Genomic DNA, 115,343 nt, shown 5'->3' with positions numbered 1-115,343 from the left:
ATACTTCTGACAGTTTTCATTAAACTGCGGCAGCCATGTCATAAGATGTGTTTCAATAAAATCTTTCTGTTCCAATAGTGCTTGTTCAAGCGCTTCTTCATTGAGAATTTCGTTTGATTGAACAATCAAGTTGCCCAGAAAATCCAATTGTATGGCAAGGTGATCGGCAGGTTCTTTGAAGCCTTCCATCATGGCGATGTTTTTTTCAAGCAATAGCGCTTCCATCCGTCTGGTTGGTTCGCCATTTAACAGACCTGAGTGGTAAATGGACGCGTAGGGCAGTGCCGCGTGCTTATCGGTGGTCAGGAACAACCCACAAAAATCAGCCGCAAGCTCCAGCCTTGCATCTTCGCGGTCTTGCAGTTTATTCAACGCTTCGATCAAGCGTGTAGCTGCTGAGTTGAGCGTACTGTTTTCTGCCAAGCCACCAATAAAACCCCGAATTTCAGCAGTTTGATATTTCGCAAGCTCTTCATCGTTCATCTCACGAGCAAATAAACTCGATAGCCACCAATATATTTCCGCTCGCTTCTCATTGAATAATTTGGTTTCTTGCATGGCGTTAACACTCCGGACGAAATAGATGACGCAATTTTAACGGATAAAAATGAACAGAACTATTCCAAAGAATGGTGAAAAATGAAAGGAAATAGAGGATTGTTAACAGGAACGGATAGGTTGTTTTGAATCAATAAAAGTTAGGAAATTAACTCGATTTTAGTGAATTCGCTAGAAATGTAACGATTTGTGAATAGAATATAAAGAGTCGCAAATAAACTGTGGCGAGTTTGTCTTTTTTTCAATTATAACGACGAACAAATTAAACCTTATAAATACAAAAGAAAGTGGTGTAAATGAGCTATCACGTATTAGTCGTAGAAGACGATGTGGTTACCCGAAGTAAATTGGTGGGATATTTCCAGAATGAAGGCTATCAGGTGAGTGAAGCTGAAAGTGGAGAACAAATGCGTTCTGCACTGACAGAAAACTCGGTTGATTTGGTCATGCTGGACATCAACCTACCAGGTGAAGACGGGCTGATGCTAACTCGTGAACTACGTAGCCAATCTGATATAGGGATCATTCTCGTCACAGGACGCACGGATAGCATTGATAAAATCGTTGGGCTCGAAATGGGTGCTGATGATTATGTGACAAAACCTTTTGAATTACGCGAGCTGTTGGTTCGAGTGAAGAACCTATTGTGGAGAATTTCTGCAGCGCGACATGTACCAGCACGAGCCGATCAGAAAGAAGAATCTGGTCAGCTCATTCGATTTGGTGAATGGACATTCGACATTCAACGTCGAGCGTTGAGCAAAAATGGTGAGCCTGTAAAACTCACTAAAGCAGAGTATGAATTGCTGGTTGCTTTGTCTTCTCATCCTAACAAGGTGTTAAGTCGTGAACGTATTTTGAATATGATCAGTCATCGGGTTGATGCACCAAATGATCGTACGATAGATGTTCTGATCAGAAGAATGAGAGCCAAAATGGAATTCGACCCGAAGAACCCACAAATCTTTGTGACGGTTCACGGAGAAGGTTACATGTTTGCTGGGGACTAAGTTCGAACGTTCAATATGATAAACAAAAAAACCGAGGTTAAAGCCTCGGTTTTTTAATTTCATAATTTCAAAGCACTTAGGATGCTTCGTTTAACTGAGCATTTGAGTTGGTTGCAAAATCACGAAGGGTTTGCCACCAAAGCCCTAAACGCTCATGCCAATAGGTTTCGGTCCATTCTAGGTACTTAGCTTGTGGTCGGTATTTGTTCCAAGGCAACATCGCACCGTTAGAAGCCAGGAAATTGGTTGGGGCAGGGGTGGGATCCATACCTGCATCATGAAATTCACGCAATGCTCGCGTCATATGGCTGGCAGATGTCACCAGAACGAGCTTCTTATTATTAACGAATACCGAGGCTTGTCTGGCTTCTTCCCATGTGTCTTTTGCTGTTTCCAGTAAGATAATATCGGGCTTGGCAACGCCAAGAGCGAGTGCGACCTTAGCCATCATACGTGCATTGCTGATTTTAGACCCACCAGCATAGCCAGATAAAATGAGCTTCGCTCCGGGGTACATGCGTAAAATACGAATACCCTCTGAAAGCCTCATTAATGCCGTACGGCTCAATTCTGAAGTTGGAGGAATATCATCATCAACAACATGTCCGCTTCCCAATACCATGACATAATCAATGGTTCCTTCAACGGGTAAAAATCCTTTGTGTTGGCGCTCCATGGGCATCAGTAAACTGCTGGCAACAGGTTGGAAAGAGGAGAGAAAAATACCAGCAAAAGATAAGAAAATAAGAAAACAGCCTGTACCGCGTTTCAACGTGAACATGACCAACAATAACCCTACCACCCCAATTATCAAAAAGCCTGGGAGCGGCATCAGCAGCGCAGAAAACACTTTTTTCAGCTCAAACATACTTAAATAGCCCGAAAAATCATCACTTGATTATGAAAAAGGCGATGAAGCCTTTATTACTTCTTATCCTGTGACAGAATAAGCGGCACGAATAGCCATAATAACCTAAGCCACAGTGACAGAAGATCGTAATTTCGACGATATTGCCCACAAATTCGCAAAAAATATCTACGGATCTGAGAAAGGTGATATACGTCAAACCATTGTTTGGGAAGATTTAATTGTAGCATTAAGTGAGCTCAATGATGAAAGCCGCCGATTAAAAATCCTTGATGCAGGCGGTGGTCTTGGGCAAATGTCGCAAAAAATTGCCCAACGCGGACACGATGTCACACTCTGTGATCTATCTTCTGAAATGCTAAAACTGGCTAGGGAAGACATTGAAAAACACGGTTTGCTTTCCCAATATCAGCTAGTTCACTCTCCAGTTCAAGAAATTGAACAGCACCTCACAGAGAAAGTTGATATGGTGCTTTTCCATGCGGTCATGGAGTGGTTAGGAGACCCCAAAACAGCGCTTGAAAAAGTGCTTGAACAAATCAAACCGGGTGGAATTGGCTCTATCATGTTCTACAACCACCATGGTTTGGTGTTAAAAAACGTGATTTGCGGCAATATTCCTCACATTTTAGAGGGAATGCCGCACAGAAAACGCTTTAAACTTCAGCCTCAAAAAGGTTTGAAGCCGGAAGAGGTCTATCAGTGGATAGAAGACGCCGGATTTGAAATATGTGGTAAATCGGGTATTCGCTCCTTCCACGACTACATAGGCAATATGGAGTACATGGGCGATTATCAATTTGAAGATGTACTGGCACTTGAAAGACAACTGTGTCGTCAGGAGCCTTACCTTTCTTTAGGACGCTACATCCACGTATGGGCGAAAAGAAAGGCACAATAACAGGATGAACAATGAGTAATGTAACTCTAGATGTTGTAGAGCAACCAATCGATGAATTGGTTGGCTGGGTAAAACAACACGATTTCTCATTGAACTTGTCTACTGAACGTCTGGCTTTTCTAATTGCGTTGGCCGTTTTAAGTAACGAGAGATTTGATGAAGAGCTGGGTGAAGGAGAATTGCACGACGCATTCTCGATTGTCACCCGCTTATTTGAAGACACGGGGGAAGCCTCAGCATTTCGTGCAAACAACGCCATTAATGAGATGGTAAAACAAAAGTTGTTAAGCCGTTTTACAAGCGAAATGACTGAGGGGGCGAGCATTTATCGCTTGTCACCTTTAGCGGTGGGGATTACGGACTACTACGTACGCCATCGTGAATTTTCTAAACTTCGGTTGTCCATTCAGCTATCCATGGTGGCAGATGAAATGGAAAAAGCCATTGCCGCTGCCCAAGAAGGCGGAACGCCAGGTCACTGGAAGAAAAACGTATACGGAGTGCTTAAGTACTCGGTAGGGGAAATCTTTGACCAAATTGACCTGAACCAGCGCGTAATGGACGAACAACAGCAATCGGTGAAAGACCAGATTGCTGAACTGCTAAACCAAGACTGGCGCGATGCCATCAACAGTTGTGAAGCCTTGCTGAGTGAAACGTCCGACACCCTGAAAGAGCTGCAAGACACCCTGCAAGCGGCAGGTGACGAGATGCAGACTCAGCTTCTTGATATTCAGGAATTGGTGTACGGGCAAGACGAACTGGAGTTCGTCGAGGAAGCGCTTTTCGGTCTTCAGATGAAATTAGACCGCATTATCAGCTGGGGTCAGCAAGCCATCGACCTGTGGATTGGTTACGACCGCCACGTTCACAAATTCATCCGTACTGCCATTGATATGGATAAAAATCGCGCCTTTAGCCAAAGGCTGCGTCAGTCCGTTAATGAATACTTTGATGCACCATGGATGCTGACTTACGCCGATGCCGAAAGGCTTCGAGACATGCGTGATGAAGCGCTTGTACTGCGTGACGATGAAGTCATGGGGCAAGTGCCATTAGACGTGGAATACGAAGAATTTGAACAAGTGAACGATGAGTTATCGGAGCGCATCAGTGACATGCTTCGAATTCACAAAGAGCAGGGGGCACCGATTGATCTCGGTATCGTACTGAAAGACTACCTGTCTACTCACCCGCAGACTCATCACTTTGATTTAGCCAGAATCGTTGTCGACCAAGCCGTGCGCTTAGGTTATTCCGAATCCGATTATCAAGCGATTCAGCCAGACTGGCAGGCAATTAACGATTTTGGTGCGAAGGTACAAGCAAATGTCATCGATAAATACTGAAGAATACATGCCAGAGAAACTGGCAAAAGCGATTTCTAACCCGCTATTTCCTGCATTAGACAGCGCACTGCGTGCTGGGCGTCATATCTCCTCCGAAGACCTGGATAACCACGCATTACTAAGCGATTTTGAAACTGAGTTGGCGTTGTTTTACCAACGTTACAACACCGAACTGGTGAAAGCGCCAGAAGGCTTTTTCTACCTTCGCCCACGTTCCACATCGTTGATCGGTCGAAGCGTTTTGTCTGAACTCGACATGCTGGTGGGGAAAGTGTTGTGCTTCCTTTACCTTAGCCCAGAACGCTTGGCACACGAAGGCATCTTCACCAACCAAGAGCTTTATGATGAGCTGATTTCCCTCGCTGATGAGAAAAAGCTGATGAAGCTGGTTACAAATCGTGCGACGGGTTCGGACCTGGACAAAGAAAAACTGTTTGAAAAAGTTCGTACATCACTGCGTCGGTTGCGCCGCCTCGGGATGATTATCCCAATTGGAGAAAACGGTAAATTCCGAATCAGTGAAGCCGTATTCCGCTTCGGCGCGGATGTGCGAGTTGGCGACGACATTCGCGAAGCGCAACTGCGTTTGATCCGTGATGGTGAAGCCGTAGTGCACCAACAAGAGCCTAGCCAGGTCAGCTTGCTAGAAGAACCTGAAGAAGAACAACAAGAGTTAGAAGGTGAAGCATGATTGAAAGAGGTAAATATCAATCACTGAGCATGATCAACTGGAACGGTTTCTTTGCCCGTACCTTTGATATTGATGAGCTTGTTACAACCTTATCTGGGGGTAATGGTGCCGGTAAGTCGACCACCATGGCGGCATTCATCACCGCGCTTATTCCAGACCAAAGCTTGCTTCACTTCCGAAATACAACCGAAGCCGGCAGTTCGCAAGCCTCTCGTGACAAAGGGTTATACGGTAAGCTTCAGCCAGGTGCCTGTTACTCCGTGCTTGACGTGGTGAACTCACGTAATCAACGTTTGTTGTTCGCCGTTAAGCTACAGCAAGTAGCGGGTCGCGATAAAAAAGTCGACATCAAGCCATTCGTGATTCAAGGCTTACCAAGTCATGTCAAACCTACCGACATTCTCATTGAGTCGGTTTCCGACAAGCACGCTCGCGTTCGCCAAATTAATGAAGTGAAAGAAACGGCTCTGGAACACGAAGGTGTGCAGTTCAAAGCGTTTTCTTCTGTGGTTGAATACCACTCGCAAATGTTTGAATTCGGCGTGTTGCCGAAGAAACTGCGTAACAGTGGCGACCGTTCTAAATTCTACCGTTTGATCGAAGCATCGCTATATGGCGGTATATCTAGTGCTATTACTCGCTCATTGCGTGACTACCTATTGCCGCAAAATGGTGGGGTGAAAAAAGCCTTCCAGGACATGGAGTCGGCACTTCGCGAAAACCGCATGACGCTAGAAGCGATCAAAACAACTCAAGCCGATCGTGACTTGTTCAAGCACTTGATCACCGAATCGACTAACTACGTTGCCGCAGACTACATGCGTCACGCTAACGACCGTCGCAATAAGCTTGAGTCCACCATGTCATTTCGTGCGGAGTTGTTTGGCTCTCGCGAGAAGCTGATTGAACACAATAATCTTCTTAACCGCGTGCAAGAAGAGCTGGAAATGCTCGTCGAGCAAGAAAGCGGTCTGGAACAAGATCACCAAGCGGCGTCTGACCATCTTCAACTCGTGCAGAATGCACTGCGCCAGCAAGAAAAGATTGAACGCTACCAAGAAGACTTGGAGGAGCTCAGCGAGCGCCTTGAAGAGCAAATCATGGTCGTGGAAGAAGCGCAGGAGCGTTTGAACGAAGCGGAAGAGCAGGCACACATTTCTGAAGAAGAAGTGGATAGCTTGAAAACGCAGTTAGCGGATTACCAACAAGCGCTGGACGTTCAACAAACCCGCGCTCTGCAATACCAGCAGGCGGTAAAAGCGTTAGACAAAGCGCGTGAGCTCGCAAGCTTTGAAGGGTTAACTGCTGACAACGCGGCAACACTGTTGAGCGAGTTGAAGCAGTCTGAACAAGACAAAACCACAGCACTTCTTTCTGTTAAGCACAAATTGGATATGTCATCTGCGGCGGCAGAACAGTTTGATTTGGCATACAAATTGGTGAAAAGCATTGCGGGTGATGTTGAACGTACGCAAGCCGCAGACGTGGCAAAAGCGAGTTTGCAAAAAGCGCGCGACAATCAGCAACTGCTTCAAAACGAAGCGCAATGGCAAGCACAGTATCGCGATTTAGAACGCAGCCTTAACCAGCAGCGTGCAGCAAAACTGAGTGTTGACGAATATCACAAGCAGCACAATGTTACCTTGGATGACGAAGTCACTCTGGAACAAGAGCGTGAACGTCATAGCGCAACGGTAGAATCGGTTGAACACGACCAAGAAGTGCTTCGCGAGCAACGCAGTGAATTACGCCGTAAAGAGCAAGACGCTGATGCGGAAATCAAGAAGTACGAAGCCATTGCACCTACATGGATTGCTGCAAATGACGCGCTTGAGAAACTGAAAGAGCAATCAGAAGCTGATTTATACGACAGCCAGGCGGTTATGTCGGAAATGCAGCAAGTCCTTGAGCGTGAAAAAGCGCAGTCAATGGCAAAAGACAAGCTGAATGAGCGCCGTACCAAATTGGATCAAGAGATTGAACGCTTGGCATCACCGGGTGGTTCCAACGACCCTCGTCTCAAAGGTCTGGCGGACACCTTAGGTGGTGTACTGCTTTCTGAGATTTATGACGACATTACCATTGATGATGCGCCTTATTTCAGTGCGATGTACGGTCCTGCTCGTCACGCAATTGTCGTGTCTGACTTGTCGGGCATTAAAGAAAAACTGGTGGAATTGGATGATTGCCCTGAAGATCTTTACATCATAGAAGGTGATGTGGATGCGTTTGATGACAGCTCCATCAATGCCGATGAACTTGAAGGTGCGGTATGCGTGCAACTGAATGATCGTCAGTTGCGTTATTCCCGATTCCCAGAGATCCCTTTGTTTGGTCGTGCTGCGCGCGAACAACGTCTGTCGTTGCTCCGTGAAGAGCGCGATGAAGTGGTAGAGAATCACGCCAAAGCTGCGTTCGATTCGCAAAAGCTTCAGCGCCTATACCAAGGTTTCAACGAGTTCGTCGCGAAGCACATCTCTGTCGCGTTTGAATCCGACCCAGAACAAGCACTGCAAGTGGCTCGAGACCAGCGCAATCAGATTGCGCGTCAGTTGTCTGATCTAGAAAGCCGTGAACAGCAGCAACGCAGTCAATTGAGTGCTTCCAAGCAGGCGTTGTCGTTACTGGATAAACTCGCGCCAATGATGGGCATTGTTGAAGACGAAACACTGGCGGATCGCCATCAGGAACTGGAAGAAAAGCTGTCACACTTAAGTGAAGCGAAACACTTCCAAAGCATGCATGGCAAAGCAGCCGAGCAGCTTGAAAAAGTAGCGAACGCGCTGGAGGCAGATCCAGAGCAGTTTGATGCTCTGAAAGCCGAATACGATGCGGCAGATGCAGAGCTACAAGCGTTGAAAACCACGGTCTTCGCACTGGCTGATCTGGTCGAACGCCGTCATCACTTCGGCTACTCCGATTCAGTTGAATTGCTGAACAAGAGCAGTGAACTGAGTGAACAGTTGAAATCTAAGTTGGTGGAAGCTGAACGCGCGCGTACTCGTCATCGTGAGTCGTCTAAGCAAGCTCAGCAGCAACTTAGCCAATACAACCAGGTGCTGGCGTCACTCAAGAGCTCGCATCAGGCGAAAACAGAAACCATGCAAGAATTCCGCGCTGAACTTCAAGAGTTTGGTGTGAATGCCGATGCGGGTGCCGAAGAGCGTGCTCGCAACCGCCGCGATGAATTGCAAGAGCGCTTGCATGCTTCTCGAAACCGTAAGAGCGAATTTGAGCGTACTATCACCTCCACTGAGCTGGAAATGAAAGCTCTGGCGAAACGACTGAAGAAGGTTCAAAAGGAATATATTGAACTTCGTACCTTTGTGGTGGCTGCGAAAGCTGGCTGGTGTTCAGTACTTCGTCTGGCGCGTGAAAATGACGTTGAGCGTCGCTTACACCGTCGCGAATTGGCTTACATGACGGCTGATGAGCTACGATCCATGTCGGATAAGTCATTGGGTGCGCTGCGTTTAGCAGTAGCAGACAACGAAGATCTGCGTGATGCACTTCGGGCGTCGGAAGACAATGCTCGTCCAGAGAAGAAGGTTCTCTTCTACATCGCGGTGTATCAGCATCTGCGTGAGCGTATTCGTCAGGACATCATTCGAACTGATGATCCGGTTGAAGCAATCGAAGAGATGGAAGTGGAACTGGCTCGCTTAACGGAAGAGCTCACTCAACGTGAAAACCGTCTGGCAATCAGTTCTGAGTCAGTTGCGGCAATCATCAAGAAGACCATTCAGCGAGAGCAAAACCGCATTCGAATGTTGAACCAAGGCTTGTCCAATATCTCGTTTGGTCAGGTGAAAGGGGTTCGCTTGAATGTCAACGTGCGCGAGAGCCATGAGGTACTTCTAAACGGATTGGCTACTCAGCAAGAACAGCACAAAGATCTGTTTGAGAGCAACCGCTTTACCTTCTCCGAAGCGATGGCGAAATTGTTCCAACGCGTGAACCCACATATCGACATGGGTCAGCGTTCTCCTCAAGTGCTCGGTGAAGAGTTACTCGATTACCGTAACTACTTAGAGCTGAGTGTGGAAGTCAACCGAGGCTCAGACGGTTGGTTGCAGGCAGAGTCCGGTGCGTTGTCTACTGGTGAGGCGATTGGTACGGGTCAGTCTATTCTTCTTATGGTGGTTCAAAGCTGGGAAGAAGAGTCCCGCCGCTTGCGCAGCAAAGACATCGTTCCTTGTCGTTTGTTGTTCTTGGATGAAGCAGCACGACTGGATGCCAAGTCTATTTCAACGCTCTTTGAACTGTGTGACCGATTAGACATGCAATTGCTGATTGCGGCGCCTGAGAACATCAGCCCTGAAAAAGGCACAACCTATAAACTGGTGCGTAAGGTGTTCAAAGATCATGAGCATGTGCATGTGGTTGGTTTACGTGGCTTTGGCAATACGCCAAAAACCAGTGATGCGGCACAGGAAGCGCTTGAAGAAGCAGATTTAGTCGACTAGCTTCCAAGCTGTCGCAACCAAGGTTAATTCCGCTTAATAACGCCTCCTTTCTGGGGGCGTTTTTTTACCTGTTTTTTTGCTCTGTACTCAAACAAAGTCAGGATGTAGGATTCAAAACTCTACCTTCAGGTTACTTGGGCATAGTTATAAGCGCATCTCAATATCGGACAGTTTTATGAAAAGGAAATCGCTAACGGGTCAACTCAGTGATATCGATCTACGCCTACTGCGTATTTTTCGTTGTGTCGTGGAATCAGGCGGGTTTTCGGCAGCAGAAGTTGCGTTAAACATTAGCCGCGCTGCGATCAGTGCAGCAATGGCAGATCTAGAGATTCGATTAGGCTTTAAGCTTTGCCACCGTGGGAGATCGGGTTTTTCGATGACAGATGAAGGGCAGCAGGTTTACCAGTACACCCTTCAATTATTGGCATCGTTGGAGGAGTTCAAAACCCAGATTAATACGTTGCATTCCAGTCTCGTTGGTGAATTAAACATTGGTATCACGGATAACATGGTATCGATGACGGAAATGCGCATAACTAACGCTCTTGCGGAGTTAAAAAAAGCTGGACCAGACGTCACCATTAACATTCGAATGATCCCACCGAATGATGTCGAAAAAGGGGTTCTGGATGGCACTTTACACGTTGGAATGATCCCACATATCCGCACGTTATCCGGGCTTCAATATGAGCCTTTGTATAACGAGACGTCACTGCTTTATTGCGGTTCAGGACACCCGTTATTTTCCGAGACTGTTCAATCGGTTGATCTCACTGAATGGGACGCGATAGTCCCAGCTTATGCGCAAACGCCAAAAATTCAGTCGTTGTACAACACAATGAAAAGTGCAGCCACGGCGACAGACAGGGAAGGAATCGCGTTTCTTTTACTTACTGGGCAGTACTTGGGCTATCTGCCTGATCACTTTGCTCAAAGGTGGGTCGATGATGGCGTGATGAAAGCCATCTTACCTAAGCAATATGGTTACTCTCAGCCTTTCGCCTCCATTACACGTAAAGAGCGTCGAGCAAACTTAGTGTTGGAAACGTTTTTGTCTGCCCTTAACCAGGTCAACAGACCCTAGCGTATTTTCCGAAGTGGCTTATTTGGTTAACGCTTTCCATTTATATGATGGTTTGCTTGTGTTAGAAATAAAGGCTGTTTGAGCAATAGTTGAATTTCATGGTTTCAGGTACGATTTCGAGAATTTTTTCCGATCAGGTTTTGGCTTATCTTCGCACCCTAGATGAAGAGGTTTCTGATGACCTATTACCAGAACCAGGAGAAGCTGTTCAATACTTAGAAGACGGTAGCTATCTTTATCTGAGTGACTTCTATCAGTTTCTGAATCGGGTGGAAACTTTGACGGGAAATCCAGATTTTGGCTGGGATATCTATAAAGATTTCGATTTTCGTAACATGGGCATTATGGGGTATGCGATTGTCAATTCGACTCGTCTCAAAGACGCCATATCAGTCACTTGTGACTACGTACAATTGGTGCAAAGCCACACAGAGGTTTTTCTAAGGCCTAGCCTCCATCACCCTGACTGCATGGATTTGTGTTACCGCGTGAATTCTGAAGGCTTAGCGTCGACGCATGATACCCATATGTCTTTAGGCTTTTTTATCCGCCTCATACAATACTTATGTAATCCAGATTGGAGCCCAGTACTCATCGGCTTAACACACAGTGAGCGAAAACAAGACATCAGCGAGAAGATTCAGTCTTTGCTTCTGGCAGAACAGCCATTCAACTTTGTCACCATAGAAAATCACATTCTGAAAGCACAGATTGCCGCATCGGATCAGCGCTTGTATGACATTATGTGTAGCAATTTGAATGAAAAAATCGACCAGCAGTCTGAAACGCTGTCTTTTTTCCAGGAACTGGAAGATGTCATCTTTCAACTGCTATCCGATGAAGAGTGCGGAATTGATAAAGCCGCTGAGCACATGTGCATGAGCCGTCGTACACTTCAGCGCAGGTTAGCGGATCACGATGTGAGCTTTTCCTATTTAGTAGACAATGTGCGTCGCCATTTTGCGTGTCAGTTGTTACATGAAGCCAGCATTTCAATGATCGATATCGCCTTAACTTTAGGGTATTCGGAGCTTGCTGCGTTCAACAGAGCGTTTAAACGCTGGCATGGAATTACCCCTACGCAATATCGCGAGTTATTTTTTCCGAAGTAGCGGCTTTCCTTAAGTTGCTCTTCTCTCTTTTTGCCTAATACGCAGAACGTTTACTCTTGAATCGCCGTAAATTGCTCACGTGCCACTAAGTTGTCACTTTAAGTCAATACAGCGGCTTCTTACCCTTTTATCTTAATTTAAGTTGTTAACAAGTTGTGAATTGCACAATTGTTCTTGGATATTCAAATTAAGAGAAGGTTTCATGGCAGTAACTCGTTCCAATTCCAAAATATCCCATCACTCTTCAGCTCCTCGTGCTCGAGACTTGGGTATTCCATTCGAAGGCGAAACCGCCACCTTTAATGCCATTACCGATGTAAAAGGGGTGGAAGTGGGGTACACCACCTTGATCGACCCGTTGAAAAAAATGTGTACGGGTGTGACTGCCATTCTTCCTAGAGGGAAAAGTAAATCCCCAAGCCCTGTCTGGGCTGGTCAGTACGACCTGAATGGGAACGGAGAAATAACAGGCACCCACTGGATCAACGAAGCTGGTTATTTCCTCGGTCCTGTCTGTATTACGAATACACACTCTGTCGGTATGGTGCACCATGGCGCGACCCGATGGATGATGGACACGTACGATACGCACTTCAAAGATGGTCACGCCTGGGCAATGCCCGTTGTGGCGGAGACTTACGATGGCTTTATGAATGATATTACGGCTCAGTTTGTCACTGAATCGGATGTGCTTGAAGCAATCAACCGAGCCCAGTCTGGTTCAATAGAAGAAGGCAATGTGGGCGGTGGAACGGGTATGCAAACTTACGAATTTAAAGGCGGTTCGGGAACGTCATCTCGCTTGGTTCGTATACCCGGGCATGAATTTGTCGTGGGTGTTTTCGTTCAATCTAACTTTGGTTTAAGGCACGAGTTTAACGTAGCTGGTGTACCCGTAGGGCAATATCTAAATGAAAATTGTCCGATTCTTCAAGCGATGGACAGCGATGCAAGAGACACAGGCTCCATCGTTGTAACCATAGCAACGGACGCCCCGTTACTGCCTTTGCAACTCCAAAGCCTGGCCAAGCGGGCAGCGATAGGGTTAGGCAGAACGGGTACATCTGGTGGTCACTACTCTGGCGATATCTTTCTTGCATTTTCTACAGCAAACGACAATGGCATGTCGTTCAGCTGCGGCACGGTTTCTAATGCAGTTCTGCCCTTAGAGCATGTGAATGAACATTATTTAGATGAATTCTACATGGCGACGGTTCAAGCCGTGGAAGAAGCGATTTTGAATGCCATGGTGGCAGCAAAAACGACATTAAGCGTGAAACCCAAAGGATTGGTGTTTGGTGAAATTGACCATCAAAAATTGCGTTCGCTTCTCAAGAAGCATAACCGTTTAGTTGACAGCTAATAGGGTCAACAGAACCTAAAACCAATACACATTTATCTGTCAAAGGACTGAAGAGAGAAGTGCAATGAATAATTCGATACAACACCCCAATTTACTGTCCATCATGATGCTTGCTTGTGCGGGAGTATTACCTGCTTTTGTGTTTCTCGTCGCCCCTGTCTTCGTCGGTGGGTTGGTTGAAACGGGTATGGCGGTTGAACAAGCGGGTTTTTTACTGTCAGCAGAGCTAGGAGGCTTTGCCGTAGGTGGGCTAATAGCGACGCTGTGTTTGAAAAATATCCAGTGGACAAGAATCGTATTTGTTGCGTTATGGATAATGATTTCCGGGAATCTTGCCAGTGCGTATTTGTCCGACAGTCATGAAAGCAGCTATGAGGTGCTGATGTGGGTGCGAGTGATGTGTGGATTAGGAAGCGGAAGTTTGGCTGCCATTATTAACATTGCGTTGAGCAAGGCACAGAATAGCGATCGAGCGTTTGCGTATTTGTTGTTTGCTCAACTCTCTTTTAGTGCGCTAGGCATATACTTTTTCCCTAATGTCATTGCCTCTATTGGCAGCGTCAATGTCATATTTTATGTGCTCGCGGGATTATGTGTGTTGGTGCTTGCTGCGTCACCTATATGGACTCGGAAGCTGTCTATTTCAATCTCGCCCGTTACGTCATCTTCTGATACGTCGTCGACGCGTAATATCGTGATTCTGTTCTCTGTTTGCACCATGTTCTTCTTCTACGCTGGCGAAAATGCGGTGTGGGCGTTTTTAGAGATCATTGCCGAAGAAGGCGGCATTGCAAACAGTGAAATTGGAGCATTGCTTGGGACGATAGGCTTAGCTGGTCTTGCAGGTGCTGCTTGCGCCGTGGTTCAAGCAGAAAAATTAGGTCGACTGTTTCCCATTGTGCTGACCATCGGCATTCAAGTTGTTGTTGTTTTACTTTTACAAGGCAGCCTAGAGACCATGCCCTTCTTGTACCTCGCTTCAATATTTAACTTTCTTTGGAATTATTGTGCGCCGTATTTGTTTGCTGTTGTGGCGGATTCAGACTCATCAGGTCGAGCGGTTGCACTTAGCATCCCCGCATTAGGTGCAGGGTTAACAGCCGGTCCTTTAGTTGTGGGGGTACTGCTACCAAGCTTCGGCTTATCTATCGTCAATACTGTAGCAATTGTCGCTCTTGTATTGAGCGCGATTGCTGTACTGCCATTGATTCGTAATTCAGAGGCTTTTAAAGCAGAAACGGTGAGCTAAGCGCTCCAAACATCAGAGAGATAACCAACGCTTCAACTCAGATATTAATAAATCTGAAGTAATGAAAAATCTAGTCACCCTAATGTCCTATTCAAAAGACGTTAGGGTGTTTTTTTATGGGAATAAGGAAAATCAATTGCGTAATTAAAAGGTTAACTTAGCGTAACTAACTCTGTATTTAAGTTGCCTAATTTGAACATTACATTGGAGGAAATGTGTAACCAATAAGGCGATCAGAATATGGAAGTTCAGTCTTCTCACAGCAATTCCTTGACCTCTCATTCCAGCAGGTTAACCAAGGCACAGTTGGATGCGCACTGGATGGCGTTCACAGGGAACCGAGAGTTCAAAAGTGCGCCCAGAATCATCCAGTCTGCAAACGGTCGATATTATACCGATGATAAAGGACGCAAGATCTTTGATGGTCTATCGGGTTTGTGGACCTGCGGATTGGGGCATTGTCACCCACGCATTGCAGAAGCGATATCAAAGCAGGCAGCTACGCTCGATTATTCTCCGGCCTTTCAATTTGGTCATCCAAAAGCCTTTGAGCTCGCAGAACGTATCGCCTTGCTGATGCCACAAGATTTAAACCGAGTTTTCTTTACAGGATCTGGGTCAGAATCGGTAGATACTGCGCTGAAGATAGCGCGAGCGTTTTGGAAGAAACGCGGTAAAGCCAGTAAGACAAAGTTGATTGGACGTGCCAAGGGTTACCACGGCGTGAATTATGGTGGAATCAGTGTTGGTGGTATTGGCGCCAACCGAAGCCTCTATGGTGAAGGGCTGGCGAGTGATCACCTTTCTCATACCTTTTTGGAAGAGAACCGCTTTTCCAAAGGGCTTCCGGAAACTGGGGCTTCATTGGCGAATGAACTTGAAGAAAAAGTACTGTTGCATGGCGCAGACAACATTGCTGCTGTGATAGTAGAGCCCATTGCTGGGAGTGCTGGTGTGCTACCGCCCCCAAAAGGGTATTTGTCCCGCTTAAGAGACTTATGCACCAAGCACGACATCTTACTGATTTTTGATGAAGTAATTACCGGTTTTGGGCGAATGGGAGCAAACAGCGCCGCGGAGCTCTTTGGAGTCAAACCCGATTTAATGACGATCGCCAAGCAGCTCACTAATGGTGCTATTCCAATGGGAGCTGTGGTGGCATCTCAGCCTATTTACGACACATTTATGGAAACGGGTGGGTCGGAGTATTTACTGGAATTACCCCATGGCTACACCTATTCAGCGCACCCAATTGCGTGTGCTGCCGCATTGGCGACATTAGACCTGATTGAGCAAGAGGGTGTGATATCTCAAGTGCGTGATCTATCCCCACTCTTCGAGCAGAAAGTCCACAGCCTTCACTCTCATGACTCCGTACTCGATATTCGAAATTTTGGTCTGGCAGCCGGTCTCACGTTCTTAGCCAAAGAAGGACAACCACTGCTACGACCATACCAGATAGCCATGTCCTGTTGGCAAAAGGGTTTTTACATACGTTATGGCGGCGACACAGTTCAGCTTGGTGTGCCATTTCAAACAACTGAAAAAGAACTCGACGCATTAATTAATGCGTTGGGGGAAGCGATAGAAGAAACAAAGGATTAAAACATGGAAACGATAGGGCATTGGATAAATGGAAGATATGTACAATCACAGGGGCGAGAGCAGGGGGTATATAACCCCGCACACGGAGAAATACGAAGAAATGTGCAGTTGGCCGAACGAGGCACGGTCGAAGATGCGATTCTCGCGGCACAAGCGGCGTTCCAAAGCTGGCGAGACACCCCAGCAACCAAAAGAGCAAGAGTCATGTTCCGCTTTAAGCAGCTGGTGGAAGAAAATTTAGAGCGATTGACTCATCTGATAGGAGAAGAGCACGGGAAAACAGCCAGTGACGCTATGGGGGAACTTCAGCGTGGTCTGGAAAACATTGAATTTGCATGCGGCATTGCAGATGCCTTGAAAGGCGAACACAGTAAAAACGTAGGAACAGGCATCGATTCCTGGAGTGAATTTCAACCGCTAGGCGTGGTTGCCGGAATCACACCGTTCAATTTCCCTGTTATGGTGCCGATGTGGATGTTCCCTCTGGCGATTGCATGTGGCAATACCTTTGTTTTGAAACCATCTGAACGTGTGCCGAGCTCCACTTTATTGTTAGGGGAATTACTGTCACAAGCAGGGTTGCCAAATGGTGTGTTCAATATCGTCAATGGTGACAAAGAAGCCGTGGATGTACTGCTTTCAGATGAACGAATCAAAGCTGTCAGTTTTGTCGGTTCAACAGCCATCGCGGAGACGATTTATAAGAAAGCGTCGGAAAATGGTAAGCGTTGCCAAGCATTAGGTGGAGCGAAAAATCACGCCATTGTGATGCCTGATGCGGATATTGAAAGTACGGTCAATCAGTTACTCGGCGCAGCATTTGGATCGTCCGGAGAACGATGCATGGCGTTATCTGTTGTTGTCGCAGTCGGTGATGAGATTGCAGAACAACTGGTTGAAAAGCTTCAGCAAGAAATGAGTAAGCTGCAAGTGGGAAGCTGCGAGCAAAGCGAAAGTGATTTTGGTCCGTTAATCACGTATCAGCATCAACAAAAAGTGTCTGGCTATATTGATAGCGCACAAGAGCATGGCGCAGATATAGTGGTAGATGGTCGAAACATCAAAGTGGCTGGGTATGAGTCTGGGTACTTTATTGGCGGGACACTCATCGATAATGTCACAGCGGAAATGACCAGTTACCAAGAGGAAATTTTTGGACCAGTCCTTCAGGTGATGCGTGTGGAGTCGATGGAAGACGCGATGTCACTCATCAATGACCATGAGTATGGGAATGGCACCTGTATTTTCACTCGCGATGGCGAAGCCGCTCGGTATTTTTCCGATCGAATTGAAGTTGGAATGGTGGGAATCAATGTTCCTTTGCCAGTTCCTGTTTCCTACCACAGCTTTGGAGGATGGAAACGCTCACTATTCGGTGACCTATCGGCGTATGGTCCTGATGGTATTCGTTTTTACACCAAGAGAAAAACCATCACTCAAAGATGGCTTTCAGCGGAGCTGCGTGAAAAGGCTCAGTTTGCTTTTCCGAGTTAAAAGCCAATTCCATCATTTTATTAAAAAGCCCTTATTTGGGCTTTTTGTAATTTATGTGGTTCATATCATTAAATCGATGTGCATTTAATTGTCTTGCTTGTGTAAAATCGTTGAATTATGTGGAAAACCTGACGTTAGGTTAGAGATATAAGTGCCAGTCACAGACTGAAAATAGCACTTGTCACTGTATGGCTAAGGATACAAAAATGAACTGCACAAGTTGTAATACAGGCGTTTTAGAACCTCAATTTATCGATGGTATGTTTCCAGCTCACATCTGCAATGGATGTGAGGGAAATTGGATACTGGTTGAAGACTACGTAGCTTGGAAAGAGAAAAACCCTGCTTACCCAATTTCAGAAGATGCGACCTGCGAAATTACCGATACAGAAAAAGCGCTGCTTTGTCCCCAAACAGGCACCATTATGCGCAAACTCAGAATTTCCAGCAGTATTTCTCATCGCCTGGATTACAGCGTGGCGGTGGGTGGAATCTGGCTAGACAAAGGTGAGTGGGATTTAATCAAAAATGGAGGGTTAGCTAACTCTCTGAATGCGGTCGTTACCTCTCAATGGCAAAAGAATATCCGCACCAATAACTCAACGGAAAACTTTGTCGCACTGTATAGCGAAAAATTTGGTGACGAGACTTACAGCAAATTGAAAGAGATCCGTAACTGGCTGGCGGAGCAACCAAACAAGCATGAACTACAGGCTTATCTGTCGGCGGAAGATCCGTACTCCGCAGAGCGTTAAGCTTCCATTCATTTCTACTTCGTTACATTCTTAAAAGATGGAATAAACGGGATTGCATTCTGTTTATTCCATCTTTTGTGATATTCTCATTCCACTTCTTTATCTGTAACTCGGTATAGCGATGTTTGACGCCATTAAAGACTTTATCAATCCGGGGAAAAATCCCGACCTCTCATCAGCGCATGACTATCAAAATTCACACCTTCCTACTTTGTGGTTGTTAGGAAAAACAGGTGCTGGAAAATCCTCATTCATTCAAGCGTTAACCGGGTTGTCTGAGGTTGAAGTGGGTAATGGTTTTGCACCTTGCACTATGACGTCATCGGCTTATGACTTTCCCCAAGACACACCAGTTCTTCGTTTTCTCGATACGCGTGGGCTTGGAGAAGCGAATTATGATCCCTCTGAGGACATTAGAATATGTGCAGACCAAGGGCATGCTCTTATCATCGTCGCGAAGGTTGATGAACCCGAACAAAGCTCCGTTATCAACGCCTTAAAACAAATCCGAAAGCAGTCGGAAATCAAACATTTGTTGGTAGTACATACCGCGATCAATTCAGTCAGTGAAGCCGATAGAAAACGGATGGTGGAGCATAATCAGCAACAGTTTGAAAGTGCGTGGGGCAAGCCTGTTAAGTCAGTGGATGTTGATTTCGACTGTGAATCAGAAGACTTCTACCACCGTGAAGAATTGATCGAGATGCTCTCAGAAATGCTTCCAATTGTTGGCTTGATGGTGGAAGAAAAAGAATACGCCAATCTGGAAGAACAGAATTTCGATAAGCTGGAAAATGAAGTGCTTTGGTACTCTGGCAGCGCGAGTGCTTCTGACTTAGTTCCAGCGGTCGGATTGGTCTCAGTACCTGCTATTCAGGCTAAGATGCTCCATAGTCTTGCCAATCAATATGGTGTGGAGTGGAGCAAACGGACGTTCAGTGAATTCATCGGGACCTTGGGTACGAGCTTTGGTATTCAATATGGCGTCAAGCTGGGGGCAAGGCAGTTAGTCAAACTGATTCCTGGCTATGGTCAGACTGTGGGAGCTGTCGCCGCTGCTGCGGTGAGTTTTGGAACCACTTACGGGTTGGGGCGTGCTGCATGCTACTACTTCTACCACAAAAGCAAAGGTGAAAGCGTAAGCAGTGAAGCGATGCAGCAGTTGTACAAAGATGCATTTAAGAAAGGCAAAAAGGTAGCAGGCGATGACGAGAGTTAAACAGGGTTTGAAAAGCTTAAACCACTACGCTGGTGGGCTGATGCTGGTGTCTTTCATTGGGGTTATCTTGCCTCTTCTGGTACTGAGTGGCTTTGGTTTATACGCCATTGTTCAGCATGGCTATGTCATTCATTTTGCAATAGCTCTGCTGATTTCAGTGTTAATGGTGTTTGTTCCCCGTTGGGTATGGAGCAAGCGTTCATCTGCCGAGCCGGTAATTGAAGAAGGTTCTGAAATCTTTGTTTCGGCATCAACCGACTGGTCAGATAGAGAGCTTTCAATTTGGGAAGAAGTAAATCAATCGATCGAAACAAAGTTGAGTCGTGCCAGTGACTGGGGTGTGCTCAAAGCGCACGGTTTTGAGATCGCAACGGAAGTCGCTCAAGCATTTGGAAAGAAAGACCTTGATTTCACCGTGCCTGAAGGGCTGCAACTTTTAGAAGAAATAAGCCGACGTTATCGACAGGTGTTAAACGAGCATGTTCCCGCTGTCGACATGATCAAAGTGTCGCAGATTAAGTGGGCTTATGATGTCAATGACAAATATGGTGAGCAGGCTGTCAAAGTAGGAAAACGCGGCTTACTGGCTTGGAGAATCTTTCGTGCTGCTAACCCCGTTGCTGCCGTTGCGAATGAAATTCGGGGAAAGGTGTTGGGTACCCTGACTGAAAAGGCAGCTGAAAACCTTCAGCAAAATGCCAAGCGTGCTCTGCTTCAGGAGGTAGCTAAAGTATGTATCGACTTGTACAGCGGTCGATACACAATCGAAGATCAAGCCGTTCAAGTAAGTCGTATCAGTGAAGATGATGAGACCCGAAAAACTAAGCCTCTCGAGGCTGTCCGGGTCACAATTATTGGTCAGCTTAGTTCGGGTAAATCTTCACTGGTCAATGCCCTGACAAAAGAGATCAATGCAGAGGTCGATGCTTTACCTGCAACCGATGATATTCGTGTTTATCGCTGTAGCATTGATGACGAAGAGCAACTGAATCTTATTGATATGCCAGGATTAGATGGCAATAAGAAAGTGACCAATAACGTGCTTGAACAAGTCACCCAATCTGATTTAGTACTGTGGGTGCTTAAAGCAAACCAGTCTTCTCGTCAGCTTGATGTGGATTTGCAAACCCAGATAGAGCAGTTTTATTCTCGTAAGGAAAATATTTCTCTTAAGAAGCCTAAAATTGTGGGCGTGCTTAATCAGGTAGATAAGCTCAAACCAGCAAGTGACTGGACTCCCCCTTATTCTCTTGATGATGAAACCAATCCAAAAGTACAAACCATAAAAGCTGCGATGGAGTTTAACCTTTCTCAGTTATCGATGGATGCCATTTACCCGTTGGGAATGCCAGAAGAACGACCAATGTTTGGAATCGAACAGTTGGAAACTGAGATACAAAACCAGTGTGATCATGCTAAAAATGTTCAGCTTAATCGCCAAAGAAATGAGGCGAAAGGCGCAGCTGGTCTTATGGGGCAAAGCAAACGCTTGTTTAAAGTCGGTGGGAAGATCGTTAAAAACATGATTTAGAACAGTGTGATGAATGAATTAATTCGTCACATTTGCATCATTGATATTTATTGGCTCTTCATTAATATCATATGCAGTCAAATTCATTTTGAGGTTAAAAATGATCATAAATCATGTGTCGGTTGGAACAAATAATATTGAGCGCTCCACTCAGTTTTATGACGCAGTCCTTGGTAAGTTAGGAGTCGAACGTTCTCATACCATTGATGGTGTTGCTGTCAGTTATGGGAAAAGCTTCGAGTTTTGGGTAGGCAGTGCTTGTTGTGGTCATTCCAGTTCTGGAATAGGTTCTCATATCGCCTTTAACGCGCCAGACATAGAAGCGGTCAATGCATTTCACCAGACCGCCCTAAAGTTTGGCGGTCTTTGTGCGGGAGAACCTGGATATCGGCCAGAGTATGGGGAAGGGTATTATGCCGCGTATGTGCATGACCCAGATGGTAACAAAATCGAGGCGGTACTCTTTAATCCTGTCTGACCGCATTTCTAATAGGTAACTTTACTGCGCAGCTTTTTGGTCTGCCCTCGCTGAGATTTCTTGTCCATTCTCTTCATTTTTGATGAAAAGGTCGGTTTAGTTTCACGCCTTTTCTTCTGGACAACCGCAACGGAACGAACAATTTCAGCTAACCGATTCAACGCATCTTCTTTGTTTTGTTCTTGTGTTCTGAACTGCTGAGCTTTAATAATGATCACGCCATCTTTGGTAATACGGCTGTCTTTGAGGTTTAACAAACGTTGTTTGTAAAAATCTGGTAGGGCAGAGCGCTGAATATCGAACCTCAAATGAATGGCGCTGGATACTTTGTTTACATTTTGCCCACCAGCACCTTGAGCACGGATTGCGTCAATCTGAACTTCCCACGGTGAAATCACCACCGAATTTGAAATTGTAATCACGCCGTTTTTCTCCACCAGTTCATAAGCCGCTTAAGGCTATCATATCTCAACCGGTTTTGTTGGTATCAGGGGCTCTGGTTATTTAGGTAGGGTTTGTTCTATTGGGTGTTCGGCGACGTATTCTTCCAGAAGACGCGATGTCTGGTCTGCGTTGACTTTCAAAAGATTGACGAGTTCCTGAAGTCTTGAAAGTTCAGGCATGTTTCCTTTAGAAGCGATCTGAAAGACTTGCTCCGACTTTGCCAGCATTTTGTTGGCGTTCAGGCTGCTGGCGATGCCTTTCATCGTATGTGTATGAAGTGTCACGGATTCAATATCGTCGGACTCAGTTGCAACCATAAGCGCATCAATACTTTCCAGCATTGATTCTTTGAGAGTCGAGATGATTTCCACTAATTGCTCAGTATCGCCTGCGCAAACTTCATCAATGTAAAAACTGAGGTCTATCTCAGATTCTGATGTGGAAATCGATTCGTTTGAACTGGTGAAGTGCTCCATTTCAACCACCTTACTGCTGTGGGACCGATGTTTTTCAATCAGTGATTTATGCTCGACTAAAGCATCATTAAAACTGTTCTTTTGCAACGGCTTGGTGAGGACGTAATTTGCTCCGGCATTGATGAAACGGTCATGTGCTTCCTGAAAAACATCAGCCGTACAACCGAAGATGACAGTATTGAGTTTTAGTTCATTGCGAATGTGTTTTGTCGTTTCAATTCCATCAAGCCTTGGCATGTGGTTGTCCATGATGATGACATCAAATGTCTGGTCTTGGAGACATTCGATCGCCTCTATGCCGTCTTTAGCTACCGTTACCTGGTGATCTAACGTGTGGCAGAATTTCTTGGTGACCAGTGCATTCACCGGGTTATCTTCCACAATCAAAATGTTTAATCCAACAGGGAGAGTACTCGTCAACGTCTCGTCCTGATCTAGCTCTATAGGGCGATCTTGTGTCTGTTCGAGACTGATATTGATGGTAAAACAGGTTCCGCTGTCTATCTCGCTGCTTACTTTGACCTGTCCTCCCATTAACTCAACCAGTTGTTTAACGATTGCCAGCCCCAGACCCGTCCCACCAAAGTTTCGGGTCGTGGAGGACTCTGCCTGAATGAACGGGTCGAAGATATGCTCAAGTCTGTCCTCAGCAATACCAATTCCAGAATCTTCAATCTCAACCCAAAGGTTATAGATGTTGTGTTCAGCCAGTTTGCAGTTACATCTCAGTTGAACATTTCCATGGGCAGTGAACTTAACTGCGTTGCTCATCAGGTTAAAAATGACCTGGCGAATTCGGGATATGTCGGCAAGAAAGACCAGTTCATCAGGAATCTGGTTATCAATGATCAAATCTATGCCTTTTTCATCGCACAAAAGCTGATACGTAGAGGCGATAGGAGTAAGTATCTGATTAAAGTGAAAAGGAACCGCATCCAGCTCAAGCTTGTTTTGTTCGATTTTGGAAAAATCCAGAATGTCGTTTAGCAAAGATGTCAGGTGTTCCCCGGATTCAAGTAGTACCTTCAGTTGTTCTTTGTGTTCGCTATTGGTGGTTTCACCGCGCATGATTTGCGCCATACCTAATATCCCGTTGAGGGGAGTCCGGAGTTCATGGCTCATGGTTGCAAGAAAAGTTGATTTCGCTTCATTGGCAACCATTGCTCGTTTTGCGGACAGTTCGAGTTCCTGTTCGAGCTGGACTTTTTTAGTGGTATCCCTTTCAACAGCGATAAAGCAACTTAACTCACCTTCGTCATCAAAAATAGGAGTGATGATGATATCTACCCAATAGGCTGTGCCATTTTTTCGGTAGTTAAGTAGCGTCAGTTCGATGGTCTGTTTGCATTTTATGGCATCTGAGACAAGCTTAATCTGCGTGCTATCGGTATCCTTTCCCTGAAGGACTGCCCCGGGTTTTTTACCCATCATTTCGGTCAGTGAGTAGCCTGAAAGTTTTTCAAATCCCTTGTTTACCCAGGTCACTAATCCTTTTGGATCCGTCACGATAATAGCGTCTTTTGCATGCTCTGCTATGAGCGCATGACTGGCGCGCTGACGTTCAGATTCAAGCATGGCTTGCTTCATTTTTAGTAGTTCGGTGAAAGCCAGTTTTTGTCGGTGCAGTGCATAGGTGCAGACAAATATAATGAGCAAAAGAATCAGAACACCAATGTTCTTAGTGGTATCGGATACTTTTTGTTCCCAATAAAGATCAATCTGTTTTAAATGTTCAGTAACCCCCAGATTGGCCAGCGAAACCTGTTTTCTTTCCAACTGGTGCTTCACACGTTCTTGCAACTGAACATAGCTCAATAGTGACTGGTATGTCGGGTCTTGATACAGAGCGGAATCTTTGAGGTACAGGCTATCCGATATTCCGCCTTGTGTTGCGGTTGATATCACTAGTCTTTCGTCTACGGAGGTGTACTGTTGGTAAAGCTCATTCTGCAGCAAATCAATGGTTTTACCAGAATAGTTAAGCGATACGTTGGCACTTAACAGAGACTCCATCTCTCTAACAAAGGCTGCTAGCTTGAGTTCGGTGGTTTTGCTTTTTTCTAGTGCAACGGCATCGAAAGGTTGAACCAGATAGGGCGTTTCAGAAAAATGTTTCTGGATGGAGTGGTTTAAAGACTCCGCATAAATTTCGGTGTGAACCAGCAATTCAGACAACTCATCATAGCGGTTGAAGTTCCTGAACTGAAAACTGAACAGATTCTCTTGCAGCGCGGTAACGTTCTGAAGAAGCGAGTGATAATTAGCTTGCAGCTTGGTATGAATATAGTGTTTGTAGAGATTAAAGCTCAGGACGGCAATCACTACCGTAATCAGGGTAATGAGCGTTGCTTCCTTGAACGTCTTACTGATTTTCATTCATCAAATCCCTGAGTATTGGGGGCTTAGGAGCGGTCAGGCTATTCAAAAAGGCACTTAGCTCCAACGTGGTCACTGCATCCAATTCCATTCCCAGTTGGACTCGGGCCATTATCGCGATGGCTTCTTCCAATGTTGCTGCATGACCATCGTGAAAGTAAGGGGGAGTGGTTGCTACGTTGCGCAGCCCCGGGACTCGGAAAACGTATTTATCTTCATTGTTACCCGTCAGATTATAGCGACCGAGATCCGTGACCTGTTCGTCAGGCAATATACTTTGCAAGTTCCCAAATCTCTGGAACAGGTTTCCGCCAAGATTTTGTCCTTGATGACAGGCAATGCATCCCAGTTTTTGAAAATTGAACCAGCCTCGTTTGGCTGCCGCTGATAGGGCAGAGTCGTCACCCATCAGGAATTTATCGAAAGGCGCATCCGGTGTGTTCAGAGAACTCATAAAGATGACCAGCGCATCCTTAATTGTTTGTTCAGTGATTTCACCATCATAGGTTGAGGAAAAGAGTGCTTTGTAATCTTTGGAGCGTTTAACTTCTTCAACAACAGTCGCCCAGTTGGTGTTCATTTCTAGGGGATTATGAATAGGTCCGTCAATTTGATGTTCTAAACTGGATGCACGACCATCCCAGAAAAAACGTGTGTTCAAGCTTACATTGAAAACGGTGGGTGAGTTTCTTAAGCCAAAACCGTTGACGCCATGAGAGACCCTGAGTTTTTCTGCTCCGTTGGTTTCAAGGTGATGACAACTGGCACAACTGACTTGCTGATTTGATGAAAAATTTGGATCGTTAAAAAGAGTAAAGCCCAATAAAACTTTCTCTTGGTTATCGATTCGGGAGGATGGGATCGGTTTGACAACGTCAGTACTGTACGCTTTCTTTTCTGGGAGGCGCAAAGGCTCACCGGACCATTTAGATCCTTGAAAAAAGAAGTAGCCCGCGAATAAGAGTGATATGGCTAAACATGCCCACCACATTTTTGTTATTTGTATCATTGCCCAACTTACCTTGACGCTATACTTTGAGTATGGTCGGTGTCTGAGTATTTTCAACTTGGCTCAGGTCTTAATTACCTTTGCCTGTTCCTCTTTTTTCATTGGCAGGTATATAGGTAAAGTTCATGGAAATTTTATCCGTTTTTAGTGTGTCTTCATGAGTTCAAGGGTTATGATTACCCGGAGTAATTAATAAAGATGTAATTTTGGAGTAACGAATGGCGTTTGACCTAGACCAGTACCAGGGTCTGATTTTCGATATGGATGGTACGCTTATTGATTCTATGCCTGCGCATCTTGATGCCTGGGAAAAAGCGGCTGAAGACTTTTCTGTTCCGTTTGATCGGGAGTGGATAGGGTCAATGGGGGGAATGCCATCAGCTAAGATTACGTTAGAAGTCAACAAGCGCTACGATCTGTCTCTTGATCCAGTTGCAGTGTCTTCTTCAAAGATGGGGCACTTTGAGGCAATGGAAGATTTTGGAGACCTTATCCCACAAACATTCGCTTTAGTACAAAAGCACTTTGGCATTAAAAAAATGGCGATTGGTACGGGGAGCGTAAGGCAAAATGCAGACAGAATGCTCAAAGCAAAGGATGTTATTCGCTACTTTGATGCCGTAGTGACTGCTTCGGATGTAGACAACCATAAACCAAACCCTGATACGTTTTTGCTTGCCGCTGAAAAGCTAGGCGTTTCTGCTGAAAACTGTGTGGTTTTTGAAGATACCTTATTGGGAAAGCAAGCTGCACACGCAGCAGGAATGGATTGCATCATGGTGGTTGAGGGCGGGTTTGAATTTTGTCCTAAGCCTTGAGGTAACTTGAGTATAAGTTGCCCTATATACGCAAAAGCCACCCATTTCGGGTGGCTTTCTCAATTCCGTTGATTTTGCAGTGCGGCTTATAGCGCGCCAGCCCAAAACAGGGCATTAGATAATGTGATTCCAAACATTACTGCCATCATCAGCAAGAAACCTGCTGCAAAACGTAATTTTGATAACATTTTTGTAACTCAATTTCAGTTTAAAGTAAAATCGGCGAAATAATGCCTAAAATGTGTGCGCCATACAACATTTTTTTTGTGTTTAAATTACAAAATGGAGCCCTCTCAAATACTTAGAGGGACAATAGAAAATCAAAGAATATGATTGCTCACACGTAAAGAAAAAATATGACGCTTACCTGAGCAAAATAGCTGTGAAATTTCATTTTCTTCTTGCTTAATAATTCGTTAGAATTGCGCGTTCGTCAGGCAAAGAGCATCCGTATTTGTTTTGAGCCTGACTGACGAATTCATGTCTTTAAGACAATTATTTTCTCTTACGCTTTGAATGCATGAAGCGTTTGAACGAACTAAACATGTGTTGCTTGGTGTGCAACACCACTGTAAAGGACAAAACATGCCTATTATTACTCTTCCTGACGGCAGTCAGCGTCAATTTGACAATCCAGTTTCTACACTTGAAGTTGCACAATCCATCGGTCCGGGTCTTGCGAAAGCCACCATTGCTGGTCGCGTAGACGGTAACCGTGTTGATGCCTGTGACCCAATTGAACAAGATGCAAGCCTAGAAATCATCACCGCAAAAGATGAAGTGGACGGTCTTGAAATCGTTCGTCACTCATGTGCTCACCTATTAGGTCACGCACTGAAACAGCTTTACCCACAAGCGAAAATGGCGATCGGTCCAACCATCGACAACGGTTTCTACTACGACATCGACTTGGACGAGTCGCTCACGCAAGAAGATCTGGAAAAGATTGAAAAGCGCATGAAAGAGCTGGCGAAAACCAAATACCAAGTGGTTAAGAAAAAAGTAAGCTGGCAGGAAGCACGCGACACGTTTGAATCACGTGGCGAACCATACAAAATTGAAATTCTGGACGAAAATGTTTCTCGTGATGATCGTCCAGGGCTTTACCACCACGAAGAATACATTGACATGTGTCGCGGTCCTCACGTACCACACATGGGTTTCTGTCAGCACTTTACGCTGCTAAACGTAGCGGGTGCATACTGGCGTGGTAATAGCGACAACAAAATGTTGCAGCGTATCTACGGTACGGCTTTCCATGATAAGAAAGCACTGAAGGCGCACCTGACTCGTCTTGAAGAAGCAGCAAAGCGTGACCACCGTAAAATCGGTAAACATCTAGACCTGTTCCACATGCAACAAGAAGCGCCGGGCATGGTGTTTTGGCATCACAATGGCTGGTCTATCTTCCGTGATCTGGAAGTATTTATTCGTCAGAAATTGACGGAATACGGTTACCAAGAAGTAAAAGGTCCATTGATGATGGATCGCGTACTTTGGGAACGCTCTGGTCACTGGGACAAATACGCAGACGCAATGTTCACAACCTCGTCAGAGAACCGTGAATACGCAATCAAGCCAATGAACTGCCCTGGTCACGTTCAGATCTTTAACCAAGGTCTGAAGTCTTACCGTGATCTTCCGCTACGTATGGCAGAATTTGGTTCTTGTCATCGTAACGAACCATCTGGTGCGCTGCACGGAATCATGCGTGTACGTGGCTTTACTCAGGATGATGCTCATATCTTCTGTACAGAAAGCCAAATCCAGGAAGAAGTTACTAGCTGTATTAAGATGGTATACGACACATATCAAACCTTTGGTTTTGATAACATCGTCGTGAAATTGTCTACTCGCCCTGAAAAGCGTGTGGGTAGTGATGAAATTTGGGATGAATCAGAAGAAGCGCTGAAACAGTCTCTTGAAAATATGGATATTCCATACGAGATTCAAGAAGGCGAGGGTGCGTTCTATGGTCCTAAGATTGAATTCACGCTATACGACTGTCTGGATCGTGCATGGCAGTGTGGTACGGTTCAGCTAGACTTCAACCTACCAAGCCGTTTAGGTGCAACTTACGTTGGTGAAAACAACGAACGTTTGGTGCCTGTGATGATTCACCGTGCGATTTTGGGCTCCCTGGAGCGCTTTATCGGTATTCTTATCGAAGAATATGCGGGTTTCTTCCCAACTTGGTTGGCACCAGAACAAGCAGTTATTATGAATATTACGGACAAACAGTCTGAATATGTTCAGGAAGTAGCACAAAAACTGCAAAAAAGTGGAATTAGAGCCAAAGCAGACTTGAGAAATGAGAAGATTGGCTTTAAAATCCGCGAACATACATTGAAGCGTGTTCCGTACATGCTGGTTTGTGGCGACCAAGAGATGGAAGCCGGAGAAATCGCAGTACGTACTCGTAAAGGTAAAGACCTAGGCAAATTTAAAGTGGATGACTTTATTTCATACATCCAAGCCGAAGTGTCGAGCCGTAAGCTCAATCTGGAGGAATAAGCTATTAAAGGCGGAAGACGTGGCCAACAGCCGGCCAAACAAAACCAGCACCGTTTGAACGGTGAAATTCGTGGCGTTCGTGAAGTTCGTTTAACAGGCGCTGACGGTGAGTCAGTTGGTGTTGTATCAATCAACGAAGCACTAGATGCAGCTGCAGAAGCTGGTATGGATCTCGTAGAGATCAGCCCTAACGCCGAGCCACCAGTTTGTCGTGTGATGGACTATGGCAAGTTCCTCTTCGAGAAGAGCAAAGCTGCTAAAGAGCAGAAGAAAAAGCAAAAGCAGATTCAGATTAAGGAAGTTAAATTCCGTCCTGGAACTGACATTGGAGACTATCAGGTAAAACTACGCAACCTGACGCGTTTCCTTGAAGACGGCAACAAAGTGAAGGTAACAATTCGCTTCCGTGGTCGTGAAATGGCTCACCAAGACATCGGTGTTGACGTTTTGAATCGTTTGAAAGAAGACACAGTAGATTTAGCTGTTGTGGAATCTTTCCCGACTCGAATCGAAGGTCGCCAGATGATCATGGTGCTAGCCCCTAAGAAGAAGTAATTAACGGCTTACAAGTAATTCAACCCTGCCGCAATTCCTTTGAATAAAGGCTTAAACGGCGGGGTTTTATTCGCCCTGATTACTAGTGTTAAATAACTCAACAATGCGGAGTTCTTCATCATGCCTAAGATGAAAACCAACAAAGGTGCTGCTAAGCGTTTCAAGAAAACTGCTGGTGGTATTAAGTACAAGCACGCTACAAAACGTCACATCCTGACTAAGCGTACTACTAAGAACAAGCGTCAGCTACGTCCAAACGCAATCCTTCCTAAGTGTGAAGTGGCTGCAGTTGTTCGTATGATGCCATACGCTTAATTCTTTTTAGTTATCAATCGTTTAGTTTAGGAGAAGCATAATGCCTCGCGTAAAACGTGGTGTACAAGCTCGTGCACGTCATAAGAAAGTTCTAAAACAAGCTAAAGGTTACTACGGTGCTCGCTCTCGCGTATACCGCGTAGCTTTCCAAGCAGTTACTAAAGCTGGTCAATACGCTTACCGTGACCGTCGCAACAAGAAGCGTCAATTCCGTCAACTGTGGATTGCACGTATCAACGCTGCATCTCGTCAAAATGGTCTATCTTACAGCCGTTTCATCAACGGTCTTAAGAAAGCATCTATCGAGATCGACCGTAAGATCCTTGCTGACATCGCGGTATTCGACAAAGCTGCATTTGCAGTTCTAGTTGAAAAAGCGAAAGCTGCTCTTTAATAAGCAGTGTAAGGTTTAAGAGAAGGGGAGCATTTGCTCTCCTTTTTTCTTTTTGTTGAATTCTCCCATCTCCCTTCCTATTTACTCTCTCTTATAGAACCTCATAAGAAATCAAAACAGCGCCTAAAAATTCGTTTCGATCAGTGCTATTTCATTGCATGCCGCCATTTACTTTGTCAGAGTGATTTTTTCTGCCACTTAATCGGGGTTTAGCCATGTCCGATGTACAGGTTTCTCTTGGGCTTGACCAAGATGGATATATTACAAATCCTTGTTCGGCTGACCGAATCCAACCCGATTTCCAGCCCGTGGTGAACGCCGTGTCTGACATGCTCTATTCCGGCTTTAAAAATAAAGTTCACAGCCTATATCTGTACGGCAGTGTGGCGCAGGGAAAAGCCCTACCGGAGATATCTGATCTTGATGTTTCGGTGGTGTTTAACGAACCACTAAGCGCACTTGAAAGCAATCGCCTTAAGGAAATATCAAACGAAATAGTTCGGAAACACTCCGTAGTTAGCAAGCTCGATATCGACCCCGGTTACCTAGAAGAAGTGATACATAAAAGGGAGAAGTATCGGTGGCATTTTTGGCTTAAGCATTGCTGCTGTTGTATTGCGGGTGAAGACTTGTCAAAAAGGTTTAGTCGCTTGAAACCTAGCGTTCATATAGCGTATGAATTGAACAGCGACCTCGAAGCTTTTATTGAAACTCTGGACGTTGAGTTTTTTCACGTTTCTAAGGTGAAGCGAAGACAAATTCTAGCGAAGAAGATTTTACGTACAGCCTACACACTCATTGCAGAGAAAGATGACAGTTGGCATACAGAGCTAGAACACTGCATGCGTGCTGCAATGCCGTACTACCCAGACTATGAACAAGACCTTCAACTGGCACTGAAAATATCTAAGGGTGTGCTGGCTGAAGACAGGCAGGTTAAACAACTCGTTAAACGTTTGGGGAGTAAGTTAATTGAAACGTTGAATAACGCCAAACCATTTTCAGCAACCTATCGAGAGTAGTAACCTCTAACTATATTAATCAGCAAGGAGACCCATGAAGGAACTCAATGGAGGTCGGGAAAATTCGATCTTTCAATGTGGTGATACTGTTATTCGTCCATTGAATCCATGGTCGTCAACGATACATCTGCTCCTAACCCATTTGTCACAGAAGAGAATGAGTGGCATTCCAAAATTAGTTGGCAAAGATGAAAGCAATGAACACTTAACTTTTGTCGAAGGCGACACGTTCAATTATCCACTTAGAGGGGCTATCGCATCGGAAGAAGCTCTGGTCTCTGCTGCTCAGCTCCTCAGAAAAATGCATGATGCAAGTGAGTCTTTTGTTCACGAACATTCAGTCGAGGAGCTTTGTTGGATGCAAACACCGAGAAAGCCCTATGAGGTGATATGCCACAACGATTTCGCTCCTTACAACGTAGCTCTTGTTGGCAACGAAACCGTTGGTGTTTTCGATTTTGACACAGCTTACCCCGCCCCCAGAATTTGGGATTTAGCATATGCGGTGTATTGTTGGTCTCCCTTAAAAACTCATCCATCCGATCGTTTGGGAAATATGCAAGATCAAATAGATAGGGCACGGCTTTTCTGTGAAGGATATGGCATTAGCGTGGAGGAGCGTGAGCGGCTACCAAGCGTTATGATTTCAAGACTAGAAGCTCTGGTTGCCTTTATGCACAAGGAAGCCTTGTTAGGTCACGAGAGTTTTATCTCTAACATCAGAGACGGGCACCATCATGCTTACATGAAAGACATTGAGTACATTCGAAAAAACCAGAAAGCCATCAGAATGGGCTTAGGCTAAGATCGACTTAACAGTCAGGTTATGGCTGTACACAAAGGAAACTCAACACTCTGTTACGTTACTTCAGTTTCTGAACGGGTAGCTATGCATTAACATCAATGTCTAACTATCCGTTTTTATAGAGGTAATATGAAAAAGTCACTCATCGCATTGTTTGTTATGACTTCTCTGGCAGGGTGTGAAGATGCAACCAAAGCTATTGATCAGGCACAAGAGACAGCTAACAGTGCCGTCGACAACTTCCAAGAACAACTGAATGTGGTAGATCTTAGCGATTTCAATCTGGACCAGTTAGGCAGTGCTGCAGATTCAGCTCAGGAGCTTGCGTCAGCTATTGAAGAAGTTATGAATATGGACTTAAGCAACCCTGAATCACTTGTCCAAGCTACAGAGCACATTTCTAATGCTTATAGTTGTTTGGTTGAAGCTTCCTCGGACACTACTGCAGATAAGCTTATTGAAAAGGTAATGAATTCTATCAGTAACGAAGATGCTTTAAATTTGATAGAGCAGGGTGTTGAAAAGGCAAAAGCGGCGCAAGAGTGCGTAATGTAGGAAATACTTAGCTCCTGCTTTTTTACATTAATTGGCAGATTGGGGTGAGGAATTTGCGACGCAAATCTTTTTAAATGAGAGTGACTACCACTGATCGGTTGTAAAGCAACTGACTCACCAGTCAGAATAGAGGTTTAAATTGGATATTCAAATTTACACATCTCCTGAGCAATCAGATATTGATGAAATTAAAGCTGGTCTTCGTAAACACAATACCCCATTTCTTAAAGATGTAAGACATGAGGATTTTCTCTGTTACCTGAACGACGATAATGGCAAAAAGATCGCTGGCTTAATTGGAGAGATATGGGGGAACTGGCTTCAAGTTAATTTCCTTTGGGTCGATGAAAATCAAAAGTCGCAAGGCTTGGGAAAACAATTGTTAAAACGTGCTGAAGACTTTGCCAAAAAGAACGGATGTCACTCCTGTTCGCTCGACACGTTCAGTTTTCAGGCAAAACCGTTTTACGAGAAGCAAGGTTACCAGGTTCAAATGCAACTGGAAGATTTCCCCGAGAATGCACAGCGCTTTTACATGGTAAAAACTCTTAAGTAATGGTCAACGACTGGCTAGGAAAAACGCACTCTAAATTGCACACATAACAACAAATAAACGAATGGAAAATGTAGATGGAAATAATTAAAGTAACAGCGTCAGAAGTCGAAATGGCTGCAAGTCTTTTCGACCAGTATCGTGTATTTTATGGCAATGAATCTGATGAGGCATTAGCCCGAACGTTTATCGGTGAGCGTATTGCCAATGCCGAATCGGTTGTGTTTCTCGCTAAGGATGATTCAGGAAACGCAGTCGGTTTTACCCAGCTTTACCCTACGTTTTCTTCGGTGTCTGCCCAGCGAAGCTGGATTTTAAATGACCTGTATGTCTCGGCTGATGTCCGCGGTCAGGGGTATGGAAAAGCTTTAATGAATGCAGCCAAAGACTTCGCGATTGAAACGGGAGCCAAAGGGTTGGCATTAGAGACAGCTCACGATAACCAGAATGCGCAGAAACTTTATGAATCTCTGGGTTATCAGCGTGACGAGCATTACTACAGCTACTTCTTGTCCGTGTAATCAAATATGATAGAAAATAGCTCAGAGTAATCTGGGCTATTTTTTTATGATCACCGGAAATCATGGAGGCAATATGCCAATAGCTATTTGCTATGCACGACAAGAGATTCTGGAAGCATTGAAAGCATCACCGCTTGTAGAAATGTGGGCTCAATGCTCGCAAAAAGATGCCGAGCATATGACGGTTAATTTCATAAAGTGTGAGTATCAAAAAGGGAATCCGTACAAAATACTTGTTGATTTGAAGTTACCTTCGCTATGGAGTCAAATCAGTCGAGAAGCCTTAGCACTTGGATTGTCTCAAGCTTTGTCAGTAGAAGCGGGGATATCTGAGGCAGAGCTATTAGTAACAGTCAATGTCATTGAATCGGGCTGTGTGGTGTCCAATGGTCAGATAGAGACTTGGTAGACCTAGACCACTACCTCATGAAATTTGGGGTCATCCCTGTCCAGCAAAATCTTGGAACCATCTTTAAAGGTATAAAGCTTTCGTGTGGATGTGATGTATTCCGACTGTTTTGCTTTCAGCACAGTTTTTAGAACCAGTGTTAAGCCATCTGAAAAGTCATCAACTAACTCATCTGCAATTGTTTTCTGCATTGTGATTTTCTGTAACCTTTTGAATAGGCATAGACTAACGTTTGTACCTTATAAGAGCAATCTCAGAACACCATTCCCTTAGCAAACATCAATTCTATCTGCTTACCTGTCCATTCTCATATTTGCTTATCCAAAGACTTTGTTTCACTAATGAGACTGCTGTCGAAGTCTGATGGGGAAATGGCGAAATTACGTCTAAAGTAGTTTAAGGAGGAGTTTATCTTTGTTGATTCGGAGGTGAACATGGCTGTTTCCCCAAAACACAATGGCATTGGCAAGCACTACAATCCTGATCAGGATTTCAGTAACGATCAAAGGCACCGTTTTACTGAAATAGCGAACAGGGCTGTGGAGCGACGTGCTCAAAAAAGCGCAGTCGGTAGTAATGCCGCTTCAAATAAACAACCTCAACCCAAAGCTAAAACTCACAAGAGAAAGAAAACCTTCTTCTCAGGTTTAGTCAGAGCGGCTATCTGGTCTGCCGTTCTAGGTCTGACCTGGCTATGGGTGATCTTTATGACTGGGGGATATTAGCGGCATATTTCATCCCGCTCATATTTTACAATAAATCTTATTAATGGTTTCAGTGTTCTATACTGCTATTAGACGTTTATAGAGCAGGCACACACCATGGCAATTCCTAACGAGATAACGGAAGAAGAGATCCAATACGAATCATTGGGTGACTTCTTCCAAGATTTCCGTGAAGCGCATGAAAAATGCGAGGTTATTCTGATCGATCTGGAACACAGACCAGATGATGTCGATTTATTGAATGGCTTGTTTCGTGTAGTGCACACCATAAAAGGCAATCTGGTGTATGTCGGGTTGGTATCAATCACTCCATTGATGCAAAGCTTGGAAGATCTCCTCGATTACATTCGTAAAGGGCATCTGTCGTATGACAGCATCTTGTGTGATGTGATTTTGCTCTCCTTGGATAAAACTAAGCAGATGGTCGAAGCTCGGCTTGATGGACGAGAAAGTCCTCTGGCTTCGGATGTTTTAGATAAGATTTGTGAAGACATCAGTTTAGTGGCTGATGTTTCCGCCAAGAAACAAGTTAAGCTGATTAACGATGTGTTACTACTGCTCGACCCTTCAGCTCAGATTACAGAAGTACCTGATGATGAGGTCACATCCAGTGAAAGTAATGAATCTGAGCAAATAAGAGAGAGCTACCAAGAAGAACTGCTTGGAATGTTAACTCAACATGGAATTGAAATAGACGACGATATTCGGTTTTATTCCAGTATGGTTCAGCCTCTTGAAGACAGAAGTAAATACTGGCACGGGCGAACTCTCAGACAACTGTTTCTGAGCATGGAAATGAACAGAGTTGCCGGAAACCCCGTTGACCCTTCCCAGCTGGCAGTTGCTGTTATGCTGCACGATGTCGGTATGTCCTTCATGCCTTTAGAAATGCTTAACAAGAAAGGCACGATTACTTCCAGTGAACGTGAAATTTTGCATCACCATCCATACTCTGGATATCTGCTTCTCAACGAGTCAATTCGTTGGCATGATGCGGCGGTAATGATACTCCAGCATCATGAACAGATGGATGGTTCTGGCTACCCTAATCACCTGAATCAGGATCAGATATGCGATGGTGCAAAAATCTTAAGCATCGCCGATACGTTTGATGCCAGAACCCATGAAAGAGCCCACCATACTTTGCTCAAGCGACCACTTGTCCGATGTATTGTCGAGATCAACAATTATAAAGACAAGCAATTTGACGCGCGTTGGGTCAATGTCTTTAATCAGGTTGCCAAGCAACATTTCAAATCAGATTCTTAACATTCGTTAATGGATAACTTTCTCTATCTGGGTATAGTTTTGTCTCATACCCAGTTTGAGGAAGCACCATGGATGTTTCATTGATGACCCGTCAGGATTTCGAACTGTTCTGGAATACTTTTCAGGAAATCGTTCGTGCAGAAGAAACCTACGCTTTTGACCCCGACATAACGTTTGAAGATGCTTACTCATTGTGGGTAGAAAACACCACCGCTACGTTTGTGTTTAAAGAGAACGGTACTGTTTTAGGGAGTTATTACCTCAAGCCTAATGCAGCTGGGCCGTCCAGTCATATTTGCAATTGTGGGTACATGGTGGCTTCCAGTGCCAGAGGAAAAGGATTAGCAACACAAATGTGTCTTCATTCTCAGGCTCATGCAAAAAAGTCCGGATTTTTAGCCATGCAATTTAATTCTGTGGTTTCAACTAACGAGAGTGCGGTTAAATTATGGGAAAAATTAGGCTTCAATATTATTGGGGTTATACCTGATGCATATCGCCATAAAAAGAAAGGTTTTGTTAGTAGTTATATTATGCATAAGGTACTGATTTAAAATTGTAACCTATGTATTTTTCTTGCGGTCTAAAGGGTTGAATATAAACAGCATAACAATGAGATTTTTATAAGTAATATTATTGTTAATAACCAAATGTAAAAACCGTTGCGCTCCATAATAATCTAGTATATTCTCCGCGCTAATCTCGAAGAGCGTTTTGGGGGATACGCACAGTGACCATTCAAGCTGATTGTGACACTGTGTAGGGTAGGTACTGATTGGTTCTTCAATCAGTAGATGGGAAGAAAATGCCATAGGACTGGTATTGTTATAGGAAGCCCAACATGACTAACTTAACTTCAATTTTTAAAATCAGCTTCGTACTTCCAAACTGCAGTATCATTACTGAACCTTGATACGTCGCACATTTCTCTATTAGCACACTTTGCTAAATCCTTGCCTTTGTTTGCATGACAAACACAGGTTGCTTTCTATTGCTTTTCTAATACGCCAAAGATCTATTTTGCGTTAATGAAAGCGAATCTTTGCTATTCAAAATCAATAATTTGAAATGGCGCTATTTAAAGGTTTTTTGCGATGAGCACAGCTTTTGAAATGGACGCATCACGCTCCAATACACCTTTCTCATCTGTTGTTCCTGGAGTTGAAGGCGTTTATGACCTGACTCCAGACCAAGTATTACTCGACCAAGAACAACATGAGTCGGAAGTACGTTCTTATCCGCGTCGTTTACCAATCGCCATTAAGCGCGCATATGGTGCATTGGTAGAAGATACCCGTGGACAAATTTTCCTAGATTGCCTTGCTGGTGCAGGCACACTTGCGATGGGTTATAACCATCCTGAGATCAATCAAGCACTAAAAGATCAACTGGACTCTGGTCTTCCGTACCAGACTCTTGATATCACGACGAAAGCCAAAGACACCTTCATCAAACGCGTTAAAGCGTTTCTGCCTGAAGAGTTTGCCAAAAACTCTGCCATTCAGTTCTGTGGACCTTCTGGCGCCGATGCAGTAGAAGCGGCGATTAAGCTTGCAAAGCAAACCACCGGGCGCAACACCATGTTCGCATTCCGAGGTGCTTACCACGGAATGACCAATGGCACTATGGGCATGATGGGTAACCTTGGCACCAAAGCGCGTCGCACGGGTTTGATGTCTGACGTTCACTTTATGCCGTTTCCATACAACCTACGCTGTCCGTTCGGTTTGGGTGGCGATGAAGGCGCAAAAGCCAGCATTCGCTACATGGAGCGTCTGTTGAACGATGACGAAGCGGGCATCATGAAGCCAGCTGCGATCATCGTTGAACCTGTACAAGGTGAAGGTGGTGTAATTCCTGCACCGGCATTCTGGTTGCGCGAGCTGCGTCGCCTTTGTGATGAGCATGGTATCCTGCTGATTTTTGATGAAATCCAGTGTGGTGTCGGTAAATCTGGTTACCGCTTTGCGTTCGAAGAATCCGGCATTTCTCCAGATATTCTCTGCTTGTCTAAAGCGATTGGTGGTGGTTTGCCGATGTCTCTGCTTGTTTTCAACAAAGAGATCGACACTTGGAAAGCGGGTGAACATACAGGTACATTCCGTGGTAACCAACTCGCAATGGTTTCAGGTGCAAAAGCACTGGAAATCATTGAGCGCGACAACCTTGTTGAGCATGCGAACATTGCTGGTCAATACCTTCGTCTTGGATTAGAAAGAATCCAGAAGCGAGTGAAATGTGTTGCAGAAGTTCGTGGTAAAGGTTTGATGCTGGGTGTTGAAATCCAGAACCCTAATGGCGAGAAAAACAAATTCGGCGAGCCCGTTGCAGACGGCGACCTTACACTAGCGATTCAGCGAGCAGCGCTTGAGCGCGGTTTGATGGTTGAGAAAGGTGGTCGTGAAGGGGCGGTGATTCGTTTCCTACCACCTCTTATCATCTCGTTTGAGCAAATCGATTTTGCACTACGAGTGATTGAAGAAGCGATGTTAGTGGCTGGTGGTGGTCTGAAAGATGAAACACCAGAAGAAAGCGAATGGCAAAAGCATTTTATCCAGACGGGTGAAACCGGTGCTGATGAATTTGCTTCGGTAATGAATCATACAACCAAAGCCATGAAACAGTTGTTCGAGCAAGTGGACAAGCCATACTCCGGCATGGACCCAAAACTGCTTGAAGCCCAAATCAATGGGGTAAATCTGGATGCGTCGAACGAAAGCCTGAAAGACGTTATCACTGGTGCAACCGATCTAGTCGCTAAGAACGCGATTTTCACGCAACACCCTAATTGTATTGCGCACCTTCACACGCCTCCTTTGATGCCAGCGGTAGCTGCAGAAGCAATGATCGCGGCACTGAACCAGTCAATGGATTCTTGGGATCAGGCCTCTTCTGCCACTTATGTAGAGCAGAAAGTCGTGGACTGGTTGTGTGAACGTTATGAGCTAGGTGAAAAAGCTGATGGCATCTTTACCAGCGGTGGCACACAAAGCAACCAAATGGGTTTGATGCTGGCACGTGACTGGATTGCAGACAAACTCAGCGGTCACTCCATTCAAAAGCTTGGTTTGCCAGAATATGCTGACAAACTTCGCATTGTTTGCTCAGCTAAAGCACACTTCACCGTGCAAAAATCCGCATCTTGGATGGGGTTAGGTGAAAAAGCCGTACTGCCTGTTGATGCATTGCCAAACGGCACTATGGATACGACCAAGCTAGAGGAAACCATTGAGCAAGCCAAAGCAGAAGGTCTGATTCCATTTGCGGTAGTGGGTACTGCTGGCACAACCGACCACGGTGCGATAGACGATCTGAACATCATTGCCGATGCAGCAAAAAAACACGAACTTTGGATGCACGTTGACGGTGCCTACGGTGGCGCATTGATCCTGAGCAGCCACAAGGCGCGATTGTCGGGCATTGAACGTGCAGATTCAGTGAGCGTGGACTTCCACAAATTGTTTTATCAAACAATCAGTTGTGGTTCTCTATTGGTGAAGGATAAAGCGAACTTTAAGTTCCTGCTTCACCATGCGGATTACCTTAACCGCGAACACGATGAGCTGCCTAATCTGGTCGACAAATCCATCGCAACAACCAAGCGTTTTGATGCATTGAAAGTCTTCATGACTATGCAAAACGTGGGTCCAAAAGCGTTAGGCGATATGTATGACCATCTGCTTGAGCAAACACAGCAAGTGGCGGACCTGGTTCACCAACGCAAGGGCTTTGAATTGCTCTCAGAACCTGCATTGTCAACGGTGTTATTCCGAGTAACCAATAACCAGGTTGATGATCTGTGCAAGCTGAACCAGAAGGTTCGCATCGAAGCCTTGGTTCGCGGCATTGCAGTATTAGGTGAGACCACGGTAAACGGTCAGTCAGCGCTGAAATTCACAATTTTAAATCCGTGTCTGGCTCTGTCAGACTTCGAAAAACTATTAAACGACATCGACCAACTAGCGGTTGAACTAGCGAAATAATAAGGGACAAGAATAATGGCAATTCTTCAAATTGGTGCAGGCGGCGTAGGTTGGGTAGTCGCACACAAAGCGGCTCAGAACAACGACGTGCTGGGTGATATCACCATTGCTTCACGTACTGTAGGCAAGTGTGAAAAAATCATCGAATCTATTCAGAAGAAAAACAACCTGAAAGATCCATCCAAGAAGCTGGAAGCTCGCGCAGTAAACGCAGACGATGTCGACGCTCTAGTTGCACTCATCAAAGAAGTACAACCTGACCTTGTGATTAACGCAGGTCCTCCTTGGGTGAACATGACCATCATGGAAGCGTGTTACCAAGCGAAAGTCTCTTACCTTGATACATCCGTTGCCGTAGACCTTTGTTCTGAAGGTCAGCAAGTACCAGAAGCGTACGACTGGCAGTGGGGTTACCGTGAGAAGTTCGAAGAAGCGGGCATTACAGGTATTCTAGGCGCGGGCTTCGATCCAGGTGTTGTATCTGTATTCGCTGCATACGCAGTGAAGCACCTGTTTGATGAGATTGACACCATCGACGTAATGGACGTGAACGCAGGTGATCACGGTAAGAAGTTTGCTACTAACTTCGATCCAGAAACCAACATGCTAGAGATCCAGGGCGACTCTTTCTACTGGGAAAACGGAGAGTGGAAACAAGTTCCTTGTCACTCTCGTATGCTTGAGTTTGACTTCCCGAACTGTGGCTCTCACAAAGTTTACTCAATGGCACACGATGAAGTGCGCTCAATGAAAGAATTCATCCCAGCCAAACGCATTGAATTCTGGATGGGCTTCGGTGATCGTTACCTGAACTACTTCAATGTTATGCGCGATATTGGTCTGTTAAGCCCAGATCCACTGACTCTGCATGACGGCACGGTTGTCCAGCCTTTGCATGTACTTAAAGCGCTATTGCCAGACCCAACGTCTCTTGCGCCGGGTTACACAGGCCTAACGTGTATCGGTACTTGGGTTCAGGGTAAGAAAGACGGTAAAGAGCGCAGCGTATTCATCTACAACAATGCTGATCATGAAGTCGCGTACGAAGACGTTGAGCACCAAGCTATTTCTTACACTACAGGTGTACCAGCCATTACTGCGGCGCTGCAATTCTTCCGTGGTGAGTGGGCAGACAAAGGTGTGTTCAACATGGAACAGCTAGACCCGGATCCGTTCCTTGAAACTATGCCTTCTATTGGTCTTGACTGGCATGTACAGGAACTGGAAGCAGGGCAGGGACTTCCCAATATTCACGAACTGAAAAAGTAAGAACCTAGCTCAGGCTAATCTTGAATGTACTAAAGCCGATGCCACTGCGTCGGCTTTGTTCGATTTTAAAGTGCTTTATTTGTTAAAGCACTCAAGGGACTAAGAATGCAAAAAAGCGAACTGAAAACCCCGTACTTCATGATCAATGAAGATAAGTTGATTGCGAACCTAGAGAAAGCCAAACAACTGAAAGAGATTTCCGGAGTGAAGTTGGTACTGGCACTCAAGTGCTTTTCTACTTGGGGTGTGTTTGACATCATCAAACCTTACTTAGATGGAACGACAAGCTCGGGTCCATACGAAGTCAAACTTGGGCACGAAACCTTTGGTGGCGAAACGCATGCCTACAGCGTGGGTTACAGCGAAGACGATGTTCGTGAGGTCGCCGACATCAGCGACAAGATGATCTTCAACTCACAAAACCAGTTGGCGGCATATCGTCATATTGTTGAAGGCAAAGCTTCAATTGGTCTGCGTTTAAACCCAGGGGTGAGTTACGCGGGGCAAGATTTAGCAAACCCAGCGCGTCAGTTTTCTCGCTTAGGCGTGCAAGCTGACCACATCAACCCTGAAGTGTTTGATTCCATTGATGGTGTAATGTTCCACATGAACTGTGAGAACAAAGACGTTGATGCCTTTATCGGTCTGCTGGATTCCATCTCAGAGCAGTTTGGTGAATACCTGAATAAACTGGATTGGGTCAGCATGGGTGGTGGGGTATTCTTCACTTGGCCAGGTTATGACATTGAAAAACTAGGCTTGGCACTGAAAGCCTTTTCTGAAAAACACGGTGTTCAGATGTATCTGGAGCCTGGTGAAGCGATCATCACGAAAACGACTGACTTGGTAGTAACGGTTGTGGATGTCGTTGAAAACCAGAAGAAGACCGCGATTGTTGATTCGGCGACCGAAGCTCACCGTCTAGACACCCTCATTTACGACGAGCCAGCATCAGTTTTAGAAGCGTCTGAAAATGGTGAGCATGAATATGTCATTGGTTCATGCTCTTGTCTGGCAGGTGACCAGTTCTGTGTCGCCAACTTTGACCAGCCACTAGAGATTGGGCAGAAACTGCATATCATGGATAGTGCGGGTTACACCATGGTGAAACTCAACTGGTTCAATGGACTTAAGATGCCTTCCATTTACTGTGAACGTTCCAATGGTGACATTCAGAAACTGAACGAGTTTGACTACTCTGATTTCAAACGTTCTTTATCTCAGTGGTCTGTTTCTTAGGGCTAGATAAAAAAGAATACCTAAAAAGGGCGAATACGTGGCGTATTCGCCCTTTTGTTATCTTCTCTATTGACTCGTGTAAAGATTACTGAAAAATTCATCTTAGGAAGATGATTAACGTGATAAGGAAGTGCATGTCGAGTAAACCCTCTAACGCTGTAACCATGACAGACGTTGCTAAATTAGCCGGAGTTTCTCGTGCTTCTGCTTCCAAGTATTTCAATGGAGATATGTCTCTTAAGCCCGCGACCATTCAGCGCATCCAAGCGGCTTGTGAAGCCTTGCAATACGTACCCAATCAACACGCTGTAAACTTGGTAAAAGGGCAGAGTTCACTGATTGCGGCTGTAGTGCCTTCGACTACTGATAGTTTCTATTCCGATACGCTGAAACACATTGAAGATTTCGCTAACGAGAAAGGTCTGAACCTGATTGTGCAGAGCACCCATGGTGATGCAGAACGAGAGCGCAAAATCATTCAGTCGCTTCGCAGCTTGAAACCCAGAGCATTGATTTTAGTGCCGACGGCAAGTGATGAAGCATCAGTACGTTTTTTTGAAGCACTGCGTCACGATATACACATCGTCTGGCTAGATAACTGTTTGTTGGAAAACGCGAGTTATGTGGTCAACGATAACAGACACAGTCTGGAAATCATCTGTGACTATTTCCTCGAAAAAGGCATTCATCCTTTCTACCTGGATGTACCCAAGAAGCTTGAAAAACCGTCTATTACCACTCGCAGAAAGAGTTATTGCGATCGCATGGAGAACGCTGGCTTAACGCCCAGATTCATCGTGGATGAAGACTTAGATATTACCTGGCCAGACGCTGCGTACGGACACACGATGATCTTTAAGTGGCTGCAAGAAACCGACTGGGCGAGTGAGAAATGCGGCATTATTTGCATGAATGACAACATCGCTGTAGGCGCATTAAGTGCGTTAAACAACGCTGGGGTAAAAGTCGGGAAACAGGTTTTGCTGGCAGGACACGACGACATTGAACTCGCGCCATTTTTGACTCCACCACTGACCACAGTGAAGCAAAGTTGCAGTCAAATGGCGAGGGCGGTGGTTGATGCGGTGTTGGAACCGGAGATTATTCGAGAGGTCACCATTCATTCCCGTTTAGTGAAGCGTTTGTCTGCTTAGTTGAGGTTTAAAATAACGATGTGATCCAGTCAAAGATCTTCTTATTTTTCCTCAAGCTACAGAGTGTTTTTCCTATAAATAAACGAACTTTACTTCCAAAATTGTTAGCGTTTTTTATCCAATGATTTAATCCTTTTAGTTTTAAATTAATATAAAACAATGAGTTAGGTTTTCTCCTTCTACTCTGATTCACAAAACTGTTCACTAAATCACCTTTCTCATTTTTGATTCTGTACACGTGTCAAAATATAACATAGGGTTAACTTTAACGAATCGGTTAGAGAATTGGGCATCTGGAAAAAGATCTAAAAGATAGGAAGCGTTTCTTTTTACAGCCATGTTATGCCCGTGTCATCCCATCTGATACAAGGAAGGAAAACGATGAAACATACCGTGAAAGTTGCCACCCTGACAGCGATTCTGGGTTTGGCTGCAATGTTCAGCCAAATGACAAATGCTGCTGAGAAACTCAAGCTTGCCCTGATCCCTGGGGTTGTTGATCCATTTTATTTCACCATGCACAGAGGCGCGCAACACGCAGCAGATGCCATTGGTGCTGACCTGGCATTTCAGGTTCCGCGCGAATGGAACACCACCGCTCAAGTGCCTATTTTGAACGCCATCATCGCCAAAAAACCGGATGCGATTTTGATTTCTCCGGTTGATAAACAACAGTTGATTGCACCGTTGAAACAAGCCGCTGACGCGGGTATCCGCGTGATTACAGTGGACACGTTCATTGATGACGGAAACTATCAGGATGGAAGTGGTCCAGGCGATTTTGTCGACAGTTATATCGCATCCGACAACGTGCTAGGTGGTCGAATTGCTGCCCGAGCGCTGGCGAAATCCATTGGTTACAAAGGCAAGGTGTATGTGGCAAGTGTGAAACCCGGCATTTCCACTACTGACCAACGCGCGGAAGGCTTTATGGATGAGATGAAGCGCTGGCCAGATGTAGAGGTTCTGAAGATTCAGTACAACGAAGATGATTCCAACAAGTCAGCTTCACAACTTCAGGCGGTTTACGCACGTAATCCAGACCTTGCAGGTGTGTTTGGTGCCAACACATTTTCTGCGTTGGGTGCAGCCGAAGGTGTGAAGAAGCTGGGTAAAGTGGGCGAGATTAAGGTAGTGGCATTTGATGCATTGCCAAGAATTGTTCAGGACATTAAAAGTGGTTTGGTCGACATTGCTGTCGCTCAGCAACCTGCCACCATGGGTTACTACGGTGTCATGACTGCCCATGCGTTGTTAACAGGTCAGGCAGTACCTACTCACATCGGAACCGGGTTTGTGGTGATGGATAAATCGAACATCGATTCACCAGACATCCGTAAATACGTGTACTCCGACTAAAGAATCACAGGGCAGGCGCATCCTGCCCTAAGTCAGCATTCTAATTACAAACCTAAATCTATAGATAGGTATTTTTATGTCTAGTGTTCCATCTACCACAAAGGCAGAGGAGTCGTCTGCTCAAAATTCAGGTTTTTCCTGGCTGGAGTGGTTGAGCAAAGCCTGGCCCTGGTTATTTTTAACTTTATTACTACTGTTTTTTGAAGTGTGGTCGCAAGTGATGTTTGACACCACATTTCTGGGTAACAGCTTCACTCTGCAAAGTATTGCTTTATTTGCTGCTGCCCCATTGTTACTGGGTATTGGTCAAACCTTTGTGATCATAGCGGCGGGCATCGATTTGTCGCTCGGATTCATCATGGGTTTTGCGTCGGTCATTATGGCCGCTACCATGAATTTGATGCCAGCGGATACCTTTATTGCACTGATAGTAGGGTTCGGTGCAGCGCTGTTGGCATCCTTTATTCCCGGTGTCATCAATGGCACCTTGATTGCGAGACTCGCTATCCCGCCGTTTATCGGAACATTAGGCATGTATGGTGTTGCAAGGGGGATGGGGTTCATTTTTGCTGACGGCACCACGGTCCCAGTCAACAACAGCTACCTGTATGCCTTTGGTAATGGGAAATTATTAGGCATTCCTTATCCGGTTTTGCTTGCCATCGCGGTGCTTATTCTCGCGCATTACCTGTTATCTCAAACCAAGTTCGGGCAATACACTTACGCGATTGGTGGTAATCGCAATGCGGCGATTCGTTCAGGCATTAAAGTCAAACGCCAGCTGACCTGGGTATATATTCTTGCGGCTTTATGCGCAGGTTTAGCAGGTGCCACTTACACAGCCCGTTTCTCTGCTGGGGCAGCGCAGGCCGGCGAGCCTATGTTGCTGGATTCCATTGCGGCGGTGGTGATTGGAGGCGCTAGTTTGTTTGGCGGCTACGGCACTGTTATCGGCACATTGATTGGAGCATTGATCATCGCCGTTATCCAGTTTGGCTTGGTGTTTATTGATGTTGAACCATTTTGGCAGTTTGTGGCGGTTGGTGTGGTCATCATAGTTTCAGTGTTCATTGACCAGTCGAAATCTAAGCTGACAGGAGGTCACGATGAATAGTGCTGAACAAGCAAAGCCCATCCTGTCGGCGTCTAATCTTTGCAAAACCTTTGGGGGAGTCGAAGCACTAAAACAGGTGTCGTTTGAAGTTCGACCCGGCGAAGTTATGGCATTGGTGGGGGATAACGGAGCGGGTAAGTCCACTCTGATTAAGACCTTGTCTGGTGTCTACATTCCCGATAGCGGCACCATGACTTACCAAGATGAGGATGTTGCCTTCGAAGACCCGTCGCAAGCGCGAAGTTCAGGGATTGAAACCATCTATCAGGATTTGGCGCTGGCCGACAATCTGGATGTGGGCAGCAATATCTTTCTTGGCCGGGAGCCCAAAACCAAGCGATTAGGGGTGTTTCCTGTATTGGACAGAGCCTACATGACCAAGGTGGCTGAAGAGGTCATAAAGCCACTCGATATCATCATTCCAAAGGCCTCACTCAAAAAGCCAGTGCTGAGTCTATCGGGTGGACAGCGACAGGCGATTGCCATTGGGCGAGCGGTGTACTGGCAAGCCAAAGTTCTGATTATGGACGAACCCACCGCGGCACTGGGCGTACCCGAGCAGCGTAAAGTGATGGAGCTGATTTTAAAGCTCAAAGAACAGGGCGTCGCCATCATTCTTATCTCTCACAACATGAATGATGTGTTTGCGGTGTCAGACAGAATTACCGTTCTTCGCCGAGGGCAGGTTGTTGGTGTGCGCGAAGCAAAAGAAACCAACAGCGAAGAGCTGGTGCATTTAATGGTTGCAGGTTAAGGAAAATCACATGTTAGAAGCAAGAATGAACCGTCTGTTTGGAGAATCCGGGCACTGTTTTGATGTCGCGATTGATCACGGCATGTTCAATCAGGGGGCATTTCTCCAGGGTATCGAAAATATGGATCAGGCGATTTCTGCCATTGTAGAAGCCGACCCAGATGCGATTCAGCTTCCACCGGGTAGCGCGCGTATTCTTCAAGGGATGAACAAGCCGAAAAAACCGGCTTTGGTATTAAGAACAGACATTGCCAACTGCTATGGGACGGAATTGGTTCCACCCATTTTCTCGGAAATGATAGAAAACCCAGTGGAGAGAGCGGTTAGGCTAGATGCAGCCTGCGTTGTTGTGAATTTATTGCAGTTGCCGAATGAAACGGATTTGTATCGCCAGTGCTTAACGCGCATTAACGCGCTCAGAAAAGAGTGTGAAATCTATTCCATGCCGTTGATGGTTGAGCCATTAGTTATGCAGCCCAATAGTCAGGCAGGTGGATATATGGTGGATGGGGATCTGAGTAAGATCGTGCCATTGGTTCGCCAGGCCAGCGAGTTAGGCGCCGACATCATTAAAGCCGATCCCTGTGATGACGTAAGTGAGTATCACAAGGTGATAGAAACTGCCCAGCGAGTGCCAGTACTCGTTCGAGGGGGCGGGAGAGTGAGTGATGATGAAATCTTGAATCGCACTGCTCAGTTAATGAAGCAGGGCGCAAAAGGGATTGTTTACGGGCGTAATGTAATTCAACACCACGACCCTGCGGGCATCACTCGCGCTCTGATGGCGGTGGTTCACCAGGGAACAATGCCGGAAGACGCAAAAGCAATGATTGGGGACGCGTAATGAAAACCATACGATTTGGCATTATAGGCGGCGGCATGATGGGTAAGGAATTTGCCTCCGCTGCCGCGCGCTGGTGTCATTTGACCGAGGTATCCGGTAAACCAGAAATTGTGGCGCTATGTGATACCAATGAATCCATTTATGGCTGGTATCAAGACAACTTTCCCAGCATCACACGCTATACGTCTGACTATCACGACTTGCTGAATGATGAATCTATCGATGCCATCTATTGCGCTGTCCCTCATCATCTTCATGAACAGCTGTATATCGACATCATCGAAGCGGGCAAACATCTTTTCGCAGAAAAACCGTTTGGGATAGATAAATCGGCATCAGAAAAGATCTTAGCGTGCATTGAATCTCACCCGGATGTGTTTGTGCGCTGTACCTCCGAGTTCCCGTTCTATCCAGCTATGCAGGCGTTAATTCGAGAGCTCAAACCCAGCTCAGATAACACGTTGCTGTATGCCGACATTGGTTTCCTGCATTCGAGCGATATCAACCCAGATAAACCCATCAACTGGAAGCGTCAGCAACAATTTTGTGGCGAATACGGGTGCATGGGTGACCTTGGTATGCATATTCTTCATGTACCTCTCAAACTTGGATGGGCGTTTGATTCAGTGTACGCCCAATTGAGCGATGTCGTTCAGAAGCGTAAGAATACACAGGGCGAACGGGTAGATTGTGACACCTACGAGAATGCCGACTTGCATTGTCAGGCAAGATGGGAAAATCAGAGCTTTCCTGTTCGCCTAAAAACCTACCGAATTGCTCCGGGGCATAACAATTCTTGGTACTTCGAACTTCATGGCACCAAGCGAAGCTATCGCTTTTCCACTGCCAGTCCCAATCAGTATCAGAAGATGGAATATGAATCAGGCGGTGAGCAAATCTGGCAAACCGTACCAGTTGGCTACTTGCCTGCTTATTCCACCATTTCGGGTGGAATCATGGAGTTTGGTTTTACCGATGCGGTTCAGCAAATGTGGGCGTCTTTTGTCGATGAGCTCGCAACGGGAAGTGTATCGGGTTTCCAATGCGTGACGCCGCAAGAGGCGTTTATTCAGCACCAAATTTTCACAGCAGCTTTGCTGTCTCATCAGAATCAATCCGTGGAGGAAATACAATGAAACGATCTCAGGTCAACCAAGCGATACGAGATGCGGAAGCCTTGATGGAACAATTCCATTTCAAACTTCCACGCTGGGGGAAGTGGAGTAAAGAGGCTTGGCAGAAAAACTCAGATCTAGCAGCATACAACAACCAATATCAGCTCGGGTGGGATGTGACGGACTTTAATGAAGACCGATTTGATCAGCGAGGGCTGGTTTTGTTCTGCATTCGAAACGGTGATCAGTCTGATAAAAACAGCGTGCCTTACGCCGAGAAGATCATGATGGTCAAAGAAGAACAAGAAACGCCGTTGCACTACCACAAAAAGAAAGTGGAAGACATCATCAACCGAGGTGGCGGAAATTTGGTGGTCGAATGTGTCAAAGTCAACGGGAAAGGTGAGCATCTGGACAAAGACATTAAGGTGACAGTTGATGGTGAATGGGTACAGGTAAAACCGTTTGAACCAATCATTCTTTCGCCTGGGCAGAGCATCCGAATCCCTACGGGGTTGATGCATCGTTTCTATGGTGAGAAGGGTAAAGGTCCGGTGCTGACAGGTGAAGTCTCGATGGCGAATGATGACAACGGAGATAACTATTTTGATCAGCCACTTGGTCGTTTCTCTGACATTATCGAGGATGAGCCCGCGATCTACCCATTGTGGAATGAACTCAAGTAGGCTGGCTACGGAGCAGGTTGGTTATGGATCAGCGGCAGGGGATTTTGTGCATTGGCAACTGGATCGTTGACCTTGTGCATTTCGTTTCGCCTTGGCCAGAAAAATCTGGCTTAGGCTTAATTGAGAATCAGGTTAAGGGGCCGGGCGGATGCGCATTTAATGTGTCTATAGGCTTGAGTGTACTGGATGACACCGTTCCAGTTTACGGGTGTGGTGTTGTCGGCGATGATGAGTACGGGCAGTTTGTTCTTGATGTTTGCCATCAGTACGGATTTGATTACTCCTGGATTAAGTCGATTCCCGGCATCACGGCTCACACTCATGTCATGACGGATGCAAAAACCGGAGAGCGCACGTTTTTTTACCAAGACGGTGTGTCAGCGAAGTTTTCCCCTGTCGATATTCCTTACACCGCAATTGGGATGCGCAATATCAAGATGGCGCATTTTGGCTATCTGCTCCTGCTTAAAACCATGGATTCCCTAGACGCCAACGGTCTACCTTATGCTGTAAAAGCACTAAAACAGTTAAAGATTCTTGGGTTAGAAACCAGTTTAGATATGGTGTCGACCGAGATAAGGGACGTGGATTCTCAGGTTACCCCCTGCCTGAAGTACGTGGATCACCTGATCATCAATGAACTTGAGGCGGGGTACTGCCTGCAAAAGACTCTGCGAAAAGAGGGCAGCATCAGTTCAGATGATGTTTTAGCGGCGGGTCAGGCGCTGCTTGAAAAAGGCGTGAACAAGAACGTCATTATCCATATGCCAGAAGGGGCGGCTTGGGTTTCAAAGTATGGGGATTCAATATGGGTGGAGAGCCTGGCACTCAGTTCTGAAGACATTGTTTCCAGCGTAGGGGCGGGGGATGCATTTTGCAGCGCATGTCTCTGGGGAATTTACAATGAAATTAGCCCTGTAAAAACACTTCATCTGGCCAATGCCAATGCTGCCGAATGCCTGAAAGGGTATACTACGGTTGATTCGCTGGTTTCTATTCACCAAATCCGCAAAAAGCACGGTTTGTAAGTTATTGGTTAAGCGACTGGGTGGCAATCTGATTGACTTTGATCTTCTTCAGTCCCTGATTAATGATTTTCCGCCATTTTCGACCCAGATCGTCGTTAGTAAACGCAATAAACAGCTCTTTGTTTTCTAGTCTTTTGGCGTTCATCTGCAACTCACCATTCAATAAATCGAGTTTGGGATCGTTTTCCATTAGGTATTGAAAGACGTATTCATCTATGACAGCGATGGAAATGCGTTCAGCTCCCAATTTACGGATGTTAGATGCGTCATTTAAAACAGGAGAAGCGCGCAACATGCCGTTTGCTATTTTTTCGTCCAGTTCCTTGGTATTCACGTAATCCTGAACCACGCCAATACTATAGGGTTTGAGATCAGACAATGTTGACCATTTAATTGGATCCTTAACGCGCTCCACGAAGCCCAAAGTACTGGAGCCGATGGAATCAGAAAGTAAAAGGTCGTCGGATTCAAGATGATACTCCGGGAAATAGCCAGCGTAATCCTTGTTGTTCTTTGCAAGCCGAACTGCTCTTGACCAAGGATAAAAACGAATTTCAAGGTCGTGTCCCATTGCCTGTAAAGCTGCTTTAACAACTGCGGAAGATGCACCGTGATCAGAGAGGTATTGGCTGGTGTAAGGTGGCCACTCAAGAGATGTCAGTACCAGCGTATCTGCGTTTGAATCGGGTGATTTTATTAAACTGCAAAGGGCGATAGCAGCAAGCGCAATTTTATTCATAGGCTCAGTAATTCAGACAACCATTAACCTGAAGGTTAACCAATAATTGTGTGAGCTGAAACTATTCTTGTTGATGAAATTAAATATAAGACAGGAATACAGAGGAATGTGCGGGTTTTGTTTTAAAACCCGAGAGTAGAGAGCCCAAACTCGCTGCGGCTTGGGCTCAGTTTATTAACTTTCCAGAACGACTCGCGTATCTTCGCTAAGAGACTCTAGCTCATTGATGATGTCTTTGATGTTCGCTTCTTTTGGAATTTTAACTGCTATTGTTGAACTAAACAGACTGGAGCTGACTCCGCCTCCTCCGGCGATAAACACGCGCTGGCAATCCATGTCTAGAATACTGACGCCCTGACCATCCAGCACATGGCTGATTTCATTGACAATACCTGCCCGGTCATTCGCATCCAACCTGAGCTGGTGGATGGTGTCTGTTTCATTGCTGAGGTCGTTTGCATTGCTGAATTGAACCAGAAGGTCGGGTGTTTGAGCAAACGCGTCTTTGACTGTGTCTTCGTTTTCTGAAGGTAACTCGATTTTGATGACGGCAGCGACCTGATGTTCGATGAAATTCACCTTACTGAGTAGCCACTTGCCTCCGTTGTCGTGAGTAATGGAAGCCAGTTTTTTGATTGTGGTTGGGGTTGCAGTTCCTACAAAGCTCACTATGAAGGTCGTGTACATACGCATCCTCCTATCTTAAGGCTATTGACCTAATTCAGAGCCAAAAATTTGCTCTGTGATATCAGTTTAGAGGTTTACCGGTTGGGAAATATGATAGTAATCAAGTTTATTAAAAGAGGGGCGGGCATAGCTCTAAAAACTGAAAAAGCGCCAGAGAAGGCGCTTTAATGAATTCCGATTGCAGCTTAAAACGTGATGGTCAATTCCATACCGTAGAATTGCTTGTCGAGAGGTCCTTGTGGGTTAACGGCTAAGTCGACATCTGTTTGGTAACCAGTCCACGGAGTCGTTCTGAAATTGAATTTCGCATCTCCGCCCCAAGCATCGGTTACCCAGTAATGAATGTGACCAACTGGGTTTAAGAAGAACAGGGAAACATCGCCAAGCGTCTCAGAGCCTAGCACCTCTCCGCCATTGGCAACGATGCTCTGCTCGCCTTCAAACATCAATTCACCGACTACTGCGCCGAAAAATGGAGTAATGAAAATGTCCTGCCACGAAGGGATTTCCGCAAATGCCTCAACGCCAAACTCCCAGAACAAGGTAGACATGGTCAACGAGTAGAGGTACGACTCAAACTCATTGAATCCAGCGTGTCGGGAAGCGGTGTAGTAAACACCACCGAAATAAGGGTGCATGATGTAGTTAAGGAAATGTTCGTCTCGGTCCCAGACAGGTCCCTGGCTAACATTATCGACCCACTTCTTACCGAGCTTACTCATGTCACGTGCTTCGGCATCCCACTTGGTGATGCTTTCTGGCAACAGAGTCATTAACCCGACAGTCGCGACACTCAGTCCAAGAATGGTGTAGGTCTGCTCTTTCAGATACTGCCAATCCTTTTCTGGCTGTACCTGCAGGTAAAGCGGGAGCGGCTGTTCCACTTCAGGGTTCGTCTCAATATTGTCATTAAAAGACAGATAGAATGGATTTATGCTTGTATCAATGTTAAGACTGTAGCTCTGATGGTCATAGCCGCTATTCAAGTCATAGGATAAGTTGTCGATATCAAAATCAGCAGCTTGAGTCGAAGTTGTAAATGCAAGCAATGCGGTAGACAGTGACTTCAGTCGCACAGAGATCTCCGTTGAGAATAACCAATAACAGTGAGCTGAGCATTATTTCCTGTACGAATCATAGATGCAATCACTTTGATCGTTAAAAAATTGAAAAATATCAGCCTTTAACACGGTCTAAGAAGAATAGTTGAACAGAAAATAATTGACTAATTTGAGTCAGCTTGCGTAGCAGTACTGTGAAAATAACAACAATTCGAAAGATAAAGGATTAGGTTTATGTTGAAAGTGGCAATGTTGAGCACCGGTGAGGAGGTGCTTCATGGCGACATTGTGGATACCAATGCGTCATGGCTTGGTGAAACGCTGTATCAGAGTGGGTTTCAGCTCTCTGCCCGTTCTACCGTCGGCGATCAGTTGGATGTGCTTCAGGACGAAATCGAACGTCTGAGCAAGACATTTGATGTGGTGATTGTCAATGGAGGTTTGGGTCCTACAACTGATGACCTGACGGCTTCAGCAGCGGCAAAAGCAGCGAACCAAAAGCTGACTTTGTTTCAGGAGTGGCTGACCGTTCTTGAAGAGAAGTTCACTCGTCGCGGGCTAACAATGCCAGACAGCAATCTAAAACAAGCTATGTTGCCTGAAAAAGCCAGCATTATAGATAACCCAATTGGCACAGCCTGTGGGTTCGAAATGCAAATCGACAAAGCCATGTTCTACTTTACACCGGGCGTTCCAAGTGAATTTAAAAAGATGGTATGCGAGCAAATCCTGCCAAGCCTGGGCGATAAACATCGTGACATCTTACCTTCCGAATGTAGCCGAATTTACACTGTGGGGCTTTCTGAGTCCGGTATTTCAGACAAGTTAGACCTTATTAAACTGCCTGAAGAATACGAGCTGGGTTATCGCTCTTACATGCCATTCATTGAAGTTAAAATCTTCGGACCTGCCGCGGACATGGAACGCAGGCTCAAGCTGCTTCAAGTGGTATACGGGCACTTGAAAGACAATGTAGTGAGTGTTGATGAGCCTATGATCGACAATGTTGGTGCATTGTTAGCGGAAACGGGGACAACGCTCTCTATTGCAGAGCAAGCCAGTGGCGGCTTTTTAACGAGTTGGGTCCACGAAAATGAGCTAGTAGCGCAACAGCTCAAGCAAAGCTGGGTGATGAATACTCAAATGGATAAAAATTTGGTTGAACAGGATCCTCTGGCCGCCGCTTTAGCGCTTGCGGCGGCAACTCGTGAAAATGGCAAAGCGACGTTTGGCTTGTCTTGTGGAAAATTGAAAGACAACGTGTTTGCCATCGCACTATCAACGGGAAACGGCGAGTGGGGGCAAGTGCTGGAATTCGCCAGAAACTATGCCAAGCAGGATAAACGCAGCTTGATTGCTGCAGTAATGTTGGACATGTTAAGGCGTCATTTAGAGCAAAAAGCTGTCTTTGGACAATATAGTTCTCTGGTTAGAAAAAAAGAGCTCTATGTGCCAAATTCTGCGGTGTAAAAGTTATAAGGAAAAACATTGACAACAAAATTGTCTTTGCGTCTCAAGGAGTAATGAGAGCCAAAAAACGAAAGAAAACAAATCACGTTTTATGCAAGTGTTTTTTTCAACATTTTCTTTAAAATGAGTCTTGGGATTGGCGAAAAATTAGCTAATATAAGAAGGTCAGAACAACATATTGACACCTTTACTCACTTCATTTGCGATCTGGAGGGACCCATGATTACACAAACTATGATCAAAGTTTGGTACCGTGTATCCGGTGAAAAAGTGTTGTTGGGAGAAGCACATAGCCAACATGTCAGTGATTTGGTATCAACTTGGTTGGAAGCGCCCAGAGCAGACAATGATACCCCAAATGGTGGTTACAGAATGTCTCTGTTTGATGATGGTGGAAAACCAATAGGTGAGAAAGATATTTCGTCCAAGACGGCTGAATATTTACTCAAAAAATATGCCGATTTAAGCAATTCTGAGTGCATTCAAGACGCTGCAAATTGACGGAAATGAAGGTCAAAAACACAAAAATCAGGCTGTTTTGACCTTTAGCTGATAGTTTACTTTTTCCAATTCTACATCGGTTTTTGCCCTGCATATGCAGGGCAAAATTTCTTTTGGCTGTGTAAATGCCATAGCAAAACCAACATATTCAACTTCACCAGACTTCAATTCACATCGACATGCACCGCAATGACCGTCTCTGCAATTGTATTCTGGCTCAAAACCAGCCAGTTCCATTTCTTCTAGCAGCGTTCTTCCACTACCAGTGATTGGGTTGAGTTCGTTGATTTTGATTTTCTGCATTACAGCTCGAAGTCTCCGAAATCTTCTGCATCAACTTCGTTGTCAATCTGACCAACCAGGTAAGAGCTGATTTCCGCTTCCTGTGGCGCAACCTGTACGTTGTCTGAAGACAACCAAGCGTTAATCCATGGAATAGGGTTAGAGTTTGCTTCAGGGTATGCTGCATCCAGACCTACTGCTTGCATACGAATGTTAGTGATGTACTCAACATACTGACAAAGAATGTCTTTGTTCAGACCGATCATTGAACCGTCTTTGAACAAGTATTCTGCCCACTCTTTTTCCTGCTCAGCTGCATCTCTAAACAGATCAAAACACTCTTGCTTACACTCTTCAGCGATTTGCATGAACGTGAAATCATCCTGACCGTTACGAAGCAGGTTCAGCATATGCTGAGTACCCGTAAGGTGAAGCGCCTCATCACGAGCAATAAGCTTGATGATTTTTGCATTACCTTCCATTAGCTCACGCTCAGCGAATGCAAATGAACATGCGAAGCTTACGTAAAAACGGATGGCTTCCAGTGCGTTAACTGACATTAGGCAAACGTAAAGCTTCTTCTTAAGATCATGCAGCTTGATCTCAACAGTTTCGCCATCGATTTTATGAGTTCCTTCGCCGTAGCGGTGGTAATCGTTGGTCAGCTGAATCAAATCGTCGTAGTAGTGTGCAATGTCTTTTGCACGCTTAAGAATGTGCTCGTTTTCAACGATGTCGTCGAATACCAAACCAGGATCGTTCACGATATTACGGATGATGTGTGTGTAAGAGCGTGAGTGAATGGTTTCAGAGAAAGACCAGGTTTCGATCCAAGTTTCTACTTCAGGTAGAGAAACCAATGGCAGTAGTGCCACGTTCGGGCTTCTGCCCTGAATAGAATCCAGCAGAGTCTGGTACTTTAGGTTACTGATGAAAATGTGTTTTTCATGATCAGGCAGGTTGTTGTAGTCGATACGGTCGCTCGACACGTCTACTTCTTCAGGACGCCAGAAAAAAGAAAGCTGTTTTTCAATCAGCTTTTCAAAGATTTCAAATTTTTGCTGGTCGTAACGCGCTACGTTTACTGACTGACCAAAGAACATAGGTTCTTTTAGCTGATCGTTTTTCTTTTGAGAAAAAGTACTATAAGCCATATATGCCTCAAATCCTTTAAAGCCTCTTTGAGAGTCAAAGAGGCTGTTTATATCTATTACCTTGATTCAATAACCAAAGTTTTAAATCTTACAAGCGCCGCCTGCACAATCGTCATCCTGAGCTTTCGCTGCCTCTGATTGCTCGTCCGTCGCACCATCTCGGGTGTTATGGTAGTAAAGCGTCTTCAAGCCGTATTTGTATGCAGTAAGCAGGTCTTGCATAAGAAGCTTCATAGGTACTTTACCGTTTGGCTGAACACTTGGATCATAGTTAGTGTTCGCCGAGATAGCCTGATCCACAAACTTCTGCATCAAACCAACCAGTTGCAGGTAACCATTGTTAGATGGAATGGTCCAAAGCAATTCATACTGGTCTTTCAGGTTTACGTAGTCAGGTACAACCTGCTTCAAGATACCGTCTTTCGATGCTTTAACAGATACGAAACCACGTGGTGGCTCAATACCGTTAGTTGCGTTAGAGATCTGAGAAGAAGTCTCTGATGGCATCAGTGCCGACAGAGTGGAGTTACGCAGACCGTGTTCAACGATTTCCTTACGCAGTGTTTCCCAGTCGTAGTGCAATGGTTCATCGCAAATCTTGTCAAGATCTTGCTTGTAAGTGTCGATAGGCAGTAAGCCTTTCGCGTAGTTTGTTTCGTTGAACAGCGGGCAAGCACCTTGCTCTTTCGCCAGGTTCATCGATGCTTTCAGCAAGTAGTACTGAATCGCTTCAAACGTGCGGTGAGTCAGACCATTTGCACTGCCGTCAGAGTACTTCACGCCATTCTTCGCCAGGTAGTAAGCGTAGTTAATGACACCAACACCCAGAGTACGACGGTTCATTGTAGACTTACGCGCAGCCGGTAGTGGGTAGTCCTGGTAATCCAGTAGTGCATCCAGAGCACGAACAACCAGGTCAGCCAGCTCTTCGAAGTCATCCAGGCTTTGAATTGCACCCAAGTTAAATGCAGAAAGCGTACATAGTGCAATTTCACCTTCGTCATCTTCAACATTGTTAAGAGGTTTAGTCGGAAGAGCAATTTCTAGACAAAGGTTAGACTGACGAACGGGTGCTACAGCCGGATCAAACGGACTGTGAGTGTTACAGTGGTCAACATTCTGAATGTAAATACGGCCTGTTGAAGCACGCTCTTGCAACAATAGCGAGAAGATATCAACCGCTTTAACTGTTTCGCGCTTGATCGATTCGTCTGCTTCGTATTTCTCGTACAGACGATCAAACTCATCCTGATCTTCGAAGAATGCGTCATACAAACCCGGAACGTCAGAAGGAGAGAATAGAGAGATGTTGCCGCCTTTAATCAGACGAGAATACATCATCTTGTTGATTTGTACGCCGTAATCCATGTGACGTACACGGTTTTCTTCAACACCTCGGTTGTTCTTCAGTACCAGCAAAGATTGCACTTCACGGTGCCAAAGTGGGTAGAAAACAGTCGCAGCACCGCCACGAACTCCACCTTGAGAACAGCACTTAACCGCTGTTTGGAAGTACTTATAAAATGGGATACAGCCAGTGTGGAAGGCTTCACCGTTGCGGATTTCAGAACCCAGTGCACGAATACGACCAGCGTTAATACCAATACCCGCACGTTGAGAAACGTAACGTACGATAGCGCTGGAAGTCGCGTTGATAGAATCAAGGCTATCATCACACTCAATCAGAACACATGAACTGAACTGACGAGTAGGTGTACGTACACCAGACATAATTGGTGTAGGTAGGGAAATCTTGAACGTAGACGCGGCATCGTAAAAACGTTTGATGTAATCAAGACGTGTATCTTTCGGATACTTCGCGAACAAGCAAGCGGCTACTAGAATGTAGAGGAACTGAGCACTTTCATAGATTTCTTTCGTTACTCGGTTCTGAACAAAGTATTTGCCTTCAAGCTGCTTCACCGCTGCGTATGAGAAGTTCATATCGCGTGAGTGATCGATGAAACCATTCATCTGTTCAAATTCAGCTTTGGTGTAATCTTCAATCAGGTGCTTGTCGTATTTGCCAGCATCAACCAGCTTAGCTACGTGATCAAACAATACTGGCGGCTCAAATTGTCCGTACGCTTTTTTACGCAGGTGGAAGACCGCTAGACGTGCTGCCAGATACTGATAGTCCGGAGACTCTTCGGAGATGAGGTCAGCAGCAGATTTGATAATGGTTTCATGAATATCCGACGTTGTGATGCCGTCGTAAAATTGAATGTGTGACTTTAATTCAACTTGAGAAACGGAAACATTGTCCAGACCTTCTGCAGCCCATGCGATAACGCGATGGATCTTTTCCAAATCAATGTTTTCTTTGCGACCGTCCCTTTTTGTCACAGTTAGTTGTTGGTTCATTCTGGTAGATTTCCCTGACGAAACTGCTAAAAGCCGTATTTCTTTGGTAATTCTTGTAAAACTGTAGTCGGCTTTGTGATCTATATCCACCACATATGGTGACTCAAAACACTATATGTGGTGTTGTTCGGTTGAACGAGTTACAAGATAGTGCGCGGTGGGTGATTTTTCAAGTTGGAAGAGTTGCACGACTTGTGGATAAGTTGGGGGAAGAAAAAAAAAGGTAAGTATCTACTAACCTATCATTTTAGGCAGAGATTACCTGCAAAAATGATCCACTCATAGACTGTTTTAATTATGAGCAGAGGAAAAAATATTTTTCTTGATCTTTGAGGAAAAAAGGTCTCCAAAACCAAGCTGTACAAAGGTCACACAAGTCGTTGTGATATTGCGCAAAAAGGAGAGGAACCTCTACTTTTTTACAAAAAATAAGATTTGTTGATTATTGTCTCACTTTTCACAAATTTGCGAAAATCCGATTTGCATAATGAGCATTTATATTATGCAGAATGTGGCTATGAAATGGTGAGTTTTGGGGCTTAGGATAACTTCGTGAATATGCGTCCTGTGACTAGGTTTATGCGCAACGAGACACTAACGGATTTTATTGAATGGGAAGACTAAAAGAATCCTGAAAGTGACCACCTAACGATTCGATAGGCGGCCAGGAAAGCAATAGATCTAGTTATTGACGAGTGGTATGAACAATGTAGTTAACGTCTACATTAGTACCGAGAGAATAGCGGTCGTTTAGAGGGTTGTACTGCAGACCTGTTATGGACTCTTCATAAAGGTCCGTGGTGTCAATCATCTTGAGAAGTTCAGCAGGTCTTATGAACTTATCGTGATCGTGAGTACCTTTTGGAACCAGCTTAAGTAAGTGTTCTGCCCCCACAATGGCGAATAAATAGGATTTAACGTTTCTGTTTAAGGTAGAGAAGAAGACTTTGCCGCCCGGTTTTACCAGTTCGGCACAGGAACGGATAACAGATAGTGGGTCTGGTACATGTTCCAGCATTTCCATACAAGTTACAACGTCATACAGTCCAGGGTTTTCAGCAGCGTGGTCTTCTACCGTACTTTGTACATAGGTTAGGGTAGTGCCTGTTTCCAGCGCATGAAGCCTCGCTACTTCCAGCGGTTCTTTACCCATATCCAGCCCTGTAACTACAGCCCCTTCTTTCGCCATGCTCTCTGCGAGTATGCCGCCACCGCAGCCTACATCGAGCACTTTCTTACCGAATAGCCCTTCACATTTGTCCAGGACATAGTTCAGGCGGAGCGGGTTAATCTGGTGTAGAGGTTTGAATTCACCTTCCAAATCCCACCAACGAGAAGCCATGTCTTCGAACTTTTTGATTTCAGCTGGATCGACGTTTTGCTGCTTGGTCATAACAATCACATTAAAGATTAGGATGGGAGCATTATAGCGGCTGAAAATGCGCAGGACAGCAGATTTCCATTTTTGTGAAATTCACCTTGATAATCTGGCTATAATTCATACAGATAAAGTTTTACTGTGCAATTTCTCATCGATTGAATCACAACCAAGGTCACAACCTGATAAAACGAAGGGGAAAGAGATGCCGAATGGGGTATTTGTGTGTTATATTTTTGAACCTTGTACGTATCTAACATACGATCAAACTATAGAGGGATAATGGCTCTATGAGCGATCTAGCTAAAGAGATCACGCCCGTAAATATTGAAGATGAGCTTCGAGGTTCATACCTAGACTACGCGATGTCCGTAATCGTGGGTCGTGCTCTTCCTGATGTGCGTGATGGCCTAAAACCAGTACACCGCCGCGTATTGTTCGCGATGAATGTACTAGGCAATGATTGGAACAAACCATATAAAAAATCCGCCCGTGTGGTTGGTGATGTAATCGGTAAATACCACCCACATGGTGATAGTGCTGTATACGACACAATTGTGCGTATGGCACAGCCTTTTTCGCTTCGCTACATGTTGGTCGATGGCCAAGGTAACTTTGGCTCGATAGACGGTGACTCTGCTGCGGCAATGCGTTACACCGAAGTTCGTATGGCAAAAATTGCCCACGAGCTTTTGGCTGATCTCGACAAAGAAACAGTGGATTACGTACCTAACTACGATGGTACTGAGCAAATCCCTGCGGTACTGCCAACAAAAATTCCTAACCTACTGGTGAATGGTGCCTCTGGTATCGCGGTAGGTATGGCAACAAATATCCCGCCCCACAACCTGACCGAAGTGATCGAAGGTTGTCTGGCGTACATCAATAATGAAGAAATCACTATTGATGAACTGATGGATTACATTCCAGGTCCTGACTTCCCAACTGCAGCTCTAATCAGTGGTCGTAAGGGCATCGTTGATGCTTATAAGACAGGTCGCGGTAAGATCTACATGCGTTCTAAAGCGGAGATCGAAGCCGACAAGAATGGTAAAGAAACCATCGTTGTTACTGAAATCCCATACCAGGTCAACAAAGCTCGTTTGATCGAGAAAGTCGCTGAACTGGTTAAAGATAAGAAAGTGGAAGGCATCAGTGCACTGCGCGATGAGTCTGATAAAGACGGTATGCGCATTGTTATTGAATGTAAGCGTGATGCAGTCGGCGAAGTGGTTCTGAATAACCTTTACGCTCAAACACAACTGCAGACCACTTTCGGTATCAACATGGTTGCGCTGAACAATGGTCAGCCTCAACTGTTTAACCTGAAAGACATGCTGAAGTGCTTCGTCGATCACCGCCGTGAGGTTGTGACACGTCGTACTATCTACGAATTGCGTAAAGCTCGCGACCGTGCCCACATCCTGGAAGGTTTGGCTCTTGCACTGGCGAATATCGATGAAATCATCGAATTGATCCGTAATGCGCCAACTCCTGCCGAAGCGAAAGCTGGTCTTGTGGCTCGTGGCTGGGATCTAGGTAATGTAGCGGCAATGCTTGAACGTGCTGGTACTGACGCCGCTCGTCCAGACTGGCTAGAAGAGCAATACGGCATCCGTGACGGTCAGTACTTCCTGACTGAGCAGCAAGCACAGGCGATTCTGGATCTGCGTCTACATAAGTTGACTGGTCTGGAACACGAAAAGATTCTTGATGAATACAAGGCACTTCTGGAAGAAATTGCTGAGTTGATGCACATTCTGGCTAGCACAGAGCGCTTGATGGAAGTGATTCGTGAAGAACTTGAAGCAGTACGTGACGGTTTCGGCGATACTCGTCGCACAGAAATCACAGCAGCGGTTCACGACATCGACATGGAAGAGCTGATTGCTCAAGAAGATGTGGTTGTAACTCTGTCACATGAAGGTTACGTGAAGTACCAAATCCTAAGCGATTACGAAGCACAGCGTCGTGGTGGTAAAGGTAAGAGCGCAACGAAGATGAAAGATGAAGATTACATCGAACGTCTGCTAGTTGCGAACACTCACGATAACATTCTATGTTTCTCGACCCGTGGTAAGACGTACCGCCTGAAAGTGTATCAATTACCTCAAGCGAGCCGAAATGCTCGTGGTAAGCCAATTGTGAACATTCTTCCATTGGAAGAAGGTGAACGTATAACGGCTATCTTGCCAGTATCTGAGTACTCTGCTGATAAGTACATCTTTATGGCAACGGGCGACGGCACAGTTAAGAAGACGTCTCTGGATCAATTCGCTAACGTTCGTTCAAACGGTCTGATTGCTGTGAACCTTCGTGATGACGATTCTTTGATTGGTGTTGATATTACCGACGGTGACAGCGACATCATGCTGTTCTCGAAAGAAGGTAAAGTCGTACGCTTCTCTGAAGATAAAGTTCGTGCAATGGGTCGTACCGCAGCAGGTGTTCGTGGTATGAAACTCGCTGAGAACGACCAGGTAGTGTCCTTGATCGTCCCATCTAACGAAGGTGACATCTTGACAGTTACGCAAAATGGTTACGGTAAACGTACACCACTAGCAGAATACCCAACGAAAGGTCGTGCAACTCAGGGTGTTGTTTCTATTAAGGTTTCTGAGCGTAACGGCTGCGTAGTTGGTGCGGTTCAGACTGAAGAAAACGACGAGTTCATGATGATCACCGACGCGGGTACCTTAGTTCGTACTCGTGTATCTGAAGTGAGCCAGGTTGGGCGTAACACGCAAGGTGTAACGCTAATCAGAACTGCAGAAGACGAGAATGTTGTTGGTTTGCAACGCATTGATGAAGTTGAGGAATCTGATTTGCCGGAAGGTGAAGAAGCTGAATCAGCAGAAAACAGTGCAGAGCAACCCGCTGCTCAGCAGGATGACTCAGAAGAGTAAAGTCCAGCAAATTAAATAACGAAAGCCGTTTCATTTGAAACGGCTTTTTTATTGAAGAAAGCTCTATCTAGAAATCGCTTAAAAAAATAAAAAGTAATTAAATAATAAAATGCCTAAGTGGGGGAACTTATATCCACTTAGGCATATTTTGATCAACTTAGATAATTCTGAATTAAATTAAGGTCACGCCCTTTTATTAGCAGAGAGCAGGTGCAGCAAATTTTAAATCTTCCAGAATTCTTGTATAGCCACTGATATTGAATTTATTACAGTCTTCTTTTGTATCAATGTTTAAATAAGGCTGTGTACTTAGTGAAGAAACGAGCATGTAGTAATAATCGATGTTCATTTCATTACATCCTGGCACCTTTCTGAGCGCGGAATACAGGGTTTGTTTAGTCACGTGGTTAAAGCGTGATTCTTCCAGTTTTCTTCTGGATTCAATATCCTGGCTTAGTCCACCACGTGTCAGAAGGACAGGAATATTTGGGTGGTCTTGCCAGAATTGGACATACTTAACGATAATTTCTGACAACTGGACCTGGCTGCGTGAATTAAATGTAGCAAATTCTTTTGCCAGGCGAGGTGTGTGTTCTTCAATTAGCTGATCAAAAAGTTGTTCTTTATTTTTGAAGTAGTAAACAACCAGTGCTGGGCTAACTCCGGCTTTTTGAGCAATCAGCCTAAATGTGACTCGTTTGAATGCATGAGTTAAAAAAAGTTCTTCAGCAGCTTTTAAAATCGCTTCTCTATTTTCATTCATTGGCATAATCAGTACCGCTCCCCCTTATTGATATGCTTGATTCTATTAATAGAGCGAATGATGTCAATTTACCCAACCCTGAACAAACGACAGGATTAGTGTTAAATATTGTTATTGTTGTCAATTGTTGATGTTTGTGAAAATTTGTTAACTTAAAAAAGATATGAAATACAGACGGTTAGAGAGCGAAGGAATATAATGTAAGAATTGTAAGGTGGTGAGGTATATTTGTAATGGTGTGTAGAATGTAGGGCAATTCGGAGAAATCCTACAAATTGCCCTGTATTTCGTTAAGGTTTCAGAAGTACTTTAACTGACTCATCTACCTGACTTTCGTCAATATAACCGATGATGTTTTGACCACTTTTAACTGTATTTTTCACCAATTCAGCACTTGGTAGAGCTTTCGGTGGCTGACCTTTACCAGTGAATACACGTTTTGCCCAGTAAGCTTGCAATTGCGCTTCGGTTTTACCCGTCACTTTCTGGTGAAATTCATCTTTAAGCGCCTGACCGTCTTCCAGATCCAGTACTTCAATATTCAGCGACTTCGCCTTACCTAGGTACAGCTTTTTGATTGTTGATGCATTGAGTTCATCCATCGAAGGGTTACCTACCACAACAACGGCTGCGTTGGCTGTGGAAGTCAACGCTAATGCAGATACTAAAACTAGCTTCTTAAACATATCTTTTCCTTAAAATACAACGTCCACTTTCAGCGTGTAGAGTAGGTTGGTTTTGTCCTTGCTCTCGGAGTTTAGCCCGCCAAATGTTTCACCAAAACCAGTCATGTAGCTAATGTCACCCTTAAGTGCCACGTTGGTCATAACATCCCAGCGAGCACCAATGCTGTAGGTTGTGCGTTGGATGTTTTGCGCTGCTTGGATGACTTTTGCTGAACCTTCGATACTGCCCGCTGCTTTAGCTGCTGCCGCTTTTTGCTGTGCTTGAGCCATAAGTATTGCTGCCATACCAGGGTTGGTTGCCGAAATAGCTTTGGCTCTTGTTAGCAAAGCTTCAGCTTCAGCCGCAAGTTTAGCGGTACTGCCTTTTACCGAGTTGTAGTGTTTGTCTCGCACATCGTTATCTTTCGTTCTCATATGCGAAATGGTGAAATAAGGTGTTACGTTGTCAATGCGGTATGCTGTTGTTACGTAAGCCGAATCAACATCGGCATAGAAACCTTCAACTTCAGTACGTGTCAGTTCAGAAGACAGCATCAGGCTACCATTGTCGTAGCGGCCACCAATCCCATAGAATTTCGCAACTTCATTGTTGAATGTCGTATTGGAAAGTTTTCCACCAAGTGGTTTTAGAGCTGGATTCGTTGAATTCCAGTCTACGTCCGAATTCACCTTAGCCTGACCATACACTGCGCGTAGAGTCCATGTATCGTCAGTCCAGTTAACTACACCACCGTAGATATCATTAAACTCTGTTGGTGCATTGTAGCTGTGCTTATTTGCAGTCAGCTTTTGAGCGCCGGCAAAACCTTGGAACGACAGAGTGCTGTCATCCAGTTCCATGTCGTAGATGAAGTCTGCACCAGTAATCGAAGTCAGAACCACCGTGGAGTACACTTCTTGTGGAACGCGAACGCCAACCTGTGCATAGCCTACTTCTAAGTAATCTGAATACATAAAGAGTGGGGCACGTAGCTTACCGCCACGCATCTTGAAGTTTGGCGTAAATTGGTGGCTGATGAATGCCCATTCAATGTCAGGGCTCCAGCTCTCTCTCTTGGTACCACGAGCAACCAGCTGAACGGTTGCAGACGTTGAATCGTTAATCGAAAACTCGCTCTGCAAGCCAACCAACGAACCTTCGTTAAATTTGATTTGATCGGTTGAGTATGCAAAACCATGTTTGTTGTTTGCCAACTGCATATTCACCGAGGCAAAACCATTGAAGCTGATTTTGTCTGCTAGTGAAGAAGATTTTTGCGCTTCCAGAAGCTTGACTTGATGTTCAAGTGCTTCGATGCGCTGGTCGGAATTTGCTTCAGTCGCCTGGGCTGAAAAAGCAGCAGCACAAATCGCAGCTAAAGGCAGCATGCGAAAGGTAGTTCTTGTCATTATTATTCTCCGAAAGAGGTTAGACTTTGAATTGAGAAGTAGATTGGCTCAATTGAGAGACAATATGGCTTAGCTCGTTACTGAGCGATTCAAGTTCACTGGTTGATTGTGAAACTTGCTGGGAGCAGGCATTGAAATCGTCCAATCTCTGCTGAATATTGCTGGATGTCTGATGCTGCAATTCTGTCGCCTGAGCAATCTGCTTATTCACCTGAGTGATACTGGCGACCTGAGTCGTGATTTCAGAAAGGCTTTGCCCTGCTTCTCTGGCGTTGGTGACACCCAGAGCGGAACTTTCTAACCCCTGAGACATCGCATCAACTGCACTGTGAGCTTCGTTCTGCAGTTCTATAAGCAGAGTGTTGATCTCTGTCGCTGAGCTTTGAGTGTTGCTCGCCAGCACTCGAACTTCATCAGCGACAACGGCAAAACCGCGTCCGTGCTCACCTGCTCGCGCCGCTTCTATCGCCGCGTTGAGAGCGAGTAAGTTGGTTTGTTCGGCAACGTTTTGAATGGTGCTCAGGATAGAGCCAACGTTGTTTGTGTTTGCTTCCAGGTCTGAAATTTTAGATGCGGTATCGCGAATCTTCTCTGCCAGTTGCTCTATCTGGCTGGACGTCCTGGTCACTATGTCAGCCCCTTGTTCCGCTTTTAAATTCGCGGTCTGAGCTTGCCCGTCTGCCTGCGCAGCGAACTCGACAACACGCTCAATGGACTTCAGCATGTCATTGATCGAATGGGTGACATCTTCTATCTGAGATTGCTGCTGGTTGTTTAAGTCCAGAGTGTTTTGAGCGCTGAATTCCATTCGGTTAGAGACCTTTTCAAGCATCTGGCTGCTGTCTAATGTGCTCTTGATGATAAGTTGCAGCTTCTCGATAAACTGATTTACGCGTTCAACCAGTTTCGAAATTTCATCCTTTCCTGCGTACTCAATCCGCGCTGTTAAATCACCATTACCGCTGGCGATCTCTTTCATTTTTTCGGTCACTAGCGCGATAGAACGGGTAATAGAATGCTGAATGGCGAAAGACGTCATACACAGAACCACCATTAAGATGCCTCCAATTAACCAGGATATGGAGGAGGCATGGCTTGCGGAAGATTCTGATTCTTGAATGGTGGCAACAACTTGGTTGCGGATGATTTCGCGCAGCTTATCGGATTGATGAGTCAGCGTTTTTAGCGTTTCATCGTTGGCTTTTGCCCGGCGACTAAGCTCTTCAAATGTTCCATTGAGCTCAATAAAATCGACGCTTAGCTGTCTTGCCTGAGACGAATACTGGCTCAGGCTAGCCTGAAGTGTTGTAAAGTCAGAACGGTATTCTGGCAGAACCGACGCGCCTTTCTGCGTTTCCCCAATCAGGGTAAGGGTCAGTTCTTCTGCCGTGCTCAGGGCGCTTTCATCTTCCAGCACTACAGCAGAATCGAACTGCTGCTTTAGGCTTGGTAACAGAGAGTTCAGCTTGACGGCGCTTTCAAGAGCTGGGTAGTAATGTTTTTCTAGTGTGTTCAGACGTTCACTGCTTTCAGAATGAATGCTGACATTCACTGAAATGATAGAAAACAGACTTGCTGCAACCACCAGTAGCAGCAAGATAAACTGGCTTCGGATAGAGATGTATCGGGACAGTAGCATGACTTAGACTTACTTATTGGTTGATCACATCGGACCATTTTGACTGTCAGTCATTCTATCTTGTCTGGCTCATTACACTGAGCGGTTACATTAAACAATCATCTGACGTTGTTTAGATTCACCAGATAAATATCTTAACTTAGATTAAATTCTCGGTGATTATTCTTTCTTTCCAGTTGCTATGCCATTGCTCTAGTTCCGTTACAGGCATAGGTCTGGCTACAAAAAAGCCTTGTGCGAGCCCATTTACCTCAGACAAACTTTGCATGGTGGCCCATAGTTTTTGGTCCTCAATCCCTTCCGCAACGGTATCAAATCCCAGTTTTTCTGCCAGAAACAGACTGGCTTCCACGATGGCTCTGGAGGAACGGTTGTGGTTCACGTTTTTAACGAAATCCACGTCTAGCTTCAGTTCTGAAAAAGGGAGGTCTTCCAGTAACTTAAGAGAAGAATATCCCGTCCCAAAATCGTCAATTGCCAGTGTGATCCCTTTCATACAGATTCGAGTGGCGGAAGCCAGTGCGCGACCAAGATTCTGCACCACATCGGACTCGGTCAGTTCCAACCGGATGTGAGTTGGGGAGAGAGTGTTGCTTTCTATAAGCTGCAAAAGGTGGTTCGTGAATTGTTCATTCATTAACTCATTGGCGGTAATATTGAATGCGAAACGGCGAAACTCGGTATAAGGCAAGTCTCTGATTGCCTGATTCAGAGTTTGAAGGGCAACCGTAGGCAGCAAGCCCAATTGCTGAACCTTATCTAAGAAGAAAAATGGGGAAAGCACACCATAATCGGGATGATTCCAGCGGATGAGCGTTTCGCTTTCCTGCCAGTCACCCGTTTTAAAGTTGACGAGTGGTTGGTAATAAAGCTCAAATTCATGATTTTCCACCGCCTGACGGATTTGCGCCTCGGTGACCTCTATCTGAGAAGAAGCTGAACTCGTACTTAACGAGGCAGTCTGGTTCAAAAGGTTAGCCAGCTTTTCGGTTGTTACTGGCTTTTCCATCTGCCCAATCAAATTGAGACCATACTGGATGCACATTTTGTTTGCCGCGTTAATCACCATTTCATTTTGCGCGCTGGAGATGATCACATCACCGCGGTAGTTTTGTTCTCCCAGTTTTTGTAAAAGCTCCACACCATCCATAGTTGGCATGTTGAGGTCGCAGATAAGCAAGTTTGGATGATGCTTACCAATGTATTCCAAAGCCTCAGTACCGCAGGAAACGGACGAGATGTGGTTAAGACCAGCTTTTTCCAATTGGAGATGTAAGAATTTTCTCTGGAAATCATGGTCTTCGATTATTAATACGTGTCTATCCATACTGACTCCTACAACTATGCAAGCTGGATGGCTTCTTCTTTAGAGTGCTTATTGATCGCTTGCATAATCATCAGCCTTTTAAAAAAGCATAAGACCTTTTTGCTGTTATGGTTAATGCGTTGATGCGTTTTGTTGGTTTCATTGTCATTAGGTGAATGAGCAAGAAGATCGGCTAGGTATAGGTTGGCTAACGGAGAATGTTCCAGCAGTGGAGAACTCAACAAGCTGTTGAGAGATTTGTCATCTTTCTCACCCCTTTTGTGCTTACTCCAGGTGACAAACAGGGTTTTGTAAACGTCGGAAAATCGGTTGTTGACAGCTAAGGGTGTGGAATCCCACAGGAGTTTTGCCTTGTTCCAATTGCCTTTCGCCAGCAAAGAACAAAGCAGAAGTTTGTGTTCTTCGTCGAACCAAAGATCCTGTGTTATTGCTGTTTTGATCTTGGAAAGGGTTGTCGAGTCTAATAAATCCGGTTTCTGATGAGTCAGCCACAACGCAGATGACAGGGCGTTTGAATCAGGAGATTTTTCCTCAGCCAGAGAGACCAGCTTGGTTCTGATTTTCTTAACTTTTCCCTGTGCCAGCAAAATAGCCAGTTCCAGCGGGAAATATTCGGCTGCCTGAATGCCACTTTTTTGTTTAATTTCTGTGAGAACATCATTCGCCCGACTGACTTGTTGGTCTTGCAGTAAAAGAAATGCATAACCCAACCCTAACTTAGGAGTGGGGTGTGATTTGTAGAAAGCCTGAAGAACCATTAAACGATGCTGCAGGGTGGCTTTTTCGTTGTTCGTAAATTGCTCTATTACGTGAGCGACCTTTTTAGGCGATGACGTGGAGCGCAGTGACATCATAAATCCGTTGATGCCAGACCGATGGTATTCCTCGCAAGCGCGAGCACTCAGTGTCTGTATCTCCAGATTAGTCTGTATGCTGGCAGTGAGTGAGTCCATCCTCAGTGGTTTAACAATATACGAATTGGGTCGATACTGTGAAAACCTCTGAACCACAAGCGAAGAATTGTCCGCAGTTGCCACAATGATAATGGTATGGGATCGTCTGAGTTGCTGAATGTGTAGCGCTTTAAGAAAGTCGAGGCCACTTGCACCTTCACCAAGATTTTGGTCGATGATGACGACGTCAAAATCGTGAGCTTTGCAGAGCTGTAATCCTCGTTTTGCGGTCGCACACATGAAGATGTTTTCTGCCTGAAACCCCAATTTTAATATCATGATTCTTGAAGTGCCCCGGATCAGTTCACAGTCATCGATAAGCAGGACTTTTTTGTTTGAGATTGAATTCATCATGCAAGCTCACTCTCATTGAGCCTATTGGTGAGCCTGCTTACCTCTGAAAACAGTTCTGAATACAGGTGTTCATCTTCTTTGTCTGCTGCCTCTTCAAAGCGAGCAAGTGCTTCGGAAAGCGGTTGGCATTCGAGCATTCTGGCTGCTCCTTTCATTCTGTGCGTTACCTGTTTGATGTCGGCGTGGCTATTGCGAGACAAGACGGAGTTCAGTTCGTCCATATCTTTGTTCTGGCTGGTAATAAACTCTTTAATGATCTGCTTGGCGATCTCCATATCCCCGAAAATGTCGCATACTTTCTGTACGTCAATCATCTCTGATGAGTCGTCATCTGACTGCAAAGCCACAGTGTGTTCAGGCTCGGTACTTGCTTGCAGTTCCGTATCTGAAAAATCTAAGAATCCGAAATCTAGCTCAGGTTCTTCTTCATTTTCCCTCTGCTCTAAATCGGTATTGGGCGGGTCAATCACTGGTGGAAGTAGCCTTGCAATGGCTTCATCCATTACAGGCATCTTGGTCGGTTTAGACAGGAAGTCATCCATACCAAGCTCTAGGCACTTTTCTCTTTCGCCCTGAATGGCGTTGGCAGTTAACGCGATGATCGGTGTGCGGATCAGGCTTTCCTGACTTTCAAGTTTTCTAATGGCTTTGGTTAAGGCATACCCATCCATTTCCGGCATATGGCAATCTGTGATGATCAGACCATAGTTTTGCTTCTGGAATGCGTCATAAGCTTCTTTACCGTCGACAAAGATATCTGCGTGATAACCGAGCTGCTTGAGCTGGCTGGCGATGACCTGTCGATTGATTGGGTGGTCTTCGGCAATCAGAATTAAGCGACCAGAATGAATCGCTTCGTCTCGTGTTTGAAGAGGGGCGCTGTCTTCAATATTCTCGATCACCAAATCAGCATCGTTTCGTGCCGGATCGGAATCTATACAATGTTTAAGCTGAGACGGAATTATTGGGTTCGAAGACAGTAACCAATGGTTGTCTTGCGGAGTAGGGGATAGCATCCCTTTATCCGAAAGCACTAAGCAACGGACATTACTGTGATGAGCTTTCCACCACTCTTCCGTTAACTGGAGTTGGTTGTAATCAACGTCTGAAATAAACAACAAATCGCATTGATGTTTGCTGATTAAGAAATCCAGCTTATCTCGGCTATGGGTTTCTCCACGGCTGGCGGTTATGTTCCAGTTTTCAAGGTAAGTACACAGCTCTTCAGACTGGAAGAAATCGTTGATGATCAACCCCTGGAGTGGCGACTTATCCAGTTCTTCAGCACGTTCGATGACATCAACAGGCAGCATGACCTTAAATTGCGAACCAGAACCGATCTGACTGCTGACGGCAATGTCTCCACCCATCTGGTTGATGAGCTGCTTGCTGATGGTCAATCCAAGCCCGGAACCGCCAAATTTGCGAGTAGTACCTTCATCTGCCTGAACAAAAGGTTGAAACAACCCTTTGAGTGAGTCTTTTTCAATCCCGATCCCGCTGTCGATCACGCGCATCATAATGGTTTGTTTTTGATCGGATTCTTCGACCAAACTGACGGAGAGTCTTATGGTTCCATGCTCCGTGAATTTCACCGCATTATTGAGGAGATTATTCAAAACTTGTCCCAACCGGACTTCGTCGATGCTAATCAGATAAGCAAGGGCAGGGTCTAGCCAGAGTGCGAATTTCAGCCCTTTTGCCTGCGCATGTCTTGCCTGCAACTGAGTGATACGAATGATCAGCGACTCAAAAACGCAGGGCTGTGGGCTCAACGTGAGTTTCCCTGCTTCTATTTTTGAAAAGTCCAGAATGTCATTCACAATGTGCAGCAGATTATTTGCCGATTGCGAAAGGCTGGTGTGAATCTTCTCTACTTCATCCACAACTGAGTACTGCTCGCACAGTTCCAGCAAGCTGATGATGCCGCCAATTGGGGTGCGGATCTCATGGCTCATATTCGCCAGAAATCGCGATTTCGCTTCTGTTGCTGAAATGGCTTTCTGACGGGCTTCTCTTAGTTCCTTTTGCTGTTGTTTTAGCTCGGTAATGTCGGTGAGAACCGTGTTCCAGATATAGCTGTCTTCTGTCTCAGTGATTTTGCTCTGAATGTGAAGCCATTTTTCTTCGCCATCAATGACTAGACCAACATCTTGCGACATAAAGCCTTCGTCCAGCGCATGACGCACACACTTGATCAGCTCTTTTTTGTCTTTCTGCCTCATCGGGCTGAAAAAAGTGCGCGGAGATACCATCAATTGTTCAGATTCAATACCGATCAGATCTGAGATTCCGGCGCTAACAAAAGTAAATTGTATGGAATGGAGGTTTTGCTTGCTCTGAGTGTGTTGAAGTACCGCGCCGATAACATTATCAGCCAGTTTCTGAACCCTTTGCTCGGCGTCTTTCGCGCGCTTTCGCGTTAAATGAAGTTCAGTAATGTCGTCCAAAATGGTCACTGTGCCGTCGATCTGATGATCAGGCGTGACATAAGGGCATTTCCAGTAAGCGTAATGTTTCTCTGCCCCATCAATGATCACTTCATTCTCTAAGCGTGGAAGAGAGTAACCACTCAGAATGAGGTTGTCTTCATCCTTGTTGTTAACCAGAGATTCCGTCAGATAATTTAGGTATTTCAGATCGCTTGCAGCTTTGTTTGTACTCTGGATGATGCCGTTGGCATCCCGAACCACGATAGGGAAGGGGATCGCATCAAGAAGAGAACGCTCGTAATTGACTCGCTTTTTCAGATCTTCTTCGGCTTTTTTACGGTTGAATACTTCTTTCTTGAGTTTCCAGTTCCATGCCATTATCACCAAGATGATAAAACCAGCGATACCCGCAACGGACAGTAAACCGTATAACACGTCACGCGTTTTCACCCCACTTTCGTAGTTTGCGTTACGCCACTTTTTCTGAATTTCCTGAATACGGCTAGGTGGAATTGCACTAAGAGCTTTATTGATGATGTTGATAAGAAGCTGCTGGTCGTGCTCAACCGAAAAAGAGACGGGTACTTCACTTTCTTTATTCAGCAGGCTTACCACGCGCAATTGCCCCGCATACTGGCTTTGCAGCTTAGGGGAAGCAATAAACAGTGACATCACAGCATTGTCTAACTGTTTGTTGTCTAGCGCTTCTAATACTTCGTCGTCGGTTTTGAATAGCTTGATGTTACAGGTCGGGCAATACTCACGAATGACATCAACTCCAACGGTATCGTCTACAGTACCTATCGTGGCACCATCAAGCTCCGAGAACATCAGCCCCGCTGTGTAATTTTCGCTTCGTCCTATGACCACCCAAGGCTCCTGCATGTAGGGACGAGAGAACAGGTGATCGGCGTACTTTTCTTGCTTGATACTGGCAGCAGCGTGAATCAGAGGCTTGGTATTGGAATGGTGGTAGTCCAGTTCATCTTCATTCAATGTTTGCAGGTTGATGTAATCCCATTTCAGCCCGGTAATCAGGGCAATCTCCTGAAGAATCTCTGCTGATATCCCCTGGTGACCTAGGTTGGCTGAATAAAAATCGATAGGTTTCGAATTCCCTCTGGTGACTACCAGCACACTGGGGTGAGTTCCAAGCCATTTCTGTTCAGCTTCTGTCAGAGCTAAAGTATCGTTCTGTACCAACAGAAAGCGCTCTTGCGTTTCATCCAGCCAGTTTTTAAGTATTTCCTTATAGCGGGTACTGCGGCGAAAACTGTTGATGGCTCGGTTGAATTCTTCAACTAACTGGGTGTTAGTGGATTTAGTCGCCAGAAAATGACTTTGAACAGGCAAATCATCAAACAGAGAAATAGAAAGAAAATCGGCGTAAGGACCGGTTTGCAACTGCTGATATAGCATTAAGCCGTCACCAACCGTCGCGTCAGAGACTTCCATTGCCACTTTGTAGATGGCGTCGCTGACGGATTCGGATGGTAAAAGGCGGGAGGATGGATACAAATCTTTCAGGTAGGATTCATTACCAAACTGCTTCACATACGACAGAACCCGACCATTTAGCTCATGATAGAAGCCAATTTGTTCGTGAGACAATCCAATCTGACGCGAAGAAACAATAGGGTTGGTGAATGACAGTGCTACGTCCCGATAATTTGCCCCGTGAGCAGTGATGGCATCCACTTCCTCCTTTAACAACGCGTCATATAGATCCGTGGCGTTATCGTACGGGACAAAATGTATGTTGCGGTTAACGTAGAACTGAAATTCGTTAATGATACTGGGCAAGAGTCCAGTCACTTCACCTTTCTTCACGGTAGAGTAGGGGGCAAAGTCTTCTTTCAACACACCAATATTAACGGTGTAGGAATATCGCTTCTCTTCTGTTTGTTCGGCATTTATTGGCAAGCTCAAGACCAATATGCTGAACAGAGATAGGATGTATGTGACGAATTTCATTTTTATTCTCAGTAATCGCAATCGATTAAAGTTTAAAAAAAATGAAACAGGTTCGATATTTACCCGGTTAAACAAGGTGTTAACTTTGTTTAGTTTTCAAAACAATATCAATGATGAATATAGAAGGGGAAGGAGAGGACCAATACATAACTTCTTGATAAGCTCTGTATTTTATTATTTAGCTCAATAATAATTGCTTTCATAACATTTTTGTTGTCAATGTAATCGATAGCAACGCTTTTTTGATGGTTGTAAAGCTGTAAGGTTATGAAGTTTTTGATTTTTTCTTTATTAGCTCAGTGTGGTGCTTGGATTTTTGTGACATTAAGCCAGAAAAACTGCTAAACGTGGCTTGTACTGTATAATAAATGTTACTATCATTCTTATAAATTATTGTAGTTATATAGAAAAAACGCTTCTCACCAAGGGACGATGTTTGTGGAACCAACAATCTCCAATTTACGGCAAATCTTTCAAAATAAGATTCACAATGCGGCTGTTACGCAATCTCCGTGCTCAGGTTCTGCAACCACTTTATCAGTGTTAACAAAAGAAGAACTGTCTGAACTCGAAAATCTATGGGTTCAGCTTATTTTGTGGCAGAAGGAACAGCACTGAATCGAGGCGTTACAACTCCGGCTCTTGAAAGCTCGCATTTAGCGAGCTTTTCTTTTTTCAGGCGCTACCAAACGGGCTTGAGCCCTCTTTGAATTAAATGTTACATTATAACAATTGTGTGCTAGAGACGGATCGAGTGATCGCTTGATTATCCTATCTCGTATCCCCATCTAGTAGTCAGAGCACCTCTGTCATACAATGTATAGAGCTAATATAAAAGTGCAGTAAAGCGCTTAATTCAAATGGGAAGGGTTATGGCGGAAGTACGAGCCAGAATAGAGTTAAAAGTTGGTTCCAAAAGTCACATCGATGCAGAATTATTGTCTTTTCATGGATTGAAAACAGACAAAGAGCACGTCGCAGTCATTTTCAAATCAGCAGATAAAACCGGGGAAACACCACTAGTTCGAATGCACTCTGAGTGCCTAACTGGCGATGTTTTCCATTCTTCGCGTTGTGATTGCGGTGAGCAATTAGATGAAACGATTGAGAAGATGGGTGAATACGGCGGAATTCTTCTTTACCTTCGGCAGGAAGGGCGTGGCATTGGTCTGTACAACAAGATTGACGCTTACCGCTTGCAAAGCGAAGGCATGAACACCTATGAGGCCAATAATCATCTGGGATTTGGTGATGACCTTCGTGACTTCACTGAAGCTGCACAAATGCTTAAAGCATTGAATGTGCCTAAGATCCGCCTGATCACTAACAACCCTAAAAAGATCAAAGAGCTTCAGGAACACGGCATTGAGATTGAAGAAGTGGTTAATACCCACGCTCATATCAAGAATGGAAACGAGAGTTACCTAAAAGCTAAAGTCTCCCATGGTAAGCACCTGTTAGATTTGTGATAGATTTATTATTTATTTGAATAAAACCCCACGATTGTGGGGTTTTTTTGTTTTTGTTGCTTGTATTTAAATTGTAAATTTGTATGATCGCAATCAAGGTGCAAATGATAATAATTAGCACTATTACTACAGATAATATTTCGCTCAACAAGGACGATTTCCATGATCTCAAAACGTTTCGTTGCTCGTGCCGTCGCAGCTTCACTCCTCGTGACTAGCGCAGCTTCTTTCGCAGCAGTAACCAAAAGCCAAGTCGTAACCCACTATGCCGATCTTGCTCACGCAGTATTTTCTGATGCAACTTATACGGCTAAGAAACTTGACAAATCCATTGACCAGTTCCTCGCTAACCCTTCTAAAACCTCTTTGGAATCTGTTCGTCAAGCTTGGATTGATTCTCGTGTACCTTACCAGCAGACGGAAGTTTTCCGTTTTGGTAATGCCATCGTTGACGATTGGGAAGGTCAGCTGAACGCATGGCCACTTGATGAAGGTTTGATTGATTACGTATCTTCCGATTACCAGTACGAACTGGGTAACGAAGGTGCACAAGCTAACATCGTAGCCAACAGCAAAATCCAGGTTGGCTCTCAGGTTGTAGATGCAAGCCAGATTACCCCTCAGCTGATTGCAGACCTGAATGAAATTGGTGGTTCAGAAGCAAACGTTGCTTCCGGCTACCACGCCATCGAATTCCTTCTATGGGGACAAGATCTGAATGGCACAAACTCGGGTGCGGGTGAGCGTTCATACACAGACTTTATTGATGGTTCAGGCTGTACCAATGGCAACTGTGACCGTCGCCGTGAATACCTGAAAGCCGCGTCTCAACTTCTTATCCAAGATCTAGAGTGGATGGAAGGTCAGTGGGCACCAAGTCAGGCGGGTAACTACCGTACAGAACTGTTGTCTGAATCTGCTAATAACGGTCTGCGTAAAATGCTGTTCGGGATGGGTTCACTTTCTCTGGGTGAGCTTGCCGGTGAGCGTATGAAAGTCGCACTTGAAGCCAACTCTACTGAAGATGAGCACGATTGCTTCTCTGACAACACTCACAACTCTCACTATTACAACGAACAAGGTATCTACAACGTATTTACTGGTCTGTACAAGCGTGAGAATGGTCAGCTTCTATCTGGTCCTAGCATCTACGACTTAGTAGAGCAGAAAGACAAACAAGCAGCTAAAGAAATTCAGAAGCAGTTTGACCGCGCTCGTGCGCAGGTTGGTCAGCTAGTTGTATCTGCTGAGAAAAACAATCAGCACTTTGATCAGCTGATTGCTGCGAATAACTCTCAAGGTAATGCTTTGGTGAATGACACCATCATGTCGCTTGTCGCACAAACTGGCTCAATTGAGCGTGCAGCGAGCATCATTGGTATTGATAGCCTGAACCCAGACACTGCTGACCACGAGTTTTAATTGCATAAAAATATAATAAAATCCAAGGGCTCTTTATGAGCCCTTTTTACACTTGAGAAGCCAAGAATGAAGCAGTTTCTAATTCCTACCATTGTTTCAAGCCTAATCGCAACGAGCGTCTTTGCGTACGATACCAAGTCGGGTGGTAACACCAGTGTGAAGAAAGATGGCTCGAATGCCTTTTCTTTACCTGCCAACAACCTGCCCATGACATCGCGTTTAGATTTCAGTGTCGGTAACAGTTTTTTCCGTAACCCCTGGGTTCAGGCGCCTGCATCAACCGATGCGAGAGACGGTCTTGGACCACTGTTTAATACCAATGGGTGTCAAAACTGTCATATCAAAGATGGGCGAGGTCATCCTCCAGAAGAGGGTGACGAGCACGCGGTATCCATGCTGGTCAGGTTAAGCATTCCAGCCATGACGCCTGAGCAGAAGAAAGCCTTCATTATGAATGGCGTTATCCCTGAACCAACGTACGGCGGCCAGCTTCAGGATTTTGCTCTCCCAGATGCCAAGCCAGAAGGCAAAGTGAATATTACTTATTCTGATGTGGTGGTTACTTTTAAAGACGGCGAACAGGTAACACTTCGTAAGCCTAACTTGACGATCACAAATTTGAACTACGGAGAGATGCACCCGGATACTCAATTCTCGGCACGTGTCGCGCCACCCATGATAGGGCTTGGATTGCTGGAAGCCATTCCTGAAGAAACCATTCTTGCCATGGCAGATCCTGAAGATAAAAACAAAGATGGCATTTCCGGAAAAGTGAACCGGGTCTGGGATGTTCAGGCAGAAGGCTTTGCGCTTGGTCGATTCGGATGGAAAGCAGGTCAACCTAATCTGATGCAGCAAAATGCCGCAGCATTCAATGGCGATTTGGGACTGACCAGTTCACTGTTTCCAGTCGAGAACTGTACTGAAAACCAATCCATCTGTAATGATCTTCCTCACGGTGGCAAGCCGGAAGTGAGCGAAAAGATTTTAAACTTTGTTGAATTCTACTCTCAGCACCTTGCCGTTCCAATTCGTCGTAATACCCGAGACCCTCAGGTTCAGCTGGGTCAGGCCAAGTTTGCTGAAGCGGGTTGCCAGTCTTGTCATGCCGTGAACATTAAAACGGCGAAAAATGATCGCTTACCTGCACTATCAGAGCAGATTATTCACCCTTATTCGGATATGTTATTGCATGATATGGGCGAAGGGCTTGCCGACAACCGTCCAGAGTATCTGGCAAATGGTCGTGAATGGCGTACTCAGCCACTTTGGGGGCTGGGTTACACCAAAGAAGTCAACGGTCACACGAACTTGCTGCACGACGGAAGAGCACGTAACGTTCTGGAAGCCGTGCTTTGGCATGGTGGTGAGGCAAAACCCGCACAAGAGAATGTATTGAACATGTCCAAAAAAGAGCGAGAGGCGCTGGTGGCGTTTCTTAACTCGCTGTAACAGGAGCCACGTATGAAGAAAACGTTAAGCCTTTGCCTCCTGGCTCTGGTCGGCTGTCAGTCGAACGATGCACAAATGCCACAGGAAATTGCCGTTCAAAGTGGTGGTGAGTTACCTGAAAACAAGCAATATGCCAACCTTCACATCAGTGAAGCGGTGTATGATGTTGAGAAAGAAGCCGCATTTCTATTGCTGGCAGAAGCGCAGCAACAGGCGTTAATTTGGCAGCAATACTGTGGTTCGGAAGATCTTACAGAGGACTCACTGAAGTCAGCGTGGCACAGCACCATGCTCCGTTGGATGGCGCTTCAGGGGCAAGAACGTGGTCCTGAGAATGCGTTAAAAGAAAGCTGGAACATGCAATTCTGGCCAGATAAGAAAAACACCACGGGTCGGAAAATGTCGACGCTTGTTAAAGCCGATAAAGCATGGTCCGCCAATGAGTTATCGCAAATGAGCGTCACGGTTCAGGGGCTAGGCGCGATGGAATGGCTTCTGTATGACAAGGCGTCTCCTATTCATAAAGACAAGATCAAGGCTTGTGATAGCGGGTTGGCTATCAGCCAGAATATCGCAGACAAGTCCGATAACATTGCTGACGCATGGCAGGCAAATCCATGGAAAACTCTGGACGGCAAGAAATGGCGTACCGAGTACCTCAGCCTGTTGTCTAATCAGCTTGAGTACAGTATGAAAAAAATGAGCCGCCCTCTGGCGAAAGTTGGGAAGCCTCGTCCTTACTTTGCTGAATCATGGCGCTCTGAAACCTCCCTCTCGAACTTAAAAGCCAATGTTGAGGCAATGAAAGCACTATATATTGCGCATGGTTTCGGGCTAGATAAAGAGCTGAGAGACAGAGGACGTATTCAGCTAGCAGACAGCATTGTGGAGCAATTTGATTTAACGTTGGATACGTGGCCAGAAGAGTCCAGCATGTTTGCCATGCTGAAATCGAAAGAAGGCTACAGAAACGTATTAGCGCAGTTCAACAAGCTTGAGCATTTGAAATATCTCATCCATGAAGAGGTCGCAATCGAATTGGGTGTCGTCGTAGGGTTTAATGCAACAGATGGTGACTGATCAAACAAGAAGAAGGCTGCTTAAAGCAGCCTTATTTGGCGCTTCAGCGCCTTTTTTACCTTTTGGGTGCGCTTCCACTTCCAGCCAGCAAAATACGCCAGCTCTGATTGGTTGTTCTATTCTGGGTCGGGATAAGTTCTTTGCAACGGTTGCCGATATCAACGGTAACCCCATCCATCAACTCACTTTACCTGCCCGAGGACATGGCGTTGCCATTCACCGCGCTGGAAGTGCGGCAGTGGCATTCGGCCGTAGACCGGGGACATTTTTCCAACCGTTTGATTTCGTTAGCGGTGCAGCAAAACCCATCGTTTCATCGGGTCCTAATCGTCATTTTTACGGTCACGGTGTTTATTCTCCCGATGGGCGCTTTCTTTATGCGACAGAGGGGGAAAGAGGAACAAGCCGCGGGATTATCGGTGTATACGACGTTCAAAATGGCTACCAGAAAGTAGAGGAATTCACCGGGTTTGGGCTGGGTCCTCATGAGGTTATCATGCTTCCAAATGGTGATCTGGCGATAGGGGTCGGTGGTGTTCATACCAATGGAAGAACACCGATGAACCTCGAAACCATGTCTCCAACTCTGACATATTTGTCCTCTACCGGAAAAGTATTGGAACAAGTGTCGCTTTCCGACAATAAACTGAGTATTCGCCATCTTGCACATAATGGTCAAGGTATGGTTTTCTGTGGTCAGCAATATCGCGGATCGCCAGACGATTATCCAGCACTGTTAGCTGCTCACCAGATGGGGAAACCAATGGTCGAGTTCAAAGCTGAACCAGAACAATGGGCGAGATTCAACCATTACATTGCTAGCATCGCCGCCACAGGGGATTGGGTGCTTGCCACATCTCCACGAGGAAATTGTTATGGTATCTGGCAATTATCTACGGGTGAACTGCTGGAAATTGAATCTCTGCCTGATGCGTCAGGTGTTGTTGTGAATGATAATTCTTTCAAAATTAGCTCAGGTGTTGGAAGGGTGGTTTCCCATTCTTTAGCTGGAGTTGAAAAAAAATATTCATCAGGTATTCATTGGGATAACCACTGGTCGGCGATAATCTAATAAACGATACAAGTTTTTGCTGCAATTTTTGCCATACTTTAGGAATACATTTATTAGTAACTATGATCCAGGGAGCGGGCTATGAGGTTAAGGAAATACTTTTATTTCATGATCATAGCTATGCTTCCACTGGTTTCCAGCGCTAACAGTTACTACGCCACAACCTGGGTGAATAGCTCAACACCAGCTCATACACCTCTGGCTCACCAACCTGTCATTACTGCGCTTTATCACGAGTATCAATATCAGCCTATCTGGTTTCAGTACGACGCGATTGAAGCCTTCGAAACGCAGCTTGAACACCTTGCTCTGTCTGATGTGAGTGAGCTTTTCTATAAACGTTTGATGGCGCTAAAAGAAGCGCGATATCACAATCGCTGGCAAGAATACGACGTGCTGGCGACAGACACCTTGTTGAGTTACATCAGCTATACCGAGCTTTCTCAGTCTATGGGAAAGGGCTGGTTTTTTGGTGGACGAGTTCCAGCCATGCTGCCCACTCCGTCAGGTTCTAGCTTTGAGAGCTTTTATAACGCGGTAATGTCCGATTCGTTGGTTGAATACATTGAAGGGTTGAAACCTCAATCGCCACTGTATTCTGATTATGTAACCGCCATCTATGAGCTGAAACCCTGGCTAAACGTCTATTTGAGCGACTATAGCCAGAAAAAGCGCTTCACCCGAAAAGGAGATGTGCTGTCACACAAACGGGTGCTGCTTAATCGCCTGCAGGTGCTAGGTTATGACGTGTCGGCGGTGAATGCCGATGACAAAACCTACGATAAACCTCTGGACGATTTGGTTCGCCAGTTTCAGGTTCAGCATGGCCTGGATGCAGACGGCATTATCGGTCCGAAAACCATTAAGTGGATCAATGCTTCTATTGAAGAGCGTTTAAGACTTGTCGCCCTGAATGCGCAAAGGCTGCGTATCTGGCCATTGCAGCGCGACCAGATTGTTCTGGTGAATGTACCGCAGTACTCGATGTCTTACTGGCTAGATGGTAAAGAAGCGTTTTCTTCAGACGTGATTGTAGGGCGTCCATCAAGGAAAACACCGCTCATTGATACCAGAATGGATTCGGTGATTGTGAATCCAAGCTGGAATGTGCCAAGGAAAATCATGGTGAAAGACATTCTTCCCAAAGCGATTGAGGAAGAAACTTACCTTCAGGAACACAATTACGAAATTGTTGAAAGCTGGCATAACCGGACTCTGGTCGACCCACAGGATATCGACTGGCAAACCATTGACCCAGACAGCTTTCCGTACCGAATCCGACAAACTTCAGGACCATACAACGCACTTGGTAAATACAAGTTCAATACGCCAAATAAGAATGCCATTTTTCTCCACGATACACCGGCGAAGTCGCTGTTCACCAAGGCGAGAAGGGCATTCAGTTCTGGTTGTATCCGAATTGAATCTGCCGAGGGTTTTGCCAATCTGCTTTTAACCAGCAACTCTAAGCTGCGTCCAAGTCATCAAGAGAGAATCAGCCGTGAAGAAACGGTTGCTGTGGCACTGAAACAACGCATTCCTGTTTCTATTATTTATCAAACGGTTTGGACAGAAAGAGGGCAGGTGCAATACCGAAGTGACATTTACAAATACGATCAACTGAGTCGTAGTTCAAATTTTGACGCGAAACTTACAAATTTGATCAATCTGGATAAAAATCTTTCTGCTCAATAACTAACCATACCTTTGGCACTATTCCGTCAATAATTTGAGCTGATGACTAATTGACGCTTGTACGGAATCTGGTTACTGTCGCGACTTTGGAAACCGCGCCAGACCGTTCAGATGACAACCAAAGAAATCTCGAGAAGACACTTCCTCCGTAATACCGCCGTTCTTGGCACTTTTGTCTCATTGCCTTTTTCTCCCTCAGTTTTTGCAACTTATGCAAACCAGCCGAGAACATTGCAATTCAACAATCTGCACACAGGAGAGATTCTGGAGTCTTGTTATTTTGATGGTCAGAGATACGTAGGAAGCGAACTCGCGCGTCTTAATCATCTGTGCCGGGATCACCGCCGCAATGAAGTGTATTCGATGGATGCGGCACTATTCGACCAAATCAACTCCATTCAAGGCTTAATTGGCAGCGATGCCGAAGTTCAGATCATCTCTGGTTATCGCTCTCCTGCCACTAATAAGGCGTTACGAGCCAAATCCAAGGCAGTGGCGAAAAAGAGCTACCACATGCTTGGTAAAGCCATCGATTTTCGACTGGATGGCGTCAAACTTTCTGAAGTGAAAAAGGCAGCCTTATCTCTCAAAGCGGGCGGCGTAGGCTATTACCCAAAAAGTAATTTTATTCATATAGATACAGGTCCAGTCCGAAACTGGTAGTTGCGGTCTGTTCCCCCATACCTAATGGCTTGTAAAACTAGGGGGCAAATGTCATAGTTCCCGCAGTTTAAAATGAATACGGGATAGTTTTTATGAGCCTTCAATACAGAGTCGTGCCGGTGACTTCATTTCAGCAGAACTGCTCAATTGTCTGGTGTGATGAAACCATGGACGCGATTGTGGTCGATCCGGGTGGCGACGTACCTAAACTGGAAGCCACAATCAAAGAACTTGGCGTTAAAGTTGTGAATGTCGTGCTGACTCACGGGCATCTGGACCATGTTGGTGGCGCAGAAGAACTGGCCAATGCACACAGTGTCGACATTATCGGTCCTCATAAAGCCGATAACTTCTGGCTTCAGGGGTTAGAAGGGCAGAGCCAGATGTTTGGATTTCCTCTTACAGAAGCGTTTGAACCAAAACAGTGGTTAGATGAAGGTGACGTTGTCACTTTTGGTAATGAAGTACTGAACGTTTACTTCACGCCAGGTCATAGCCCAGGCCATGTCATCTTGTTCAATGAGTCATCTAAAACCGCATTTGTAGGCGATGTTCTTTTCAATGGTGGCATCGGAAGAACCGATTTCCCTCAAGGGGATTTCAACACGCTTATCCAGTCCATCAAGCAAAAACTCTGGCCGCTTGGTAACGATGTGCATTTTATTCCTGGGCACGGTCCGGAGTCTACATTCGGGCATGAACGCGCTTCTAACCCGTTTGTCGCTGACGAAATGCCTCTTTACTAGGTTTAGCTAACTAGTTGATTAAATCTTCTTTGTCGGCTGCCGCGAGAAATCGTCTTGCCAGGCCGACAAATTCATCTCCGCTTCTGTCCAAATCGGACGTCGAAATAAAAATATCGTAACCAAAATTTTCTCTCTGGTAAGCCATTCGGTTCGCCAGCATGGCTTGCAGACCTGTGTACTGCCCACCGTTACTTGATTCGTAAGGCTTTGAGTCCAACACGATGTCTTCAAAAGGAATGTTCTTCTTATCCATCTGTTTTAGACCAAGATAAAGAAGGGATCGTTGCTCCAGAAGTATTTGTGTGCTGATTCTGGGGCAGATATTGTCGAGGTAAGGTTCGTAGTCTTTAAGCTTAATGCCGATCCACGGAATGGGTTGATGCCATCCTTCCTGAGAGTAGGTACAGACGCCAATATGACTGATGTTATTCCACCTCACCACCCAGCCCCCTTTAAACATATGCTGCTGAAAGTGTGTGGCAGTGAGGGTAAATGACACCTTACTCTTCTCAATAAGGAAATGCGTAACCACAAAAAAGGCTATCAAACCAAACAGAGAGAGCAGCGCCTGTTGAATTCCCGGAGAGACTATAAGAAGAAAGAAGGTAATCAGACACGCCAGGCCCATGACCAACCTTCCTGTTGGAGACTGATAACTGAATGGTATGTTTGTCATGTGAATCGTATTCATTGTGGTGCAATTCCTATGCATCTCCGAGGAGAAAGCGCATTCCTTGTTTCTGTATAAAATATAGCCTTTGAAAGGCTCTTCCCCCATTTTTACGTTGAAAGTGGCCGTTAGGCTACAAATCAGTGTCAGTTTTTGGTATAACTCGCGCTTCAAATTTTTCACCACTGCGCGGTATAGCAGTGAAATGGAGAAAAACTCAATGAGACTCGCTCACAAACGTAAAGTGCAGGCTAAACTGCAAAAACGCATCAAAGCGACTTTAAATGTGGCTAAAGCAGCTCCTGAAGCCAAAAAACCTGCTGCTAAAAAAGCCGTTGAAGCAAAAGTGGAAAAGCCAGCACCGAAAGCGCAAACCACGGTTAGCTTAACGCCAAAACAACAAAGCGTTCTAGACATCGTAGCTAAGAACCCTGAAGGCATTAACCCTAAAGGTATCGGTCTGGAAGCTGGTCAGGAAGACGCAAAAGCGGCTTCTTGGGCAACTGGCGCTCTTAAGAAGCTGCTAGAAGAAAACCTGGTAGTTAAAGAGCAACTGGCGGGCAACAAGGTTGTGTACAAGCCAGTATAATTCGATTAAGAATCGTGAAGGAGCCCCAATTTTTGGGGCTTTTTTACGTTTTGTACCTTAATATTTTTAACTTCTATCTAGAACTTGTTCTTACGTAGAAATTACTTCTTAATTTTATCTATTATTTCAAAACTCTTTTTAATTTATAGCTTCAATAATTTTTTAATTAAATATCTTACGTATTAGTACGTAAAACTAAAGTCTAATACGGGGTAGGTGTAAAGAAATACGTCCGTGCTCTCCCGAATAGGTTAATGCTCTTCAATCAGGCATTGTTGTGATACCCAAGTACTGCTAATGGCGCCGAGCCCATTATTCCACTTGGGGAAATTCGCAATCCACACAGGAATGGGTTGTGAACAAACACAACATAGGACGTGAAATAATGAGTCTCTTAAAAAAATCAATCCAACGAACTCTTAAAGGCACCTTTGTCGCTGTAGCGGCTTGCGCTGCCTTGGTCACCGCTTCAGCTAATGCTGCCGACAAAGTCTACCGACTTAAGCTAGCTGAAACCTGGGGGCCAAACTTCCCAGTATTTGGTGACGCGACCAAAAATATGGCCAAAATGGCTGAAGAAATGTCGAATGGTCGTCTGCAAATCCGAATCGATTCTGCCAACAAGCACAAGGCACCACTGGGTGTTTTTGACATGGTGAAATCGGGTCAGTATGACATGGGACATTCAGGGTCTTACTACTGGAAAGGTAAGGTACCTAATACGCTTTACTTCACGTCTATGCCTTTCGGTATGACTCCGGCAGAGCAATACGCATGGTTCTACCACGGTGGTGGTATGGAACTGATGGAGAAAGTGTATTCTCCGCATAACCTGATGTCTTTCCCAGGCGGTAACACCGATATCCAAATGGGTGGCTGGTTCCAGAAAGAGATCAATTCGGTTGATGACCTTAAAGGTCTGAAAATGCGTATTCCAGGTTTTGCCGGTGAAATCCTGGCAGAGCTGGGCGCGAAACCAACAAACATCGCACCGGGTGAACTGTATACGTCGCTTGAGCGCCGTACTATCGACGCACTGGAGTGGGTAGGTCCTTCTCTGGACTTGCGTATGGGCTTCCACAAAATCGCACCTTACTACTACACTGGTTGGCATGAGCCAGGTTCAGAGCTTCAGTTCCTAGTGAATAAGCGCACCTGGAAACGTCTGCCAGACGACCTGAAAGCGATTTTGCGTGTAGCGATGAAAACTGCTGCGTACGACATGTACACGCAAGCCACGCACGAGAGCGGTAAGAACTGGTCTTCAATTAAGTCTGAATACCCAAATGTTCAGGTGAAAGACTTCCCACCTCAAGTAATGAGCGCGTTGCGTGAAGCGAACGATCGCCTTCTCAAGAAACATGCAGAAAGCAACGAACTGGCGAAAGAGATCCAAAAATCTCAGGCAGACTATCTGAAGCAAGTACGCTCGTGGACAGATATCTCTCACCGCGCTTACCTGAACAGTCAGGCACAACAATAATTATTTTAGGTCATTGAACCAAATGCCGAGGGGTGAACCCTCGGCAAATAGCCCAAGAAAAACAGGGTCTGCAAGGACACTACGCCCCCCAAAGCAGTCGACGTAGCCATTTGCAAGACCCTGCCTCTTCTAGTTTGTCTTTCCAAGGAGTATGGAATGAGAAGCCTAATTTACATGGAGCGACTGTTTAACCGGATCAGCGATGTGCTGGGCTGGGTTGCCAGCATTCTATTTTTACTGCTGTTGCTAAACGTCGTTTACGATGTCGTGATGCGTTATGTATTTAATGACGTATCGATTGCCTTTCAGGAAATGGAATGGCACCTGTTTTCCAGCGTCTTCCTTCTTGGCGTGCCTTATGCGCTAAAAGCAGGAGGGCATGTCCGTGTCGATATCTTCTATGAACGCCTTTCTTATCGCGCGCGCGCCATCATTGATATTCTGGGAACCGTTTTCTTCTTATTCCCGTTTTGTCTTCTTGTTGCTTGGTACGGCATTGACTTCGCCAGAGAGTCTTATGAACTCGGCGAAACGTCGGGCGACCCGGGTGGTCTGCCTTACCGATGGATCATTAAAGCCATGATCCCAGTGTCTTTCTTCTTTATGGCAGTGAGTGGCATCGGATTGCTTCTGAACTCACTGAACAAAATTTTTAATCCTAGTCCAGCTCATACCAGATAACAGGGAAGTAGTTTTATGATAGGAATTGTTATGTTTCTGGTAGCGCTGGTGGCCTTACTGTTAGGCTTCCCCGTTGCCTTTACCTTTGGTGGTATTGCCCTGCTATTTGGTGTTTGGGCAGAAGGTCCAGAAATGTTTGCCTTTATGCCGTATCGCATAGAGTCAATCATGCAGAATACAGTGTTAATGGCGGTGCCGTTGTTCATTTTCATGGGGCTGGTTCTGCAAAAAACTCGACTGGCTGAACAACTTCTTGAAGCCATGGGGCGCTTATTTGGCACCGTCCGTGGCGGTATTGCGATTTCAACCGTGTTGGTTGGAGCTCTGTTGGCGGCTTCTACAGGTGTTGTAGGGGCATCTGTTGTCGCCATGGGGCTCATTTCTCTCCCTGTTATGCTCAAATACAATTACGACAAAGGGCTGGCGTGTGGCACCATCTGTGCGTCGGGCACTTTGGGGCAAATTATCCCGCCATCCATTGTATTGATCTTGCTGGGCGATGTTTTGGGTGTACCTGTCGGTGATCTCTTTCAGGCAGCGGTTGGACCGGGCTTAGTTCTGGTTGGTGCGTATGTGGTTTACATTTTGATTTACGCCAAAATGAACCCTGAAGCTGCTCAGCCGATAGAGCGAGATGAATCCATTTCACGCAGAGAAGAAGTCATTGAAGCACTCAAAGCAGTGGTTCCACCGATGGCTTTGATTGTCGTCGTACTGGGTTCCATCTTCGCTGGTATTGCCACTCCAACAGAGTCAGCGGCTTTGGGTGGAGCCGGAGCCATTGTATTGGCGCTACTGTACCGTCAGTTTAGCTGGGCAATGATATACGATGCGTCCAAAGAAACCGTAAAAGTAACGGCTATGGTTTTTGCCATCCTACTTGGTGCAACTGCGTTTTCTATGGCGTTCACCTACACGGGCGGAGACTATCTGGTTGAAGAGTGGATGATGCAGATCCCGGGTGAGAAGTGGGGCTTCCTGATCATCACTATGCTGGTCATCCTGATTTTGGGCTTCTTTATCGACTTCGTTGAGATCTGTTTCATCATCGTACCGATTCTCGCTCCAGTGGCTGAACTGATGGGGATCAATATGGTTTGGTTTGCGATCCTGGTTGCGATGAACCTACAAACCTCGTTCCTGACGCCACCATTCGGTTTTAGTTTGTTCTATCTTAAAGGTGTGGCACCGAAAGGCGTAACCACAAGAGACATATACCGAGGAGTAATGCCGTTTATTGCCATCCAGATTCTGGTGCTGGCATCAATTCTGTTATTCCCGTCATTCTATGGAATGTGATCTCACAATTGTTACAGCTCGTTGATTTCGGTTAAAAATGGGCGCTAATGTCAGCCTCTGATACATTCAGAGGCTGATTGTATTCGTAAACTCCCATGGACGTATCGATGACGCACTGGGTGAGAGAGGGAGCTTATGCCTCTTAGAGCCAAACTGATATTACTCACCTTATTACCTCTGATTTTGGTCACCGCCAGTATCAGTTGGATCTCGATTCACCAAACCAAAGCGTTGGGCGTGAAGGAGATCGAAACGCTTCGAACCAGCTTGATACGGTCTAGAGAAAACGCGTTAAAAGACAAGTTGGATCTTGCCTTTGATGCCATCCACCATGTTTATGCCAATGATGAATTAAGCGAAGAAGACGCCAAACATCAGGTGAAGCAGATCCTCACGCGCTTAAGATATGGTTCGGACGGGTACTTTTTCGCTTACGACAAAAATGGCGTCAATCTTGTTCACCCCATTCTTCCTGAGCTGATCGGGCAGAACCTGATCAATATGCAGGATGAAAACGGTAACTTTCTGATTGTTTCTCTGATAGAGCAGGCGAGAAGCGGAGGCGGGTTTGCGCACTACTTATGGCAAAAACCGTCGACGGGTGAAATTGTGCCTAAGCTCAGTTACGCTGCGTGGTTGCCTAAGTGGGAGTGGATGGTCGGAACCGGGCTCTACATTGAAGATATTCATCTCGAAGTCGCCCAGATGGAAGATTCCATCAACCAGAACATTGAAGCCACCTTTATCAGTACCATGTCGATTCTGAGTGTTACGGTTGCTGTGATTGTCGTGCTGACATTAGCGGTAAACTGGCACGAACATCGAATTGCGGACAAAAACCTGAAAGAGCTGGCCCACAAAACGGTCATGTTTCAGGAAGACGAAAAAAAGCATCTTGCGAGAGAACTGCACGACGGTATCAATCAGCTTCTGGTATCGTGCAAATGTCACCTGGAGCTGCTGGCGCATAAGTTAAAGCAGAAAGAACCTAATATCGATGAAAGAGCACTGGCGCATCTGGATAAGTCTCAAATGTCGATGATGACTGCGATCAATGAAGTGCGTCGGATTTCTCATAACCTGAGACCAAGTTCATTGGACGACATAGGCCTGCAGGCCGCTCTCGAAACCTTGCTTCAGGATTTTCGCGAACACGCTCAGATTCCAGTGGAATACGAGATCGACAAATCCATGTCCAAAATGAATTCCGAAGTGGCTACAACACTGTATCGAGTGGTTCAGGAATCGCTCACTAACATAGAGAAACATGCGTACGCCAACCGAGTCGAAGTGGTGGTGCATCAGCTTGGTGAACAAGTTCAGCTGATGATTCGAGACGACGGGCGAGGATTTTCAGTCAGTGATACCATGAGGGCAAAAGGGATCGGATTGCGAAATATGCGAGAAAGAGTCGAATTTATCGGAGGAGATTTTGAACTCTTTAGCGAACCCAACTACGGTACAGAAATAACGGTTTTGATTCCGGTGTAATTAAGATAGAAAACTGGACAACATGGAATGCAAAAAGCAGTAAGCCAAGGTAAGGCGATAAACATAGTAATTGTGGATGACCATCAGGTAGTACTGGATGGTTTCCTCGCCCGGCTAGAAATGGAAGATGAAATTAACGTGGTCGCGACGGCGAGCAATGGTGCAGAAGCCATAGATGCCGTCACCAGAGTGCAACCCGATGTGGTGCTAATGGATGTTAGTATGCCTGTTATGAATGGCATTGAAGCGACCATGATTTTGAAAGAAGAGCACCCAAGTGTGAAAGTGCTGATGCTGACAATGCATGACAACCGTGAATACATCATGAAGGTAATGCAGGCAGGAGCTGTCGGGTACATGCTGAAAGAGATTTCGGCAGAAAAGATGGTTCAGGCCATTAAGACGGTGTATCAAGGTTCCACGTACTTTTGTGAGTCCGTTACACAAACCTTGTTCACCCAGCCCATCACCCCCGCGCAACAAAAACCCAATCCATTAAGCCGCAGAGAAGAAGCGGTGCTTAAATTGGTGGCAGAGGGGCAGAGCAGTAAGAAAATTGCCTCAGCGCTCAACATCAGTTACCGCACGGTTGAAACCCACCGGCAAAACATCAAACACAAGCTGGATCTACACTCTACGGCAGAGTTAGCGAAATACGCGCTAGAGAAAGGTTTGGTTGACTGAGTCCAAGAGAATTAGAGAATCAGAAAGCGAGTGGTGATTCACTCGCTTTTTCTTTATGGCGCAGGCTGTTCGTTTTTGGTGATACTGCCAATTTCCAAAACAGGCGCAACGTCATAGCTTTCGGCATTCATCATTGAAGACAAACGCTGTACTGAAGATAACAGTAAGCTTTGTTCCCATTCTTCCAACTTATGAAATTGATCGATAAAGTTGTCTTGCAGCGGAAGAGGGGCTTTTTCCAAAATGGCTTTGCCTTCATCAGTAAGGTAGGCGTGTACTTTACGCTTGTCGCTCACACTTCTGACGCGCTTAACATAACCATTTCTTTCAAGTCTATCCAGAATGGTGGTGGCAGTAGCCTGGCTCATATTGGTGTTGTTCGACAGTTCCCGTATGGTCACTTCACCCAGTTCTTTGATGGAACGCATCAATATCAACTGAGGACCGGTTAATCCCAGTTCTTTGCCAAGTTTTTTTGAGTGCAGATCGATTGCGCGGATGATTTGTCGTATCGCAATCAGAACTTCTTCGTGTTTTTCCAAATTCTTTATCCGTACCAGTGTTTTCGGGGGTTATATAAAGCTTTTGCTACACAAGAGTCAACAGCGATGTTCGACTCTTGAGTACTTTGACCGTTTATCTCTTTAAAAGATTACTTGGGTATATACCTAAGTAATCTTTTTGATGCATTTGTTAAGAAAACAAACGTGCTCCACAAATATCATAAACGCGACGCTCTCTGTTGAGAGTACAAATGTTTAGACTTCAAAACGAATTCTAGTATTGATTGATTTAAAAATAGCCATTCAAATTGAGAAAACTGAGATTTTAGGACGTTTTTTGAGTTATCTCTGGTTTTAAACGGACATTTTCGATAGGGTTTGTGGGTTTTAAAATCAATGAACTGTTACGTTCACTAACCATTCTGGTGAGGAAAGGTTTCGAATAGGTTCAAAATCAACAAACCTGTTAAGGGTTAAAGAGGAGATATGACAAAAGGAATCGACAAGTACAGTATCGATAGTACCGACTACACGGTTGGTCAGGATAATGTACAGAAGTGGGGATTTGATGTTCATAATCCGGTATTTGGGACCAGTGCTGGTCTTATCATTCTATTTTTAGTTGCTGTACTCATCTCAGACGCGGAAACCGCAAAGTCTACTCTGGATGGTTTGAAGTGGTCGATCATTGGTAAATTCGACAGCCTGTTTATCTGGGCGGGAAACATATTCCTGATCTTCTGTCTGGCACTGATTGTGTCGCCATTCGGCAAAATTCGCTTGGGCGGTCAGGATGCTTCCGCCGACTATTCATTCATGTCCTGGTTGGCGATGTTGTTCGCGGCGGGCATGGGTATCGGTTTGATGTTCTGGAGTGTTGCCGAGCCAGTTGCTTACTTCACTGGCTGGTATGAGACTCCTCTGGGCGTTGAACCAAATACCCCAGAAGCGGCAAAACTTGCCATGGGCGCAACCATGTTCCACTGGGGTCTTCACCCTTGGGCAATTTATGGCATCGTAGCCTTATCGCTTGCGTTCTTTACCTACAATAAAGGGCTTCCGCTTTCTATCCGTTCAATTTTTTACCCTATTCTGGGCGACAGAGCCTGGGGCTGGGCGGGTCACGTTGTAGATGTATTGGCGGTGCTGGCAACTCTGTTTGGCCTGGCGACATCCTTGGGCTTAGGTGCTCAGCAAGCCGCGAGTGGTATCAACCACGTATTCGGTGTGGATGGCGGTATTGGTCTGCAGATTGCGGTAATCGTACTGGTAACATTGCTAGCAGTGGTTTCGGTTTTCCGCGGCATTGATGGCGGTGTTAAGGTCATCAGTAACATCAACATGATCGTGGCGTTTGTGCTGCTAATTTTTGTTGCGTTACTTGGTTACGCGGTTGCCTTTGGTTCTATCCCTTCCACTTTGATGGCATACGTTGAAAACATCATTCCGCTGAGTAACCCACATGGTCGTGAAGACGAGGCGTGGTTCCAGGGCTGGACAGTATTCTACTGGGCCTGGTGGATTTCCTGGTCACCATTTGTCGGCATGTTCATCGCTCGTGTATCGAAAGGCCGTACAGTACGTGAATTCATGGTTGCGGTTCTTCTGGTGCCTACTGCTGTTACGCTGATCTGGATGTCTGTATTTGGCGGTCTGGCGATTGATCAGGTGGTTAATGGTGTTGGTGCTTTGGGTACTGAAGGTCTTAAAGAAGTACCTCTGGCGATGTTCCAGATGTTTGAAGAGCTGCCGTTTAGCACTCTGCTTTCAGTGATTGCCATTCTGCTGGTTATGGTGTTCTTCATCACGTCATCGGATTCAGGATCTCTGGTTATCGATAGCATCACCGCTGGTGGTAAAGTGGATGCACCAGTGATGCAGCGTGTGTTCTGGGCATTCATGGAAGGTGCCATTGCGGCTGCGCTACTTTGGGTAGGTGGCACACAAGCCATTCAGGCCCTGCAAGCAGGTGCGATTTCTACGGCACTGCCGTTTACCTTCATCTTATTGCTAATGTGCGTAAGTTTGTTGATGGGTATGAGAACCGAACGTGTTCGCTAGTCACTACCTGTAAAAGCTAGTACTACCTGTAAAGATAGAAGGCTGCCATTTTAGGCAGCCTTTTTTATAACCAGACTTTTTCGATAGGGGTATCAGGAGAGAAATGATGCTGAATCTGAGCCTGAAGCAGCTCTGCTGTTGCCATGGCGTCCGTTAGTGCATGGTGAGGCGGGTAAACAGGCAGTCCGTAACGCTCGCGAGAAGAACCTAACCGCACTGGCTGACGTTTGTTGCCTTTAAGGCGGTTGAAAATACCCTTGGTATTCATATCCTGCACATAGGATTCAATTTCCATGGTATCCATGACCGGAAACACGATGCCCTCTTCAATCCGGTCTTTTAACGCCGTATCCAAAAATTCTCGTTCGATTTTTCTGTAGTGCACAACCACGACCTTCCCAGCCAAGGCATCCAGTACTTCATCTAATACTCTTCTTAAATCGGGTGCATCCAGAATGTCATTATGAGTGATACCGTGAATCACCACGGACTCTTCCTGAAGCGGGGTGTTGGGGCGAACGATCCAGTGTCTGGCCTGATTGCAGTAAATCCGGTTAAGGTTGAAAGGGACCAGCCCAATGCTGACGATGTCGTCTTTTTCAGCGTCTAAGCCAGTAGTTTCAAAGTCCAGGGCGACAAACGGTACTTTAGACAGAGGAGTATCACCTGAAACAATACCAGTCTGATAGAAGTCATGAAGGCGCTCATCGGTGACAGATTGGGCTTTCTCTTTAAAGCGGCGTTGCCAGTCCGTTTGCCCGCCTAAACGGCTATTTCTGAATAAACTCATACCAGCTCCGACTACTTAAAGGTGTTCGCTTGATAGCGATATTTAAGGAAGTTCTGAGCATTGCTAAGAATCTGGAATGCGTCTTTTAGGTTTCGTCTTTCGAAGTCAGACATGTTGTCTGGTTCGATATTGTTGTCCGGTTCGATCTCTGCCTCTACATCTAAGGCCTGATGGCGAATCCGAACCATAGAAATGAACTCCATTGCATCACGCAAGTCTTCAGCACGACCATTTGGCAGAATCCCCGCGTCTATGATGTCGTCTAAACGCTCAAAGGAGTTTTGAGAGCGAGAACCCACTGCAAGTGCATGAACGCGAATCAAATCAGCGAGTGGGGCAGTGCCACGGCGTTTGAGGTTGATGGAGTTTTTATGCTGACCATCTTTTTCCATCACAAAGCTTTTGAAGAAGCCAAGAGGTGGGGTTCGGCTGATAGCATTACGCGCCAGACAGGCAAGGAAGCGATTATTCTTTCTTGCTCTGCGTACTATGTATCCATTGAGTTGTTCTGCCCACTTGGTTCGCCCATATACGCCATCCAGATCGAAGAAGATCGAGCTGTTGAGCAGAGCTTTGGGGTTTGGATCATCAATCCAGTCATTAAAGCATTCTTCCCATTCGCGGCGCGTCATGCGCCACATAGGGTTAGTTGCCATGATGTCTCCGGTGCAGTAGTTGTATCCGCACTGATCTAAGCCATCGCAGACAAACTTCGCCAGCTTTTCAAAGTAGTCGCCGTGCTGATCCGGCTTATAGCTTTCGTCGAGAATAATGGCATTATCCTGATCGGTGACGATAAGCTGCTCGTCTCTTGCCATGGAGCCTAATGCCAGGAAGCAGTAGGGTACTGGTGGTGGTCCCAGCGTTTCTTCCGCCAGTTCAATGATTCTCTGTTTGAAGCTGCGACCAATCACCGACATGGCGCTGCCCACCATATGAGAGTTGGCGTCTTCATTGACTAAACGAACAAAACTGTCTTTGACCTGCTCGGAAAGGGTCTGCAATTCTTCCATTGTCTGCTGCTGGAAAATACTGCTTACCAGCAACAGGGAGTTCTGAGACTCATAGCGAACAATGTCGGTCGCTTCGATGATACCGAGAGGCTGCTGGTTTTTCACTACGGGAAGGTGGTGAACGTTGTATCGGAGCATGGTCAACATAGCTTCGTAAACGTAGGCATTGTGATCCAGCGAGACTAAGTCTGTGCTCATCACATCGTAAACCGCAGATTGGGGCGACAAACCCGCTGCTAATACACGGGTACAGAGATCTCGGTCAGTGATGATGCCTTTCAGGGGGCTGTCGTCTTCATCGTTTTCAGCGGTTTCGCGATCAAAAACCAACAGCGAAGAGACGTTTTCTTCCGCCATAGTTTGTGCCGCTTCCTGAATCGACTGATCGGAATAAATAGTGACAGGCTCACGAGTAATCAAAGTACGCACTTTGGATGTAGTGAGGTCGTTGGCATCACTGGTGTTGGATACCGCCTGACGGAGCCGGGCTGAATCTTCCACTTCAACGAAATCGGCAAACAGATCGTTTTCATCATATAAGGTCTGGAAAATTGCTTCCGGAATGCAGTAAACGAGGGAGTCTTCAATTGCCGTAACAGGAAAGCGAACTTTGTTGTTCGTCAGCAGACCCATCTGCCCAAAAATGTCGCCTTCATCTAATCGGTTATAAAGCTCTCCGTTACGGCGATAGACTTCCACAACGCCGCTCCGCACAAGATACAAATCGTGGATATGATCGCCAAAATGGATGATGGGTGTCCCCTGACGAAAGTAAGATATTTCTATGTTGCTGGCGACTTTATCAAGCAGCTCTTCTGGCAATGCACTGAAAGGAGGGTACTGGGAGATAAAGGACTTTATTTCTATTATTTCTGCTTGCATAGGAGAGCTGACTGTAGGCTTTTTTATTGTTCTCCATCCTATAGTAATCAACAAAAAAGACCAGTCGAATGACTGGTCTTTAAAATATATTAATACGTAATGTATCGATAACGATTAAAGAACCGCAGCAATACCTTTACACAGTGGACCCATGTTTTCTTTTGTCATACCCGCAACGCTGATACGACCTGAGCCAACGATGTAGATTGCAAATTCTTCTTTCAGGCGGTTAACCTGATCTTTTGACAGACCAGAGAAAGAGAACATGCCATTCTGGCGCTCAATGAAGCTGAAGTCTGCGTCAACGCCTTCCGCTTTCAATGTAGAAACGAACAGCTCACGCATTTCCTGAATACGGTCGCGCATTTCTGCCACTTCTTTTTCCCATTCTGCGCGCAGTGCTTCGTCGTTCAGGATGTGAGTAACAACCGCTGAGCCGTGCGCTGGTGGGTTAGAGTAGATAGAACGGATAATGCTCTTAACCTGAGAGAAGGCTGTTGCAGCAACGTCTTCAGACTTAGCGACAAGCGTAAACGCACCAACACGTTCGTTGTACAGACCAAAGTTCTTAGAGAATGAACTTGCAACCAGAATCTCAGTGTTGTGCTCAGCAAATACGCGTAGACCTGCTGCGTCTTCCTCAACACCTTTTGCGAAACCTTGGTATGCAAAATCAAACAGAGGAAGCAGACCTTTTTCCGCACACAGCTTAGCCAGAGTTTCCCACTCTTCTGCCGTTGGGTCGATGCCCGTTGGGTTGTGGCAGCAGCCGTGAAGAAGAACGATATCGCCAGCACTTGCCGTTTCAAGATCCGCTACCATTGCAGCGAAATCTTTGTCTTTAGTTTCAGCGTTGTAGTAACCGTATTGAGCCGTTTCTAAACCAGCAGCCGTGAATACGCCGTTGTGGTTTGCCCAAGTTGGGTTACTGATCCAGATTTTAGGGCTGTTCAGGTGACGTTTGATGAATTCGCCTGCCACGCGTAGTGCACCCGTACCACCTGGAGCTTGTGCTGTTTTTGCACGTTTAGATGCGACAACATCAGAATCTGCGCCAAATAGTAACTTTTGTACCGCTAAACCGTACTCAGCTGTCCCTTCGATGGTCAGGTAAGATTTGGTTTTTTCTGTTTCAAGAAGTGCAGCTTCCGCTTTTTTAACTGTAGCCAGAACTGGAGTCTGACCTTGTTCATTTTTGTAGATACCCACACCTAGGTTAATTTTTTCTGCGCGGGAATCTTTTTTGAATTCTTCAGTCAGACCAAGGATTGGGTCAGCGGGGGCGGCAATGACTTTTTCAAACATAATCGGCGTCCGTGTTGATTAAATGGGAAAGGTATAAATATACGCTAGTTATACCTTTCCCAGTCACGGGTTACAACCGGATTTCAACAGAAAGTAGTATTTTTCTTTGTTAGGTGGCTCGCAGCTGATCAAGGTCAGAAAAAGCGGGCTAATCTCCTACAAAAACCTAAGATTTTTGCCAGATAAGTCCTGAAAATGCCAAAACTACGTCAACCTTATGCAAATTGCAGATTACCCGTATCAGGATCTTGTTTCGGAGTTTCCTGTTTCATGTCTTTATATTGAGCGGCAATAGCCATAAATTCTTCTTCAATAGCAAGAAAAGCGTCCACGACTTCAGGGTCGAAATGCTTTCCTTTGCCTTCAAGAATGATCCCTTTGGCTTTTTCATGGCTGAAAGCGGGTTTGTATACGCGTTTTGTTATCAATGCGTCATAAACATCGGCCAGTGCCATTAAGCGACCGGACAGTGGAATGCCTTCACCACTCAGTGCATTCGGATATCCAGTACCGTCCCATTTCTCATGGTGGGTTAAGGCGATTTCACGGGCAACGCGAAGAAACGAACTGCTGCCCATGCGCTTTTCAGCAATAGAGAGGGCATCGGCACCTATTTGAGGGTGGCCTTTCATTATCTCGAATTCTTCATCTGTCAGTTTACCCGGCTTGAGTAGCACGGAATCTGGAATGCCCACTTTACCTACGTCGTGCAAAGGTGCCGACTTGTACAGCAGATCAATATAGGAAGGGGTGAGCTGTTCTTTAAGTTTAGGGTGTCCTGAAAGATGAATCGCAAGCGCTTTGACATATTCCTGTGTACGCAGAATATGAGCGCCTGTCTCGTTGTCTCGTGATTCTGCCAATGCCGCCAGACTGACAATGGCCACGTCACGTGTGGTTTTCACTTCGTCTTGCGAGTCTTGCAACGAATCGAGCATTTGGTTGGTCATTCGTGCCATGGCTCCCAGTTCATCGTTCTGGGCAACGGGTAGGCGAGCATCAATATTGCCATTAGTCACCTGTATCAGAGCTCTTTCCTGACTGATCAGGATTTGCTTCATCAGCTTCGCCCAGAGCAACATAATGGTAATGGCATAACCAGTTAATACAGCGGAGATGTAGATGAACTCTTTCAGAATACTAAGCTTGCCTGAACCGTCATGCAGCGCTTCCGGTGTGTTTTCCAGCCAGTGGATGTCTTTAAACGCGACCATGCTCATCATTATGGCAAGAGTACAAAGCAGCAGGACTACCAGAGTAATCATCTGCTTGACCAAGGAGCGACGTTTGCCCATTAAGTTAAAGCTGGCTTGGTTTTGCTTTAGTAAATCGTTGAAGCTGTTTATCTGATGGCTCAAATGCAAAATACTGCCAGTGAAGAAACCAAACAGAGTCATCCCGAATAGCACCTTGAGGTTGCTGTCGTATGGGAAGTCGTAAACTGTGCGATAGAAGAGCGAGAAAGGGACGCTCATAAAGAAAAAGAGTGCGGTGTCCAGCTTGATGTAATTCACATCTTCCTTGTTTACCAAGGATCGGGTAATTGCCATACGTATCACAAACATCACACTGAATACAACGCCGGTATGAACCAGTACTTCTTCCAATGTGAGGGTTTCCAGCATTGGGCAGACACGCCCCCCGTAAATACCGAATATCAAGCCGGCAATGGTGTACAGCTTAAAAGTTAATGATGTATTGAAGTCCTGAAATTTCATAGGACAATCCTTTCTGGTTCTGTGACCTGTTTTATCTTTTGTTCAGTCTAGCATTTTAATGAGTTTCTACACTCAAATGACCGCTCATGATGAGCTTTATATCACTACGTTGTAATTATCTAGACCCGATTATGATTCTTTTCATTTCAGCTTACCTAGGGCGCAAGCAAAGCCGGGTATATACCAAAGTCTCTTAAGAACTTTTGGGTATAAGTGCTGAAAATAAAAACGCCACTCCCGAGAGAGTGGCGTTTTCGGTAAGATTAAAAAATCTTAGAAGTTTGCGCTGCGTGGCGTACGTGGGAAAGGAATCACGTCGCGAACGTTACCCATACCTGTTACGTAAGAAACCAGACGCTCAAAGCCCAGACCGAAGCCCGCGTGTGGCACTGTGCCGTATTTACGCAGATCGCGGTACCAGCTCATGTGTTCTGGGTCGATACCCATTTCACGCATACGAGCATCCAGAACGTCTAGGCGCTCTTCACGCTGTGCACCACCGATGATTTCACCGATACCCGGAGCCAGTACATCCATAGCAGCCACGGTTTTGCCGTCTTCGTTAGAACGCATGTAGAAAGCTTTGATGTCTTTCGGGTAGTTCTTCACGATAACTGGCGCTTTGAAGTGCTCTTCTGCCAGGAAGCGCTCGTGCTCAGAAGACATATCGATACCCCATTCAACAGGGAATTCGAATTCACGACCAGAATCCAGAAGAATCTGGATAGCGTCTGTGTAGTCTACTTGAGCAAAATCAGAAGCAACGAATTGCTCTAGGCGAGTAATGGCTTCTTTGTCGATACGCTGAGCGAAGAACTCAAGATCGTCGCGGCATTCTGCAAGTACGGCTTCAAATACGTATTTCAGCATGTCTTCAGCCAGCTTCGCGATGTCTTCAAGATCCGCAAATGCCACTTCAGGCTCAACCATCCAGAATTCCGCAAGGTGGCGACTGGTGTTCGAGTTTTCTGCTCGGAACGTAGGTCCGAACGTGTACACTTTGCTTAGGGCACACGCATAAGCTTCTGCGTTTAGCTGACCAGATACAGTCAGGAACGTCTCTTTACCGAAGAAATCTTCGTTGAAGTCCACGTCGCCTTTTTCAGTGCGAGGCAGGTTTTCCATGTCTAGCGTTGAAACGCGGAACATTTCACCAGCGCCTTCTGCATCGGAAGCAGTGATAAGCGGAGCAGATACCCAGAAGTAGCCTTGCTCGTGGTAGAAGCGGTGAATCGCCTGAGACAGACAGTTACGTACGCGTGCAACTGCACCGATAACGTTTGTGCGAGGGCGAAGGTGCGCAACTTCACGAAGGTACTCAATTGAGTGACGTGTTTTTGCCATTGGGTAAGTTTCAGCATCTTCAATCCAGCCAACTACCTTCACACCAGTAGCGGCAAGTTCAAAATCCTGACCTTCTGCTGGAGATTCAACAATCTTACCTGTTACTTCAACAGAGCAGCCAGTTGTTAGCTTAAGCACTTCGTCTTCGTAATTATTAAGATTATTTGGGACCACGGCCTGAATCGGGTCGAAACAAGAGCCGTCATAAATGGCAAGGAAAGAGATTCCGGCTTTGGAATCACGACGTGAACGGATCCAGCCTTTAACAGTGACTTCACTGTCTACAGCTAGCTTACCGCTTAGTACGTCTTTTACAGGCGCGTAAGTCATGTTTGTTATATTCTCCATAGAGGTCAAAATACAACCCGACTGAGCGGTTTTTAATCGCTCAGTCGGGTTAGAAATCATTTCTTTAATTTCAACCTGACATATTACCTGTCAATTCATCAGCTTCAACCTTTAATATCGCTTGGCAGGGTAAATTGATTCAGTAATGATTCGAGTTCTTCCGACAAATGTTCAAGATTTAGACTGATCTCTCGCGTTTGACGGGCTGAAGCAGAGGTTTGATCCGCATGTAGGGTAATGGTTTCTATCTTCTGACTAACATTTGTACTAACAGATGTCTGAAGTTTGACCTGCTCCTGAATACTGGTTGCATGCGAGTTAGCCTGTTGCATTTCACTCACGACTTCTTTCAGGGTGCATGAGAGGGATTCGATAGATTCTGCGCGGGAGTGAGCTTGTTGGCACACCTCATCAACCGAGTTTAACGACTGAACGCTGCCTTGCTGAAAATCGGCAATGATGTTTTCAATGCTGCCCGTGGCCTCTTGTGTTCGGCTGGCCAGTTGTCGCACTTCATCGGCAACCACGGCAAACCCTCGACCTTGTTCTCCCGCCCTTGCCGCCTCTATAGCCGCATTTAATGCGAGCAGGTTCGTTTGTTCTGCAATGCCCTTTATGACTGAAAGAATCGAAGACACTTCACCGGTTTGCTCGTTCAAATCGGAGATCATGCCTTTTACCGATTCGATGTCTCCAACCAGGTTCTGAATATCTTCGCTCGCATTGTGTGACTGTGCTGAGCTGGATTTCGCGGTTTCGGTGGTGTGAGTAATTAATGCTGAGGCGTCAGTAGTGGCGTTTTCAATGCACTGCTGCTGTTCTTGCAGCTCAGCAATATTCTGATTAACTTCAGCAGTCTCCTGTTGCTGATTGTTCGCCGCGTGGTCGTTATCTTTTGCCACATTCGTTAACTGAGTGGCGGATTCAGCAAGAGAATGCGAGGTTTTCTGAACCTGCCACATGCTGGATGCCACACTGTCTAATAAATGGTTGATGTCTTTTGATAGTTGACCAACTTCATCCTTTTGCTTTGTATCAAGCCGGATAGAAAGATCTTTGTTTGAGCTGACCTGTTCCATCAAGCGAGAAGTCATTTTTAGCGGGTTGACCACGATTTTCCTTATCATGCTCAGTGCAATCAAAAAACCGACCGCGGCAATCGCCGTCATGATAGCGACCGCAATAATGGTTCGCTGGCTGATAAGTTGGTTCAGATGGCTTAGGTTATATTCAAGCCTGATGGCACCTAACACTTCGCCTTCTTTCGCCATGTGGCAATTGATGCAGTTTGTCCCGCGATAGTTGTCGCTGGCTTTCATTGGCAAAGCCACCACAATGCCTTTGCCCCAATCCGCAGAGATGCTTTCAATAACGGTTTCACCGGCTAAGGCACGCTGATCGATGTTGTCGATGGCAGACTGGTTTTCGCCTCCCGCACCATACAGGCGAGATACGGCCTCTGCCCGCAAAACCCGGACATTTTCAATCCCGTCTTGGGCAAGCGCTTTTTCCCGTAACGTCTCTTTCTGGCTCATGGTGCCAGTGAGCATCATCATGTTCAGGCTGTCGAAGTAGTTACCTGCCTTGTCCAGCAGTTGCTCGCTTAATACCGTATAGATTAAGTTGCGTTGCTGAAAATACTGGTAACCCGTAGAAGATGCCAATACTAAAGTAAATACTGACACCAGCGTGAAAAGCAGTTTATAGGTAATAGACACGTTCATTGGCTGACTTTTTATTTTGATTATTAAATTAATTGAGCAACAGATAATGCTCTGGTGTTATTTTAAGTTAATAAAAAGTTAAGTTGTCTCAGTTTTAATTGTTACTGTGAACTTAGTAATGAATAATTAATATAAATTGATTTAGAACAAATTTATTTAAATATTACCTGACATAAATACTCGGTTATTTGTACATTCTGTTAATATTTTAAAATACAAAATAAATATGATCAGGTTTGGTTTAATTTATCTATTAGACTTTAGTTGATAATGTTTTTGGCGAATTTTAAAGAAAGAGGACAAAGAAACTTAATTAGAATGCGCTAATTATCCTTTCACGTTGAGTGATACTTAGCCGATAAAGCATCGAGTTGCCCTTACGCTGACAAGACACTGACATAGCGCTGGTTTGAGTGCGATAAAACGCAACCTTTCACTTGTTGCTGCATAAGGAAACTGGTATGTCGGAAGAGGTAATGAGGCACGAAACTGGGGTTTCTGCTCATCTGGAAGGTGACGAACTCACAAGTCATGCTTCAAATAGAAAGTTGCGTATATTCTTAATTTTCCTATTTTTTGCCCTTTCTGGGTACTACCTTTGGGTGCTGTATTTAATTGCGACCCCACAAGTGAGCCTGTCTTATCAAACCTATTACATGGACACAAGAACACTTTACTGGGGTAGAGATAAAGAAACATTTGCCATTCCTGAGTCGGGCATGGTCAATATTACAGAAAAAAGCCCGCTGCTGACGAGAGAAGGGTGGAGAAAGAAAATAGTGGAGGGACATCGCCCGCTAAATTCTGCTGGAGGGTTATTATTTTCTTCCACTCCAGACAAAGCTGAAAGAATAACAATTTCACTGTCGAGAGATGCTTCAGAATTACCCAGAATAGATTTTTATTTGAACGACGTACCATTAGAGCCGAATTACTTCAGAAATAAAATTACGCTCAAGTTCTCGATGAACCAATTAAATAAAGAAAATCTAAATTATCTAAAAATAAAGCCTATGGAATCCGTTAATGTTCAGTCGGTGGTGTTCCAATGAGTACAGTTCAACTTGCCAAAACTCCTCTGGTAGACAAAACATCTTCTTCTCTACCAGATATTTCCTTAACCAAAGAAGACTGGATCACCATTGTTTTAGCTGTTCTGGTAAGCCGGATCGTTCTCTACTTCATTGGGTTGGTTGGGGTTGATGTTTTTAAAACGGTTGATACCAGCGAGCTGACAGCCTGGCAAACAATCTGCCGGTTTGATTGCGTCTGGTTCAGAAGAATGATCGATTACGGCTACGACCTGTACCCGAAATGGTTGAGTAACAAAAACGCAGCAAACTGGGCGTTTATGCCGGTAACTCCGTTCTTGGGCAAGCTATTGATGCCAATTTTTGGCGATGGAAAAATCACATTGGTGATTGTTTCTAACCTTGCATTTTTGATCAGCGTGCCTGTTTTCATCATGGCGCTGAAACAAATGGGCATAAGTGAAAAAGGTCAAAAGCACGCAATCTGGTTAATGTGTTTTTCACCGTTTACCGTTTATTCAATGGCAGGGTATGCCGAACCCTTATTTATTGCATTAGTGAGTGGGGTTTTCCTTTGCGCGTATCGGGAACAATGGCTTTGGGCTGCCATACTCGGGCTGATAGCCGCCATCACCCGTAATCTGGGCGTGATGCTGGTTTTCTCGTTACTGATCATTGCCATTCAGCATTACGGATTCAGAAACCTTTTCACATTCAGGTTACCCGCATTAAGAGCGGTTACCGCAATTTGGGTGGTTCCATTAGGTTTCTTTGGTTTTATGACCTTCCTCTATTTCCAATCAGGAGACGCCCTGGCTTTCGGGCATATCCAGATAGCGTGGGGTAGGGTTTTTACTCACCCAATAGACTGGATAGAATACGGCTTTGAAAGGGGAGGGTCGAAGCTTTACCTCACACTGGTTGGTCTGGCTGGGTTTGCGATGGTCGGTTACTTGTGCATGAAGAAGTATTTCGCAGAAGCGATCTTTATGTTTATCAACCTCTATCTCCCGTTCTCATCAAGCCTGAATGCGATGCCGAGATACCTGTTTGGGTTGTATCCAGCGTTCTTCTGCATTGTGCTGTTGTTAGAACGTTATCCAAGAGCCAGAACCCCGGTGCTCTGTTCCTTCGCCGCTTTCGCCCCCATCATCACCATTGGGTTCTTCTCGCGAGCGTTCTTTACGCTATAAACGTATACCCATAACCTCAAATCACCGATACCCGCATAGCATCTAGATCCCGAGCTCGCGGGTTTCTGCTTTAAGTAAAGAGGGTCGAGAACATTCCTTCTTTTTATACCAAACCGTTCGAATGAACCGGATATTCCAAAGTGTTGCTGCCTTGTCCACTTTTCTCGAAAAGTAATCTAGTTCTGTGAATGACGCTTCTGTCTCAAAAGCCGATTTAGTCAAAGATTACATAAAGATATGTGTTATATATTTCGCCTAATAAGAATGTTATGTGAAGATCTGTGGATAAATTATATGGATAGTTTGTTGCATAAGTATTGTTATATCTAGAAAGGAAACCAGCGGAATGAAAAAAGAGTTTATTCTAAAAATAGCGTTATCAAACTCGATAATTGCAGCGTTCCAGAGAGGAAATGTATATCGTAAGAAGACAAAAGATGAAAAAGAAACTTCTTATAACCGAGAAAAAAATGGACTTCGAGATACTGTAAAGACAGAGCTTTTTGCACTCGAAGAGGTATACCAACGTAAAGTTGATAACAAAGATCATATAAACAACATCTCGGCTATCGTAGTAAACGTCACTCAGAAGCATAGTGAGATCCTGAATCAAGGCGAGTTTCGTGTAGGAACGGCACAAAAGGCTGTTAACTTGTATTTAAAGTTTCTTTGGGTGTATGGGTATATTCCTCAAGAACCGCCTCATATCCCGCTAGATGGTATTGTCCTGAGAGCCATCAGTTCTAAAGTTAATTGGACTGAAATGAATTGCATTAAGGAATATGAGTTCTTAATAAACGAAGCTAAAGAAACGGCGCAAGAGGCTAACTTGTCTCTTTCTGAGTGGGAAATGAACCTCTGGAATAAAATCGCATAGGTATAACAAAGGCATCAAGGTGACGCGTTACACTCGGCGGCTTTGATACGGTGTTCAGTGGGCTTGGTTATTTAGTCGCGGCGTATCTTATGCCTAGCGTTAGCTGTATAGTCAAGTTGTTGCATTTAAATTGTGGACATATTAGTTATGTTCTGGAAAGATTCACCTCCTGTATCTATCGAAACTAAACTACGGGAAGGGATAACAATGTTTTCTAAAGCGATTAACAAACTAATGGGCTCGAATGCAGACCAAGCTAGTATTGCTGAAAAGAAAGGTGACTTAAAAAGCAGCGATGTTTCTCTTGAGGAAGCTCAAGAAAAATACAATGATGAATTTAGCGACGACAGCTTTTGGGAAAAATGTAAGAACTATGCCACGTCAATTGGTAAAGGCGGGTTAGAAAAAGCGTTTACTTTGTATTATGCAACTGAACATAAAGATTGTACATTGGCCCACAAAACGGCTATTTACGGAGCGCTTGGTTATCTTATATCGCCAATTGACGCCATTCCTGATCTCACTCCGATACTAGGGTATACCGATGATATTGGACTAATTGGTACTGCTTTAGTAGCTGTTGCGTCTTGTATCGATGACGGTGTTATCGAGCAAGCTCAACAGAAAGTAGAAAACCTTCTGAGCTAACTAATTAATAGAACTAACACATATAAGCCTTCCGTCTGTCAATAGGCAATAACATTCTATTGGCTGCGATAGCAGCCAATCCATCTCTAATCCTATACGCATAGGTGGCATATTTGCTATGTTAGTCAGGAGCTTAGGGCGAGTAACGGATTTGTGGATAATGACTTTTCTGTCCGAGTCGACGATGTGGATACTAAAGTGATTTTTCGCTAGGTCGATACCGCCAAAATAAGAACAAGACATGGTGCCTCCAGTGTTAATCGATACCACCTCAGTGTGGCAGATTCTAGGAAGGGGGGAATCCATGTCATTCGTTATGCAGCAAAGTATGTATTGCGTCAGTTAAGCATGATAAAATGAAATAAAAAATTGAGAAGTTCATGAATCATTTAGCAACTATTGATAGAGACATAGAAAACAAAATTTCTCACGAAGAGACAGTAAGAAAGGTGTATCTATCCTATCCAACTTTTGCTTTTGTGGGTAAAGAGGACTTGAAGTATGAAATTTTCGATGAAATTAGCAACTTTTTTAAAGTTCCCTTTACTTCAATACAAGCTACAGGCTCTGGTCAAATAGGTCGAAGTTTGCACAAAAAAAGAGATTTTCAAGATAAAAAATCAGACCTAGATATTGCGATTATTGATTCTTCATTGTTCATTGAGTACATGGAAATTGTTTCTAAAGAAACTAATGGATACAGAGAAGTAGATAAGTTCCCCAGGGATACCGAACAGGGAGGAGCAGTGAAGGACAAATACTTGTCGTATTTGAGCAAAGGTATTTTTAGACCTGATTTAATGCCAAATTGTACAAAAAGAGCTGAGATTAGAAGCTTTTTTGGTAAGTTATCTACAAAGCACTCCAGTTTATTCAAATCTATAGATGCAGGAATATATTTGTCAGAGTGTTTCTTTGAAAAGAAACAAAGAACAGCAATAGAACTGCATGTAAAAAACAAGGAAACAACAATATAATGATTGCTTATAAAGTTAGATCAGTTTCATTATTGAATCTTATAAATGATATTAACAAAGAGTTGCTGATTCCTGATGCCTATTTTCAAAGAAACCTTGTGTGGTTAGAATCACACAAGAAGGACTTTATAAAAACAATATTATTGGGATTTCCTTTCCCAGAAATATTTATTTCTAAAGGTAAAATAGACGTAGAGAAAATGACTACGGTTTCCTGCATAGTTGATGGGCAGCAAAGAACGAATGCAATTAAATCTTTCATTGCAAATGAATTTGAAGTAGATGGTAAGTTTTATAAGGATCTTGTAGAGGAAGATAAATCTAATTTTCTTAAATATGAAATTGCTGTAATTGAGCTTGATCTTGAAAATGATGACCCTAAAGTTAAAGAAATTTTCCAAAGAATTAATAGAACTTCTAACTCTTTAACGACTATAGAAAAGTTAGCGTCAGAATATTCGACGTCTGAATATATGTTGGTTGCTAAATTGTTAACTGATCAGGTTGATATTGCTAAAAAAGCCAAGAACTTCAAGTCAGATCCGAATATATCAGATGAATTTTACCTTTGGGCTGAGAAACAAAAAATAAACAAAACAGTAAAGCTTTTTACTTCAAAAAATATATTTACAGTTAGAGAAATTTCAAAGAAAAACAACCTGATGTATGTCTTAAATATTTTGTCGACGGCAATCGGTGGCATATATAATAGAAATGATAGAGTTACAGAATATCTTAATGACTTATCTGATGGATTTGATATGAAGTCCGATCTAATAGAAAACTTTGAAACTGTATCTGGATTGTTTGCTCAACTTAAATTAAGGCAAAAATCTTACTGGAACAACAAAGCTAACTTCTTTAGTCTTTTCTTAGCAATGTACTTTACGGTAGAAACAGGTGCTGATATAAATATTGATACTTTGAAAAGTAAGCTTGAAGAGTTTGAGTCTCAGTTACCAGGAGACTATAAGCTTTCAGCTACTGAGGCAGTTAATAATAAGTCTGAACGTTTACTAAGAAATGAATATTTAACGACCTTAGTTCAATCTTCGATATAATTGCATAACAAAACGTTCAAGTCAGATTCCCAACGCTTGGCATTTTTAGTGTTAATCGTTGGGTTTTGTGTTTATGGTGGTCAATGGACTTCTAGCTGTTTTACTTCATATATGTGAAATGCTGTTTTCAGTACCTAAATTGAATTTCATCAGCGATTACTTCTTTTATTCCCTGCTTATTCAGTGGAGCCTGAGCGGTCTATTTCTTACAGCTAAACCGGGTAAAGAATCTTACCTGAGGCATAGCCCGAACACAGCGACTAGAATGGCTGCTTCAATGGAAGAAGGCCAGAAAGGTAACGAAAAGCAGTCAAACTTTGATGTAGGTATCAGCATGCTTCTGTTCATATCTGGGGCATTTTGTTTGCTTATGTGCCTAATGTTGTAATGTACAGCGCATATAAGTACTCCTCGTTCATTGGAGCACTAGATAGTCACCAGTTTACCCAAGCTGATCCTGTTTAAATCGTATTCACTCCCTTCAATAATGCGCGCCACTACACACTTTCAATCCTATACGCATTAGTAGCATATTTGCTATGTTAGTCAGCAGGTTAGAGCGAATTTCTAGTTTGTGGAGAATGACGTCCGTTAGTGGCTGCTGCTTAGTTACCAAAGTGATTTTTCGTTAAGTCGATACCACTACAGAGTGGCAGAACGTCAGAAAGGGAAGCTCGTTTCGTTCGTTATGTTTATTGAGGGAGAATATGAATAATACTTTATTAAAGGTATTAGCTTGTAGCTGCGTCTTTTTATCCGGTTGCAATTTTAAAACGACTTCTGATGGCAAGGTTGTCGCATGTAGTGATTCCGTTGAACCAGCTATTAAGGTTGAAGTTATAGATAAAGAAACGGGGTATCGTATTTCTTGTGGAGCTTCAATTGTCATTCGTGATGGTGAATTTTCCGAAGAAAGAAGCAACCCTCATGGCACAGGTTGCGATAACTCAAAGGCTTTACTTGGCGCATACGAGCGTGAAGGAACATATAAAGTATCTGTATTTAAAGATGGTTATCTTGATTGGAGCACAGAAGGCATTGAGGTATCTTCAAATGTTTGCCACGTCAATACGATAACGATTCAGGCATACTTGGAAAAATAAACACCATAAGCAGTTCAATCAGACCGAAAATGTATGGCGCTTTTGAGTGTTATTAAAGCTAAATACGGCGATTTGGTTATTGTTCTGTTTGCTGTCTAAGCGGGTACTATATTTCATTCAATGTCGAGGGAACGATGCAAGATAAAAGAGTAAAAGACGTATATAACTCTTACTTTCATTTTAGTAATGAGCGAACGCTTTCAACAGATTTGGCAAGTGAGCTTTTTACGGTTGAAGCTGGTGGGTGTGCTGTTTATGTGGACAAAACACGCAAGTATGACAACCAGATAATCATTCATGGTGCATGTAGTTCAGAAGCGTTAGAGAGTCACCTGATGCTGTTTGAAGATAGTTTTTCTCCCGAGATTTCTATAGAGCCTCAGGCAATTACAAATGAACTGAAATCATGGCTATCAAACCGCGGATTTGCACCAGTTTTTGAGCATGAATTTCTCGAACTAAGAGCGTCAAACTATGCGGTGTCCACAGACGTTTCAGACCAAGTTTCAGTTGAACGCTGGGATTATAATAAGGTCGATGAGTTTTTAGCTTTACTCAAAACGTCAGGATTAAAGTGTACAAACGAAATCTGGGGAAAGAAGCGCTCGCTTTATTGCTCTGATACGTTTCGTTGTTATGTTGCAAAAATAGATGGTAAGCCTTGTGCTTGGGCAACAAGTTTTATCGAAAATGAGTACGCAATTTTAGCTAACGCGTATACCCAAGAGATCTACCGTTCTAACGGGTGTCAGACTGCCTTACTGAGAGCTCGAATCGAAGACGCAATATCTTTAGGCGCTGAAGTGATCTTAACGGACGTAATGCCAAGCAGTACCAGCAGCAAGAACTGTAAATCCGTAGGGTTTAGCAGTGTTGGTATTCGAAGCGTTTGGTGTAAAGGGTAGGTATATAACGTGTGATGCCAGCTCTTACCATAAAGTCATTATCATCTTTCTTATCTCGGTGAATCCTACGACTTTAACGGGATTTATGACTTCTAACAGGTCTTTGTAAGTGGTGTTGAGTACGATATTTCAGCCATCAATGGATAAAGTTGCTGAAAGCCTCGAACTCATGTACAAAACATCTTTTAATGTAATAAGGGATAGGTTGCATGAAGTTGGTAGTTCGTCAGGTGGCTCTGGAAGATGCAGAAGGCATTACTAATGTACTCAATCCAATCATTTCTGAAGGTTTATACACGGTTCTAGACACGACCTTTACTCCAGAAGAAGAAAAAGAGTTTATTGCTCGTTTCCCTGAGCGTGGTGTGTTTACCGTAGCGCTGTCTGAACTCGATTCTAAAGTTGTTGGTTTTCAAAATATTGAGCCGTTCGATCAATACACAAAGGCTTTTGAGCATGTTGGCATAATTGGTACGTTTGTTTGCGAAAGTGCTCGTGGTCTCGGTGTCTCTAAACAACTTTTTGAGTCTACGTTTGCGGTCGCTAAGCAAAAGGGATATGAAAAGCTATTTGCTTACGTCCGCCGCGATAATGAGCGTGCGCTGGCTGCTTACGTTAGACAAGGCTTTGAAATAGTAGGTACTGCGAAAAAGCACGCAAAAGTTCGGGGTGAATACATTGATGAAGTTCTTATCGAGAAGTTTTTGTAGGCGTGGTCTGGCTACCTTGATGATTTGGTGAACTATTCGCTAAGAAGCTTCAAACCAACCATCAACATATGACACACTTTTTCGAGATGAACGTTAGTTTCTAAAGTGCTACACGTTGGTTTGGCTAGTGCATTATGAACCAGTTAAAACTGGGATTGTATTATTTGTAAACAAAGGAATTGAAAGTGTTAAAAAAATTAATTATCGCGTCTGTGCTTATGTCGGTATCAAGTGCTTTACTTGCTGCTCAAATAAGCACTCCTAAGACAGTAAAACGAGTGTTTTCAGAAGGTGCTACATCTGCGGGCTTTTACACAGTTGAGGGAATACCCGAATGTAAATGGGGAATTATGTATTTAAACCTATCGACTGAGGCTGGTAAGGGTATGTTTTCTCAGGTTTTGACTGCTAAAAGTGCTGGCTTTAAGGTTGTTAGGATTGACTATGCAGTTTCATCCAGTGGTACATGTCAAGCTTCTGGTTTGCACATTGAATAGATATGAAATTCAATCTTGGTAATTTGCCTTCTGGATTTACAGATGAGTACCAAGCTTTAGAACAATAGAACAATATTAACGAGTACCGCTTTGAGGTGTTGGCGTGGTACTCGTTGGTCTAGAAAATCAATGTTGTTTGCAACCGTGGTTGAACATTGTGTTAGCGGGCTAGCATCATCTCATATTCAACCATCATATCTGGCATGCCTAGCCGCTGCACATATCTTAATGTTCCTGTCGCAGGTTTGACCGGAACGTCACTTAAAAATTCTTCCCACAATGCGGCGATTTGTTCAAATTGCGCAGAGTTCACATCGTTAGTAAACGTCCAGTCCGTGCGCACAATGTCGTCAACGCTATAACCAGCTTCTTCGATAAATGATTGCATTTGGCTAAGAATCAACTTGGTTTGAGCAACAGGGTCGCCAGGGTGCTGAGTCACAAAATTTGGGTTGCAATCGGCATGACCAGTCACAAAAAAGATGTCGTTAAAATCGGTCAGTTTTAAACCCCAGCTAAAGGCATTAAGAAAGTCAGGTAGCTTGCTATTATGAAACGCTTGTTTATGAGCCATAGTATTTTCTCCATGTTAGTTATTTTGATTTGGCTGATGACTACGCCGACAAATCGATAATGATCTTTCCAGTTGTTCTCTTTGATTCGCTAAAGCTATGAGCCTGTTTAACCTGATCTAACTTAAATATTTTTTCGATATGGACCTGAACTTTCCCGCTATCAATTAACTCGCTTATTTGTTGGAGATCGTTAGCGTTAGGCGTAACAAACCAGCGTTGATAGTGAATTCCTTGTTGCTGTGCCATTTCGTCATCCAATTCATCCAGCAAAGAGATCAAGTAACCTCCGGGGCGTACCACTTTGAGGGAGCGTGTTAGAACGCCATCTCCACCTACCGCAGCTAACACGGCATCAACCTGTTCAACCGAGTCTTCAAAACGCTGACTGCGATAATCAATAAACTCATCGACACCCAATGCTCTTACATAAGGTTCTTTTGCAGCGGATGCTGTCCCTATTACATAGGCACCATGCGCTTTGGCAATTTGTACTGCAAAGCTGCCAACTCCGCCTGAGGCGTTATGAATAAGTACCTTGTCACCGGATTGAAGCTGGCAACCTTGCATGAGTGCTTGCCAGGCGGTTGCTGCTGCAAGCGGAACGGCGGCTGCCGTCAATGTAGTTAATGAGTCTGGCTTTCGCGCTACTATGTCACTGTCCACTGCAATATATTCAGCGTATGCACCTTGGTCAGAAATAGGGGCGTAAACAAATACCTCATCACCTAGCTGAAAATCTGTTACCTGCTCACCGATTTGTGCTATTTCACCTGCGGCATCCCAGCCTAGTATTAAGGGCAATTTATGTTCTGTAATGTCTCTTACTAACCCTTCACGTACCAACCAATCGACTGGGTTTACGCCAGCGCCATGGACTTTAATCAGAACTTGATTTGGCTGAATTTGAGGCTTTGCAATGTCACCAACGATGAGTTTTTCAGCATTTCCGTATTGTTCAATGTAAACAGCTTTCATACGTATTCCTCTTGTTAACTCTCAGATAGTTATGGTCTTTTCGGCCAGTGAGGATACTTTGCCAAAACTGATTCATATCGTCTAATTGATGATTGGTATGATATGCATTGAATATTTGAATGTATTTGGTGATACTGATGCCCGCTGACTTTCCCATTTCGAGCCGATTTTGAACGATAGAGGTGAGCAGCCCTCCATTACCTTTATAAAAAACAAATGTGATATGGCGAATCTTGATCTAAATTTGTTGGTTATTTTTGATGTCATCATGCAGGAGCAATCCATAACCGCTGCCGCTGAAAGGCTTTCCATGACCCAGCCATCGGTTTCCAATGCGGTTGCTCGTATGCGTCATGCATGGAAAGATCCTTTGTTTGTTAAGCAAGGGCGGGGCATACGTCCGAGCCCTTATGCTGAAAAACTATGGCGAGAAATTTCACTACCTTTAGATGACATTAAGCGCGCAGCGGAAAAGCAGGTATTTAAGCAAGCTACGCTTAAGCGCACGTTTCGTATTGCTGTTACAGACTGGATGGCGGATTTGTTTTGGCTGCCTCTGCGAAAAATGATTGAAGAAGAAGCTCCACAGGTAGACATCCATGCAGTGCCGTATACGGTGAATGGGGAAAACTTGTTGCTGAATGCCGATGTTGACATGGTGCTGGATTACTTTGAAGGGCGTTCAGGCAAAGTGCAAAGCCAGCACTTGTTTGATAATCATTTTGTTTGCGCCATGCGTGCAGACCATCCACTCGCCAAGGACGAGCTCAACTTACCAAGCTTTACGTCTGCTGAACATTTACTGTTGTCGCTCTCTGGTGAGGCTATTGGAGGCGTCGACAAGGCATTACAACACCAAGGATTAAAGCGAAGAATTTCGATGACAGTTAACCACTGTTACCACATCCCCAAGATTCTGATTAACACCGATTTGATCACCACAATACCACTGCCGATCATCATAGATGCGGTCGAGGCTGGGCAACTGATTATAAAAAAGCCGCCTTTTGATCTTAAAGCAGGACCAATATCCATGACATGGCATGCCCGACATCAACAGGATAAAGAGGTGTTGTGGCTGAGGGATAAGGTTCAAGCGGTACTAAAGAACCATCTGCACGAGAGTATATTTGTTCCACCTTTTACCTAAAGGTAGTTGCCCAAATAGCCGTGAGGTTTTAAGAGATAGTACAAATCGCTGAGGCAGATAGAAAAAACCGGAAACAGTGGAGACGTTTCCGGTTTTCTTTTATCAGAATGGTGCTGTGATGGTTTTGCGAAGAATTCGGATTTGCTTTGAATTTTCGTAAAACGGTTTATTGGTATCTTTAAAATCGGCGCTTAAAAAACACTGATAGGCGGCTTCGTTATCCTTTTCTACCATCACACAGATGGAATCGTAGTTCGGGTAAGCCGTGTACAGATACGTAAGAAGCCTTTCCAATGTTGCCTTGCCATGACCTTTGCGCTGGAAGCGATGGTCAATAACAAAGTTCTTTAAGCCAAT

General features: G+C 45.0%; 100 protein-coding genes and 1 pseudogene (2 of these 101 running past the window's edge). 69 read left to right on the top strand and 32 right to left on the bottom strand.

Features of this window, described 5'->3' with window-relative positions; all coding sequences use genetic code 11:
* A protein-coding gene (gene torD, locus INR79_RS11300; RefSeq protein WP_223094249.1) for a molecular chaperone TorD crosses the window boundary here: on the bottom strand, positions 1-558 show its 5' portion. The gene continues 84 nt to the left of window position 1, outside the view; only the first 558 of its 642 coding nucleotides appear in the window; the start codon lies at positions 556-558; the stop codon falls past the left edge of the window.
* A 296-nt stretch (positions 559-854) separates the two neighbouring features.
* Between torD and torR the strand changes: the two genes are divergently transcribed.
* Positions 855-1,568: a two-component system response regulator TorR gene (gene torR, locus INR79_RS11295; RefSeq protein WP_022551009.1), complete on the top strand. Its 714-nt coding sequence runs from the start codon at positions 855-857 to the stop codon at positions 1,566-1,568.
* Positions 1,569-1,644: 76 nt separating this feature from the next.
* Here torR and elyC read toward each other — a convergent pair whose 3' ends face one another.
* Positions 1,645-2,436, bottom strand: a complete 792-nt coding sequence (gene elyC / locus INR79_RS11290) for an envelope biogenesis factor ElyC (RefSeq protein ID WP_223094247.1) — start codon at positions 2,434-2,436, stop codon at positions 1,645-1,647.
* 115 nt (positions 2,437-2,551) lie between these two features.
* On the opposite strand from elyC, the gene cmoM reads away from it, so the two are divergent.
* The 14 genes from cmoM (at position 2,552) to INR79_RS11220 (ending at position 21,736) form a co-directional block, all read left to right on the top strand.
* On the top strand, positions 2,552-3,337 hold the full coding sequence (gene cmoM, locus INR79_RS11285) for a tRNA uridine 5-oxyacetic acid(34) methyltransferase CmoM (RefSeq protein ID WP_223094245.1): 786 nt from the start codon (positions 2,552-2,554) through the stop codon (positions 3,335-3,337).
* 11 nt (positions 3,338-3,348) lie between these two features.
* Positions 3,349-4,686 carry a chromosome partition protein MukF gene (gene mukF, locus INR79_RS11280; protein WP_223094243.1) on the top strand — a complete coding sequence of 446 codons (1,338 nt, stop codon included), beginning with the start codon at positions 3,349-3,351 and terminating at the stop codon, positions 4,684-4,686.
* The gene (gene mukE / locus INR79_RS11275; protein WP_004400943.1) at positions 4,667-5,377 is read left to right on the top strand and encodes a chromosome partition protein MukE; all 711 of its coding nucleotides are present in this window, start codon (positions 4,667-4,669) and stop codon (positions 5,375-5,377) included. The genes mukF and mukE overlap by 20 nt, the downstream gene beginning before the upstream one ends.
* Positions 5,374-9,843 (top strand): chromosome partition protein MukB, encoded by a 4,470-nt coding sequence (gene mukB, locus INR79_RS11270; protein WP_223094241.1) that lies wholly within the window; start codon positions 5,374-5,376, stop codon positions 9,841-9,843. Before mukE ends, mukB begins: the two co-directional genes overlap by 4 nt.
* A 175-nt stretch (positions 9,844-10,018) precedes the next feature.
* Positions 10,019-10,930, top strand: coding sequence for a LysR family transcriptional regulator (locus INR79_RS11265; protein WP_223094239.1), 912 nt, complete (start codon positions 10,019-10,021; stop codon positions 10,928-10,930).
* Between the two features lie 98 nt (positions 10,931-11,028).
* Entirely contained in the window at positions 11,029-12,042 is a 1,014-nt protein-coding gene (locus tag INR79_RS11260) for an AraC family transcriptional regulator (protein ID WP_262415407.1), read from the top strand.
* Positions 12,043-12,244: 202 nt separating this feature from the next.
* Positions 12,245-13,405, top strand: a complete 1,161-nt coding sequence (locus INR79_RS11255; protein WP_223094235.1) for a P1 family peptidase — start codon at positions 12,245-12,247, stop codon at positions 13,403-13,405.
* A gap of 64 nt (positions 13,406-13,469) precedes the next feature.
* The gene (locus INR79_RS11250) at positions 13,470-14,654 is read left to right on the top strand and encodes a hypothetical protein (protein ID WP_223094233.1); all 1,185 of its coding nucleotides are present in this window, start codon (positions 13,470-13,472) and stop codon (positions 14,652-14,654) included.
* Positions 14,655-14,894: 240 nt separating this feature from the next.
* Positions 14,895-16,259 (top strand): aspartate aminotransferase family protein, encoded by a 1,365-nt coding sequence (locus INR79_RS11245; RefSeq protein ID WP_316606924.1) that lies wholly within the window; start codon positions 14,895-14,897, stop codon positions 16,257-16,259.
* A 3-nt stretch (positions 16,260-16,262) separates the two neighbouring features.
* Entirely contained in the window at positions 16,263-17,753 is a 1,491-nt protein-coding gene (locus INR79_RS11240) for a CoA-acylating methylmalonate-semialdehyde dehydrogenase (RefSeq protein WP_223094231.1), read from the top strand.
* A 206-nt stretch (positions 17,754-17,959) separates the two neighbouring features.
* Positions 17,960-18,508, top strand: coding sequence for a zf-TFIIB domain-containing protein (locus tag INR79_RS11235; RefSeq protein WP_022550997.1), 549 nt, complete (start codon positions 17,960-17,962; stop codon positions 18,506-18,508).
* 121 nt (positions 18,509-18,629) lie between these two features.
* Positions 18,630-19,727, top strand: coding sequence for a YcjF family protein (locus INR79_RS11230; protein ID WP_223094229.1), 1,098 nt, complete (start codon positions 18,630-18,632; stop codon positions 19,725-19,727).
* Positions 19,714-21,258, top strand: a complete 1,545-nt coding sequence (locus INR79_RS11225) for a GTPase family protein (protein ID WP_223094227.1) — start codon at positions 19,714-19,716, stop codon at positions 21,256-21,258. The genes INR79_RS11230 and INR79_RS11225 overlap by 14 nt, the downstream gene beginning before the upstream one ends.
* Before the next feature lie 100 nt (positions 21,259-21,358).
* The gene (locus INR79_RS11220) at positions 21,359-21,736 is read left to right on the top strand and encodes a VOC family protein (protein ID WP_223094225.1); all 378 of its coding nucleotides are present in this window, start codon (positions 21,359-21,361) and stop codon (positions 21,734-21,736) included.
* Between the two features lie 8 nt (positions 21,737-21,744).
* Here the strand turns inward: INR79_RS11220 and arfB are convergent, their stop codons facing one another.
* The 3 genes from arfB to INR79_RS11205 all read right to left on the bottom strand — a co-directional run bounded on the left by arfB (position 21,745) and on the right by INR79_RS11205 (position 26,041).
* Positions 21,745-22,158 (bottom strand): alternative ribosome rescue aminoacyl-tRNA hydrolase ArfB, encoded by a 414-nt coding sequence (arfB, locus tag INR79_RS11215; RefSeq protein ID WP_004401116.1) that lies wholly within the window; start codon positions 22,156-22,158, stop codon positions 21,745-21,747.
* 78 nt (positions 22,159-22,236) lie between these two features.
* A complete protein-coding gene (locus INR79_RS11210) occupies positions 22,237-25,032 on the bottom strand; it encodes a PAS domain-containing hybrid sensor histidine kinase/response regulator (protein ID WP_223094223.1) in 2,796 nt (931 codons plus the stop codon).
* On the bottom strand, positions 25,019-26,041 hold the full coding sequence (locus INR79_RS11205) for a cytochrome-c peroxidase (RefSeq protein WP_045961210.1): 1,023 nt from the start codon (positions 26,039-26,041) through the stop codon (positions 25,019-25,021). Before INR79_RS11205 ends, INR79_RS11210 begins: the two co-directional genes overlap by 14 nt.
* A gap of 218 nt (positions 26,042-26,259) precedes the next feature.
* On the opposite strand from INR79_RS11205, the gene INR79_RS11200 reads away from it, so the two are divergent.
* The 11 genes from INR79_RS11200 (at position 26,260) to INR79_RS11150 (ending at position 34,502) form a co-directional block, all read left to right on the top strand.
* Positions 26,260-26,859 carry a beta-phosphoglucomutase family hydrolase gene (locus INR79_RS11200; RefSeq protein ID WP_223094221.1) on the top strand — a complete coding sequence of 200 codons (600 nt, stop codon included), beginning with the start codon at positions 26,260-26,262 and terminating at the stop codon, positions 26,857-26,859.
* A 585-nt stretch (positions 26,860-27,444) separates the two neighbouring features.
* Complete coding sequence (gene thrS / locus INR79_RS11195; RefSeq protein WP_004401087.1) at positions 27,445-29,373, top strand: threonine--tRNA ligase; 1,929 nt, start codon at positions 27,445-27,447, stop codon at positions 29,371-29,373.
* A 3-nt stretch (positions 29,374-29,376) separates the two neighbouring features.
* Positions 29,377-29,928, top strand: coding sequence for a translation initiation factor IF-3 (gene infC, locus INR79_RS11190; RefSeq protein ID WP_079655637.1), 552 nt, complete (start codon positions 29,377-29,379; stop codon positions 29,926-29,928).
* A gap of 120 nt (positions 29,929-30,048) precedes the next feature.
* Positions 30,049-30,243 carry a 50S ribosomal protein L35 gene (gene rpmI, locus INR79_RS11185; RefSeq protein ID WP_004401085.1) on the top strand — a complete coding sequence of 65 codons (195 nt, stop codon included), beginning with the start codon at positions 30,049-30,051 and terminating at the stop codon, positions 30,241-30,243.
* Positions 30,244-30,283: 40 nt separating this feature from the next.
* The gene (rplT, locus tag INR79_RS11180) at positions 30,284-30,637 is read left to right on the top strand and encodes a 50S ribosomal protein L20 (RefSeq protein ID WP_004401084.1); all 354 of its coding nucleotides are present in this window, start codon (positions 30,284-30,286) and stop codon (positions 30,635-30,637) included.
* 215 nt (positions 30,638-30,852) lie between these two features.
* Positions 30,853-31,659, top strand: a complete 807-nt coding sequence (locus INR79_RS11175) for a nucleotidyltransferase family protein (protein WP_223094219.1) — start codon at positions 30,853-30,855, stop codon at positions 31,657-31,659.
* A gap of 34 nt (positions 31,660-31,693) precedes the next feature.
* Positions 31,694-32,464 carry a phosphotransferase enzyme family protein gene (locus INR79_RS11170; protein ID WP_223094217.1) on the top strand — a complete coding sequence of 257 codons (771 nt, stop codon included), beginning with the start codon at positions 31,694-31,696 and terminating at the stop codon, positions 32,462-32,464.
* 129 nt (positions 32,465-32,593) lie between these two features.
* Positions 32,594-33,019 carry a hypothetical protein gene (locus INR79_RS11165; RefSeq protein ID WP_223094215.1) on the top strand — a complete coding sequence of 142 codons (426 nt, stop codon included), beginning with the start codon at positions 32,594-32,596 and terminating at the stop codon, positions 33,017-33,019.
* Positions 33,020-33,158: 139 nt separating this feature from the next.
* Complete coding sequence (locus INR79_RS11160) at positions 33,159-33,575, top strand: GNAT family N-acetyltransferase (RefSeq protein ID WP_223094213.1); 417 nt, start codon at positions 33,159-33,161, stop codon at positions 33,573-33,575.
* A gap of 74 nt (positions 33,576-33,649) precedes the next feature.
* On the top strand, positions 33,650-34,093 hold the full coding sequence (locus tag INR79_RS11155; RefSeq protein WP_004401079.1) for a GNAT family N-acetyltransferase: 444 nt from the start codon (positions 33,650-33,652) through the stop codon (positions 34,091-34,093).
* 73 nt (positions 34,094-34,166) lie between these two features.
* Complete coding sequence (locus tag INR79_RS11150) at positions 34,167-34,502, top strand: hypothetical protein (RefSeq protein WP_223094211.1); 336 nt, start codon at positions 34,167-34,169, stop codon at positions 34,500-34,502.
* Positions 34,503-34,504: 2 nt separating this feature from the next.
* On the opposite strand, the gene INR79_RS11145 is transcribed toward INR79_RS11150, so the two are convergent.
* A complete protein-coding gene (locus INR79_RS11145; protein WP_004401077.1) occupies positions 34,505-34,693 on the bottom strand; it encodes a hypothetical protein in 189 nt (62 codons plus the stop codon).
* Between the two features lie 243 nt (positions 34,694-34,936).
* On the opposite strand from INR79_RS11145, the gene INR79_RS11140 reads away from it, so the two are divergent.
* From INR79_RS11140 to INR79_RS11075, 14 genes are all read left to right on the top strand, one after another.
* Positions 34,937-35,227 (top strand): hypothetical protein, encoded by a 291-nt coding sequence (locus INR79_RS11140; protein ID WP_223094209.1) that lies wholly within the window; start codon positions 34,937-34,939, stop codon positions 35,225-35,227.
* Between the two features lie 96 nt (positions 35,228-35,323).
* Entirely contained in the window at positions 35,324-36,496 is a 1,173-nt protein-coding gene (locus tag INR79_RS11135) for an HD domain-containing phosphohydrolase (RefSeq protein ID WP_223094207.1), read from the top strand.
* 68 nt (positions 36,497-36,564) lie between these two features.
* Entirely contained in the window at positions 36,565-37,050 is a 486-nt protein-coding gene (locus tag INR79_RS11130) for a GNAT family N-acetyltransferase (protein WP_045961176.1), read from the top strand.
* Positions 37,051-37,590: 540 nt separating this feature from the next.
* Entirely contained in the window at positions 37,591-40,479 is a 2,889-nt protein-coding gene (locus tag INR79_RS11125; protein WP_223094205.1) for a pyridoxal phosphate-dependent class III aminotransferase, read from the top strand.
* Positions 40,480-40,494: 15 nt separating this feature from the next.
* Positions 40,495-41,748, top strand: coding sequence for a carboxynorspermidine synthase (locus tag INR79_RS11120; protein ID WP_022612954.1), 1,254 nt, complete (start codon positions 40,495-40,497; stop codon positions 41,746-41,748).
* Between the two features lie 105 nt (positions 41,749-41,853).
* Positions 41,854-42,987 carry a carboxynorspermidine decarboxylase gene (gene nspC, locus INR79_RS11115; RefSeq protein WP_022595620.1) on the top strand — a complete coding sequence of 378 codons (1,134 nt, stop codon included), beginning with the start codon at positions 41,854-41,856 and terminating at the stop codon, positions 42,985-42,987.
* Positions 42,988-43,121: 134 nt separating this feature from the next.
* Complete coding sequence (locus tag INR79_RS11110) at positions 43,122-44,141, top strand: LacI family DNA-binding transcriptional regulator (RefSeq protein ID WP_022550979.1); 1,020 nt, start codon at positions 43,122-43,124, stop codon at positions 44,139-44,141.
* 381 nt (positions 44,142-44,522) lie between these two features.
* Positions 44,523-45,500 carry an ABC transporter substrate-binding protein gene (locus INR79_RS11105; protein ID WP_004401069.1) on the top strand — a complete coding sequence of 326 codons (978 nt, stop codon included), beginning with the start codon at positions 44,523-44,525 and terminating at the stop codon, positions 45,498-45,500.
* Positions 45,501-45,576: 76 nt separating this feature from the next.
* Positions 45,577-46,614: an ABC transporter permease subunit gene (locus INR79_RS11100; RefSeq protein ID WP_004401068.1), complete on the top strand. Its 1,038-nt coding sequence runs from the start codon at positions 45,577-45,579 to the stop codon at positions 46,612-46,614.
* On the top strand, positions 46,607-47,368 hold the full coding sequence (locus INR79_RS11095; RefSeq protein WP_022592932.1) for an ATP-binding cassette domain-containing protein: 762 nt from the start codon (positions 46,607-46,609) through the stop codon (positions 47,366-47,368). The genes INR79_RS11100 and INR79_RS11095 overlap by 8 nt, the downstream gene beginning before the upstream one ends.
* Positions 47,369-47,378: 10 nt before the next feature.
* Entirely contained in the window at positions 47,379-48,212 is an 834-nt protein-coding gene (locus INR79_RS11090) for a class I fructose-bisphosphate aldolase (protein WP_022595616.1), read from the top strand.
* Complete coding sequence (locus tag INR79_RS11085; protein ID WP_223094203.1) at positions 48,212-49,348, top strand: Gfo/Idh/MocA family protein; 1,137 nt, start codon at positions 48,212-48,214, stop codon at positions 49,346-49,348. Before INR79_RS11090 ends, INR79_RS11085 begins: the two co-directional genes overlap by 1 nt.
* Positions 49,345-50,013, top strand: coding sequence for a D-lyxose/D-mannose family sugar isomerase (locus INR79_RS11080; protein ID WP_022592934.1), 669 nt, complete (start codon positions 49,345-49,347; stop codon positions 50,011-50,013). The genes INR79_RS11085 and INR79_RS11080 overlap by 4 nt, the downstream gene beginning before the upstream one ends.
* Positions 50,014-50,036: 23 nt before the next feature.
* Complete coding sequence (locus INR79_RS11075) at positions 50,037-51,041, top strand: carbohydrate kinase family protein (protein ID WP_004401063.1); 1,005 nt, start codon at positions 50,037-50,039, stop codon at positions 51,039-51,041.
* A 1-nt stretch (position 51,042) separates the two neighbouring features.
* On the opposite strand, the gene INR79_RS11070 is transcribed toward INR79_RS11075, so the two are convergent.
* The 3 genes from INR79_RS11070 to INR79_RS11060 all read right to left on the bottom strand — a co-directional run bounded on the left by INR79_RS11070 (position 51,043) and on the right by INR79_RS11060 (position 53,543).
* Positions 51,043-51,780, bottom strand: coding sequence for a substrate-binding periplasmic protein (locus INR79_RS11070; RefSeq protein ID WP_223094201.1), 738 nt, complete (start codon positions 51,778-51,780; stop codon positions 51,043-51,045).
* 174 nt (positions 51,781-51,954) lie between these two features.
* Positions 51,955-52,467 carry a glycine cleavage system protein R gene (locus tag INR79_RS11065; protein ID WP_022550972.1) on the bottom strand — a complete coding sequence of 171 codons (513 nt, stop codon included), beginning with the start codon at positions 52,465-52,467 and terminating at the stop codon, positions 51,955-51,957.
* A 185-nt stretch (positions 52,468-52,652) separates the two neighbouring features.
* Positions 52,653-53,543, bottom strand: coding sequence for a DUF3943 domain-containing protein (locus INR79_RS11060; RefSeq protein ID WP_004401060.1), 891 nt, complete (start codon positions 53,541-53,543; stop codon positions 52,653-52,655).
* Between the two features lie 219 nt (positions 53,544-53,762).
* On the opposite strand from INR79_RS11060, the gene INR79_RS11055 reads away from it, so the two are divergent.
* Positions 53,763-54,998, top strand: coding sequence for a CinA family nicotinamide mononucleotide deamidase-related protein (locus INR79_RS11055; RefSeq protein WP_022550970.1), 1,236 nt, complete (start codon positions 53,763-53,765; stop codon positions 54,996-54,998).
* Positions 54,999-55,217: 219 nt separating this feature from the next.
* Positions 55,218-55,499 (top strand): hypothetical protein, encoded by a 282-nt coding sequence (locus INR79_RS11050; protein ID WP_022592939.1) that lies wholly within the window; start codon positions 55,218-55,220, stop codon positions 55,497-55,499.
* A 27-nt stretch (positions 55,500-55,526) separates the two neighbouring features.
* Here the strand turns inward: INR79_RS11050 and yfaE are convergent, their stop codons facing one another.
* The 4 genes from yfaE to ubiG all read right to left on the bottom strand — a co-directional run bounded on the left by yfaE (position 55,527) and on the right by ubiG (position 60,692).
* Entirely contained in the window at positions 55,527-55,802 is a 276-nt protein-coding gene (gene yfaE, locus INR79_RS11045; protein WP_022550969.1) for a class I ribonucleotide reductase maintenance protein YfaE, read from the bottom strand.
* Complete coding sequence (nrdB, locus tag INR79_RS11040; RefSeq protein ID WP_004401056.1) at positions 55,802-56,935, bottom strand: class Ia ribonucleoside-diphosphate reductase subunit beta; 1,134 nt, start codon at positions 56,933-56,935, stop codon at positions 55,802-55,804. Before nrdB ends, yfaE begins: the two co-directional genes overlap by 1 nt.
* A gap of 81 nt (positions 56,936-57,016) precedes the next feature.
* Complete coding sequence (gene nrdA, locus INR79_RS11035; protein ID WP_004401055.1) at positions 57,017-59,299, bottom strand: class 1a ribonucleoside-diphosphate reductase subunit alpha; 2,283 nt, start codon at positions 59,297-59,299, stop codon at positions 57,017-57,019.
* 685 nt (positions 59,300-59,984) lie between these two features.
* The gene (gene ubiG, locus INR79_RS11030; RefSeq protein WP_004401054.1) at positions 59,985-60,692 is read right to left on the bottom strand and encodes a bifunctional 2-polyprenyl-6-hydroxyphenol methylase/3-demethylubiquinol 3-O-methyltransferase UbiG; all 708 of its coding nucleotides are present in this window, start codon (positions 60,690-60,692) and stop codon (positions 59,985-59,987) included.
* Positions 60,693-60,967: 275 nt separating this feature from the next.
* On the opposite strand from ubiG, the gene gyrA reads away from it, so the two are divergent.
* A complete protein-coding gene (gene gyrA / locus INR79_RS11025; RefSeq protein ID WP_022607025.1) occupies positions 60,968-63,583 on the top strand; it encodes a DNA topoisomerase (ATP-hydrolyzing) subunit A in 2,616 nt (871 codons plus the stop codon).
* Between the two features lie 196 nt (positions 63,584-63,779).
* Here the strand turns inward: gyrA and INR79_RS11020 are convergent, their stop codons facing one another.
* The 7 genes from INR79_RS11020 to INR79_RS10990 all read right to left on the bottom strand — a co-directional run bounded on the left by INR79_RS11020 (position 63,780) and on the right by INR79_RS10990 (position 75,100).
* Positions 63,780-64,352: a TetR/AcrR family transcriptional regulator gene (locus INR79_RS11020; RefSeq protein ID WP_223094199.1), complete on the bottom strand. Its 573-nt coding sequence runs from the start codon at positions 64,350-64,352 to the stop codon at positions 63,780-63,782.
* A 284-nt stretch (positions 64,353-64,636) separates the two neighbouring features.
* Positions 64,637-65,032 (bottom strand): phosphate ABC transporter substrate-binding protein, encoded by a 396-nt coding sequence (locus INR79_RS11015; RefSeq protein WP_223094197.1) that lies wholly within the window; start codon positions 65,030-65,032, stop codon positions 64,637-64,639.
* A gap of 9 nt (positions 65,033-65,041) precedes the next feature.
* Positions 65,042-66,421: a hypothetical protein gene (locus tag INR79_RS11010; protein WP_223094195.1), complete on the bottom strand. Its 1,380-nt coding sequence runs from the start codon at positions 66,419-66,421 to the stop codon at positions 65,042-65,044.
* 19 nt (positions 66,422-66,440) lie between these two features.
* The gene (locus INR79_RS11005; RefSeq protein WP_223094193.1) at positions 66,441-68,060 is read right to left on the bottom strand and encodes a methyl-accepting chemotaxis protein; all 1,620 of its coding nucleotides are present in this window, start codon (positions 68,058-68,060) and stop codon (positions 66,441-66,443) included.
* A gap of 139 nt (positions 68,061-68,199) precedes the next feature.
* A complete protein-coding gene (locus tag INR79_RS11000) occupies positions 68,200-69,387 on the bottom strand; it encodes an EAL domain-containing protein (RefSeq protein ID WP_223094191.1) in 1,188 nt (395 codons plus the stop codon).
* Between the two features lie 14 nt (positions 69,388-69,401).
* Positions 69,402-70,694 carry a response regulator gene (locus tag INR79_RS10995; RefSeq protein WP_223094189.1) on the bottom strand — a complete coding sequence of 431 codons (1,293 nt, stop codon included), beginning with the start codon at positions 70,692-70,694 and terminating at the stop codon, positions 69,402-69,404.
* Positions 70,691-75,100: an ATP-binding protein gene (locus tag INR79_RS10990; RefSeq protein WP_223094187.1), complete on the bottom strand. Its 4,410-nt coding sequence runs from the start codon at positions 75,098-75,100 to the stop codon at positions 70,691-70,693. The genes INR79_RS10995 and INR79_RS10990 overlap by 4 nt, the downstream gene beginning before the upstream one ends.
* An 872-nt stretch (positions 75,101-75,972) precedes the next feature.
* Here INR79_RS10990 and INR79_RS10985 point away from each other — a divergent pair.
* The 8 genes from INR79_RS10985 to INR79_RS10950 all read left to right on the top strand — a co-directional run bounded on the left by INR79_RS10985 (position 75,973) and on the right by INR79_RS10950 (position 84,699).
* Positions 75,973-76,569: a GTP cyclohydrolase II gene (locus INR79_RS10985; protein ID WP_004399766.1), complete on the top strand. Its 597-nt coding sequence runs from the start codon at positions 75,973-75,975 to the stop codon at positions 76,567-76,569.
* 162 nt (positions 76,570-76,731) lie between these two features.
* Complete coding sequence (locus INR79_RS10980) at positions 76,732-77,991, top strand: imelysin family protein (protein ID WP_004399767.1); 1,260 nt, start codon at positions 76,732-76,734, stop codon at positions 77,989-77,991.
* A 66-nt stretch (positions 77,992-78,057) separates the two neighbouring features.
* Positions 78,058-79,443, top strand: coding sequence for a di-heme oxidoredictase family protein (locus tag INR79_RS10975; RefSeq protein WP_223094185.1), 1,386 nt, complete (start codon positions 78,058-78,060; stop codon positions 79,441-79,443).
* Positions 79,444-79,455: 12 nt separating this feature from the next.
* Positions 79,456-80,523 (top strand): imelysin family protein, encoded by a 1,068-nt coding sequence (locus INR79_RS10970; protein WP_223094183.1) that lies wholly within the window; start codon positions 79,456-79,458, stop codon positions 80,521-80,523.
* Positions 80,504-81,595 (top strand): DUF1513 domain-containing protein, encoded by a 1,092-nt coding sequence (locus INR79_RS10965; protein WP_223094181.1) that lies wholly within the window; start codon positions 80,504-80,506, stop codon positions 81,593-81,595. The genes INR79_RS10970 and INR79_RS10965 overlap by 20 nt, the downstream gene beginning before the upstream one ends.
* A gap of 108 nt (positions 81,596-81,703) precedes the next feature.
* Entirely contained in the window at positions 81,704-83,290 is a 1,587-nt protein-coding gene (locus INR79_RS10960; RefSeq protein ID WP_049544915.1) for a murein L,D-transpeptidase, read from the top strand.
* Between the two features lie 111 nt (positions 83,291-83,401).
* Positions 83,402-83,953 carry a DUF882 domain-containing protein gene (locus INR79_RS10955; protein ID WP_004402081.1) on the top strand — a complete coding sequence of 184 codons (552 nt, stop codon included), beginning with the start codon at positions 83,402-83,404 and terminating at the stop codon, positions 83,951-83,953.
* Between the two features lie 92 nt (positions 83,954-84,045).
* Complete coding sequence (locus INR79_RS10950; protein WP_223094179.1) at positions 84,046-84,699, top strand: MBL fold metallo-hydrolase; 654 nt, start codon at positions 84,046-84,048, stop codon at positions 84,697-84,699.
* A 10-nt stretch (positions 84,700-84,709) separates the two neighbouring features.
* On the opposite strand, the gene INR79_RS10945 is transcribed toward INR79_RS10950, so the two are convergent.
* Positions 84,710-85,390 (bottom strand): DUF2982 domain-containing protein, encoded by a 681-nt coding sequence (locus INR79_RS10945; protein ID WP_223094177.1) that lies wholly within the window; start codon positions 85,388-85,390, stop codon positions 84,710-84,712.
* A 199-nt stretch (positions 85,391-85,589) separates the two neighbouring features.
* Between INR79_RS10945 and INR79_RS10940 the strand changes: the two genes are divergently transcribed.
* From INR79_RS10940 to INR79_RS10915, 6 genes are all read left to right on the top strand, one after another.
* Complete coding sequence (locus tag INR79_RS10940; protein WP_004402084.1) at positions 85,590-85,958, top strand: MarR family transcriptional regulator; 369 nt, start codon at positions 85,590-85,592, stop codon at positions 85,956-85,958.
* Positions 85,959-86,343: 385 nt separating this feature from the next.
* The gene (locus tag INR79_RS10935; protein WP_004402085.1) at positions 86,344-87,441 is read left to right on the top strand and encodes a TRAP transporter substrate-binding protein; all 1,098 of its coding nucleotides are present in this window, start codon (positions 86,344-86,346) and stop codon (positions 87,439-87,441) included.
* 156 nt (positions 87,442-87,597) lie between these two features.
* The gene (locus INR79_RS10930) at positions 87,598-88,122 is read left to right on the top strand and encodes a TRAP transporter small permease subunit (RefSeq protein ID WP_022550954.1); all 525 of its coding nucleotides are present in this window, start codon (positions 87,598-87,600) and stop codon (positions 88,120-88,122) included.
* Between the two features lie 15 nt (positions 88,123-88,137).
* Positions 88,138-89,421, top strand: coding sequence for a TRAP transporter large permease subunit (locus INR79_RS10925; protein ID WP_038123810.1), 1,284 nt, complete (start codon positions 88,138-88,140; stop codon positions 89,419-89,421).
* 135 nt (positions 89,422-89,556) lie between these two features.
* Complete coding sequence (locus INR79_RS10920) at positions 89,557-90,912, top strand: cache domain-containing protein (protein ID WP_223094175.1); 1,356 nt, start codon at positions 89,557-89,559, stop codon at positions 90,910-90,912.
* A 27-nt stretch (positions 90,913-90,939) separates the two neighbouring features.
* Positions 90,940-91,596, top strand: coding sequence for a response regulator transcription factor (locus INR79_RS10915; RefSeq protein WP_223094173.1), 657 nt, complete (start codon positions 90,940-90,942; stop codon positions 91,594-91,596).
* A 53-nt stretch (positions 91,597-91,649) separates the two neighbouring features.
* Here INR79_RS10915 and INR79_RS10910 read toward each other — a convergent pair whose 3' ends face one another.
* Entirely contained in the window at positions 91,650-92,138 is a 489-nt protein-coding gene (locus INR79_RS10910; RefSeq protein ID WP_045961127.1) for a MarR family winged helix-turn-helix transcriptional regulator, read from the bottom strand.
* A gap of 447 nt (positions 92,139-92,585) precedes the next feature.
* Between INR79_RS10910 and INR79_RS10905 the strand changes: the two genes are divergently transcribed.
* On the top strand, positions 92,586-94,160 hold the full coding sequence (locus INR79_RS10905) for a BCCT family transporter (protein ID WP_004400167.1): 1,575 nt from the start codon (positions 92,586-92,588) through the stop codon (positions 94,158-94,160).
* Positions 94,161-94,224: 64 nt separating this feature from the next.
* Here INR79_RS10905 and INR79_RS10900 read toward each other — a convergent pair whose 3' ends face one another.
* The 6 genes from INR79_RS10900 to INR79_RS10875 all read right to left on the bottom strand — a co-directional run bounded on the left by INR79_RS10900 (position 94,225) and on the right by INR79_RS10875 (position 103,284).
* Positions 94,225-94,950 carry a 3'-5' exonuclease gene (locus tag INR79_RS10900; protein WP_223094171.1) on the bottom strand — a complete coding sequence of 242 codons (726 nt, stop codon included), beginning with the start codon at positions 94,948-94,950 and terminating at the stop codon, positions 94,225-94,227.
* An 11-nt stretch (positions 94,951-94,961) separates the two neighbouring features.
* Positions 94,962-96,845 carry a DUF294 nucleotidyltransferase-like domain-containing protein gene (locus INR79_RS10895; protein WP_022596147.1) on the bottom strand — a complete coding sequence of 628 codons (1,884 nt, stop codon included), beginning with the start codon at positions 96,843-96,845 and terminating at the stop codon, positions 94,962-94,964.
* Positions 96,846-96,959: 114 nt separating this feature from the next.
* Positions 96,960-98,150 carry an amino acid aminotransferase gene (locus INR79_RS10890; RefSeq protein ID WP_022550937.1) on the bottom strand — a complete coding sequence of 397 codons (1,191 nt, stop codon included), beginning with the start codon at positions 98,148-98,150 and terminating at the stop codon, positions 96,960-96,962.
* A 215-nt stretch (positions 98,151-98,365) separates the two neighbouring features.
* Positions 98,366-99,868, bottom strand: coding sequence for an HD domain-containing phosphohydrolase (locus tag INR79_RS10885; RefSeq protein ID WP_223094169.1), 1,503 nt, complete (start codon positions 99,866-99,868; stop codon positions 98,366-98,368).
* Between the two features lie 273 nt (positions 99,869-100,141).
* A complete protein-coding gene (asnS, locus tag INR79_RS10880; RefSeq protein WP_223094167.1) occupies positions 100,142-101,542 on the bottom strand; it encodes an asparagine--tRNA ligase in 1,401 nt (466 codons plus the stop codon).
* A gap of 122 nt (positions 101,543-101,664) precedes the next feature.
* Positions 101,665-103,284: a methyl-accepting chemotaxis protein gene (locus INR79_RS10875; RefSeq protein ID WP_223094165.1), complete on the bottom strand. Its 1,620-nt coding sequence runs from the start codon at positions 103,282-103,284 to the stop codon at positions 101,665-101,667.
* A 461-nt stretch (positions 103,285-103,745) separates the two neighbouring features.
* On the opposite strand from INR79_RS10875, the gene INR79_RS10870 reads away from it, so the two are divergent.
* The 4 genes from INR79_RS10870 (at position 103,746) to INR79_RS10855 (ending at position 107,033) form a co-directional block, all read left to right on the top strand.
* Positions 103,746-104,336, top strand: coding sequence for a hypothetical protein (locus tag INR79_RS10870; RefSeq protein ID WP_223094163.1), 591 nt, complete (start codon positions 103,746-103,748; stop codon positions 104,334-104,336).
* Positions 104,333-105,508: a hypothetical protein gene (locus INR79_RS10865; protein WP_223094161.1), complete on the top strand. Its 1,176-nt coding sequence runs from the start codon at positions 104,333-104,335 to the stop codon at positions 105,506-105,508. The genes INR79_RS10870 and INR79_RS10865 overlap by 4 nt, the downstream gene beginning before the upstream one ends.
* A 346-nt stretch (positions 105,509-105,854) precedes the next feature.
* A complete protein-coding gene (locus INR79_RS10860) occupies positions 105,855-106,385 on the top strand; it encodes a hypothetical protein (RefSeq protein WP_223094159.1) in 531 nt (176 codons plus the stop codon).
* 207 nt (positions 106,386-106,592) lie between these two features.
* Complete coding sequence (locus INR79_RS10855; protein ID WP_223094157.1) at positions 106,593-107,033, top strand: YkvA family protein; 441 nt, start codon at positions 106,593-106,595, stop codon at positions 107,031-107,033.
* 84 nt (positions 107,034-107,117) lie between these two features.
* Here the strand turns inward: INR79_RS10855 and INR79_RS10850 are convergent.
* Positions 107,118-107,276 (bottom strand): annotated as a pseudogene (locus INR79_RS10850) (IS110 family transposase); the annotation flags it as partial.
* Between the two features lie 137 nt (positions 107,277-107,413).
* Here INR79_RS10850 and INR79_RS10845 point away from each other — a divergent pair.
* The 6 genes from INR79_RS10845 to INR79_RS10820 all read left to right on the top strand — a co-directional run bounded on the left by INR79_RS10845 (position 107,414) and on the right by INR79_RS10820 (position 112,286).
* Positions 107,414-108,010, top strand: a complete 597-nt coding sequence (locus tag INR79_RS10845) for a hypothetical protein (RefSeq protein ID WP_223094155.1) — start codon at positions 107,414-107,416, stop codon at positions 108,008-108,010.
* Positions 108,010-109,071, top strand: coding sequence for a DUF262 domain-containing protein (locus INR79_RS10840; RefSeq protein WP_223094153.1), 1,062 nt, complete (start codon positions 108,010-108,012; stop codon positions 109,069-109,071). Before INR79_RS10845 ends, INR79_RS10840 begins: the two co-directional genes overlap by 1 nt.
* Before the next feature lie 707 nt (positions 109,072-109,778).
* Complete coding sequence (locus INR79_RS10835) at positions 109,779-110,174, top strand: hypothetical protein (RefSeq protein ID WP_045961092.1); 396 nt, start codon at positions 109,779-109,781, stop codon at positions 110,172-110,174.
* 134 nt (positions 110,175-110,308) lie between these two features.
* Complete coding sequence (locus INR79_RS10830) at positions 110,309-111,079, top strand: GNAT family N-acetyltransferase (RefSeq protein ID WP_223094151.1); 771 nt, start codon at positions 110,309-110,311, stop codon at positions 111,077-111,079.
* Between the two features lie 209 nt (positions 111,080-111,288).
* Positions 111,289-111,789, top strand: coding sequence for a GNAT family N-acetyltransferase (locus INR79_RS10825; protein WP_223094149.1), 501 nt, complete (start codon positions 111,289-111,291; stop codon positions 111,787-111,789).
* Positions 111,790-111,974: 185 nt separating this feature from the next.
* Complete coding sequence (locus tag INR79_RS10820; protein WP_022596190.1) at positions 111,975-112,286, top strand: hypothetical protein; 312 nt, start codon at positions 111,975-111,977, stop codon at positions 112,284-112,286.
* A 160-nt stretch (positions 112,287-112,446) separates the two neighbouring features.
* On the opposite strand, the gene INR79_RS10815 is transcribed toward INR79_RS10820, so the two are convergent.
* Together INR79_RS10815 and INR79_RS10810 are read right to left on the bottom strand one after the other, a co-directional pair.
* A complete protein-coding gene (locus INR79_RS10815; RefSeq protein ID WP_223094147.1) occupies positions 112,447-112,860 on the bottom strand; it encodes a RidA family protein in 414 nt (137 codons plus the stop codon).
* Positions 112,861-112,900: 40 nt separating this feature from the next.
* Positions 112,901-113,836, bottom strand: coding sequence for an NADP-dependent oxidoreductase (locus INR79_RS10810; RefSeq protein WP_223094145.1), 936 nt, complete (start codon positions 113,834-113,836; stop codon positions 112,901-112,903).
* Positions 113,837-114,059: 223 nt separating this feature from the next.
* On the opposite strand from INR79_RS10810, the gene INR79_RS10805 reads away from it, so the two are divergent.
* On the top strand, positions 114,060-114,986 hold the full coding sequence (locus tag INR79_RS10805) for a LysR family transcriptional regulator (RefSeq protein ID WP_223094143.1): 927 nt from the start codon (positions 114,060-114,062) through the stop codon (positions 114,984-114,986).
* 102 nt (positions 114,987-115,088) lie between these two features.
* Here the strand turns inward: INR79_RS10805 and INR79_RS10800 are convergent, their stop codons facing one another.
* A protein-coding gene (locus INR79_RS10800; RefSeq protein ID WP_022550923.1) for a GNAT family N-acetyltransferase crosses the window boundary here: on the bottom strand, positions 115,089-115,343 show its 3' portion. Its footprint extends 222 nt past the window's final position; 255 of the gene's 477 nt are visible here — the last part of the coding sequence; its start codon lies beyond the right edge, outside the window; the stop codon is at positions 115,089-115,091.

The sequence above is a fragment of the Vibrio sp. SCSIO 43132 genome, from assembly GCF_019904195.1.
Lineage (GTDB): Bacteria > Pseudomonadota > Gammaproteobacteria > Enterobacterales > Vibrionaceae > Vibrio > Vibrio nigripulchritudo.
This window is presented reverse-complemented; position numbering and strand designations above follow the sequence as displayed.

Coding starts and splice junctions, on each gene's coding strand:
- INR79_RS10985 (WP_004399766.1), top strand. CDS start 75,973: ATGGCGGAAGTACGAGCCAGAATAGAGTTAAAAGTTGGTTCCAAAAGT.
- INR79_RS11050 (WP_022592939.1), top strand. CDS start 55,218: ATGATTACACAAACTATGATCAAAGTTTGGTACCGTGTATCCGGTGAA.
- INR79_RS11075 (WP_004401063.1), top strand. CDS start 50,037: ATGGATCAGCGGCAGGGGATTTTGTGCATTGGCAACTGGATCGTTGAC.
- mukE (WP_004400943.1), top strand. CDS start 4,667: ATGTCATCGATAAATACTGAAGAATACATGCCAGAGAAACTGGCAAAA.
- INR79_RS10830 (WP_223094151.1), top strand. CDS start 110,309: ATGCAAGATAAAAGAGTAAAAGACGTATATAACTCTTACTTTCATTTT.
- INR79_RS10900 (WP_223094171.1), bottom strand. CDS start 94,950: ATGAGTTTATTCAGAAATAGCCGTTTAGGCGGGCAAACGGACTGGCAA.
- INR79_RS11125 (WP_223094205.1), top strand. CDS start 37,591: ATGAGCACAGCTTTTGAAATGGACGCATCACGCTCCAATACACCTTTC.
- INR79_RS10975 (WP_223094185.1), top strand. CDS start 78,058: ATGAAGCAGTTTCTAATTCCTACCATTGTTTCAAGCCTAATCGCAACG.
- INR79_RS11175 (WP_223094219.1), top strand. CDS start 30,853: ATGTCCGATGTACAGGTTTCTCTTGGGCTTGACCAAGATGGATATATT.
- elyC (WP_223094247.1), bottom strand. CDS start 2,436: ATGTTTGAGCTGAAAAAAGTGTTTTCTGCGCTGCTGATGCCGCTCCCA.
- INR79_RS10835 (WP_045961092.1), top strand. CDS start 109,779: ATGAATAATACTTTATTAAAGGTATTAGCTTGTAGCTGCGTCTTTTTA.
- INR79_RS11015 (WP_223094197.1), bottom strand. CDS start 65,032: ATGTTTAAGAAGCTAGTTTTAGTATCTGCATTAGCGTTGACTTCCACA.
- INR79_RS11265 (WP_223094239.1), top strand. CDS start 10,019: ATGAAAAGGAAATCGCTAACGGGTCAACTCAGTGATATCGATCTACGC.
- INR79_RS10895 (WP_022596147.1), bottom strand. CDS start 96,845: ATGCAAGCAGAAATAATAGAAATAAAGTCCTTTATCTCCCAGTACCCT.
- INR79_RS11065 (WP_022550972.1), bottom strand. CDS start 52,467: ATGTACACGACCTTCATAGTGAGCTTTGTAGGAACTGCAACCCCAACC.
- rplT (WP_004401084.1), top strand. CDS start 30,284: ATGCCTCGCGTAAAACGTGGTGTACAAGCTCGTGCACGTCATAAGAAA.
- INR79_RS10805 (WP_223094143.1), top strand. CDS start 114,060: ATGGCGAATCTTGATCTAAATTTGTTGGTTATTTTTGATGTCATCATG.
- INR79_RS11110 (WP_022550979.1), top strand. CDS start 43,122: ATGTCGAGTAAACCCTCTAACGCTGTAACCATGACAGACGTTGCTAAA.
- INR79_RS10840 (WP_223094153.1), top strand. CDS start 108,010: ATGATTGCTTATAAAGTTAGATCAGTTTCATTATTGAATCTTATAAAT.
- INR79_RS11220 (WP_223094225.1), top strand. CDS start 21,359: ATGATCATAAATCATGTGTCGGTTGGAACAAATAATATTGAGCGCTCC.
- INR79_RS10810 (WP_223094145.1), bottom strand. CDS start 113,836: ATGAAAGCTGTTTACATTGAACAATACGGAAATGCTGAAAAACTCATC.
- INR79_RS11225 (WP_223094227.1), top strand. CDS start 19,714: ATGACGAGAGTTAAACAGGGTTTGAAAAGCTTAAACCACTACGCTGGT.
- INR79_RS11235 (WP_022550997.1), top strand. CDS start 17,960: ATGAACTGCACAAGTTGTAATACAGGCGTTTTAGAACCTCAATTTATC.
- INR79_RS10885 (WP_223094169.1), bottom strand. CDS start 99,868: ATGAAATTTCAGGACTTCAATACATCATTAACTTTTAAGCTGTACACC.
- INR79_RS10980 (WP_004399767.1), top strand. CDS start 76,732: ATGATCTCAAAACGTTTCGTTGCTCGTGCCGTCGCAGCTTCACTCCTC.
- INR79_RS11130 (WP_045961176.1), top strand. CDS start 36,565: ATGGATGTTTCATTGATGACCCGTCAGGATTTCGAACTGTTCTGGAAT.
- INR79_RS11145 (WP_004401077.1), bottom strand. CDS start 34,693: ATGCAGAAAACAATTGCAGATGAGTTAGTTGATGACTTTTCAGATGGC.
- INR79_RS11200 (WP_223094221.1), top strand. CDS start 26,260: ATGGCGTTTGACCTAGACCAGTACCAGGGTCTGATTTTCGATATGGAT.
- INR79_RS10845 (WP_223094155.1), top strand. CDS start 107,414: ATGAATCATTTAGCAACTATTGATAGAGACATAGAAAACAAAATTTCT.
- mukB (WP_223094241.1), top strand. CDS start 5,374: ATGATTGAAAGAGGTAAATATCAATCACTGAGCATGATCAACTGGAAC.
- INR79_RS11140 (WP_223094209.1), top strand. CDS start 34,937: ATGGCTGTTTCCCCAAAACACAATGGCATTGGCAAGCACTACAATCCT.
- INR79_RS10945 (WP_223094177.1), bottom strand. CDS start 85,390: ATGAATACGATTCACATGACAAACATACCATTCAGTTATCAGTCTCCA.
- INR79_RS10965 (WP_223094181.1), top strand. CDS start 80,504: ATGCAACAGATGGTGACTGATCAAACAAGAAGAAGGCTGCTTAAAGCA.
- INR79_RS10875 (WP_223094165.1), bottom strand. CDS start 103,284: ATGAACGTGTCTATTACCTATAAACTGCTTTTCACGCTGGTGTCAGTA.
- yfaE (WP_022550969.1), bottom strand. CDS start 55,802: ATGCAGAAAATCAAAATCAACGAACTCAACCCAATCACTGGTAGTGGA.
- INR79_RS10930 (WP_022550954.1), top strand. CDS start 87,598: ATGAGAAGCCTAATTTACATGGAGCGACTGTTTAACCGGATCAGCGAT.
- INR79_RS10815 (WP_223094147.1), bottom strand. CDS start 112,860: ATGGCTCATAAACAAGCGTTTCATAATAGCAAGCTACCTGACTTTCTT.
- INR79_RS10855 (WP_223094157.1), top strand. CDS start 106,593: ATGTTTTCTAAAGCGATTAACAAACTAATGGGCTCGAATGCAGACCAA.
- INR79_RS11100 (WP_004401068.1), top strand. CDS start 45,577: ATGTCTAGTGTTCCATCTACCACAAAGGCAGAGGAGTCGTCTGCTCAA.
- INR79_RS11135 (WP_223094207.1), top strand. CDS start 35,324: ATGGCAATTCCTAACGAGATAACGGAAGAAGAGATCCAATACGAATCA.
- INR79_RS11020 (WP_223094199.1), bottom strand. CDS start 64,352: ATGCCAATGAATGAAAATAGAGAAGCGATTTTAAAAGCTGCTGAAGAA.
- INR79_RS10890 (WP_022550937.1), bottom strand. CDS start 98,150: ATGTTTGAAAAAGTCATTGCCGCCCCCGCTGACCCAATCCTTGGTCTG.
- INR79_RS10995 (WP_223094189.1), bottom strand. CDS start 70,694: ATGATGAATTCAATCTCAAACAAAAAAGTCCTGCTTATCGATGACTGT.
- INR79_RS11070 (WP_223094201.1), bottom strand. CDS start 51,780: ATGAATAAAATTGCGCTTGCTGCTATCGCCCTTTGCAGTTTAATAAAA.
- INR79_RS10865 (WP_223094161.1), top strand. CDS start 104,333: ATGAGTACAGTTCAACTTGCCAAAACTCCTCTGGTAGACAAAACATCT.
- INR79_RS11080 (WP_022592934.1), top strand. CDS start 49,345: ATGAAACGATCTCAGGTCAACCAAGCGATACGAGATGCGGAAGCCTTG.
- INR79_RS11240 (WP_223094231.1), top strand. CDS start 16,263: ATGGAAACGATAGGGCATTGGATAAATGGAAGATATGTACAATCACAG.
- INR79_RS11105 (WP_004401069.1), top strand. CDS start 44,523: ATGAAACATACCGTGAAAGTTGCCACCCTGACAGCGATTCTGGGTTTG.
- INR79_RS10955 (WP_004402081.1), top strand. CDS start 83,402: ATGACAACCAAAGAAATCTCGAGAAGACACTTCCTCCGTAATACCGCC.
- INR79_RS11120 (WP_022612954.1), top strand. CDS start 40,495: ATGGCAATTCTTCAAATTGGTGCAGGCGGCGTAGGTTGGGTAGTCGCA.
- INR79_RS11085 (WP_223094203.1), top strand. CDS start 48,212: ATGAAAACCATACGATTTGGCATTATAGGCGGCGGCATGATGGGTAAG.
- INR79_RS10915 (WP_223094173.1), top strand. CDS start 90,940: ATGCAAAAAGCAGTAAGCCAAGGTAAGGCGATAAACATAGTAATTGTG.
- INR79_RS10960 (WP_049544915.1), top strand. CDS start 81,704: ATGATCATAGCTATGCTTCCACTGGTTTCCAGCGCTAACAGTTACTAC.
- INR79_RS11155 (WP_004401079.1), top strand. CDS start 33,650: ATGGAAATAATTAAAGTAACAGCGTCAGAAGTCGAAATGGCTGCAAGT.
- INR79_RS10905 (WP_004400167.1), top strand. CDS start 92,586: ATGACAAAAGGAATCGACAAGTACAGTATCGATAGTACCGACTACACG.
- INR79_RS11260 (WP_262415407.1), top strand. CDS start 11,029: ATGGTTTCAGGTACGATTTCGAGAATTTTTTCCGATCAGGTTTTGGCT.
- INR79_RS11230 (WP_223094229.1), top strand. CDS start 18,630: ATGTTTGACGCCATTAAAGACTTTATCAATCCGGGGAAAAATCCCGAC.
- INR79_RS10870 (WP_223094163.1), top strand. CDS start 103,746: ATGTCGGAAGAGGTAATGAGGCACGAAACTGGGGTTTCTGCTCATCTG.
- INR79_RS11055 (WP_022550970.1), top strand. CDS start 53,763: ATGTTGAAAGTGGCAATGTTGAGCACCGGTGAGGAGGTGCTTCATGGC.
- INR79_RS11245 (WP_316606924.1), top strand. CDS start 14,895: ATGGAAGTTCAGTCTTCTCACAGCAATTCCTTGACCTCTCATTCCAGC.
- INR79_RS11205 (WP_045961210.1), bottom strand. CDS start 26,041: ATGATACAAATAACAAAAATGTGGTGGGCATGTTTAGCCATATCACTC.
- rpmI (WP_004401085.1), top strand. CDS start 30,049: ATGCCTAAGATGAAAACCAACAAAGGTGCTGCTAAGCGTTTCAAGAAA.
- mukF (WP_223094243.1), top strand. CDS start 3,349: ATGAGTAATGTAACTCTAGATGTTGTAGAGCAACCAATCGATGAATTG.
- INR79_RS10825 (WP_223094149.1), top strand. CDS start 111,289: ATGAAGTTGGTAGTTCGTCAGGTGGCTCTGGAAGATGCAGAAGGCATT.
- INR79_RS10970 (WP_223094183.1), top strand. CDS start 79,456: ATGAAGAAAACGTTAAGCCTTTGCCTCCTGGCTCTGGTCGGCTGTCAG.
- INR79_RS11005 (WP_223094193.1), bottom strand. CDS start 68,060: ATGCTACTGTCCCGATACATCTCTATCCGAAGCCAGTTTATCTTGCTG.
- INR79_RS10925 (WP_038123810.1), top strand. CDS start 88,138: ATGATAGGAATTGTTATGTTTCTGGTAGCGCTGGTGGCCTTACTGTTA.
- nrdA (WP_004401055.1), bottom strand. CDS start 59,299: ATGAACCAACAACTAACTGTGACAAAAAGGGACGGTCGCAAAGAAAAC.
- INR79_RS10860 (WP_223094159.1), top strand. CDS start 105,855: ATGAAAAAAGAGTTTATTCTAAAAATAGCGTTATCAAACTCGATAATT.
- INR79_RS11010 (WP_223094195.1), bottom strand. CDS start 66,421: ATGACAAGAACTACCTTTCGCATGCTGCCTTTAGCTGCGATTTGTGCT.
- INR79_RS11090 (WP_022595616.1), top strand. CDS start 47,379: ATGTTAGAAGCAAGAATGAACCGTCTGTTTGGAGAATCCGGGCACTGT.
- INR79_RS11165 (WP_223094215.1), top strand. CDS start 32,594: ATGAAAAAGTCACTCATCGCATTGTTTGTTATGACTTCTCTGGCAGGG.
- INR79_RS10990 (WP_223094187.1), bottom strand. CDS start 75,100: ATGAAATTCGTCACATACATCCTATCTCTGTTCAGCATATTGGTCTTG.
- torR (WP_022551009.1), top strand. CDS start 855: ATGAGCTATCACGTATTAGTCGTAGAAGACGATGTGGTTACCCGAAGT.
- thrS (WP_004401087.1), top strand. CDS start 27,445: ATGCCTATTATTACTCTTCCTGACGGCAGTCAGCGTCAATTTGACAAT.
- INR79_RS10950 (WP_223094179.1), top strand. CDS start 84,046: ATGAGCCTTCAATACAGAGTCGTGCCGGTGACTTCATTTCAGCAGAAC.
- INR79_RS11210 (WP_223094223.1), bottom strand. CDS start 25,032: ATGAAAATCAGTAAGACGTTCAAGGAAGCAACGCTCATTACCCTGATT.
- INR79_RS10920 (WP_223094175.1), top strand. CDS start 89,557: ATGCCTCTTAGAGCCAAACTGATATTACTCACCTTATTACCTCTGATT.
- INR79_RS11170 (WP_223094217.1), top strand. CDS start 31,694: ATGAAGGAACTCAATGGAGGTCGGGAAAATTCGATCTTTCAATGTGGT.
- INR79_RS10940 (WP_004402084.1), top strand. CDS start 85,590: ATGAGACTCGCTCACAAACGTAAAGTGCAGGCTAAACTGCAAAAACGC.
- nrdB (WP_004401056.1), bottom strand. CDS start 56,935: ATGGCTTATAGTACTTTTTCTCAAAAGAAAAACGATCAGCTAAAAGAA.
- nspC (WP_022595620.1), top strand. CDS start 41,854: ATGCAAAAAAGCGAACTGAAAACCCCGTACTTCATGATCAATGAAGAT.
- INR79_RS11150 (WP_223094211.1), top strand. CDS start 34,167: ATGCCAATAGCTATTTGCTATGCACGACAAGAGATTCTGGAAGCATTG.
- asnS (WP_223094167.1), bottom strand. CDS start 101,542: ATGACTTACGCGCCTGTAAAAGACGTACTAAGCGGTAAGCTAGCTGTA.
- INR79_RS11250 (WP_223094233.1), top strand. CDS start 13,470: ATGAATAATTCGATACAACACCCCAATTTACTGTCCATCATGATGCTT.
- INR79_RS11000 (WP_223094191.1), bottom strand. CDS start 69,387: ATGGATAGACACGTATTAATAATCGAAGACCATGATTTCCAGAGAAAA.
- ubiG (WP_004401054.1), bottom strand. CDS start 60,692: ATGACCAAGCAGCAAAACGTCGATCCAGCTGAAATCAAAAAGTTCGAA.
- INR79_RS11095 (WP_022592932.1), top strand. CDS start 46,607: ATGAATAGTGCTGAACAAGCAAAGCCCATCCTGTCGGCGTCTAATCTT.
- INR79_RS10935 (WP_004402085.1), top strand. CDS start 86,344: ATGAGTCTCTTAAAAAAATCAATCCAACGAACTCTTAAAGGCACCTTT.
- gyrA (WP_022607025.1), top strand. CDS start 60,968: ATGAGCGATCTAGCTAAAGAGATCACGCCCGTAAATATTGAAGATGAG.
- INR79_RS11255 (WP_223094235.1), top strand. CDS start 12,245: ATGGCAGTAACTCGTTCCAATTCCAAAATATCCCATCACTCTTCAGCT.